This is a genomic window from Allobaculum sp. Allo2, assembly GCF_022701175.1.
In the GTDB taxonomy this organism is placed as follows: Bacteria; Bacillota_I; Bacilli_A; order Erysipelotrichales; family Erysipelotrichaceae; genus Allobaculum; species Allobaculum fili.
Genome location: NZ_CP078088.1, coordinates 2,426,248 through 2,540,561, shown reverse-complemented (window position 1 = coordinate 2,540,561; position 114,314 = coordinate 2,426,248). Strand labels below are relative to the sequence as shown.

114 protein-coding genes, 2 tRNA genes, 9 rRNA genes, 8 pseudogenes and 1 riboswitch (2 of these 134 only partly in view) are annotated in these 114,314 nt (G+C 49.1%); of the genes and pseudogenes, 90 read left to right on the top strand and 43 right to left on the bottom strand.

Going from position 1 to position 114,314, the window contains the following annotated elements; translation table 11 throughout:
- The 35 genes and pseudogenes from dnaB to KWG61_RS14440 form a co-directional block, all read left to right on the top strand.
- On the top strand, window positions 1-405 hold the final stretch of the coding sequence (gene dnaB / locus KWG61_RS17850) for a replicative DNA helicase (RefSeq protein ID WP_367614222.1). The gene continues 432 nt to the left of window position 1, outside the view; 405 of the gene's 837 nt are visible here — the last part of the coding sequence; its start codon lies off the left edge, out of view; its stop codon occupies window positions 403-405.
- On the top strand, window positions 395-1,474 hold the full coding sequence (locus KWG61_RS14585) for an MBL fold metallo-hydrolase (RefSeq protein WP_242744439.1): 1,080 nt from the start codon (window positions 395-397) through the stop codon (window positions 1,472-1,474). Before dnaB ends, KWG61_RS14585 begins: the two co-directional genes overlap by 11 nt.
- A 6-nt stretch (window positions 1,475-1,480) precedes the next feature.
- A complete protein-coding gene (locus KWG61_RS14580) occupies window positions 1,481-1,843 on the top strand; it encodes a hypothetical protein (RefSeq protein ID WP_230267215.1) in 363 nt (120 codons plus the stop codon).
- A gap of 109 nt (window positions 1,844-1,952) precedes the next feature.
- Window positions 1,953-2,573, top strand: coding sequence for a uracil phosphoribosyltransferase (gene upp / locus KWG61_RS14575; RefSeq protein ID WP_230267216.1), 621 nt, complete (start codon window positions 1,953-1,955; stop codon window positions 2,571-2,573).
- Between the two features lie 3 nt (window positions 2,574-2,576).
- Window positions 2,577-2,714, top strand: a pseudogene (locus tag KWG61_RS17845) (AtpZ/AtpI family protein); the annotation flags it as partial.
- Window positions 2,715-2,930: 216 nt separating this feature from the next.
- The gene (locus KWG61_RS14570; protein ID WP_242744437.1) at window positions 2,931-3,161 is read left to right on the top strand and encodes a hypothetical protein; all 231 of its coding nucleotides are present in this window, start codon (window positions 2,931-2,933) and stop codon (window positions 3,159-3,161) included.
- The gene (locus KWG61_RS14565) at window positions 3,158-3,865 is read left to right on the top strand and encodes a FoF1 ATP synthase subunit a (RefSeq protein WP_230267219.1); all 708 of its coding nucleotides are present in this window, start codon (window positions 3,158-3,160) and stop codon (window positions 3,863-3,865) included. Before KWG61_RS14570 ends, KWG61_RS14565 begins: the two co-directional genes overlap by 4 nt.
- 152 nt (window positions 3,866-4,017) lie before the next feature.
- The gene (atpE, locus tag KWG61_RS14560) at window positions 4,018-4,263 is read left to right on the top strand and encodes an ATP synthase F0 subunit C (protein ID WP_230267220.1); all 246 of its coding nucleotides are present in this window, start codon (window positions 4,018-4,020) and stop codon (window positions 4,261-4,263) included.
- 17 nt (window positions 4,264-4,280) lie between these two features.
- Window positions 4,281-4,613 carry an ATP synthase F0 subunit B gene (locus tag KWG61_RS14555; RefSeq protein ID WP_242744436.1) on the top strand — a complete coding sequence of 111 codons (333 nt, stop codon included), beginning with the start codon at window positions 4,281-4,283 and terminating at the stop codon, window positions 4,611-4,613.
- Window positions 4,614-4,665: 52 nt separating this feature from the next.
- Window positions 4,666-4,794, top strand: a complete 129-nt coding sequence (locus tag KWG61_RS16590) for a hypothetical protein (protein ID WP_256460714.1) — start codon at window positions 4,666-4,668, stop codon at window positions 4,792-4,794.
- A pseudogene (locus KWG61_RS14550) lies at window positions 4,788-5,320 on the top strand (F0F1 ATP synthase subunit delta). The gene KWG61_RS16590 and the pseudogene KWG61_RS14550 overlap by 7 nt, the downstream one beginning before the upstream one ends.
- Window positions 5,321-5,334: 14 nt before the next feature.
- Window positions 5,335-6,853, top strand: a pseudogene (gene atpA / locus KWG61_RS14545) (F0F1 ATP synthase subunit alpha).
- Between the two features lies 1 nt (window position 6,854).
- Entirely contained in the window at window positions 6,855-7,496 is a 642-nt protein-coding gene (locus tag KWG61_RS14540) for a F0F1 ATP synthase subunit gamma (protein ID WP_242744434.1), read from the top strand.
- Window positions 7,481-7,705 (top strand): FoF1 ATP synthase subunit gamma, encoded by a 225-nt coding sequence (locus KWG61_RS14535; protein WP_367614221.1) that lies wholly within the window; start codon window positions 7,481-7,483, stop codon window positions 7,703-7,705. Before KWG61_RS14540 ends, KWG61_RS14535 begins: the two co-directional genes overlap by 16 nt.
- Before the next feature lie 11 nt (window positions 7,706-7,716).
- Window positions 7,717-9,147 (top strand): F0F1 ATP synthase subunit beta, encoded by a 1,431-nt coding sequence (gene atpD / locus KWG61_RS14530; RefSeq protein ID WP_242745725.1) that lies wholly within the window; start codon window positions 7,717-7,719, stop codon window positions 9,145-9,147.
- On the top strand, window positions 9,144-9,374 hold the full coding sequence (locus KWG61_RS17840; protein WP_367614220.1) for a hypothetical protein: 231 nt from the start codon (window positions 9,144-9,146) through the stop codon (window positions 9,372-9,374). Before atpD ends, KWG61_RS17840 begins: the two co-directional genes overlap by 4 nt.
- Window positions 9,317-9,541 (top strand): F0F1 ATP synthase subunit epsilon, encoded by a 225-nt coding sequence (locus tag KWG61_RS14525; protein WP_242744433.1) that lies wholly within the window; start codon window positions 9,317-9,319, stop codon window positions 9,539-9,541. The genes KWG61_RS17840 and KWG61_RS14525 overlap by 58 nt, the downstream gene beginning before the upstream one ends.
- A 371-nt stretch (window positions 9,542-9,912) precedes the next feature.
- Window positions 9,913-10,113 (top strand): hypothetical protein, encoded by a 201-nt coding sequence (locus tag KWG61_RS14520; RefSeq protein ID WP_230267227.1) that lies wholly within the window; start codon window positions 9,913-9,915, stop codon window positions 10,111-10,113.
- 98 nt (window positions 10,114-10,211) lie between these two features.
- On the top strand, window positions 10,212-10,493 hold the full coding sequence (locus tag KWG61_RS14515; protein ID WP_230267228.1) for a hypothetical protein: 282 nt from the start codon (window positions 10,212-10,214) through the stop codon (window positions 10,491-10,493).
- A gap of 245 nt (window positions 10,494-10,738) precedes the next feature.
- Entirely contained in the window at window positions 10,739-11,131 is a 393-nt protein-coding gene (locus tag KWG61_RS14510; RefSeq protein ID WP_242744432.1) for a hypothetical protein, read from the top strand.
- 258 nt (window positions 11,132-11,389) lie between these two features.
- Window positions 11,390-11,668 (top strand): hypothetical protein, encoded by a 279-nt coding sequence (locus KWG61_RS14505; protein WP_242744431.1) that lies wholly within the window; start codon window positions 11,390-11,392, stop codon window positions 11,666-11,668.
- Window positions 11,669-11,687: 19 nt separating this feature from the next.
- A complete protein-coding gene (locus KWG61_RS14500) occupies window positions 11,688-12,425 on the top strand; it encodes an SNF2-related protein (RefSeq protein WP_242744429.1) in 738 nt (245 codons plus the stop codon).
- A 174-nt stretch (window positions 12,426-12,599) separates the two neighbouring features.
- Window positions 12,600-13,043, top strand: coding sequence for a hypothetical protein (locus tag KWG61_RS14495; protein WP_242743450.1), 444 nt, complete (start codon window positions 12,600-12,602; stop codon window positions 13,041-13,043).
- Window positions 13,040-13,831, top strand: coding sequence for a transposase (locus KWG61_RS14490; protein ID WP_242743451.1), 792 nt, complete (start codon window positions 13,040-13,042; stop codon window positions 13,829-13,831). Before KWG61_RS14495 ends, KWG61_RS14490 begins: the two co-directional genes overlap by 4 nt.
- Window positions 13,832-14,048: 217 nt before the next feature.
- Window positions 14,049-14,495, top strand: a complete 447-nt coding sequence (locus KWG61_RS14485; RefSeq protein ID WP_242744427.1) for a hypothetical protein — start codon at window positions 14,049-14,051, stop codon at window positions 14,493-14,495.
- Window positions 14,456-15,790, top strand: coding sequence for a C-terminal helicase domain-containing protein (locus KWG61_RS14480; RefSeq protein ID WP_242744425.1), 1,335 nt, complete (start codon window positions 14,456-14,458; stop codon window positions 15,788-15,790). Before KWG61_RS14485 ends, KWG61_RS14480 begins: the two co-directional genes overlap by 40 nt.
- Window positions 15,739-16,305, top strand: a complete 567-nt coding sequence (locus KWG61_RS14475) for a hypothetical protein (RefSeq protein WP_242744423.1) — start codon at window positions 15,739-15,741, stop codon at window positions 16,303-16,305. The genes KWG61_RS14480 and KWG61_RS14475 overlap by 52 nt, the downstream gene beginning before the upstream one ends.
- A pseudogene (locus KWG61_RS14470) lies at window positions 16,305-16,903 on the top strand (DUF4391 domain-containing protein). The gene KWG61_RS14475 and the pseudogene KWG61_RS14470 overlap by 1 nt, the downstream one beginning before the upstream one ends.
- Window positions 16,904-16,969: 66 nt before the next feature.
- A complete protein-coding gene (locus tag KWG61_RS14465) occupies window positions 16,970-17,947 on the top strand; it encodes a site-specific DNA-methyltransferase (protein ID WP_242744421.1) in 978 nt (325 codons plus the stop codon).
- Between the two features lie 40 nt (window positions 17,948-17,987).
- Window positions 17,988-18,764 (top strand): DNA methyltransferase, encoded by a 777-nt coding sequence (locus tag KWG61_RS14460; protein WP_242744419.1) that lies wholly within the window; start codon window positions 17,988-17,990, stop codon window positions 18,762-18,764.
- A gap of 160 nt (window positions 18,765-18,924) precedes the next feature.
- Window positions 18,925-19,572, top strand: coding sequence for a DEAD/DEAH box helicase family protein (locus KWG61_RS14455; RefSeq protein WP_242744417.1), 648 nt, complete (start codon window positions 18,925-18,927; stop codon window positions 19,570-19,572).
- 41 nt (window positions 19,573-19,613) lie between these two features.
- On the top strand, window positions 19,614-19,736 hold the full coding sequence (locus KWG61_RS16585; protein ID WP_256460713.1) for a hypothetical protein: 123 nt from the start codon (window positions 19,614-19,616) through the stop codon (window positions 19,734-19,736).
- On the top strand, window positions 19,733-20,347 hold the full coding sequence (locus tag KWG61_RS14450; RefSeq protein WP_242744415.1) for a hypothetical protein: 615 nt from the start codon (window positions 19,733-19,735) through the stop codon (window positions 20,345-20,347). The genes KWG61_RS16585 and KWG61_RS14450 overlap by 4 nt, the downstream gene beginning before the upstream one ends.
- Window positions 20,348-20,552: 205 nt before the next feature.
- Window positions 20,553-21,521: a hypothetical protein gene (locus KWG61_RS14445; protein ID WP_242744413.1), complete on the top strand. Its 969-nt coding sequence runs from the start codon at window positions 20,553-20,555 to the stop codon at window positions 21,519-21,521.
- The gene (locus KWG61_RS14440; RefSeq protein ID WP_242744411.1) at window positions 21,518-21,883 is read left to right on the top strand and encodes a hypothetical protein; all 366 of its coding nucleotides are present in this window, start codon (window positions 21,518-21,520) and stop codon (window positions 21,881-21,883) included. Before KWG61_RS14445 ends, KWG61_RS14440 begins: the two co-directional genes overlap by 4 nt.
- A 54-nt stretch (window positions 21,884-21,937) precedes the next feature.
- Here the strand turns inward: KWG61_RS14440 and KWG61_RS14435 are convergent, their stop codons facing one another.
- From KWG61_RS14435 to KWG61_RS14390, 10 genes and pseudogenes are all read right to left on the bottom strand, one after another.
- Window positions 21,938-22,618, bottom strand: a complete 681-nt coding sequence (locus KWG61_RS14435; RefSeq protein ID WP_242745724.1) for a zinc ribbon domain-containing protein — start codon at window positions 22,616-22,618, stop codon at window positions 21,938-21,940.
- Window positions 22,616-23,431, bottom strand: a pseudogene (locus KWG61_RS14430) (recombinase family protein); the annotation flags it as partial. The gene KWG61_RS14435 and the pseudogene KWG61_RS14430, both read right to left, overlap by 3 nt.
- Window positions 23,432-23,486: 55 nt before the next feature.
- A complete protein-coding gene (locus KWG61_RS14425; protein WP_230268248.1) occupies window positions 23,487-24,683 on the bottom strand; it encodes a recombinase family protein in 1,197 nt (398 codons plus the stop codon).
- 70 nt (window positions 24,684-24,753) lie between these two features.
- Entirely contained in the window at window positions 24,754-25,161 is a 408-nt protein-coding gene (locus KWG61_RS14420; protein ID WP_230268249.1) for a hypothetical protein, read from the bottom strand.
- A gap of 9 nt (window positions 25,162-25,170) precedes the next feature.
- Window positions 25,171-28,026: a DNA polymerase gene (locus KWG61_RS14415; protein WP_230268250.1), complete on the bottom strand. Its 2,856-nt coding sequence runs from the start codon at window positions 28,024-28,026 to the stop codon at window positions 25,171-25,173.
- Window positions 28,007-28,552, bottom strand: coding sequence for a DUF2815 family protein (locus KWG61_RS14410; protein ID WP_230268251.1), 546 nt, complete (start codon window positions 28,550-28,552; stop codon window positions 28,007-28,009). Before KWG61_RS14410 ends, KWG61_RS14415 begins: the two co-directional genes overlap by 20 nt.
- 1 nt (window position 28,553) lies before the next feature.
- Window positions 28,554-29,645 (bottom strand): DUF2800 domain-containing protein, encoded by a 1,092-nt coding sequence (locus KWG61_RS14405; protein WP_230268252.1) that lies wholly within the window; start codon window positions 29,643-29,645, stop codon window positions 28,554-28,556.
- An 826-nt stretch (window positions 29,646-30,471) separates the two neighbouring features.
- Entirely contained in the window at window positions 30,472-30,621 is a 150-nt protein-coding gene (locus KWG61_RS14400; RefSeq protein WP_268259545.1) for a hypothetical protein, read from the bottom strand.
- 454 nt (window positions 30,622-31,075) lie between these two features.
- Window positions 31,076-31,867 (bottom strand): transposase, encoded by a 792-nt coding sequence (locus KWG61_RS14395; protein WP_242743451.1) that lies wholly within the window; start codon window positions 31,865-31,867, stop codon window positions 31,076-31,078.
- The gene (locus KWG61_RS14390; protein ID WP_242743450.1) at window positions 31,864-32,307 is read right to left on the bottom strand and encodes a hypothetical protein; all 444 of its coding nucleotides are present in this window, start codon (window positions 32,305-32,307) and stop codon (window positions 31,864-31,866) included. The genes KWG61_RS14395 and KWG61_RS14390 overlap by 4 nt, the downstream gene beginning before the upstream one ends.
- 497 nt (window positions 32,308-32,804) lie before the next feature.
- Here KWG61_RS14390 and KWG61_RS14385 point away from each other — a divergent pair, with 497 nt between their 5' ends.
- Window positions 32,805-33,116, top strand: coding sequence for a hypothetical protein (locus KWG61_RS14385; protein WP_242744407.1), 312 nt, complete (start codon window positions 32,805-32,807; stop codon window positions 33,114-33,116).
- A gap of 650 nt (window positions 33,117-33,766) precedes the next feature.
- Here the strand turns inward: KWG61_RS14385 and KWG61_RS14380 are convergent.
- From KWG61_RS14380 to KWG61_RS14360, 5 genes are all read right to left on the bottom strand, one after another.
- Window positions 33,767-34,645, bottom strand: a complete 879-nt coding sequence (locus KWG61_RS14380) for an N-acetylmuramoyl-L-alanine amidase (protein WP_256460895.1) — start codon at window positions 34,643-34,645, stop codon at window positions 33,767-33,769.
- 78 nt (window positions 34,646-34,723) lie between these two features.
- Complete coding sequence (locus tag KWG61_RS14375) at window positions 34,724-35,083, bottom strand: hypothetical protein (protein WP_230268513.1); 360 nt, start codon at window positions 35,081-35,083, stop codon at window positions 34,724-34,726.
- The gene (locus KWG61_RS14370; protein ID WP_230268514.1) at window positions 35,076-35,279 is read right to left on the bottom strand and encodes a holin; all 204 of its coding nucleotides are present in this window, start codon (window positions 35,277-35,279) and stop codon (window positions 35,076-35,078) included. The genes KWG61_RS14375 and KWG61_RS14370 overlap by 8 nt, the downstream gene beginning before the upstream one ends.
- A 14-nt stretch (window positions 35,280-35,293) precedes the next feature.
- Window positions 35,294-35,689 (bottom strand): hypothetical protein, encoded by a 396-nt coding sequence (locus KWG61_RS14365; protein ID WP_242744403.1) that lies wholly within the window; start codon window positions 35,687-35,689, stop codon window positions 35,294-35,296.
- A gap of 21 nt (window positions 35,690-35,710) precedes the next feature.
- Complete coding sequence (locus tag KWG61_RS14360; protein ID WP_230268516.1) at window positions 35,711-36,433, bottom strand: hypothetical protein; 723 nt, start codon at window positions 36,431-36,433, stop codon at window positions 35,711-35,713.
- 711 nt (window positions 36,434-37,144) lie between these two features.
- On the opposite strand from KWG61_RS14360, the gene KWG61_RS14355 reads away from it, so the two are divergent.
- Window positions 37,145-37,717, top strand: a complete 573-nt coding sequence (locus tag KWG61_RS14355) for a hypothetical protein (protein WP_242744401.1) — start codon at window positions 37,145-37,147, stop codon at window positions 37,715-37,717.
- Between the two features lie 387 nt (window positions 37,718-38,104).
- Entirely contained in the window at window positions 38,105-38,878 is a 774-nt protein-coding gene (istB, locus tag KWG61_RS14350) for an IS21-like element helper ATPase IstB (RefSeq protein ID WP_242744400.1), read from the top strand.
- Window positions 38,879-38,947: 69 nt separating this feature from the next.
- Here the strand turns inward: istB and KWG61_RS14345 are convergent, their stop codons facing one another.
- The gene (locus KWG61_RS14345; protein ID WP_242744398.1) at window positions 38,948-40,492 is read right to left on the bottom strand and encodes a recombinase family protein; all 1,545 of its coding nucleotides are present in this window, start codon (window positions 40,490-40,492) and stop codon (window positions 38,948-38,950) included.
- Window positions 40,493-40,674: 182 nt separating this feature from the next.
- Window positions 40,675-41,178 (bottom strand): hypothetical protein, encoded by a 504-nt coding sequence (locus KWG61_RS14340; protein ID WP_230268192.1) that lies wholly within the window; start codon window positions 41,176-41,178, stop codon window positions 40,675-40,677.
- A 303-nt stretch (window positions 41,179-41,481) separates the two neighbouring features.
- On the opposite strand from KWG61_RS14340, the gene murB reads away from it, so the two are divergent.
- The 7 genes from murB (at window position 41,482) to KWG61_RS14310 (ending at window position 46,757) form a co-directional block, all read left to right on the top strand.
- On the top strand, window positions 41,482-42,228 hold the full coding sequence (gene murB / locus KWG61_RS14335; RefSeq protein WP_367614219.1) for a UDP-N-acetylmuramate dehydrogenase: 747 nt from the start codon (window positions 41,482-41,484) through the stop codon (window positions 42,226-42,228).
- Window positions 42,198-42,353 (top strand): hypothetical protein, encoded by a 156-nt coding sequence (locus KWG61_RS17835; RefSeq protein WP_367614218.1) that lies wholly within the window; start codon window positions 42,198-42,200, stop codon window positions 42,351-42,353. Before murB ends, KWG61_RS17835 begins: the two co-directional genes overlap by 31 nt.
- A gap of 267 nt (window positions 42,354-42,620) precedes the next feature.
- On the top strand, window positions 42,621-43,001 hold the full coding sequence (locus KWG61_RS14330) for a hypothetical protein (protein ID WP_242744396.1): 381 nt from the start codon (window positions 42,621-42,623) through the stop codon (window positions 42,999-43,001).
- Between the two features lie 39 nt (window positions 43,002-43,040).
- A riboswitch (FMN riboswitch) is annotated at window positions 43,041-43,156 on the top strand.
- 66 nt (window positions 43,157-43,222) lie between these two features.
- Window positions 43,223-43,879, top strand: coding sequence for an ECF transporter S component (locus tag KWG61_RS14325; protein ID WP_256460712.1), 657 nt, complete (start codon window positions 43,223-43,225; stop codon window positions 43,877-43,879).
- 85 nt (window positions 43,880-43,964) lie between these two features.
- A complete protein-coding gene (locus KWG61_RS14320) occupies window positions 43,965-44,618 on the top strand; it encodes a pyridoxamine 5'-phosphate oxidase family protein (RefSeq protein ID WP_242744392.1) in 654 nt (217 codons plus the stop codon).
- Between the two features lie 120 nt (window positions 44,619-44,738).
- Window positions 44,739-44,814: transfer RNA gene (locus tag KWG61_RS14315), tRNA-His, on the top strand.
- A 1,139-nt stretch (window positions 44,815-45,953) separates the two neighbouring features.
- Window positions 45,954-46,757: a tyrosine-protein phosphatase gene (locus tag KWG61_RS14310; RefSeq protein WP_230268187.1), complete on the top strand. Its 804-nt coding sequence runs from the start codon at window positions 45,954-45,956 to the stop codon at window positions 46,755-46,757.
- Between the two features lie 719 nt (window positions 46,758-47,476).
- Here KWG61_RS14310 and KWG61_RS14305 read toward each other — a convergent pair.
- A tRNA-Glu gene (locus KWG61_RS14305) sits at window positions 47,477-47,553 on the bottom strand.
- 215 nt (window positions 47,554-47,768) lie between these two features.
- Here KWG61_RS14305 and KWG61_RS14300 point away from each other — a divergent pair.
- The 8 genes and pseudogenes from KWG61_RS14300 (at window position 47,769) to KWG61_RS14270 (ending at window position 55,664) form a co-directional block, all read left to right on the top strand.
- Complete coding sequence (locus KWG61_RS14300; RefSeq protein WP_242744391.1) at window positions 47,769-49,961, top strand: sodium-translocating pyrophosphatase; 2,193 nt, start codon at window positions 47,769-47,771, stop codon at window positions 49,959-49,961.
- Window positions 49,962-50,428: 467 nt separating this feature from the next.
- Entirely contained in the window at window positions 50,429-50,602 is a 174-nt protein-coding gene (locus tag KWG61_RS14295) for a hypothetical protein (RefSeq protein WP_242744390.1), read from the top strand.
- Between the two features lie 132 nt (window positions 50,603-50,734).
- Window positions 50,735-51,490 (top strand): S8 family serine peptidase, encoded by a 756-nt coding sequence (locus KWG61_RS16580; RefSeq protein WP_256460711.1) that lies wholly within the window; start codon window positions 50,735-50,737, stop codon window positions 51,488-51,490.
- The gene (locus tag KWG61_RS14290) at window positions 51,487-52,257 is read left to right on the top strand and encodes a S8 family serine peptidase (protein WP_256460710.1); all 771 of its coding nucleotides are present in this window, start codon (window positions 51,487-51,489) and stop codon (window positions 52,255-52,257) included. Before KWG61_RS16580 ends, KWG61_RS14290 begins: the two co-directional genes overlap by 4 nt.
- Before the next feature lie 5 nt (window positions 52,258-52,262).
- Window positions 52,263-52,403 (top strand): hypothetical protein, encoded by a 141-nt coding sequence (locus KWG61_RS14285; RefSeq protein ID WP_242744389.1) that lies wholly within the window; start codon window positions 52,263-52,265, stop codon window positions 52,401-52,403.
- A 62-nt stretch (window positions 52,404-52,465) separates the two neighbouring features.
- A complete protein-coding gene (locus tag KWG61_RS14280) occupies window positions 52,466-53,338 on the top strand; it encodes a hypothetical protein (protein WP_242744388.1) in 873 nt (290 codons plus the stop codon).
- A gap of 436 nt (window positions 53,339-53,774) precedes the next feature.
- Window positions 53,775-54,560: a hypothetical protein gene (locus tag KWG61_RS14275; protein ID WP_242744387.1), complete on the top strand. Its 786-nt coding sequence runs from the start codon at window positions 53,775-53,777 to the stop codon at window positions 54,558-54,560.
- A gap of 319 nt (window positions 54,561-54,879) precedes the next feature.
- Window positions 54,880-55,664, top strand: a pseudogene (locus tag KWG61_RS14270) (DUF3737 family protein).
- A 255-nt stretch (window positions 55,665-55,919) separates the two neighbouring features.
- Here the strand turns inward: KWG61_RS14270 and KWG61_RS14265 are convergent.
- On the bottom strand, window positions 55,920-56,249 hold the full coding sequence (locus tag KWG61_RS14265; RefSeq protein WP_242744386.1) for a hypothetical protein: 330 nt from the start codon (window positions 56,247-56,249) through the stop codon (window positions 55,920-55,922).
- Entirely contained in the window at window positions 56,246-56,449 is a 204-nt protein-coding gene (locus tag KWG61_RS14260; protein WP_242744384.1) for a hypothetical protein, read from the bottom strand. Before KWG61_RS14260 ends, KWG61_RS14265 begins: the two co-directional genes overlap by 4 nt.
- A 773-nt stretch (window positions 56,450-57,222) precedes the next feature.
- Between KWG61_RS14260 and KWG61_RS14255 the strand changes: the two genes are divergently transcribed.
- The 3 genes from KWG61_RS14255 to rrf (KWG61_RS14245) all read left to right on the top strand — a co-directional run bounded on the left by KWG61_RS14255 (window position 57,223) and on the right by rrf (KWG61_RS14245) (window position 62,111).
- Window positions 57,223-58,747 (top strand): 16S ribosomal RNA (locus tag KWG61_RS14255).
- Window positions 58,748-59,016: 269 nt separating this feature from the next.
- Window positions 59,017-61,889 (top strand): 23S ribosomal RNA (locus KWG61_RS14250).
- A gap of 115 nt (window positions 61,890-62,004) precedes the next feature.
- A 5S ribosomal RNA gene (gene rrf / locus KWG61_RS14245) occupies window positions 62,005-62,111 on the top strand.
- The 16S, 23S and 5S rRNA genes sit together here, the layout of an rRNA operon.
- Window positions 62,112-62,245: 134 nt before the next feature.
- Here the strand turns inward: rrf (KWG61_RS14245) and KWG61_RS14240 are convergent.
- The 13 genes from KWG61_RS14240 to KWG61_RS14195 all read right to left on the bottom strand — a co-directional run bounded on the left by KWG61_RS14240 (window position 62,246) and on the right by KWG61_RS14195 (window position 70,428).
- A complete protein-coding gene (locus KWG61_RS14240; protein WP_242744382.1) occupies window positions 62,246-62,992 on the bottom strand; it encodes a MurR/RpiR family transcriptional regulator in 747 nt (248 codons plus the stop codon).
- A gap of 113 nt (window positions 62,993-63,105) precedes the next feature.
- Window positions 63,106-63,693: a hypothetical protein gene (locus KWG61_RS14235; RefSeq protein ID WP_242744380.1), complete on the bottom strand. Its 588-nt coding sequence runs from the start codon at window positions 63,691-63,693 to the stop codon at window positions 63,106-63,108.
- A complete protein-coding gene (locus KWG61_RS16575; protein WP_256460709.1) occupies window positions 63,597-64,283 on the bottom strand; it encodes an alpha-amylase family glycosyl hydrolase in 687 nt (228 codons plus the stop codon). The genes KWG61_RS14235 and KWG61_RS16575 overlap by 97 nt, the downstream gene beginning before the upstream one ends.
- Window positions 64,235-64,966 carry an alpha-amylase family glycosyl hydrolase gene (locus tag KWG61_RS16570; RefSeq protein WP_256460708.1) on the bottom strand — a complete coding sequence of 244 codons (732 nt, stop codon included), beginning with the start codon at window positions 64,964-64,966 and terminating at the stop codon, window positions 64,235-64,237. The genes KWG61_RS16575 and KWG61_RS16570 overlap by 49 nt, the downstream gene beginning before the upstream one ends.
- Complete coding sequence (locus tag KWG61_RS14225; RefSeq protein ID WP_230268214.1) at window positions 64,966-65,388, bottom strand: PTS sugar transporter subunit IIA; 423 nt, start codon at window positions 65,386-65,388, stop codon at window positions 64,966-64,968. Before KWG61_RS14225 ends, KWG61_RS16570 begins: the two co-directional genes overlap by 1 nt.
- A 151-nt stretch (window positions 65,389-65,539) precedes the next feature.
- The gene (locus KWG61_RS14220) at window positions 65,540-66,283 is read right to left on the bottom strand and encodes a PTS system mannose/fructose/sorbose family transporter subunit IID (RefSeq protein WP_242744378.1); all 744 of its coding nucleotides are present in this window, start codon (window positions 66,281-66,283) and stop codon (window positions 65,540-65,542) included.
- Between the two features lie 110 nt (window positions 66,284-66,393).
- Complete coding sequence (locus tag KWG61_RS16565; protein WP_256460707.1) at window positions 66,394-66,795, bottom strand: PTS sugar transporter subunit IIC; 402 nt, start codon at window positions 66,793-66,795, stop codon at window positions 66,394-66,396.
- Window positions 66,796-66,805: 10 nt separating this feature from the next.
- The gene (locus KWG61_RS16560) at window positions 66,806-67,204 is read right to left on the bottom strand and encodes a PTS sugar transporter subunit IIC (protein ID WP_256460706.1); all 399 of its coding nucleotides are present in this window, start codon (window positions 67,202-67,204) and stop codon (window positions 66,806-66,808) included.
- 15 nt (window positions 67,205-67,219) lie between these two features.
- Window positions 67,220-67,465: a hypothetical protein gene (locus tag KWG61_RS17830; RefSeq protein ID WP_367614217.1), complete on the bottom strand. Its 246-nt coding sequence runs from the start codon at window positions 67,463-67,465 to the stop codon at window positions 67,220-67,222.
- Window positions 67,462-67,809 carry a PTS system mannose/fructose/N-acetylgalactosamine-transporter subunit IIB gene (locus KWG61_RS17825; RefSeq protein WP_367614216.1) on the bottom strand — a complete coding sequence of 116 codons (348 nt, stop codon included), beginning with the start codon at window positions 67,807-67,809 and terminating at the stop codon, window positions 67,462-67,464. Before KWG61_RS17825 ends, KWG61_RS17830 begins: the two co-directional genes overlap by 4 nt.
- A 508-nt stretch (window positions 67,810-68,317) precedes the next feature.
- Entirely contained in the window at window positions 68,318-69,385 is a 1,068-nt protein-coding gene (locus KWG61_RS14205) for an aromatic acid exporter family protein (protein WP_230268219.1), read from the bottom strand.
- A gap of 192 nt (window positions 69,386-69,577) precedes the next feature.
- Window positions 69,578-69,787 carry a hypothetical protein gene (locus tag KWG61_RS14200; protein WP_242744376.1) on the bottom strand — a complete coding sequence of 70 codons (210 nt, stop codon included), beginning with the start codon at window positions 69,785-69,787 and terminating at the stop codon, window positions 69,578-69,580.
- Window positions 69,784-70,428: a hypothetical protein gene (locus tag KWG61_RS14195; RefSeq protein ID WP_242744374.1), complete on the bottom strand. Its 645-nt coding sequence runs from the start codon at window positions 70,426-70,428 to the stop codon at window positions 69,784-69,786. Before KWG61_RS14195 ends, KWG61_RS14200 begins: the two co-directional genes overlap by 4 nt.
- Window positions 70,429-71,037: 609 nt before the next feature.
- Here KWG61_RS14195 and KWG61_RS14190 point away from each other — a divergent pair.
- From KWG61_RS14190 to KWG61_RS14145, 11 genes are all read left to right on the top strand, one after another.
- Window positions 71,038-71,226, top strand: coding sequence for a hypothetical protein (locus tag KWG61_RS14190; RefSeq protein ID WP_242744373.1), 189 nt, complete (start codon window positions 71,038-71,040; stop codon window positions 71,224-71,226).
- A gap of 32 nt (window positions 71,227-71,258) precedes the next feature.
- Window positions 71,259-71,441: a hypothetical protein gene (locus tag KWG61_RS14185; RefSeq protein WP_242744372.1), complete on the top strand. Its 183-nt coding sequence runs from the start codon at window positions 71,259-71,261 to the stop codon at window positions 71,439-71,441.
- Window positions 71,442-71,895: 454 nt separating this feature from the next.
- Window positions 71,896-72,906 (top strand): hypothetical protein, encoded by a 1,011-nt coding sequence (locus KWG61_RS14180; RefSeq protein ID WP_242744371.1) that lies wholly within the window; start codon window positions 71,896-71,898, stop codon window positions 72,904-72,906.
- A 5-nt stretch (window positions 72,907-72,911) separates the two neighbouring features.
- Window positions 72,912-73,841 (top strand): hypothetical protein, encoded by a 930-nt coding sequence (locus KWG61_RS14175; protein WP_242744370.1) that lies wholly within the window; start codon window positions 72,912-72,914, stop codon window positions 73,839-73,841.
- Window positions 73,842-74,303: 462 nt separating this feature from the next.
- Window positions 74,304-74,432, top strand: a complete 129-nt coding sequence (locus KWG61_RS16555) for a hypothetical protein (protein ID WP_256460705.1) — start codon at window positions 74,304-74,306, stop codon at window positions 74,430-74,432.
- A complete protein-coding gene (locus KWG61_RS14170) occupies window positions 74,387-74,881 on the top strand; it encodes a protein phosphatase 2C domain-containing protein (RefSeq protein WP_242744369.1) in 495 nt (164 codons plus the stop codon). Before KWG61_RS16555 ends, KWG61_RS14170 begins: the two co-directional genes overlap by 46 nt.
- A 387-nt stretch (window positions 74,882-75,268) precedes the next feature.
- Entirely contained in the window at window positions 75,269-76,342 is a 1,074-nt protein-coding gene (locus KWG61_RS14165) for a hypothetical protein (protein ID WP_242744368.1), read from the top strand.
- A 71-nt stretch (window positions 76,343-76,413) separates the two neighbouring features.
- Window positions 76,414-76,881, top strand: a complete 468-nt coding sequence (locus tag KWG61_RS14160; RefSeq protein ID WP_242744367.1) for a hypothetical protein — start codon at window positions 76,414-76,416, stop codon at window positions 76,879-76,881.
- A 19-nt stretch (window positions 76,882-76,900) separates the two neighbouring features.
- On the top strand, window positions 76,901-77,704 hold the full coding sequence (locus KWG61_RS14155; protein WP_242744366.1) for a hypothetical protein: 804 nt from the start codon (window positions 76,901-76,903) through the stop codon (window positions 77,702-77,704).
- A 34-nt stretch (window positions 77,705-77,738) separates the two neighbouring features.
- The gene (locus tag KWG61_RS14150) at window positions 77,739-78,032 is read left to right on the top strand and encodes a hypothetical protein (RefSeq protein ID WP_242744364.1); all 294 of its coding nucleotides are present in this window, start codon (window positions 77,739-77,741) and stop codon (window positions 78,030-78,032) included.
- Between the two features lie 116 nt (window positions 78,033-78,148).
- The gene (locus KWG61_RS14145; RefSeq protein ID WP_242744362.1) at window positions 78,149-79,588 is read left to right on the top strand and encodes a hypothetical protein; all 1,440 of its coding nucleotides are present in this window, start codon (window positions 78,149-78,151) and stop codon (window positions 79,586-79,588) included.
- Window positions 79,589-79,836: 248 nt separating this feature from the next.
- Here KWG61_RS14145 and KWG61_RS14140 read toward each other — a convergent pair whose 3' ends face one another.
- The 3 genes from KWG61_RS14140 to tnpB form a co-directional block, all read right to left on the bottom strand.
- Complete coding sequence (locus KWG61_RS14140; protein ID WP_242744360.1) at window positions 79,837-81,195, bottom strand: transposase; 1,359 nt, start codon at window positions 81,193-81,195, stop codon at window positions 79,837-79,839.
- A gap of 37 nt (window positions 81,196-81,232) precedes the next feature.
- The gene (locus KWG61_RS14135; protein ID WP_242744358.1) at window positions 81,233-81,676 is read right to left on the bottom strand and encodes a hypothetical protein; all 444 of its coding nucleotides are present in this window, start codon (window positions 81,674-81,676) and stop codon (window positions 81,233-81,235) included.
- Window positions 81,677-81,768: 92 nt separating this feature from the next.
- Entirely contained in the window at window positions 81,769-82,155 is a 387-nt protein-coding gene (gene tnpB / locus KWG61_RS14130; RefSeq protein WP_230268547.1) for an IS66 family insertion sequence element accessory protein TnpB, read from the bottom strand.
- Between the two features lie 177 nt (window positions 82,156-82,332).
- Between tnpB and KWG61_RS14125 the strand changes: the two genes are divergently transcribed.
- Window positions 82,333-82,920: an ATP-dependent Clp protease proteolytic subunit gene (locus KWG61_RS14125; RefSeq protein ID WP_230268509.1), complete on the top strand. Its 588-nt coding sequence runs from the start codon at window positions 82,333-82,335 to the stop codon at window positions 82,918-82,920.
- A gap of 4 nt (window positions 82,921-82,924) precedes the next feature.
- Window positions 82,925-84,199 (top strand): type IV secretory system conjugative DNA transfer family protein, encoded by a 1,275-nt coding sequence (locus KWG61_RS14120; protein ID WP_242744357.1) that lies wholly within the window; start codon window positions 82,925-82,927, stop codon window positions 84,197-84,199.
- A 355-nt stretch (window positions 84,200-84,554) separates the two neighbouring features.
- Here the strand turns inward: KWG61_RS14120 and KWG61_RS14115 are convergent, their stop codons facing one another.
- Window positions 84,555-84,884: a hypothetical protein gene (locus KWG61_RS14115; protein WP_242744355.1), complete on the bottom strand. Its 330-nt coding sequence runs from the start codon at window positions 84,882-84,884 to the stop codon at window positions 84,555-84,557.
- 240 nt (window positions 84,885-85,124) lie between these two features.
- Here KWG61_RS14115 and KWG61_RS14110 point away from each other — a divergent pair, with 240 nt between their 5' ends.
- The 10 genes from KWG61_RS14110 (at window position 85,125) to rrf (KWG61_RS14065) (ending at window position 102,021) form a co-directional block, all read left to right on the top strand.
- Window positions 85,125-85,511: a GntR family transcriptional regulator gene (locus tag KWG61_RS14110; protein WP_230268506.1), complete on the top strand. Its 387-nt coding sequence runs from the start codon at window positions 85,125-85,127 to the stop codon at window positions 85,509-85,511.
- Entirely contained in the window at window positions 85,508-86,374 is an 867-nt protein-coding gene (locus tag KWG61_RS14105) for an ABC transporter ATP-binding protein (RefSeq protein ID WP_230268505.1), read from the top strand. The genes KWG61_RS14110 and KWG61_RS14105 overlap by 4 nt, the downstream gene beginning before the upstream one ends.
- Window positions 86,371-87,018, top strand: coding sequence for an ABC-2 transporter permease (locus KWG61_RS14100; RefSeq protein ID WP_230268504.1), 648 nt, complete (start codon window positions 86,371-86,373; stop codon window positions 87,016-87,018). The genes KWG61_RS14105 and KWG61_RS14100 overlap by 4 nt, the downstream gene beginning before the upstream one ends.
- 764 nt (window positions 87,019-87,782) lie before the next feature.
- Window positions 87,783-89,308: ribosomal RNA gene (locus tag KWG61_RS14095) — 16S ribosomal RNA — on the top strand.
- Window positions 89,309-89,618: 310 nt separating this feature from the next.
- A 23S ribosomal RNA gene (locus KWG61_RS14090) occupies window positions 89,619-92,490 on the top strand.
- Between the two features lie 111 nt (window positions 92,491-92,601).
- Window positions 92,602-92,708: ribosomal RNA gene (rrf, locus tag KWG61_RS14085) — 5S ribosomal RNA — on the top strand.
- A gap of 515 nt (window positions 92,709-93,223) precedes the next feature.
- Entirely contained in the window at window positions 93,224-96,472 is a 3,249-nt protein-coding gene (locus KWG61_RS14080; protein ID WP_242744353.1) for a glycoside hydrolase domain-containing protein, read from the top strand.
- Between the two features lie 625 nt (window positions 96,473-97,097).
- Window positions 97,098-98,621, top strand: a 16S ribosomal RNA gene (locus KWG61_RS14075).
- A 309-nt stretch (window positions 98,622-98,930) separates the two neighbouring features.
- Window positions 98,931-101,802: ribosomal RNA gene (locus KWG61_RS14070) — 23S ribosomal RNA — on the top strand.
- Between the two features lie 112 nt (window positions 101,803-101,914).
- Window positions 101,915-102,021 (top strand): 5S ribosomal RNA (gene rrf / locus KWG61_RS14065).
- Window positions 102,022-102,193: 172 nt separating this feature from the next.
- On the opposite strand, the gene KWG61_RS14060 is transcribed toward rrf (KWG61_RS14065), so the two are convergent.
- The 4 genes and pseudogenes from KWG61_RS14060 to mnmE all read right to left on the bottom strand — a co-directional run bounded on the left by KWG61_RS14060 (window position 102,194) and on the right by mnmE (window position 105,261).
- Window positions 102,194-103,009, bottom strand: a complete 816-nt coding sequence (locus tag KWG61_RS14060; protein WP_242744351.1) for a hypothetical protein — start codon at window positions 103,007-103,009, stop codon at window positions 102,194-102,196.
- Between the two features lie 288 nt (window positions 103,010-103,297).
- Entirely contained in the window at window positions 103,298-103,903 is a 606-nt protein-coding gene (locus KWG61_RS14055) for a DUF1622 domain-containing protein (protein ID WP_230268397.1), read from the bottom strand.
- Between the two features lie 28 nt (window positions 103,904-103,931).
- On the bottom strand, window positions 103,932-104,243 hold the full coding sequence (locus KWG61_RS17820) for a hypothetical protein (protein WP_367614215.1): 312 nt from the start codon (window positions 104,241-104,243) through the stop codon (window positions 103,932-103,934).
- Window positions 104,213-105,261, bottom strand: a pseudogene (gene mnmE / locus KWG61_RS14050) (tRNA uridine-5-carboxymethylaminomethyl(34) synthesis GTPase MnmE). Before mnmE ends, KWG61_RS17820 begins: the two are co-directional and overlap by 31 nt.
- Before the next feature lie 288 nt (window positions 105,262-105,549).
- On the opposite strand from mnmE, the pseudogene KWG61_RS14045 reads away from it, so the two are divergent.
- The 11 genes and pseudogenes from KWG61_RS14045 (at window position 105,550) to KWG61_RS13995 (ending at window position 113,185) form a co-directional block, all read left to right on the top strand.
- Window positions 105,550-106,271: pseudogene (locus tag KWG61_RS14045) on the top strand (L-threonylcarbamoyladenylate synthase).
- Between the two features lie 168 nt (window positions 106,272-106,439).
- The gene (lysS, locus tag KWG61_RS14040; protein WP_230268394.1) at window positions 106,440-107,951 is read left to right on the top strand and encodes a lysine--tRNA ligase; all 1,512 of its coding nucleotides are present in this window, start codon (window positions 106,440-106,442) and stop codon (window positions 107,949-107,951) included.
- A gap of 367 nt (window positions 107,952-108,318) precedes the next feature.
- A complete protein-coding gene (locus KWG61_RS14035) occupies window positions 108,319-108,951 on the top strand; it encodes a histidine kinase N-terminal 7TM domain-containing protein (RefSeq protein WP_242744350.1) in 633 nt (210 codons plus the stop codon).
- A 45-nt stretch (window positions 108,952-108,996) separates the two neighbouring features.
- A complete protein-coding gene (locus tag KWG61_RS14030) occupies window positions 108,997-109,758 on the top strand; it encodes a hypothetical protein (RefSeq protein WP_242744349.1) in 762 nt (253 codons plus the stop codon).
- Window positions 109,755-109,910, top strand: coding sequence for a hypothetical protein (locus KWG61_RS14025; RefSeq protein ID WP_242744348.1), 156 nt, complete (start codon window positions 109,755-109,757; stop codon window positions 109,908-109,910). Before KWG61_RS14030 ends, KWG61_RS14025 begins: the two co-directional genes overlap by 4 nt.
- A 38-nt stretch (window positions 109,911-109,948) precedes the next feature.
- Complete coding sequence (locus KWG61_RS14020) at window positions 109,949-110,755, top strand: hypothetical protein (RefSeq protein WP_242744347.1); 807 nt, start codon at window positions 109,949-109,951, stop codon at window positions 110,753-110,755.
- A 209-nt stretch (window positions 110,756-110,964) separates the two neighbouring features.
- The gene (locus KWG61_RS14015) at window positions 110,965-111,237 is read left to right on the top strand and encodes a hypothetical protein (RefSeq protein WP_242744346.1); all 273 of its coding nucleotides are present in this window, start codon (window positions 110,965-110,967) and stop codon (window positions 111,235-111,237) included.
- A 107-nt stretch (window positions 111,238-111,344) separates the two neighbouring features.
- Window positions 111,345-111,698 carry a response regulator gene (locus KWG61_RS14010; RefSeq protein WP_242744345.1) on the top strand — a complete coding sequence of 118 codons (354 nt, stop codon included), beginning with the start codon at window positions 111,345-111,347 and terminating at the stop codon, window positions 111,696-111,698.
- Window positions 111,634-111,885 (top strand): response regulator transcription factor, encoded by a 252-nt coding sequence (locus KWG61_RS14005; protein ID WP_367614214.1) that lies wholly within the window; start codon window positions 111,634-111,636, stop codon window positions 111,883-111,885. Before KWG61_RS14010 ends, KWG61_RS14005 begins: the two co-directional genes overlap by 65 nt.
- Window positions 111,886-112,164: 279 nt before the next feature.
- Entirely contained in the window at window positions 112,165-112,491 is a 327-nt protein-coding gene (locus tag KWG61_RS14000) for a hypothetical protein (RefSeq protein WP_230268388.1), read from the top strand.
- 280 nt (window positions 112,492-112,771) lie between these two features.
- Window positions 112,772-113,185, top strand: a complete 414-nt coding sequence (locus KWG61_RS13995; protein WP_230268387.1) for a hypothetical protein — start codon at window positions 112,772-112,774, stop codon at window positions 113,183-113,185.
- Between the two features lie 261 nt (window positions 113,186-113,446).
- On the opposite strand, the gene KWG61_RS13990 is transcribed toward KWG61_RS13995, so the two are convergent.
- Together KWG61_RS13990 and KWG61_RS13985 are read right to left on the bottom strand one after the other, a co-directional pair.
- Window positions 113,447-114,238, bottom strand: a complete 792-nt coding sequence (locus tag KWG61_RS13990; RefSeq protein WP_242743451.1) for a transposase — start codon at window positions 114,236-114,238, stop codon at window positions 113,447-113,449.
- On the bottom strand, window positions 114,235-114,314 hold the final stretch of the coding sequence (locus tag KWG61_RS13985) for a hypothetical protein (protein WP_242743450.1). Its footprint extends 364 nt past the window's final position; the window shows 80 of its 444 coding nt (coding positions 365-444); the start codon falls outside the window, past its right edge; the stop codon is at window positions 114,235-114,237. Before KWG61_RS13985 ends, KWG61_RS13990 begins: the two co-directional genes overlap by 4 nt.

The following is a 114,314-nucleotide window of genomic DNA, read 5'->3' as shown; positions in this document are numbered from 1 at the left end:
GACTACCTGCAGCTGATCAGCGGAAGCGGCCGTACCGACTCGCGTCAGCAGGAAGTTTCGGACATTTCGCGAAACCTTAAAATTCTCGCCAAGGAAATGGACTGCCCGGTTATCGCGCTTTCCCAGCTGTCCCGAAAAGTCGAAGAGCGTACCAACCATGAACCGCAGCTTTCCGACTTGCGTGAATCTGGATCGATCGAGCAGGACGCGGACATCGTCATGTTCATTTACCGTGAGCAGTACTACAATTCGGATCCAGATCAGCAGACGGAAACCGAAGTTGTCGATCTTTCCCTGAAAAAGCATCGAAACGGTGAAACCGGTAAAGTTCAGCTCGTGTTCGAAAAGTCGTATTCGCTGTTTTCTTCTCTGGCGCATGACGGAGTGCCTGGCTATGCGGGTTGATCTGCTCTGCTCGGGATCGAAAGGCAACGCCTGTCTGGTCCGGCATAACAATACGAAGATTCTGATCGACTGCGGACCTCCGTCCTGGCGCTATCTCAAAAACGCCATGGATGATGCAGGGGTAAGTCCGGACGATCTGGATGCCCTGCTCATTACCCACAGCCACAGCGACCATATCCGGCAGCTTTCGCATTTTACCGGCCTGCCGGTATACGCCTGCTGCGCCCTTCATCCCAAAAACTATAAAAAGCAGCCGGTGACTCTCGATCTGCGTCAGGTTCTGCCGCCTGTCCGCTTTCAGGTAGGGGACCTGAAAATTCTCGCCTTGCCAACCTCGCACGATTCGGGTCCGTCGATGGGGTTTGTCATTAAGTCCGAACACGAAAAGCTCGTATACATGACCGATACCGGCTACGTGCCTGAAGCGCTGTTTGGCGATCTTTCGGATGCGGACTACTACATTTTTGAAAGCAATCACGATCTGGAAAAGCTCAACCAGACCGACCGGCCGTTCGCTCTGAAAATGCGCATCGCCTCCGATACCGGTCATCTGTGCAATCAGGACAGCGCCCGCATTCTCTGCAGCTGCATGACCCGGCGCACCCGCCATATCGTTCTGGCTCATCTTTCCGAAGAAGCCAATACGCCCGAACTGGCGCTAGGCGCTCTGTTTGAACGGCTCGAGTATGCGCACGTTCATCACGATCAGCTTGTGATTGAAGCTGCAAAGCAGTTTGAACCGCTCCATTTTGGCGAGATCCGGGAAGATGATGAGGCGGCTGACGAAACGGCGGCTGCGTATTCGGCGGATTTGTCGGATTTGTCGGATTTGTCGGATTTGTCGGATTTGACAGACCCGGCAGACAAAGCGAAAAACACGGACAGTACGTCTTTTCCGGATCGAAAGAGGATGCTTCGCCTGCGGCTTTGCCTGCGCCTCAAAAAGCTGCTTCCAAACGCTCACGTTCCAAAGCCGCTTTGGCGGGTCATGGCGAATCGTCACATGCTGCCTGAAACGAAATCGCATGCTTTCTTTTCCAACAGGAAATCGTCTCATTTTCGTTCATAAAGCTGCTTGTCTAAAGCGGCTTGCCGTTTTGCGGCAGTCTCTGGTTTTCCAGAAGGCTGCCGCTTTTCTTATAGCCGGACTTTGTTCGCCAATGCCCGTATCTTTGTCCGCCCCGGCTTTTCCGGCCTGTTCTTTCCTGCTTTGTCTTTTCCCGTTTTGTCTTTTTCCGATTTGTCTGGACGGAAGGAAGCCGGGCGGATTTTGTCGGGCTTTCGCCTGGAAACCGGAGATGGCGAGCGCTTTTGCCCCGCGCTGGTCTGCCTCTGGGCAAAAATCGGAAACTGGCCAGTGCGCCGCAATCGCTCCAGAAAAGTTCAAAACGATTTAAGTACAGGCAAACTGGCAATAATCATAATGGATTCGTATTAAAAATATCCGTATCGGAGATGGAAGAATTTCACTCTGCTTACCCTGAGCTATCTCCGGGGAATTGAGCGGGTTTTGGTATAATGTCTTCGATAAAGGAAGGTGATTCACTTTGCTTACTGTTTTTGATCATCCGCTGATCAAGCACAAGCTTTCGATCATGCGTGATAAAAACACAAGTACAAAAGACTTCAGAGATAACCTTGATGAAATCGGATCGCTGATGGTCTATGAAATGACCCGCGATCTTCCTCTTCACGACGCAGAAATCGAAACGCCGATTACGACCATGACCGGTCACAAGCTGGCCAAGGATGTCGTTGTCGTGCCGATTCTGCGTGCGGGACTTGGAATGACTCAGGGCATTCTCGATCTGATTCCAACGGCCAAAGTGGCCCACATCGGTCTGTTCCGTGACGAAAAGACGCTGGAACCGCATGTTTACTTTGAAAAGTACCCCAAGAACATGCCGGAGGCTGTGACGATCGTTGTTGACCCGATGCTCGCAACCGGCGGAAGCAGCTGTGCCGCGATTGACATGGTCAAGCGGCAGGGCGCGACCAACATCAAGCTGGTGTGCCTGGTCGGTGCGCCGGAAGGTGTAGCCGAGGTGGAAAAGCATCATCCGGATGTGGACATTTATCTGGCCGCTCTCGATGACCATCTCAATGAGAACGGCTATATCGTTCCAGGACTCGGAGATGCGGGAGACCGTATTTTCGGCACGAAGTAGCCTATGAATCCGATGAAATTCGGCGGGTTTCTCCTGGTCAATCTGCTCGTGTGCATCTGGCTCGGGTATCTGATTGATTCCTGGACGAACATGTCCCCTGTCTGGATTATTGTCTTTACGCTGTATGCGATTATCGGCAGCTTCTTAGTTCTGCTGTATCGCAACAAGAAAAAGACAAGAAGAAATCTTCCGGAAAGGAATAGACGCCATGTCCCCGGATCTTCGGCAGCTTTTCCGCTACAGCGGGAAGGCCACCCTGATTCTTTGTGCCGTCGCGTGCGCAGTCAGTCTTTTCATTGTCCAGGGAAGACAATGGATTTTTGCGCGTTCGCGATTTTTTATGGAGCATTGTGCGCCATGCTTTCCCTTTACATGATTGCCCTCTCGACCCGGAACCTTTCCGGTGCGGACGCGGGCAAGAAGAGCAAAGGCTATGGCTCGTACATGCTTCGGTATCTGATGTATGCCGTCCTGCTTTTTGCGGGGGCTTTTGCAGGTCTTCCCGTACTCGGGCTGATGGCAGGCATCGCAATCCAGAAAGCCACCCTGGTGCTTTACGCCAGGCGCGGCGGAAAGGAGACTGAATGAGCGAAGTCAGTCAGATTGTTTTTCACTTCGGTTCGTTCAACTTCTCCCTGCACCAGTCCATTCTCGTATGGCTTGTGATCTGCCTGATCGTAGGCATTGTCGCCTGGATCGCAGGAAAGAAAATTGAAAAAGCGGACCCGTCCAAAGCTCCAAAAGGCATCGTTTACTGGTCTGAAGAGCTTTACAACCTGTGTCTGTATGTCATTCAGGGCAACCTGAAAGAAACGACCATCCACTATTTGCCGATGTTCGGCACCCTGATGGTCTGCATGCTGCTGTCCAACCTCACCGGTCTGATCGGATTTCAGAACCCGACCTCCAATGTTTCCTTCAACGCAACGCTCGCGCTGATGTTCTTTCTGATGATTCAGTTTCACGGAATCACCAAGGCTGGCCTCAAGGCCCGCTTAAAAGAACTGACCGAGCCGATGTGGCTGCTTACGCCGCTGAATATCATCGGTGAACTGGCCCTGCCGGTTTCGCTGACGATGCGTCTTTTCGGCAACATTCTGGCCGGAACGATTATTTCGCTTCTGATTTACACGCTGATCAAATCGATCGCCCCATGGGGATATCTTGGCCTGACCATTACGCCGTTCCTTCACATGTACTTTGATGTGTTCTCCGGCGTAATTCAGACGTATATCTTCTTTACGCTGGGCACGTACTTCCTCGGTCAGCAGACCGCTGAACAGGAAGACTGATCCTTTGAGGGCTGTCAGGACTGCACAAACACGGGCAGACATACGACAGTACACATACAGAAAAAGCGCACAGCTTTATGGCTGTGCATGAACCGCCCGGGATCGCGCTTTCGATCCCCATCCATTTAATTTGAAAAGGAGAATACAGTTTTATGGAATTCAATGCAGATTTCGTAAGAGGAATGGCCTGCCTGGGTGCCGGCATCGCCATGATCGCTGGTCTTGGCCCTGGTATCGGTCAGGGTATTGCCGCTTCCAAAGGTGCGGAAGCCGTAGGCCGCAACCCGGATGCTTCCGGTAAAATCCAGTCCATCATGGTACTGGGTATCGCGCTGGCTGAAACCACAGGTATTTACTCGCTGATCATCGCCATTCTGCTCATCTTCGTGAAGGGCTAGGCCGCTGGTGAGATCCGATGATTGATTTCAATATTGATAACTACCTGCGGATTTCCTGGCAGGATGTTCTGCTGGTATGCATTTCATCACTCATCATCGTTCTCTTCTGCAAACATTTTTTCTGGGATAAGATTCTGGCCTTTATCAACAAGCGTCAGAAACTGATTCAGGACAACATCGACAGTTCCGAGACGCTGAAAAAGAAGCGCTTCAGGAAAAGGAAGAATACGACCGTCAGCTCGCTGCTGCGGGCAGCCGTGCCAATGAAATCATTGACCAGGCAAGACGCGAAGCGCTGGTGGAAAAGGATTCGATTCTGGATCAGGCACAGAAACAGGCTTCCAACATAGAACGGGCGGCCAAGGAAGACATCGAAAGGAACGCCTGCGTGCGCAGGGCGAAATGAAAGCCGCTATTACCGATGTCGCCATTGCCGCTGCCGGACAGATCCTGGATTCGGAAATTGATGCCGATAAACAGAAGAAGATTCTGGACGATCTGATTGATGAAGCAGGTGAAGGCAAATGGTAGATACCGCCCTTCCTTATGCTCAGGCTCTGATTTCTCTTGCCCAGGAAAATCATGAGGAAGATGCCGTTTTCCATGACCTTGAGCAGATGGAAACGGTGATGGATGAAAACCCGGAGCTCGAGCCCTGGCTTTCTCATCCTGCAGTCCCCTCTGCCCAGAAAGAAGCTCTGCTTCTGGAGCTCTTTCAGGATGGTACCCATCCCGTATTTGGGGACTTCCTTAAAATTGTCAGCCGTCATTCGATGAGCGGACACTTAAGAAAAATCGCAGAAGATTACCGGGCTTTGCTCGACGAACTGCACAACATTCAGAACGTGTACGTGACGTCGGCCGCAAAGCTGGATGAAAACCAGAAAGAACGGCTGAAAGCCGCTCTCAAAAGAAGCTTGGCGCGGAAATCCGCCTGAAGTGTTCAGAAGATCCGTCTCTGATCGCGGGCATGATTATCCGTACCCCTGATGCCGTGCTCGATGCGAGCTATCAGGGCAAGCTGGAAAGAATGAAAGAACAGCTTTTGAAAAGCTGAAGCAGGTGATGTGTATGAGTTTAAATCCCTCCGAGATTTCAAAACTGATCAAAGCACAGATCCGGAACGTTGATAAAGAAGTCGAGATGAACGAAAGCGGAACGGTACTGAGTGTCGGCGACGGAATCGCCAATGTCTATGGACTGAAAAACGCGATGATGTCGGAGCTGCTCCTCTTCCCGCATGATGTCTACGGCATGGTCCTCAACCTCGAAGAAGATCAGGTCGGCGTTGTACTGATGAGCGACAACCCGGACATCAAGGAAGGCGATACCGTAAAACGCACCGGTCATATTGTCGAAGTGCCGGTCGGCGACGGCATGCTTGGCCGCGTAGTCAACGCGCTGGGCGAACCGATCGACGGCAAGGGCCCGATCGAAGGCACACGTCTTCGCCCGGTTGAGCGCGTAGCGCCCGGCGTAATGACCCGTAAGAGCGTATCCGTTCCTCTGCAGACCGGTCTGAAAATCATCGACTCGATGATTCCAATCGGCCGCGGTCAGCGTGAGCTGATCATCGGCGACCGTCAGACCGGTAAAACCGCGATCGCGGTCGACACGATCATCAACCAGAAAGATCAGAATGTGCTTTGCATTTATGTCGCAATCGGTCAGAAAGCCAGTACGGTAGCCCAGATTGTCGAAAAGCTGAAACAGCACGGCGCCATGGACTACACGACCGTTGTCGTATCCACGGCTTCCGAAGCGGCGCCTCTGCAGTACATTGCGCCGTATTCCGGCTGCGCCATCGGCGAAGAGTGGATGGAGCAGGGCAAGGACGTACTGATCGTCTACGATGATCTGTCCAAGCACGCGGTAGCGTACCGCGCCATGGCGCTTCTGCTGCGCAGACCGCCAGGACGTGAAGCGTACCCCGGCGACGTCTTCTATCTCCATTCCAGACTGCTCGAACGGGCAGCCCGTCTGAATGAAAAGCACGGCGGCGGATCTCTGACCGCGCTGCCGATCATTGAAACGCAGGCCGGCGATATTGCCGCCTACATTCCGACCAATGTAATTTCCATTACCGACGGTCAGATCTTCTTAAAGACCGACATGTTCAACGCCGGTCTTCGTCCAGCCGTTGACTCGGGTCTTTCCGTATCCCGTGTCGGATCCGCTGCGCAGGTTAAGGCCATGAAGCAGGTATCCGGCTCGCTGAAACTGGAACTGGCTCAGTTTGCGGAAATGGAAGCCTTCTCCAAATTCGGTTCCGACCTCGATGCCGCTACGGCCGAAGTTCTGAACCACGGCAACCGTCTGACGCGTCTGCTCGTTCAGAAGCAGTACTCGCCAATGCCAATGCCGGAAGAAGTCCTTTCTCTGTTCTCGGGCAAATATAAATTCCTTAAGGATATCCCGGTGGATTCCGTTGAAGACTTCGAAGAAAAATGCTTCTGTTCTTCAAGTCCGAACATCCGGAAATCCTCGAAGAAATCGCCGAGAAAAAGCTCTGGATGATGATCTGACCAGCCGCATCAAAGCGCTGATGAACGACTTTCTTGCGGACTATAAAGTAAAGGCAGGCCTCTAGTATGGCAGCCAGCAAGCAGGCGATTAAAAGCCGGATTGCTTCGGTTCGCTCAACTAAGAAAATCACCAACGCCATGCAGATGGTCGCCAGTGCCAAGCTCAACAAAACCCGTTCCGCCATGGAGCGCAACCGTGAATACGCCAACGCCCTGCAGGAAATGCTGGCGGTGGTACTCGCCCACGCTGATTCCGGAGCGCCGTATCTGAAGGAAGATAAAAACAAGCCGTCGTTTCTGTTTGTGATCACTTCGGATATGGGCCTCTGCGGCGGCTACAACGCCAACGTACAGCGCCTGTTGACCGAGTGCGTAAAAAACGGCGATCAGATCGTCATGATCGGATCGCACGGCGTCTCGTATGCAAACAGCCGCAATATGGAACTGTTCGGCCGTCTGGTTGACATGAGCGAGGAAGATGCGTATGCAGAACTTGCCCGCTATGCCGATCTGGCGCTGAAAGAATACGACGAGGGAAAAGTCGGTGCCATTCGGGTTCTCTATACCCGCTATGTCAATACGCTGACGTTCGAGCCGGAAGTACTCACCCTGCTTCCCCGCAGAAACCGGAAAAGTCCGAAGAGGAGTCGAAGGTGCATGCGGAAATGCTCTTTGAGCCTGGCAAGGAAGAAATGCTTGCGCAGCTGATTCCGATGATCGCAAAATCGGTTCTGTATTCCAAATACATGGAAAGCAAGACCAGCGAGCAGGCCAGCCGGCGCATGGCCATGGAAAGCGCGACCGACAACGCGGAAGAACTCGAAGAGAAACTCAACCTCGAGTACAACCGTGTCCGCCAGAGCGCCATCACCCAGGAAATTACAGAAATCGTTGGCGGTGCCAACGCCCTGAAGTAGAAAGGACGCAAATCGCTTATGGATGCGAAAGACGAAACAAAAATACCGGGGTCGTAACCCAGATTGTCGGCCCTGTAGTCGACATTCGGTTTCCCGACAGCAAGCTTCCGGATCTGCTTACCGCAATCAAGATTCCCAAATCCGACGGGACTTCGCTGACCGTTGAGGTTTCCCAGGGAATTGGCAACGACCTCGTTCGATGCATTGCGATGGGCAGCACCGACGGACTCGTCCGCGGCATGGACGCCATCGATACCGGCAAGCCGATTCAGGCACCGGTCGGTGAGGAAGTGCTTGGACGCATGTTCAACGTGCTCGGAGAACCGATTGATGAACTCGGACCGGTCAATGCCAGACAGACCATGCCGATTCATCGTCCGGCTCCAAAATTTGACGAGCAGTCGACGACATCGGCTGTTCTTGAAACCGGAATTAAGGTTATTGACCTGCTGACTCCGTACGCCCGAGGCGGTAAAATCGGCCTCTTCGGCGGTGCCGGTGTCGGCAAAACCGTACTGATTCAGGAGCTGATTCACAATATCGCTTCGGAACACGGCGGCAAATCCGTCGTTGTCGGCGTAGGGGAGAGAACCCGTGAAGGCAACGACATGTACTACGAAATGAAAGACTCCGGCGTTCTCGATAAAACCGTACTCGTTTACGGTCAGATGAACGAATCCCCAGGCGCCCGTATGCGCGTAGGCCTGACGGGTCTGACCATGGCGGAATACTTCCGTGATGTGGAACATCAGGATGTTCTTCTGTTTATCGATAACATTTTCCGTTTTACCCAGGCGGGATCCGAAGTATCCGCTCTGCTTGGCCGTGTTCCTTCGGCCGTAGGCTATCAGCCGACGCTGGCGACCGAAATGGGTCAGCTGCAGGAGCGTATCACTTCGACGAAGGAAGGATCCATCACTTCGATTCAGGCGGTCTATGTACCGGCCGATGACCTGACGGACCCGGCTCCGGCGACAACCTTCTCCCATCTGGATGCCAAGACGGTACTTGACCGTTCCATCGCGGCGCTGGGTATCTTCCCGGCGGTGGATCCGCTGGAATCGAGTTCGCGTATGCTGGATCCGATCGTAATCGGCGAACGTCACTATAAAGTGGCGCGAGGCGTACAGGAAATTCTGCAGAAATACAATGAACTGCAGGATATCATCGCGATTCTTGGTATGGACGAACTTTCCGAGGAAGACAAGAAGATCGTTAACCGCGCACGCCGCGTTCGTAACTTCCTTTCTCAGCCCTTCCACGTAGCGGAAGTCTTCTCCGGTATCAAGGGAGTCTATGTACCGCTTGAAACCACGATCGACTCCTTTGAAAAACTGCTTTCCGGCAAGTACGATGACCTTCCTGAACAGGCCTTCATGTTTGTCGGCTCCATTGAGGAAGCGGTTGAAAAAGCCAGAAAGATTGAGGAAGAATCCAAGTGATCAAACTGCGTGTAGTCACGCCGAACGGCCGCTATCTGGAAGAAACGGTTTCAAGCATTCACGCCAAAAGCGTGCTGGGCGAATTTACGATTCTGCCCAACCATGTTCCCGTCGTTTTTCTCTCGTTCCCTGCAAGCTGGTCATTCATGTCGCCTCCGGACAGGAGCAGGTGTACGCCATTTCCGGCGGCATTCTCCAGTTCTACGGCGATGAAGCCAGACTGCTGACGGATGCTATTGAAGGCAAGGCGGAAATCGATATTCCGCGTGCCAAAGCGGCTTTGGAAAGAGCCAGAAAACGCATGGAGAAACAGGGAGATCTCGATCAGATGCGCCGGGCCGAACTGGCCATGCGGCGTGCGATCAACCGTCTGTCGGTTACCGATTCTCTCTAAATCAGAATTCTTTATAGATCAGGAGCTTTTTCTGTTCGCATGCCGGGAAGAAAAAGCTCTTTTTCCGTTTGTCTGCCTGATTCATGGATCCGTTAATCCTCTTCGCCGGACTGGCCGCAGGTCGGCATGGCGAGCCGGATCCGCTGCGCAGCGAAGAAAGAAGCGAAGAAAGAAACGAAGGGGGAAATGAAGGCACAATACATTAGGTGGTGAGGCTCGTAATTAAAAATTCAGGGTACAGCTTAAAGCTAGCTGTACCCTGAATTTTTGGACTACGAAAAATGGGAGCGGCTTGAAAGCTACGGTCCCAAGTTTGTGGAGAATATTGTTCAGGCGGCGCCAGAGATCTTCTGATGGAGAGCATGCGGAGAATGAGCGAGATGAGAATCGTCGCTCACGTCCATGACGAGGTGATCATTGAAGCTGATGAAAGAAATTCGGTTGAAGAAGTCTGCAAGCTGATGAGCGGAGTGCCTGACTGGGCTGAAGGGCTGGTGCTGAATGCGGATGGTATGAGTGCTCGTTCTATAGGAAGGACTAAAACAAGCTCAGGTATGGTTACATGTACCTGAGCTTGTTCATAGGGAGCGAAAAATAAAGAATGAAACAATGTTACACTATTCTTAACAGTTCAAATCAAAAACAAGTGGATGAAGGGAGAGGATACGCTTTGGAAAAACTGATTGAATTCAGACGTTATCCTCTCGATATGATCCTGGATAAGCTGTTGATTGATAAGACGACAGGCAAGCGAATCATCTGGCAACGGATGGCTACAGTGAATATGGAAAGAATTACTGCGATCGTTTTGAAATTACTCCTGGTGCACTGGCCGGAATTAATCCGGTCCTCATTCAGCCAAGAGCATTTAAAGCACTTGAAACGCAGCAGCAACGGACCAAATCGAAGGCAGAAGTGTTCACTCCATCCTGGATCGTCAACAAAATGGTGAATCACCTCGATGAAGAATGGTTCGGAAGTCCTGACGTATTCAATGTTGAAAAAGATCAAACCTGAGAGACAAAAACCGAAAAGATCGATTTCAAAGGTAAGAAGTGGAAAGACTACGTTGACCGATCCGTTCTTGAAATCACCTGTGGCGAAGCACCATTCATCGTTTCCCGATACAACGCCTCAACCGGAGAGATCATTCCTGTTGAAGCGCGAATTGGGATTCTTGATCGAAAGCTGCGGGTTGTGACCGAGAACACAGACAATGAAGAAGACTGGATTAAGTGGGCGACGCGCGCCTATGAAAGTGTGTACGGCTATGAGTACCAGGGCGACAATTTACTCATTGGCCGTATCAACCTGCTCATGACCTTTGTTGACTACTGCCAGAGCATTTGGGACAAAGAAGTCGATAAGGATCTTCTTACTGTAATCACAAACATCATCACTTGGAATTTCTGGCAGATGGACGGCTTGAATGGAACTGTCCCATTGGGTGTTCCGCAGCCGGTCTTTGAGCAGATGACCCTTTTCGATATTGAAGACAAACCAGAAGAAAAAGCTCCACTTTGTAAAGTACGAAAGTGGAGAGCGAAAAAACGATTCGATACAAAGAGATTGAAAGGAAAGAAGGAATAGATATGAGCCAGAAAAAGTTTGATGTAGTGATCGGCAAAAAGCTATATCAAGATGGTATCGCTAAACAGATTAGGACACCTTTTATATCAAAGGGACGAATAAACCAATCTTTATATTGTTGTTAACAGGGGCCGGTTCTGCAGAAACCTTCTGCGGAATCGGCCAATTTCGTCTTGTGGGCTTTTGTCATACCGGTCAAAATACAAGTGTTGAATTGAATTTAAAAATCAGGACGTGAACGATGAGGAGGCTTGAATTATGACTATGCAGATGAAACAGATCGATAACAAAAATGAACTCCTCAGAGATGACCTGAAAACCACGATCAAAAAAGGCAGCAAAGTTTCAATTGCTGCAGCTTATTTTTCGATTTATGCCTTCAGAGAACTGAAGAAGGAATTAGGCCAGATCGATGAGCTTCGTTTTATTTTCACCTCCCCACCTTCCTTCCAGATGAAAAAGGAGAGAAAAAGCCCAAAGAGAATTTTATATTCCCAAATTGAACCGAGAACGAAATCTATATGGAACAGAATATGAGATCAAGCTGCGCAACGAAATGAATCAAAAGGCTATTGCTAAAGAATGCGCCGACTGGATTCAGAAGAAATGCAAGTTCAAATCGATGACCGGAAACGAAACAATGTCCGGAAATATCATTGTTTCTGCTCCCGGAGAAGAAGATCAGGTCTATTTTCCAGTCAATGCATTCTCGACTGCTGACCTGGGCTGTGAACGGGGTAACTATGCGTTCAATATAACCACAAAAGCAGATACTCCATTTTCGACATCTTACCTGCAAAACTTCAATTCAGTCTGGAGCGACGATTCCAGAGTCCAGGATGTAACAGATGAAATCGTCCAGAGCATATCCTCCGCTTATGTCGAGAATTCACCGGAGTTCATCTATTACGTCATCCTGTATAACATCTTTAACGAATTTCTGTCGGACATCTCTGAAGACGTTCTCCCCAATGAAGCCACTGGATTCAAGCAGAGCAAAGTCTGGAATATGCTTTATGACTTTCAGAAGGATGCGGCTCTGGCAATCATCAACAAGCTGGAGAAATATAACGGCTGCATCCTGGCAGACAGTGTCGGTCTGGGAAAAACCTTCACAGCCCTGTCTGTCATCAAGTACTACGAGAATCGCAATAAGAGCGTTCTTGTCCTTTGTCCGAAGAAATTGTCCGCCAACTGGAATACCTATAAAGATAATTACGTAAACAACCCGATTGCGGCTGACCGATTAAACTATGACGTTCTCTATCATACGGATTTAAGCCAATGTCATTAAGTTAAGATTTCTCAGACCACATCAGCGTTAAGCAGTGATGTGGTCTTTTTCTACTCTTCAAGTCAAATCTCGAATGATTCGAGTTTTTCACTTTTTCTAAAAATCTATTGACAAATTTCTGCCGCCGCGCGTCTGCTTCGCAGCCGATGGGGAGAACTTAAAGGAGTTTTCCCTATGACTGCTATCGCCAAAGAATGTTCTTTCTTCAGAAACACCTTCCTCAATATCATCAGCTCAGAAACGGCGAACCCTGCCAATTTTACTTCTCAGTCCGCCTTCACCCGTAAGCGGCAGATTGACCTGCATGAGCTTGTCCTTCTTCCGTTTCAGCTGACAGAGGAATCCCTCGCTGCTTCCTTTCCCTGGATCCTGTTTAAGGGCGGATCATCTGTTTCAGCCTCTGCTGTGTCTCAGGCCCGTTCCAAAATCAACTCTTCACTTTATAAAAACGTCTTCAATCGGTTTAACAAGGCAACTTCCAGCTCTGATGTTAAAACCTTCAAGGGTTATCGCCTCCTCGCTGTAGATGGAAGCGAGATTCAAGTTCTTCCTGAACAGGACAATGACATCACCTATGGCGCTTCTAAAAAGGCAAGAAGAGGCACTTTGTTCATTTGAATGCCGAATTCGACGCCCTCAACTCCGTCTTTACTGACGCGCTGCTTCAACCCGGCTCTGAGAAGAATGAAGATTCAGCTCTTCTTGAACTCGCTCAGCGTTCTTCATTTCAGAAAGCCATCTTCATCGCTGATCGGGGATACGAAGCTCTTATGTCTTTCTATCGCCTGCAGAAGGAACATGTCCCTTTTGTCATACGTATCAAAGACGAGACATCATCTACAAGCATTCTCAAGTACTATAAGACTCCCGAGTCAGAAGAGTATGACATTCCTTTCAATGTGATTCTGACCAGTAAAAACAACAGGCATGTCAAAGACCATTGGGATGTCTATAAGTACATCTCTTCGTACAGGAAGCAGCCTGAATTTGACGGTCAAACGACTGAACTCCCTTTAAATATCAGGGTTGTGAGGTTCAAAGCTGCCTGCGAAGGGAATGAATCATTCATTACCGTCTGCACCAATCTGTCGGAAGCTGAGTTTGGGACCGAGGACATCAAGCAGATCTACCGTCTGCGCTGGCAGGTTGAAGTCGGCTTCAGGGGACTGAAACGAAACACCGATCTTGAATGGACTCATTCAAGGAAGCTTGATCTGGTCCAGGCAGAGATCTATGCCAAAATGACTCTCTACAATCTTTGTTCCCGTTTGCGCAACAAGGTAGAAAGATCTCGTCAGCACCAGAAGCGCATCGCTCAGGCCAAAAAGCACAAGCAGAAGGCAGATTTCGGATTCATCATCAAAACGATTCAACAGTGGCTGTTCAAAAAGCCAGAATCAGCTTGAGTACACTGGAAGATCTTCTTCTGGCCAGGATATCTCCGATCAGAGAAGGAAGAGCTGATACCAGAAAGAAGAAGTGACAGATTTGAAAACCGAAAGTCATCAGGATGATTTTTTCAACAGGTAGAAAATCATCCTTTTCGTCATGCCTGAGACGCAAAATATAAGAAATAACAACGCTCATGAACAGGGTATACGATTTTTATCCCTCCTTAACTTAATGACATTGGGATTTAAGCAGAAAAAAGGCCTGTCCAACGGTCTGGATCTTGGCCGGCTCAACTGGGGCAACTACGATCTGGTCGTGATTGATGAATCACACAATTTCAGAAACGGCATTGGAACTCATGCCAATACCCATGAGAATCGCTATCAGATGTTGATGGACAAAGTGATCAAAGCCGGTGTCAGAACCAAAGTGCTGATGCTGAGCGCGACTCCTGTCAATAACAGATTTACCGATCTGAAGAACCAGCTTGCCATTGCTTATGAAGGCGAATCGGAACAGCTGGATGAAAAGTTGAATACAATCAAGACAATCGACGAGATTTTTCACAGGCACAAAAAGCGTTCAAAACCTGGAGCGAACTTTCACCTCAGTCCCGAACAACCGACACGCTGCTGGGAATGCTTGATTTTGATTTCTTTGAGCTTCTGGACAGCGTGACCATTGCAAGATCCAGAAAGCATATTGAAAAGTATTACAACACAGAAGCGATTGGCAAATTCCCAACACGGTTGAAGCCAGTTTCCCTGCGGCCCAGTCTGACGAAAAAGAAGAACGCCATCAACTATTCGGAAATTTATGAAACTCTGAACCAGCTGCTTTTGACGGTCTATACTCCATCAAACTTCATTTTCCCCAGCAAGCTCCATAAGTACGCAGAGCTCTCAGGCGGCGGTGGCAATAACCTGACCCAGATTGGTCGGGAGCGCGGAGTTCAGAGACTGATGAGCATTAACCTTCTGAAGCGGCTGGAAAGCTCTGTTCACTCTTTTTATCTGACTGTGAACAAGATTCTCCAAACGATCAATACCAGCATCGAGAAAGTCAACCGATTTGAGGCAGCAGGTATTGGCAGCGTAAAAGAAGCTGAAACAGGCGACACTTATGACTTTGATATCGACGATACCAATGAGGACATATTTACCATAGGCGGAAAAGTCGATATTGATCTGCGGGATATGGATTACAAATCCTGGCGCGAAGAACTGCAGCAGGATCGGGATACCCTGGAACTGCTCATTTCCATGGTTCAGGATATTACCCCTGAATATGATCTCAAGCTGCAGACACTCGAGCATCTAGTGGAAGAAAAAATCAGCCATCCAATCAATCCGGGAAACAAGAAGCTGCTCATCTTCTCGGCATTTGCAGATACTGCAGAATACCTTTACGAACAGCTCGCCCCTGTATTGAAGAGAAAATACGGTCTGAATACAGCAATGGTCACTGGCTCTGTTGAAGGAAAGTCAACCATCAAAGGACTGAAGCCAGAACTGAATAATATTCTGACTTGCTTCTCACCAATTTCAAAAGACAGAGATGTACTGATGCCAGGATCAACGGATGAGATTGACGTTCTGATCGCCACCGACTGTATCTCTGAAGGTCAGAATCTTCAGGACTGTGACTATCTGGTGAACTATGACATTCACTGGAATCCGGTGCGCATCGTTCAGAGATTTGGCCGTGTTGACCGCATTGGAAGCAGGAATGAGTTTATCCAGCTTGTAAACTTCTGGCCAGATATGGAATTGGATGACTATATCAACCTGAAATCCAGAGTTGAAACGCGGATGAAGATCTCCATCATGACATCCACAGGGGATGATGATCTGATCAACGAAGAAGAAAAAGGTGACCTGGAGTATCGGAAACAGCAGCTTAAAAACTCCAGGAAGAAGTTGTGGACATTGAAGACATGTCCAGCGGCGTTTCGATTATGGACCTTGGGTTAAATGAGTTTCGAATGGATCTTCTCGAATATGTTAAGACTCATCCGAGTCTGGAAAACAAGCCTTACGGACTTCGCGCCGTTGTCGCAGCCAGTAAAGACAATCCAGAGGGCGTGATCTTCATCCTTCGAAACGTCAACAACAATGTGAATATCGACAACCGCAACCGAATCCATCCCTACTACATGGTCTATATGGGTGAAGATGGAGAAGTGGTCTGTGATTATCTGAATCCTAAAAGCCTGCTGGATCGCGTGAGACTTCTTTGCAGAAACAAAAGTGAACCAATTGTATCGCTCTGTCAGAAAGTCAATAAAGAAACAGACGATGGAAAAGACATGTCGGATATCTCGATGATGCTGAATGAATCAATCTCATCCATAATTGACCTGAAAGAAGAAAGCGACCTGGACAGCCTTTTCTCTGCAGGAGGCACTTCCGCCCTTCTTTCAGATGTAAGCGGTCTCGATGATTTTGAACTGGTCTGCTTTCTGGTTGTGAAAAAGGAGGATGACTAATGCTCGGCCTGCCAAAAACAACAGAATTCAATAAACGAATTCCAAAGAAGAAATTCTACGAGCAGCTTGAGGTTACTCCTGAGACTAAGCGGGTCTTTGTCGACCAGATCAAAAACATTATCTGGAGAAATAAGATCGCTCCATCCACTGCCAATATTGCTGCTGGCGAGAAAGTGAATGAAATCGAAGTTTTTGAGGTTCAGTTAGCCTCTAAGGATCTCGATGAAAAAGTCCTGAAACTGATCGACCAGGGAATTCCCTATCACATTGTTTTTGTTCTCCATCATGAAAAGCAGATCCAAATCTGGACAGCATTCAAGGAAGCAAAAACAAAGAAGAGACGGCCTACAAGGTAGCTGCCTACTACCATACGGATTGGATGCCTGAAGACTCTTTCAGCGTTGAACTCAAAGGCATAAATATGAACCAGATTTATGAAAGTCTGGTAAGGGAGATTGCTGGCGATTCACTGTTAGGCAATGAAGAAGAAAGCCTAGAAGAATCTGTCGATCGGACAAATGAAATAAAATACCTGGAGAAAAAGATCGAGAAACTGCAGGCAAAGATGAGAAAGGAAAAGCAGTTCAATAAAAGGTGAAACTCAATGATGAGTTGAAGCATCTGAAATCAGAATTGCGTAAATTTGAATATGGAAAAGATGAAAATGGAGACTGCCGATTTATTTGAATCAAATGTTAAAAAGATTGGCGATCTTTTTCCAGAAGCCATAACTGAATCCTTTGATAACGAAGGAAAAACCCGAAAATCTATAGATTTTGAAATACTGAAAGAATTGCTCTCAGGAAGTATTGCTGAAGGAAACGAGACATATACTTTTACCTGGCCAGGAAAGAAGAAAGCATTAGCGCAGGCTCATTCCCCGATTCGAAAAACGTTGCGACCTCTACCTGAAGAAGGAGTGGATTGGGAACATGCTAAAAACCTATACATTGAAGGGGACAATCTGGATGTTCTCAAACTTCTCCAGGAAAGTTACTTAAATCGAATCAAGATGATCTATATTGATCCTCCCTATAATACGGGACACGATTTTCTCTACAGAGATACATTTGAATCTTCAAAAATACAGTTTGAGGAAAAGATAGAAGCTGTCTCAGAGGATAGAGACCGACTGATCCGAAATTTGGAGACCAACGGTCGGTTTCATTCAGACTGGTGTTCAATGATATACCCGAGACTGATCTTGTCTAGAAATCTTCTGACTGAAGATGGTGTGATTTTTATCAGCATTGACGATAATGAGCAGGAAAATTTAAGGAAGATTTGTGATGAAGTTTTCGGTGAACAGAATTTTGTCGCTCAGCTTATCTGGGAAAGAGCTTATGCTCCGAAAAATGATGCAAAGTACATTTCGAATAGTCATGACTACATTCTTATGTACTCAAAAAATCTGGATAATTTTAAAATAGGACGTCTTCCGCGAACGGAAGAAGCCAATGCACGTTATGCGAATCCAGATAACGACCCTAGAGGACCGTGGAAACCAAGTGATCTGTCGGTAAAAACCTATAATGCTGAATCTGACTATCCAATCACCCTGCCTTCCGGCAGGGTGGTAGAGCCTCCAGCAGGACGCTGCTGGAGTCTCTCCAAAATAAATTTTGGAGAGACTCCAGGATAACCGCATCTGGTTTGGAGCCAAAGGAGATTCCGTTCCCAGTATGAAACGATTTCTTTCTGAGTTGAAATTTGATGGAATGGCTCCCACTTCAATTATGTTTTACAAAGATGTCGGTCACAGTCAGGAAGGTGCGAAAGAAACATCTGCATTATTGGGTGGTGGATACTTCGATGGCCCAAAACCAGTCAGACTCTTGAAACGGTTGATGACGCTTGCAAACCTGAAAGAAGATTCGATTGTATTAGATTTCTTTTCTGGTTCAGCCTCTCTTGCTCAGGCAGTGATGGAAATAAATCGTGAAAGTGGCAAGACAATCCAGTATATCTTGGTTCAGATACCAGAAACAGTAGATTCCAAAAGCAAAGCCTATGAGGCGGGTTATCGAACGATTTGCGATATAGGAATCGATCGAATCAAGAAGGCCACAGGTAAGATTTATAAAGATAATACTCTACTTGGCGAAATTGTTCCTGGTTTTCGTGTCTTTGAGCTGGCTAGTTCGAACATGAAAGATATTTACTACTCTCCAAACGACTACCAGCAATACTTTCTCTCAATGACTGAATCCAATATAAAGGAGGATCGTACGGACCTGGATCTTCTTTTGGTTGTCTTCTTGATTGGGGTCTGGAGTTATCAAAGCCCTACAAATCAGAAGAGATCACTGGTGTCTCTGTTCACACCTATGATGAAAATGCTTTGGTGGCCTGCTTTGCAGAAAACGTTCCTGAAGAAGTGGTTCGAGAGATCGCTAAACGTCAGCCGCTTCGCGCTGTTTTCCGGGACAGCAGCTTTGGAGACGATGCCGCTAGAGTAAATGTTGGAGAAATCTTCAAACTTCTCTCACCGGATACAGAAGTCAAAGTGCTGTAGGTGACTTTTATGAAGATCAAATATAAGCACCAAAAATTTCAGGCAGATGCTGCTAAGGCAGTCGTTGATGTTTTCAAAGATCAGCCATATTCAACCCCTCCTATATGATCGACCAGGGTAAAAGAGACCTTACTCTGTTCGAGAATTTAGAGGGGTACGATGATTCGATGGGATGGAATAACGCTAAAATCATCCCAGCTCTTTCCGATAAGATCATCCTGGATAGAATCAACAAAATCCAGAGAAATGGGCAGATAAAGCCTTCAGATAAACTAGTCGATCGCTCTAACGGCTATAACCTGTCAATCGAAATGGAAACAGGTGTCGGTAAAACATACACCTACATTAAAACAATGTATGAACTAAACAAGGCCTATGGCTGGAGCAAGTTCATTGTTGTGGTTCCAAGCATCGCAATTCGTGAAGGTGTCTACAAAAGCTTCCAGACAACTCAGGACCATTTCGCTGAAGAATATGGCAAGAAGATCCGCTTCTTCGTCTATAACTCTTCACAGCTTTCTGAGATTGATCATTTTGCTTCTGACAGCTCGATCAACGTCATGATCATCAATGCCCAAGCATTCAACGCTACAGGCAAAGATGCCAGACGCATTTATATGGAATTGGATGAATTTCGTTCACGCCGCCCCATTGATGTGATCGCAAAGACGAATCCAATTCTGATTATTGATGAGCCGCAGTCGGTTGAGGGAAGAAAACGAAAGAGAAGCTTAAAGAATTCAATCCTTTGATGACTCTTCGTTATTCTGCTACTCACAAGGATCCTTACAACATGATTTATCGGCTGGATGCGATTGAAGCTTATAATCAGCGTCTGGTAAAGAAAATTGCTGTAAAGGAATCTCTGAAACAGGAACAACAGCAACAAACAGTTTTGTTTACCTGGAAGGCGTGAATGTCTCCAAGAAAAACCCAACCGCGACCATTCAATTCGATGTAAAGATGAAGAATGGAACAAAACCCAAAAGCCGAATCGTTAATGAAGGAGATAATCTCTTTGAATATTCTGGCGGGCTGGAAGAATACCGGGATGGTTTTGTCGTAAAGAGAATTGATGGCCGGGATAACCACATTGAGTTTCTCAATGGCCTGACCCTATATGCGGGAGATGTTGTTGGGAAGATTGATGAAGATCAGCTGCGCAGGATCCAGATTCGCGAAACCATTCTGACTCATCTCGAAAGAGAGCAAGAACTTTTCTACAAAGGAATCAAGGTTCTGAGTCTTTTCTTCATCGATGAGGTGGACCATTACCGAATCTACAACAAAGTTGGTGAAGCGGAGAATGGCAAGTTTGCCGATATGTTTGAAGAGGAATATGACATTGCTGTCAGTGCTCTTCGGGAGCAGCTTGATGATCAGGATGAATATGCCAAATATCTTGATGCCATTACCGCTTCCCAGACTCACTCCGGTTACTTTTCCATCGATAAAAAGGTCACCTCTCAAATGGAAAGATCAACAAACGTGAAGGGGTGTCAGAAGATACATCAGCCTATGATCTGATCATGAAGAATAAAGAGCTTCTGCTGGATCGTGATCCAAAGAAATCACCTGTTCGTTTTATTTTTCCCATTCCGCGCTGCGTGAAGGATGGGACAACCCGAATGTTTTTCAGATCTGTACGTTGAAACAAAGCAGCAGCGAGATCCGAAAGCGTCAGGAAGTCGGACGTGGTCTTCGTCTTTGCGTTAATGATAATGGAGAACGAATGGACGCGAACGTTCTGGGAGATGATGTTCAGAATGTGAATCTGCTGACTGTAATTGCTTCTGAAAGTTATGACTCTTTTGCCAAAGGACTTCAGTCAGAAATGGCAGAAGATGTTTCCGACCGTCCACGCAAAGTTACCACAGATCTCTTTGCCAATAAAATCATTCGCGATGTGAATGGCGATGAACAGGTTGTTACGCCCGACCTGGCGCGAATCATTTACAACAACATGATTCGCAATGATTACATCGATGATGAAGGTGTTCTTACAGACAAATACTATTCAGACAAGAAAAATGGAACAGTCCAGGTTCCGGAGAAGCTGAAGGACAGTCAGGACTCTATCGTTAAGATTCTCGATTCCATTTATGATCCGCGTGTAACGACTCCAGAAAATGGACGATCGAATAATGTGACTTTGAAGGTTGATAAGAGAAAACTGGCGTCTACAGAGTTTAAGAATCTGTGGAAACAGATTAATCAGAAAACGATTTATACAGTGAACTTTGACTCGGATGAACTTGTCGAAAAATCAATCGCTTCCCTGGATGAACACCTGCAGGTAGCAAAGGTATTCTTTCGAATTGAAACAGGAAGGATGGACCACATTGAGGATCGTGAACAGCTTGCAACGGGTCAAGCATTTGCTAAGGATCAAACCAGAAATATCAAAATTTCAGCTTCATCTTCCCAGAACGTGAAATATGATCTGGTTGGTAAAATCGTAGAAGACACCGGATTGACTCGAAAAACGATTATTCGAATCCTTCAGGGAATTAAGCCTGAAACGTTCAATCAGTTCAAAGAGAATCCGGAAGATTTCGTCATTAAGGCATCGTCTTTGATCAATGATCAAAAGCCACAGCAATCATCCAGCACATTACCTACGATCTGCTCGATGAAGCTTACGATACAGATATCTTCACGGATGCGACAATCAAGGGTCAGCTTGGCAAGAATGCCATGAAAACTCAGAAACATCTTTTTGATCATCTGGTTTTCGATTCGGATAATGAGAAGAAGTTTGCGTCTGACCTGGACACCAGTGATGAAGTGGCTGTTTATGTTAAACTGCCGAATTCATTCTTTATCTCCACACCAGTTGGAAAATACAATCCAGACTGGGCGATTGCTTTCTATGAAGGAAACGTCAAACACATTTATTTCGTCGCGGAAACAAAGGGGTCCATGAATTCTTTGCAGCTGCGAGAAGTTGAGAAATCAAAAATTGAATGTGCCAGAGAGCATTTCAAAGCAATTTCTGGAAAGAATGTCGTTTACGATGTAGTTGACAGCTACCAGTCACTGATGGATAAAGTGATGAAATAACAACCAAAGGACTGGCTCCTCACTCTTCAGGAGTCAGCCCTTTTCTTCGTTCTCTCACTTCTGCTCCGGTTTTCGGTTGATCCGTCGCTTGCCGACAAAGTAGAACTCAAGGCTTCGGTTCTTGTAGACCATCACCTTGTCGACCATGGCTCTGACCAGATCGCCATCAAAGTCATCCACGTGTTCGAGCTTCTGTAGGAGATCCAGATAGTTCCTCATCCGGTCACCTTCGTATTCCATATCTCGGATCTTTGCTGCCAGTTTTGCGTGGTCTTTTTCCAGCTTCTCATATTCTTCCAGAAGCTCTGTATAGGCTTCATTGAAGTTGCTCGGGTTCGCTTCAATCAGCTTCTCAGCTTTCTCTGCGATTTTCTCCATCCGCTCCTGAATGCGGTCGGCTTTGGCTTGAAGCTTTTCAGTGTTGTACGTCTCGTGGAACTTATCAGTCCATTCATCAAGAATGCTCTGTTTGTCTTCAAGCAGTTCATTGAGCGCGTTCACAAATTCCTGTTCCAGTACAGCTTCTGGAACTCGGTGGGAAGGACAGCGTTGATCGCTGTCGTATTTGTTCTTCCAGCAGATCCATCCAGGCACCTTCTTCTTCGTGTATCGGGTCGCGACGCTTCGGGTGTACCAGGACTTACAAGTCGCGCACTGAACTCGGTGGCTGAAGGGAAATGGAGTGTGGCAGCCTAACCGTTCTTTGCCATATCTGTATTTGCGGTCGGCGATCATTTTCTGAACCCTGTCGAAGTCTTCCGCGCTGATGATTCCCTGATGGGAGTTGGTTACGTAGTAGGAAGGGATGGCGCCCTTATTTTTGACCTGTTTCTTGGTGATGAAGTCTGGTGTGTAGACTTTCTGGAGAACCAGATCGCCTTTGTATTTTTCGTTCATCAGCATCTGTTTAATGACGTTGCGGTCCCATTTATCCCTGCCAAACTTGGTCTTGATCCCGTGGCTTTCCAGATGGTTCTTGATGTCTGTGTAGGTACTTCCGTTCAGAAACATTCGGAAGATCAGCCGGACAATCTCCGCTTCTTCTTCAACGATCTTAACGCCACCATCCTCGGCTCGGGTATAACCCATCAGATTGCCGTAAGGGATCTTGTAGGTCCCTTCTTCATATTTCTTCCGGACACCCCATTTCACGTTTTCAGAAATGCTGCGGCTTTCTTCTTGAGCAAGGGAGGACATGATGGTCAGAAGTAGCTCGCCTTTTCCATCAAAGGTCCAGATGTTCTCTTTTTCGAAATAGACCTCCACGTTATGCTCTTTGAGTTCACGAATGGTCGTCAAGGAGTCAACCGTGTTTCTGGCAAACCGACTGACTGACTTGGTGATAATCAAGTCAATCTTGTGGTCGAGCGCATCCTGGATCATTTGCTTGAATCCTTCACGGTGGGCGGTACTGGTTCCGCTGATGCCTTCATCGGTATAGACGTTTACAAAGTTCCAATCCGCTCGTTCACGGATCATGTTCTCGTAATAGGAAACCTGGGTTTCGTAGCTGCTCTGCTGTTCATCACGATCGGTTGATACCCTGGCATAGGCAGCAACGTTTTTCTGGCGATGATTGGCTGAACTCTAGCCATTGTTCTGGTTACTGGGATTTTTCGTACTTGCATGTCTTTCTCCTTCCATCTATAAAGTGGAACTCCATGGTTCCGTCTGGTTCGACTTCGATCACTTCGACCTGCTCTCGGAAGAAGTCTGTATCGAATTTCTTGATTCCAAGTGTTCTTGCAGCGATTTTTTCGAGGATAAATTCATCGAGATTGATTGAATGGCACTCTACCAGGTGGTTTCTTCTGGAGTAGCATTGCCAATAAATGGTGATCTGATCTTTATATCTTTGAGTGATGCGCTGGAAATTTCGTCCACAGTCTTTGCATTTGAGCTTGCCTGTAAAGGCATTGACTTTCTTACGATTTCTTCCTGGCTGTCGGTTTTGTTCTGTTCGCTGCTGGGCTTTCTGCCAGGTTTCTTCGTCCACCAGCGGTTCGTGATGGTCTTCGACCAGGTACTGCGGCAGCTCTCCCTGGTTCTTATGCCGATCATGAAGAATCGGGTCACCTACGTATTCTTTGCAAAGCAGCAGTACTCCAATATAGGTTGGGTTAGCAAGCATGGCTTTGATCATTGCAGCCTGGAATTTATTGCCTTTCCGAGTCTTCACTCCGGTCCGATTCATCCATTCAAGAATGTCTCGAACTCGCATGCCGTTGGCATAGTCCTGAAACATCTTTGTGACGATCCAGCCTTCGGTCTCATTCACGATCAGATCATCACCTTTCCAGTCGTAACCAAAGACTGGATTTCGTCCGTTTGGAATGCCTTGTTCAAAGCGCTTCTTGATTGCCCAGCGGATGTTATCGGAGATGTTGCGGCTTTCCTCCTGGGCAAAAGAAGCCATGATGGATAGCATGAGTTCTCCATCATGGCTGAATGTGGAGAGATTCTCTTTCTCAAAGAACACCTCCACGTTATGTTCTTTAAGCTGACGGACAGTTGCTAGAAGGTCGACGGTATTTCTGGCGAATCGCTGGATGGATTTGGCCAGAATCAGGTCAATCTTTCCCTGCAGAGCCAAAGCAATCATCCGGTTAAACTGAGGTCGCTTCTTGGTGGTGGTACCGCTGATGCCGTAATCGGCAAACACACCTGCGTTCTGCCAGAGCGGATTGTTATTAATTTTGTTGGTGAAGTGGACGATCTGGTTTGTGATGGAGGACTCCATCAACTCGGACTCTACAGAAACTCGGCAATAGGCTGCGACCCGTTTCAGTTTTTTGATCATGTGGATCTCCTTTCGTCGGACTATATATCACTCTGAAAGGGGCGATTATCCAGTAAATTCGACGTAGGGATTACTTCAAATTTACGGCTTTGTCGCGACCGAATTTGCCCATATGGAAGCAATGAGAATTGCAATACTGCTTCTGATAGCTCTTGTAATTCTCGATCGGGCTGCCGCAGGTCTTGCAATAAGTGATAACCGGGTTTCGTTTATGGACGAGATGCTGGTGCTTGTTCCACCAGTCTTCCCGACATTTCTGGCAACAGAAGATCTTTCTTTTCGGAGCTTCCTCGGGAAGAAGGGCTCCACAGTGTTTGCAGCGTTTCCGCTGCTTGGCTTTCTTTCCGGCAAGACCTGCCTGTCTGCACACGTTTTGAACGGCAGATTTTGTCAGACCAAGCTGGCTGGCGATGAAGTCGTAGCTCTTGTTTGCTTTGCGCATTTCGATGATGGTTTTCTTGTTTTCCTTGCTGACCATGTTGTTCTCCTAATCTTTGCAATAGAAGGGAGTTCTGTACCCTTCGGCATTGAGTACCAGACCGTTATCCCATGGCGGAAGCTCACACATCTTCTGGCAGATCGTTTCAACCGATATGCTGGGATCAGCTTCTACGATGATTTCATCGTGGACATGGGCGACGATTTTGTATTTCTGGCAATTGCTCATGGCGTTCATGAGAAGATCTCGTGAGATCGCCTGCGTGATGTTTTCGACAAATTTCGGACCGTAGCTTTCCAGCCGTTCCCATTTCTTGTTCAAACCCAAGCCCATGTAGGTCACCGATTCAGTTCCATATTTATTGGTCTCGATTCTTGGCTTGGGGTAAGCCAAAGATCTTCCTGACGGAAGCTGGATGAAGAGAATGCCTGATGTGTATGAGAAAACCAGGTTCTTGAGAAAGACCGGCTGCTTCGTTCTGAGTGCTTTCTTGATGGCTGCATCAACTGCCCACCAGTACTTGACGATTTTCGGATTAGCTTGACGCCAGGAATCAACCAGTGGCTTAAGTTCTTCTTCCTTCATTCCAAAGTCCAAAGCGCCCATGGCTTTCATCGCTCCTACTGAGCCACCGTATCCACAGTTGTGAACGAGTTTGTTCGATACGGTAAAACGGTGATGTGGTCCGGCATTTCGTATGTCATAAAGTCGAGTCTTGCTGAGATCAGTTTCCATCCCTTGCATTTTCGTTTTACAGAGTCCTCGGCTTGTTTGATGATTTGTTCTCGGGTATATCCTTGGCCGAGTCTTCTGACTACCACATTTCGGGAATAAGGCCAGTACTCTTGCTTGAACTCGCTTAAGACGGTGTTGCGCTTGTTTGCTTGATTTTGCTCGTGAGAAGCAAATCGAATGTTTCCCGGCTCGTAATTTCCATTTGTATCGATTCGATCTATTTCCAGATGTCGTGAAAGCTGCGGATATAAAGACATGAGATACTGTCCGGCTTCGATCACAGATGCAAAACGAAATTTGATCCCTCGAGCACCATAATTTCTGTATTCTGGGTCTCTTTCGTTCTCGCATCGGCTTTTGGCTGCGGTTAATCGCTTTTCTAGCCAAATTGGGATCTTCCGTTTTTGCGAACAAGCCTGGCATCCTTTTGACTTTCCTCTTTGTAATTGATTGAGATCTTGCCATTGGATACTTTCGCATCCGTTGCACTTTGTTAGGACATAACAGTGATTCCACTTCTGGCTCCAGCGCTTTTGTGGAGAGATGATTGTCACCCAACCTAATCGGGTGCCTACCATTTCCGGTTTGTATGAGATGTGTGCCGCTGGAGGCAGCTTTTCCAAATTGTATTGGCTTCTGCGACCCCTTGATCCAGACGACATGATCTTTTGTTGCTCGTAGTCCTTCATATTTGATCACCTCACCGATACCTTTCTCAATCACGCCTTCATGCGTGACCCAGTTTTCTCCGTCCCACAGACGATGGTCTAAACGGACGTCTTCAATCGGGACCAGTCCTTTATCTGTCAAGACAAGCTCACCTTTGGCAATACACGCCAATTCCGCTTGCTTGCCCTTCTGTCTCAAGTCTCCGTTCACACCGTGTTTGACCACGGGAACCTTGAACATTCGGCTAGCCGTTTCGCAATAGATATCGCCGTTTTCTTTGAAGACCGTCTGTCGCCATTCTTCTTCCGCCAACCATGAGAGAACTCGTGCTTCGATCGCAGAGAAGTCTGCGACGATGAAGTCTTTTCCATCCGGAGCGATGAGTGCGGTTCTGATGAGCTGAGAAAGCGTGTCGGGAATATCGTCATAAAGCATTTCCAAGGCTTGTATATTCATATTGGCAACAAGACTTCTTGCTTCTTTCAGATCTGGCATTTTGTTCCTGGGGAGATTCTGGAGCTGAACGATACGGCCAGAATAGCGGCCAGTGCGAATCGCTCCATAGAATTGGAACATTCCGCGAATTCTTCCGTCAGAACAGGCAGAATTGAGCATGGCTTCATACTTCTTGACCGAGGCCATGGCCAGCTGGTTTCGCAGTTCGAGAACGGTTCGTACTTTATCCGAGGCTTTCTCCATCAAAGCCTTCATGCCTTTCTGGTTGAGGGTATCTGTTGGCAGATTCTGCTGCAAAAGCCACTCCTTCATCTGCGATGGTGAGTTTGGGTTTTCCAATCCGGTCATCTTTTGAAGACGTTTGAGCAGCGATTCTTTGGCAGATTCGCTGATTTCCAGAGCATGGGTAGCCAGGTTGATGTCGACCAGAACACCACAATCGTTAATCCGCTGGTCTAACTGGTACTCCGTCCATATAGACGCTCTGACCGGAAACTTTATCAACCGCTGTTCGATCTCGATTTCCGCTTCTACATCCCGCTTGTTGTACTCCTTGAAAAGCTGCCATTTCTCTGGATCTTCCTGCTCGATGGGACCGCTGCAGAACATCTTGATGAGCGCTCTGCCTTCCTTGAGCTTTGGCCGTTCAAGGTTCAGCACCTGTGAAAGCTGGTCCAACGATAGCGGAAGCCCAAGCGTGGCTGCATGGACCATGGAGCATTGCCAGTCTTCCGGATCAAGAAACTCGTAATCATCGAGCATTCCAAGATTTCGGAAATACCTGGACAGACAGATTCTTTCGAAGGCAGCGTTATGTGCCACTTTGATCACGTCCGGATCGAGAATGGCTTCGATTAGAAAATCAGGCAGTGCTTCAAAGTGCTTCATGTCGATCACATCCACAGGATCGCCATCAAAGGAAAAGGCAAAGAGGAGGATTTGGAAATCCTCGCTCTCTGCATAGCGGTAAACACCAGCTTTAGAAAGATCAGTAGATGAAGACGTCTCAAGATCGATGAAAAGCCTACGAGAGGAAGTCATCATCAGTATCCTCACTGACAAAGTCATCGTTTGCGGTTGTTCTACCTCCCAGACGCGGACCGTCCTTGATCTTCTGAATGTTGCCAAGACCACAGGCAACACCTTTATTGCCATTGGAGCTGAACGCGTAGAAGTTCAGAGAAACACGGGCATAGCATCCGGAGTAGACTTCGCTCTGGTCGAGGATTGGCTGTACGCGACGATCTACGATCTGCGGTGCTTCCTTACTGGACGCGTTCAGGAAGTAGTGGCCTTTATAGACCTCGTCATCTCGTTCGATATCACCATCACGCAGCGGGAGTTTGATGGCCTGCTTGTTGGGTTTCTTACCGCCGAATTTGGCCAGACCGTTATCGATAGCGGCATCGACTGCTTTCTCGATGGCGGACAGGGTTTCCAGATCATTTTTAGGAATCAGAATCTGAGTGGAGTACTTTTCTTCTCCACCATTGATAGACACAGGCTTCCATCCGTTGAAGTAGGACAGGCGGGTTTCTTTTCCCGTTACGACTTTGGTATTTGCTTTCATGCTATTTCTCCTTTGTAAATTCGATTTCTTTTCGTTTGTCTGAGACAGGAACCAGAGTTGGCTTTCCGACTGGTTTTGTGACCAGGTTTCCAAGAATCTCCTGGAAGACAGGTTTGGTCATGACTTTCTCCATATCTGTGATGGTTCTCAGGCTTTTCTTGTAGATGTCAGTGAATCCGGCTGCCTGACAAGCAGCGATGACTTTGGCTTCACTCACGTACTTGCGATTGGAGCGGCCAGCGACAAGCTTGAATCCGCTCCACTTCTTGCCCTTCAGAGCTTTCTGTTGAGCGTAGTCTTTGATCTCTTCTGCCCATTTGATCAGGTCGTCCAGTTTGGGAAGAACCTGCTCGATTTCTTCATCAGAAAGGCTTGTTGGATCTTTGAATTCATCCTTGGCCAATTCCAGCGCTGCCTCTGCGCGTTTTCTGCATTTGGCTGCAGCTTTGCAAAACTGACACCAGGAACCATTGCAAAGTTCGCCTTTGCCGTTAAAGGCAAGTTCTGCTTTAGGCTTGAGAACCTCATGAGCCCAGATTTTCAGCTCATCCGGTGTGATGGTCCAGGAGCTGATGTTTTCTTTGCGCGGCTGGAAAATTGTCATTTCGATGGTATCGATATCGAAGATGCCATCGAACAGTTCCAGAGCACCAAGTGCATACAGCATCATCTGGGTGTTGTTTTCTGCATTGACCAACACACCCAATCCGTACTTGAAGTCGATCACATGCAGTTTGTTATCACTGGCAATAATGCAGTCAGCCGTTCCAAAGCCTTCTGGGACGTAAGCGGACAGGTCGAGTTTCTGTTCGATCATGATGACCGGTTTGATCTCATCCTTGATGGTTTCCAGAATCCAGGAAACGTACTCGTCGGAATGGCGCTCCATCGCTTCATCCTGGAAGTCGGATTCTGGTCGATCAGACTTCATACCAAGAGCAGCCTTCAGCTCGTGCTCACACAGAGCATGAGCTGCGGTTCCTTCTTTGGCTGCAAGACCTGAAGTATCCGGATAGGTTTCTTCGAGCCTTGCCGATGGCGTACAATGAAGCCATCGATGAGATGAGGATGGAGAAAGAATGCAATGACTCATTTCAGCTCCTCCACATCTTTGACAAGAGCCCGGTAGTGAACAGGATCGATCTTCGACAGCCTGTTTGCGCCGTACTTTTCTAGCAGTTGCTGGATCTGTGCAGTAAAACCGGCTCTGGATTTTTCAGCGAGAATTGCGCGGACTTCTTCGAGTGAGAGTTTTGGCTGCTCGGGTGGAGTAGAAGATACTGGAGCAGGTTCCGATGCTTGAAGAGAATTGGCAATTCGGTTTAGAACGTTGAGAAGTTCTTTTGGAATTCATCCATGGTGATTACCTCCTTCACTGGGTAGCCGTGAGGAAGGTAGGTTTGTGACATGAAAAATAAAAAAACCCTCTATTCCTATAGAGGAGATAGAAGCCTTGGTAGTTTATTGATAATTTGGAGAAAACAAATATGTATATGATTCAATATACGCATCAGTCTCTTCCAGATGAAGAGTATTGTTTGCTTTTAGGCATCTCGATTAGCGTGTTTAATTCGAATAATGGATTTATGATAGAAAACATCCTCCGACTTGACCCAACAAAAGACTGGCATTCTTTGATAGATAAGGAATCAGGAAAAATTAAACAAGAGATGAGTTGCTTTTTAAATTCAGAAGTCGAAGAGGAAATTACCAATCTTTTTAGTGATATCGTAGAAAAACGAAATAGGATAATTCATTCTTTTCGCATCACTAACCAATATGGAGAGCAGTCCCTAGCCACAAAAGCAAGAATAGAGATGGTGGAGTGCAATTCGAAATCACAAAGAAGTATTTACAAGATTTTATTAAGGAGAATGATGTTCTTTCCTCTAAACTTCATGAACTACGAGGATTTTAATTTAGTTCAGGATTTCATTCACTTTGTTCTGAACCGCTACTGCATCATAACCTGCATTTTTGAGTCGATTTGCTTTGTCGTGGCCATTGCCCCATTTACCGGCAATGACCTCTCGGGCAACCGCATCCACGCTCTTCTTTACGGCTCCCAGCTTCTGGTTAACCAGTGCCTGGATAGTGTTGGGATCATACCCGGCTGCTCTTAGGCGGTTGACCCGATCCTGTCCGTTCCCCTACTTGCCATTAATGACTTCTTGGGCGATTACGGCGTTGGACTTCTTCGGGGGTGAACAATAGTTATTTTCTATTTCAACTGAGATTATTATTTTAAATATAGAAACTATATTTTAAAAGATACAATTAAAGGTGATATCCGCCCCAATGTCATTAAGTTAAGGAGGGATAAAAATCGTATACCCTGTTCATGAGCGTTGTCATTTCTTATATTTTGCGTCTCAGGCATGACGAAAAGGATGATTTTCTACCTGTTGAAAAAATCATCCTGATGACTTTTCGGTTTTCAAATCTGTCACTTCTTCTTTCTGGTATCAGCTCTTCCTTCTCTGATCGGAGATATCCTGGCCAGAAGAAGATCTTCCAGTGTACTCAAGCTGATTCTGGCTTTTTGAACAGCCACTGTTGAATCGTTTTGATGATGAATCCGAAATCTGCCTTCTGCTTGTGCTTTTTGGCCTGAGCGATGCGCTTCTGGTGCTGACGAGATCTTTCTACCTTGTTGCGCAAACGGGAACAAAGATTGTAGAGAGTCATTTTGGCATAGATCTCTGCCTGGACCAGATCAAGCTTCCTTGAATGAGTCCATTCAAGATCGGTGTTTCGTTTCAGTCCCCTGAAGCCGACTTCAACCTGCCAGCGCAGACGGTAGATCTGCTTGATGTCCTCGGTCCCAAACTCAGCTTCCGACAGATTGGTGCAGACGGTAATGAATGATTCATTCCCTTCGCAGGCAGCTTTGAACCTCACAACCCTGATATTTAAAGGGAGTTCAGTCGTTTGACCGTCAAATTCAGGCTGCTTCCTGTACGAAGAGATGTACTTATAGACATCCCAATGGTCTTTGACATGCCTGTTGTTTTTACTGGTCAGAATCACATTGAAAGGAATGTCATACTCTTCTGACTCGGGAGTCTTATAGTACTTGAGAATGCTTGTAGATGATGTCTCGTCTTTGATACGTATGACAAAAGGGACATGTTCCTTCTGCAGGCGATAGAAAGACATAAGAGCTTCGTATCCCCGATCAGCGATGAAGATGGCTTTCTGAAATGAAGAACGCTGAGCGAGTTCAAGAAGAGCTGAATCTTCATTCTTCTCAGAGCCGGGTTGAAGCAGCGCGTCAGTAAAGACGGAGTTGAGGGCGTCGAATTCGGCATTCAAATGAACAAAGTGCCTCTTCTTGCCTTTTTAGAAGCGCCATAGGTGATGTCATTGTCCTGTTCAGGAAGAACTTGAATCTCGCTTCCATCTACAGCGAGGAGGCGATAACCCTTGAAGGTTTTAACATCAGAGCTGGAAGTTGCCTTGTTAAACCGATTGAAGACGTTTTTATAAAGTGAAGAGTTGATTTTGGAACGGGCCTGAGACACAGCAGAGGCTGAAACAGATGATCCGCCCTTAAACAGGATCCAGGGAAAGGAAGCAGCGAGGGATTCCTCTGTCAGCTGAAACGGAAGAAGGACAAGCTCATGCAGGTCAATCTGCCGCTTACGGGTGAAGGCGGACTGAGAAGTAAAATTGGCAGGGTTCGCCGTTTCTGAGCTGATGATATTGAGGAAGGTGTTTCTGAAGAAAGAACATTCTTTGGCGATAGCAGTCATAGGGAAAACTCCTTTAAGTTCTCCCCATCGGCTGCGAAGCAGCTGCGCGGCGGCAGAAATTTGTCAATAGATTTTTAGAAAAAGTGAAAAACTCGAATCATTCGAGATTTGACTTGAAGAGTAGAAAAAGACCACATCACTGCTTAACGCTGATGTGGTCTGAGAAATCTTAACTTAATGACATTGATATCCGCCCAAAAAAATCAAAAATTGTATTCCGTAATTTAGATAAAATTGATACAATTCAGATAAGAAATCCTACACGGAGGATAATCACTATGAGGTATAGGAAGTATCTGAGGTCAGCCCTCTAGCCATAACAAAGCATAATAGACAGTCGTTGGCTATGAGGGAATCAGCTTTTCTGACTGTTCATTTTTCAGATGTAGTAGCCCTAATTAGAGGCGATTATAAGATAGCTTAGCGTTCGGTATTCAAACAGTTTTTCTGTGCCTAGGCTATCACCATCTGAATCAATCAAAATAAAGGAGAATAATATGCAGAAATGGCTAAAGGCGTTAATAGCGATGATCTGCGCTATTTGTGTAGGTTTTAATTTTATGTCTATAAGCGCGAACGAGATCGACACAAATAAGACAAGCGGAACAGATACGCCTCAAGTTGAAGTATATGACGGATTTGGGAATCTCGTTTACGAATGCGATACACTCGACGAAGCCGAAGCTTTTATAAACGGCGAAACTGCACACTCGATCGACAACAATGGTATTCAAGGAGCAAGATCAGTTGGTGAATTTTTGAAGTTATGTAAATTTGGGGGTAAAAACTCTCAGCAGCTGGCGCTATAATAACAACGATAGCCGTTATTTATAAAACAGTACAATACGCCCAAGGCGAGGCAGATTTTATTGATATCATTGATCAAATTGTTCCTGCTTCAACCATTATTGAATTATTTAACTCTGGAAGATCAGGATACCTATACGGAACAAGTGCTCCTAACCCATATCCACCTCATTCATACCAAGGCGCAACATGGATTAGAAGCAACACATATTACGTCATTGAATAGTAACAAGATTGGTAAAAAGATGGAATTTTTAACTCAGACGGCTTTTATGTTTGCTATTCTTGGCTATATATACAGTATTAAAGATCGGAAGAATAAGATGATCAGGGTGTCATTTGTACTTTCTCTGATTTGTCTTTCTACTTACATAGTGGCTTATCTTTATCTGTTTTTATAGGAAAGTTGAATTGGATCAAAGCAATCGCTCTATTATCTGTGATATGTTGCTCTTTGATATCGATTAGACACTACATTTGTCTAGGTTAGTTTGAAAGATCCTACCTGATTATTTATACGAATCTAAACGTTTCTTTAGGAAAAGATTGTCTATATATCTAAACATGAGCATAGTATATCAAATCCACTCTACAAAAATAGCCCAGCAGGCAGTTGGTTCATCCTAAACCACCAGCCTGCTGGCTTTTCTGTTTATCCGAGTTTTCGATTCACAATAGCCTGAATAGCATTGTAGTCATATCCGGCTTTGGTCAGTCGGTTTTTCCGATCAGCTCCATTACCCCACTTACCCTGGGTGACCTCATTGGCAATCGTCTCATTCGACTTTTTGCTGCCTCCCAGCTCCTGGTTGACCAGAGTCTGGATAGCATTGGGATCATACCCAGCCGTCTTAAGGCGGTTGATCCGATCCTGTCCGTTACCCCACTTGCCATTAATAACTTCCTGGGCGATCACGTTGTTAGACTTCTTCGCAGGAGCGACAGATGTGGCTTTCTGGCCAAGAAGAGAATTCACCTTCGCCTGAACGGCATTGTAATCATATCCGGCTGCGGTCAGTCTGTTCTTTCGATCATCCCCATTGCCCCATTTTCCGTTGATGACTTCTTTGGCAATTTCATCAACGGATTTTTTGCCGGTGGGCTTGGCAGTTGTTGTACCATTGACCTGCTTAACCAGCTCCGGAAATTTGCTCTTGAGATATGGTCCTGGACAATTGGTCGCCGCAAACATGTCATGGCAGGTCAGAGTTCCACTAGCATTCCCTGTCCAGGTAAGGCTGATGCCATACCTCTGGCAGATATCCCTGCAGAGATTGACGAGAGAATTGAAGGCAGCAGCGGAAACTGGCCAGTTTCCACCTGCGGAAGAATTGGCTACCTCGATTGTGATGGCCTGATTATCATTTTCCCAGGAACTGGACGTCCAGGCTCTGAACTCTTCCGGAACGCCGCCCCAGATGGTACCGTCGGTGCCAATGTAGTAGTTGGCAGAAGCCTGTCTATCTCCAGAGAAATGATAGTAGGCACAGTCTTTGGCCGACATATTACCAGCCATATGGTGTGGCGTGATCTTTTGATTTTCGAGGTACGGGCATTGGCTTTAGCGTAGATCGGTGTCGATCCACTAATCAGTTTTGAATAGGTCATATTATTTCTCCTCCTTGATGGCACTTCCTCTAGCAAAGACCAGATCGTCAATTCGTCTTGCGCAGTCCAGCATCTGCTTGGAATGGTTACCTTCTACGTTGTGTTTGAGAAGGTTGCTGGTGGATTCAAGCAGCAGGTGATTCACGTCCTGCTGCAACAGAAAACTGTGATGGTCTCTGTCCAGTTTTTCCTGGTGCTCGGCCAGCTCATCTTTGAGAGTTCGAATCTCATCTTCCAGGACTCTCACTCGTTCTTTGAGCTTCGAGAATGGCTTAAAAGCCAAAGACAAAAGCGCTGCCAGCGATGACAGCGCTCCTGCTAAAGCTCCAAGCCAGACAATGCTTGTTTCCAGTTCAGGCATTCTCCACCTCCGGAAGACCGGCTACAGAGGTCAGAAGGCTGACCAGACCAGCCAGTGCGGAGGCAGAAAGGACGACAAGAAAGTCGACCTCGGTAATCAGAGCGGAAGCTCCAATAACGCCAACAGCCGTCTGCGATACAGTTTTAATGGCGCGGACGGCTGCTGCTTTGATCCAGATTTTCGTTTTGTTACTCATTGAAACATCTCCTTTCATGCTTGCTTCTCCCAAGCGGTTGGAAGATCCGTTGGACTGAACGCTGTATCTTCAAGTGCCTTATAGATAGATCCATCCGTGAAAGTCATGAACTCTCCAGATTTGTACAGATCATGAGCTCCGCTAGGCGTAGACCAGGGATAGGCATGATCCTTGTCTTTGCCATGGTACGGTTTCCAGATGGTTGCGACAGACTGATCCCAGTCGGGATGAATGCTTCCGTCATAGTCGACAAGACATTCAAAAGGCTGGTCAGATTCCCGATCCCGGAAGATCTCACCAGCCTTATAGGAAGCATTCTGCCGATATACCGGAAAGCCAAGATCAAATTCTGCAGGATCACCACCATCGTTTACGACCTCTTTCGTCAGAAAGAGAACCAATTTTCGCAAAAGAGAATCAGCTTGTCGTCTTCATTCATCTACGTTCACTCCTTTCAAGATGTTGAGAATCCGGTCGGTTCGATCTTCCGCTTTGACGATTTGTCTGGGCTTGAACCATTCCAACACTGGTGGGTTCTCAATTTTGGCTGACCTCCAATCTGCTGTTGGGTTTTCTTCAAAGCGAGTTGTCCGACGCACTGGAATATTCGGATCAAATAGTGATTCATCTCCGATATGCTGAATAGTTACCGGAATCGTGGATAATACTGGAATCTGTTTGTGTCTGAGAAAGCTGAGAATCCCAAAGCTTTCCAGAGCATCGTTTCCAAACACGGTATCGATATAGTTGCAGCATTCTTCGACGATACCGATTGGCAGCAGAATGGCACATCCCCACATCGACCAGTCATGGTAAATATAGGGACTTTCCAGTCCGCTGATGAAGTCGTTGTAAGACTCACCATCAAAGGCCATGGTGAAAAGCGAAAAGGCGCAATCCGGATGCGACTGCGCCATTTGCTCAATGATTTGTTTGAATCCACTACAAACCTGGACATTGTCATTCAATACGACTCTGTGGGTCACTCCTTCCTCGTGATGAAGCAGCCAGGTTTGTTTGACCGCAAGATAGGGATTTCCGGTTTCGGTGCTTTTATCATAGAAAATATCCTGATCGGTAAGTTCTAGAGTATCTCGTAAGTTTTCCGCCATTTCCTGACGCTGGCGTGAAGCAACAATTTTGATGTCGACCATTCTCATCACCTCCTAGGCCGATGTTCTCCACTCAATACAGTTGAGAATGCAGGTGGACGAACACGATGTGGATGGATAGTACAATTTCAAGCATTTTTGGCCACAGACCTCATACGGCTGTTTTTTGTAGTTTAAAACTGGTCCAAAAAGCGAAGATCGGATTTGAAAACTGGGCCACCTGACTTGTACCGTACTCCGTAATGGAGGACTAGAAAGTGCATACTCAGATGACAGTTTTCAAATACATCGATTTACGAACACCAGGAGTCTCATCCAGAAAAGCCGCTGCGCTGTGCTCGATCTCGAGAACCACTGGTGAGAAGTATTACAGGAAGTACAAGGAAAGAGAGAGTCTCTGGAAGCTGATCCAACCCACGAAAACAGCCGAACGTTTATTGAGGAGTGTATCGATCCGCCTTCATACGACAGTTCATCCAGACAACCTCGGAAATACAGTCCAGAGGTCGACGCGCTTCTGGATCAAATTCTTGAAGACGAAGAAGAAAAGACACGCCTGCTCGGGTCTGGACATAAGCAGCAGCTGACCTGCTTACAGATCTGGGATCTGATCAGGGCTGCTGGATTCGACATTGGATTGTCGACCATCACAAAAGGGTCAAAGAGAAAAGGAACAGGCACAGAGAATGCTTCATCAGTCAGGACTACGAACCAGGTGACCGGTTTGAATACGATTTTGGCGAAGTGAAGCTGATGATTAATGGTCAGAGAAAGACGTTCTATCTGGCCGTTATGACTTCGCCATGGTCAGGCTATCGAGCTGCCTGCCTGTACCAAAACCAGAAAAGTCAGGTCTTCTTTGAATCGATGATCCGCTTCTTCAATGAAGTCGGCGGAATCTTCAGAGAGGGCGTTTACGACAATATGAGAAACGTCGTCTCGAAATTCATAGGAAGAAACGAGAAAGAAATTAATCCGGAACTTATCCGCTTCGCCCATTACTACGGGTTCAGGGTAAACGTTACGAACGCATTTTCTGGAAATGAGAAAGGATCCGTCGAACGTTCCGTTGAAGTAGTTCGAAATAAGAGCTTCGCCTTGAAATACAAATTCGACAGTCTCGAAGAAGCTAGAATGTGGCTCAAGGATCGTCTGGATGAACTGAATAAAGATACGAAGCGGAAAGAAGAACAGCCGTTTCTGAAGCTGCTCCTTCCTGACTATGAAGCGGCTCAGATCGCTGAGCGGATAGTAAATAAATACTCTTTAATCAGCGTTGACAATAATCAGTATTCCGTTCCCGATAATCTGATTGGTAAAAAGTAAGAGTTAAAACCTACACAGAAACAATCAAAGTTTATTACGAACATGAACAGGTAGCTGAACATCAGAGAATCAATGATGGAAAACAAAAACGTGCTTCGATATTCGGCACTATCTAAGCACGCTGCGTAAAAAGCCTGGAGCTTTAAGAAACAGTACAGCCCTCAAAGCGGATCCAGAACTCAAATCAATTTACGACAACTATTTTAGCGAAAAGCCGAAAGAATTCATAGAAATACTCACCAGACACAAAGACCGGCCTATGGAAGAAATCAAAGATCTGCTCAGGATAGAAGCCTGTCAGGCACCTCAGCGCCAATCTGTCTATGAGCCTCTGGCCGCACAGGCAGAGGAATACCAGGCACTCTTTGCCTAGAAAGCGAGTATGAAATGAACATTGAAGCTTACGCCAAAAGGCTGCGCCTGCCTTTTATCCGCCAGAACTATAAGGAACTGGCTGCCCAAGCGAGAGAAGATCACCTTGATTACGAAGAATTTCTGGAAAAGGTCCTCAAAGGCGAAACGATCAGCCGCAATGAAAACTGTATTCAGAAGCGGATCCAGCTGGCGCATTTCCCAAATCGGATGTCTCTGGAAGACTTTCAAACGGAACATTTGAGAATCGAAATCCAGCAGAAAGTAAAAGAGCTCTCAACTCTGGACTTTATAAAAAATGGAGAAAACGTAATCCTGATTGGAAATCCAGGAACGGGAAAAAGTGCCTTGTCTATCTGTCTGGGCATGGAAGCCTGTCTGAACAATATGAGCGTTCTGTTTATCGGGGTGTCCGATCTGTTGATCGAGATCCGTGAAGCCATGAGCCAGAACCAGCTGCTTCGATATAAGAAGCGTTTTGAAAGTTTTGACCTCGTGATATTGGACGAACTTGGATACTGCTCATTCGATCAGAAATCTGGTGAGATTCTGTTTAACTTGATTTCGAGTCGCAATGGCAAGAAGTCCTTGATCGTCGCAAGCAATCTGGAGCTCAACCGCTGGAGCGAGATTTTCAAAGATGAAGTACTGACGTTAGCGATGATTGATCGACTGGCTTATAAGGCCTACATGATCAATATGACCGGCCAGAGTTACAGGCTTCGTGAAACCAAGAAATGGGTTGAAGAAAAATCAGGCGGAAAAATCAGAAAAGCGCGTCACCCCTAGGGGGTGAAGGGAGAAGGAACTGCTCTGGAAAGAGCAGTCTTCTATAACCCAAAGTGGACCAGTTTTCAATTACGCAACTGGACCAGTTTTCAATTGACAAAAACAGACCAGATCTCCGTCGAAAACGTCCACATGCTCCAGCTTCTGGAGAAGTTCCAGGTAATGCTTCGTGCGTTCTCCTTCGTATTGCATGTCCCTGGTCTTGGCAGCCAGCTTCGCATGATCTTTCTCAAGTTGCTCATACTCGATGAGCAGCTGATTGTAGGTTTCGTTGAAGTTGGCAGGTGTTTCTTCGATAAGCTTCTCGGCCTTCTCAGCGATCTTCTCCATCCTCGCCTGGATGCGGTCGGCTCTAATCTGGAGCTTTTCAGTGTTATAGGTGGCATCGAACTTTGCACTCCATTCGTCGAGGAGGCTCTGCTTGTCTCCAAGCAATTCGTTGAGCGCCTTTACGAATTCCCGCTCCAACACACTCTCTTGCACCTGATGTGATGGACAACGCTGGTCACTCTCGTATTTGTTTTTCCAGCATAACCACACCGGCACTTTCTTTCCGTTTGACCGAGTAGTAACGCTTCTGGTGTACCAGGATTTGCAGACTGCACACTGAACTCGGTGGCTGAATGGGTAAGGCGTATGGCAGCCCAACCGTTCTTTACCATATCTGTACTTGCGGTCTTTGATGATCTTTTGCACCTTGTCGAAATCCTCTGCGCTGATGATTCCTTGATGAGAGTTGGTGATGTAGTAGGAAGGGATGGCTCCTTTGTTCTTGACCTGCTTTTTCGTAATGAAGTCAGGCGTGTAGACCTTCTGGAGATGAAGGTCGCCTTTGTATTTCTCGTTCATCAACATTTGCTTGATAACATTCCGATCCCATTTATCTCGACCAAACTTGGTCTTGATGTGATGGCTTTCCAGGTAGTTCTTGATGTCGGTGTAGGTACTGCCTTCCAGAAACATCCGGAAGATCAATCGAACAATCTCGGCTTCTTCCTCGACGATCTTGACTCCACCGTCTTCTGCTCTGGTATAGCCCATCAGATTGCCGTAAGGGATCTTGTAGGGCCCTTCTTCATATTTCTTCCGGACGCCCCATTTCACGTTTTCAGAAATGCTGCGGCTTTCTTCCTGCGCCAGGGAGGACATGATAGTCAGCAGCAGCTCACCTTTGCCATCGAATGTCCAGATGTTTTCTTTTTCGAAGTAGACCTCCACGCCATGTTCTTTGAGTTCCCGAATGGTGGTCAGGGAGTCGACTGTGTTTCTGGCAAATCGGCTAACAGACTTGGTGATGATCAGGTCAATCTTGTGGTCCAACGCGTCCTGGATCATTTGCTTGAAACCTTCACGGTGGGCTGTACTGGTTCCAGAAATACCCTCATCCGTATAAACGTTGACGTAATTCCAATCTGCCCGCTCACGGATCATGTTCTCGTAGTAGGAAACCTGCGTTTCATAGCTGCTTTGCTGTTCGTCCCGATCGGTGGAAACTCTGGCGTATGCAGCTACATTTTTCTGGCGACGATGGGCTGAACTCTGGCCATCGTTCTGGTTACAGGGATTTTTCGTACTTGCATGTTTTTCTCCTTCCGTCTGTGAAGTGGAACTCAAGGGTTCCGTCGAGATCGATGTCGATGTGGTCGATCTGTTCTCGAAAAATGACTGGACCAAATTTTTGCATTTCCAGCATGCTGGCCGGATCTTTCCAGGTCTTCTTCGTAAAGGTTCATGGAGTCACACTCGTCAAGGCGCGCTCGTCTCGAGTAACATTGCCAATAGATGTTTTTTGGCCTTTATAGCTCTGGACAATACGTTGATAATTCCGATGGCATTTCTTGCATTTGAGCTTGCCTGTAAAAGTGTTGTATTTCTTTCTGTTGTGATCGGGATGCCGGTTTTTCTGTGATGGTCGACAATCCAATGTCGAATCCAGCAGCCCTGATCAGATCCCAGATCTGTAAGCAGGTCAGCTGCTGCTTATGGCCAGACCCGAGCAGGCGTGTCTTTTCTTCTTCGTCTTCAAGAATTTGATCCAGAAGCGCGTCGACCTCTGGACTGTATTTCCGAGGTTGTCTGGATGAACTGTCGTATGAAGGCGGATCGATACACTCCTCAATAAACGTTCGGCTGTTTTCGTGGGTTGGATCAGCTTCCAGAGCCTCTCTCTTTTCCTTGTACTTCCTGTAATACTTCTCGCCAGTGGTTCTCGAGATCGAGCACAGCGCAGCGGCTTTTCTGGATGAGATTCCTTGTGTTCGTAAATCGATGTATTTGAAAACTGTCATCTGAGTATGCACTTTCTAGTCCTCCATTACGGAGTACGATACAAGTCAGGTGGCCCAGTTTTCAAATCCGATTTTCGCTTTTGGACCAGTTTTAAACTACAAAAAATAAAAAGGACAAGAAAACGGCGGAAAGGCTCAAGCGGTTCATATTTTTGATTGCGATTGTGAATCTGTTAGAGTGAATGCGAGCGGAGCAGAAGCCAGACCATGCACGGCTGGACGGTTCTGACCGATAATACAAATAAGCGAAAACAGGATCCGAATGTGGAGGTATGCTCCGCACGGAAGGATCTTTGAAACACAGGGAGAAAACAGATGGAATACAAAACCGATGAAATGCTTCGAAACTGGACAACGCTGCGGATCGGCGGCCCGGCTGCACGTTTTTATGAACCGGAAACCATTGCGCAGATTCAGGAGATTCTCGAAGAAAATAAGAAAGCCCAGGCGCCGCTTCTCGTTCTGGGAAACGGATCCAATGTTCTTTTTGAAGACGAAGGCTATGACGGCTGGATTATTCATCTAGGCGAAGCCTTCTCTGGTATTGAGGAAGAAGAAAACGGCGTCGTCCGGACGCTGGCCGGCACCACCAATGAAGAGCTGGCGGATTATCTCGCCAGGCACGGACTGACCGGTTTTGAATTTGCGAGCGGGATTCCGGGTACAGTCGGCGGAGCAGTCATCATGAATGCCGGTGCCTATAACGGGGAATACAAGGATATCCTCGTCCGCGTTGGCTATCTGGATGAAAACGGCGTCCTGCACGAAAAGAGTGCCCAGGAACTGGATCTTGGCTATCGACATTCCTGGTTTACCGACCATTTTGGCATTGTGGTTTACGCGGATCTGCAGTTTGAAGAAGACCGTCCGGAAAACGTGAAAGCCCGTATGGATGATCTGCACGATCGCCGCCACTCCAAACAGCCGATGGACAAAGCGTCCGCCGGATCCACGTTTAAGCGTCCGGCAAAGGCTACGCTTCCGCGCTCATTCAGGAATGCGGTCTGCAGGGAAAATGCGTCGGCGATGCGATGGTATCCACGAAGCATGCCGGTTTTCTGATCAACGAAGATCAGGCGACATGCAAGGAATTCCTGGAACTGGTTGCGCTCGTTCAGGACGAAGTGCGCAGACAGAAAGGCATCGATCTCGAACTCGAAGTCCACTACATTTGCAAAAACGGATAGATATCGGAGCAAAATCCTGTATCCCGATTCGTTGTACGACAGGACTTAAAAAGCAGAGCCGCCCTCTGAAGCAGGAAGAAGCGGGCGGCAAACAGAAAGAAAACACGTCTGCACTGTCAATCGGAGAAAAGATCCGAAAGGTTCAGACGTGTTTTTGTTTTCGTATCATTTTGCGGCCGTTTCGCTGTGACGACGGTTTGCGTCAGAAGGCGCTTTACGTCGGAGCGGCGTTTTTATCGGCTATTTGGCAGCAGGCTTTGAGGATTTATGATCCGGCTTGTTGATCGACAAAAAGTGTTCCACGAGCTTGTTTTGCATTTCGGGATCTTCAACGCGCTGACCGTCGATTTCAAAGGCGGCTTCACCGGTCTTGGCCGAGATCAGAACGGTGATAATCTGATCGTCGTATGTGAAGGTACCGCTGGGGATGAAGACGCTTTTGCGCCTTTGACGGGATTCTGGATTTTCTTTCTGGCAGCAGGCATGGAATTCTCCTTTTCTTTCGCATTGCTTTGGACTTTCCCTCCAGAAATGGACAGTAGACAACCGCAATCGGTTTGCGACGGTCTTGTGAAGATCGCAAATCTGGCTGTGAAAGCCTTTCTTTTCCAGTCATTTTGCCTTATGTCAAAGGAAAGGGACGACTAGATTGACTGACTCTTCTGTTTTTTATAATTGTATATGCAAACCATTCTTCAGGGCAGGGTGAAATTCCCTACTGGCGGTATACTCCGCGAACCTTCGGGCCGAGCCGTGTGAAACTCCGGCAGCAACAGTTATAGTCTGGATGAAAGAAGAACTTTTTTGTGCGCTTTTCTGTGTGCATAAGACCTGGAAGATGGCGAAAGCAGGTTTCTTTGTAACAGGAGGTGCAATATGAAAAAATAAGTACAAAGAAAATGACCGTACTGGCTCTGTTCTGCGCATTGGCTGTCGTTCTGACGCTGCTGTTTCGCGTTCCGCTGGTACCGTCCGTCTCGTTTCTGACCTATGATGCCAAGGATGTCGTCATCGGCATGGCGGGATTTTTATTTGGTCCGATCAGTGCGATGATCGTTTCCGCAATTTCTTCGGCAATTGAACTGCTTTTTCGCGGCGGCAATATAATCGACTGGCTTATGAACGTCCTCTCAAGCTGTGCCTTTGCATGCACGGCCGCTGTCGTCTACAAGCGGATGCATTCCAAAAACGGAGCGTTTGTCGGCCTTTGCGCCGGTATTGCGGTACAGATCGTGGTCATGCTTCTCTGGAACTACATCATGGATCCGATCTATTTTGGAATGCCAAGAGAGGCAGTGGTGACACTTCTGCCCGCTATCGCGCTGTTCAACTTCCTCAAGGGGCTGATCAATGCGGGCATTCTGCTTCTGGTCTATAAGCCAGTCTCCAACGCTCTTCACAAATCGGGGGCGCTGGGCAAGCGGGAAGAAGAAGAGATCACCGGTCACAAGATGGCTGGCGCAGTCGGCACCTTTGCGATTCTTACTCTGGCCATCATTATCCTGGCTGTGATCAACGTGATCTAAAGAAGGTTCCGCCAAGGAATCGAATTCCTTTCATCACCCACAAACAAAAAGAAAATCCAGCCGCAAGGCAGGAAGGAGAAAATCAATGGAAAAAGAAATGGGCTTTGAAACCGCCGTAGAGAAATACAGCGCCAAACTGGGCGACTGGAAAATCATGGCTCTGGCAAGCTGCGTGGATAACTATCCAATGGTGCGCAATGTATCTTGCCTGTTTTACAACGACAAAATCTACTTCAAGACCGACAAGAATTTCCGCAAGACTCAGCAGCTGTATGCCAACCCGCGCGTAGCTATGTGCTTCAACGGTACGCAGGTAGAAGGCACCGCCAAAATCACGGGTCTGGTCGTGGAAGAAGAAGGCCGTGTATTCGAGAAGAAATATAAAGAATTTCTCTGGCAGTCCTACAATGCCTACTCGCATGAAGACACCGAGATTCTCGTGGAAGTAACACCCCATTTCGTGGAAATCTGGGATGAAGACGAAAACCGCAACGCGTACCAGATCTTCATCAACTTCGATGAGAAAAAGCGGTCTACAAACCTTACGACTAATTCGTTCATTCCAGACAGCCGCTTTTCACAAAGCCGCTCTATTCGATTTACCGGCAGATCCAGTCAAAGGGTCTGCCTTTTTCATGCAGAAAAGGCGGATCTCTCCGGCAGCCTGTTTCCTACGGGTCGCCGGCGCCCTCTGAAAAATAGCCGGGAACGCTTCGGAAACGTAAAAAGCCAAGTATAGAAGGGCGCTTAAGCCTCACGAAACAGCTGTTCATTTAACGAATTGCTTAAATGAACAAATTGAAGTTAAAAAGTTGACATTGTTCTTTGCCACAGGTATTATAACCAAGCATTCCAAATGGCGGTTGTGGTGAAGCGGTTAACACAGCGGATTGTGGCTCCGTCATGCGCGCGTTCGAATCGCGTCAGCCGCCCCATATGCAAACATAAAGGTTTAACCTTTCAAATATCCCTGCTCAAAAGCGGATTCGCTCCAGAGCAGGGGATTTTTTATCCACTCCTCTTTTTCCAGAGCGCATCCTGGAAGACACAAGCGATTCGGTGCGGGTCGGATTGCCGGAAAGTGTAAGGAAAAAGAAATAATCAATAATAGCGAATATGCATGCTGAATTTCTTGCATAATCGGTATAGATATATAGGTGTAAGTTAAATAACTGTTTCAGATCCGTGCAAACGAACTAACCCGGTGCAGAGGGGTGTCATGCTGCCGGGAGTTCAGGTGAATGCTCGTAAAATCCAATACGGATACGTTTTGGAGGATGCGATCGGACGGCAGCAATGTCATCTGTGAAGAAGAGAAACTCTTCAAGCGCACTGAACATGCTGGATCCAGCCTGAAACAAAGGTACCGATCATCACCGGCTCGCAATAGACGCTCTGTGAAAAGAATCCTGCCTCTGTCTGAACTGGTCTTCAGTTCATGCAGGAAATACCAGTCAAGAGCCGGGGCAGCTCATCCGGGAAACCGGAGATCTGATATGTCGGATTCGGGCAGCAGAATCTGCCGCCCGCTAAGAGTTGGATTTTCTGGTGCCAGGGGCACAGCGAAAAATAGATACTCTGGATGACATGTGAAAGATGAGGGTGTCATTCCCTTGCTGGCATTGGTCCATTGGACAGGGCGATACGTCGAGAGGTCGCTGCTTTCGGCTCAGAATCGTTTTCCGGGTGACTGAATAGGTTTCAGCTGTATTTGCAGCAGCGTCAAGAAAAGCGCAGTTCGTTTGTCTGGACGTGAAATGGGAATCATAAATTCGGGATTGGAATCGAGGAACAGGATCGATTAAAAGTTCAGTCCTGTTCCCCTTCATTTTGAATTGCATAAGAGTGCAAAATCCGCTTGTCGAACCGGCAGGCTTTTTCATTGGGACTGCTCTCGATTCAGCGTTCTTCTGTGAATTTCAAAATCCTTTCTTTGATGACATTTGTCTTACGCTCTGGACAAATGAGGCGTCTGTTTCTGGAAAAGGAATAGTATGAAGTCATTCAGTCTGATGCCTTCATTGTATTTTTGAATCCGTCAGAACTTGAATTCGATCAGTAAAGGGGACTGACAATGCAAGAAGAACTGTTAACGGAAGTATCCGTACATCTTCCGTTCGAAAAAATTCAGAACTGCCGCGATCTTGGCGGAATGATTGGAAAGGATGGTCGAGTGATTCGGCCTGGAAAGCTTTTTCGATCCGCTAAGCTTTCTCACGCTTCCAAACTCGATCGCATAACCTTCGAAGAACTGGGACTTGGCTGCATCGTGGATCTGCGATCCAGAGCAGAGCGCAATACGGAACCAGATAAACCGGTTGAAGGCGCACAGCTGGTGGAAGATCCCGTATTTCTCGAAATGGATCTTCGAAAACTCGCTGGCGGCAATGAACATCTGTTAAAGATGGCGCTCTCCAATTCCAGAAATATGATGGAACAGCTTTACGCGTCTTTCGTATGGTCGGAAGATGCGCGAAAAGCATGGAAACTTCTCTTTAAGGTGTTTCTGGAAACGGATGGCGGTGTGGTCTGGCACTGTACGCAGGGCAAGGATCGGACCGGTATTGGCGCGGCGCTGATTGAATATGCGCTGGGCGTAGATATGGATACGATTCTGACTGACTATTTGCAGACCAATCTGTACATGAGCAAAAACGCGGCAAGAGACCGCATGTTAGCGTCGGCGGTCTTTAAGAAAGGCAAGGCTCTCGCTGACGATGAAATCGCCGGCTATCTCTTTGCGCACCGTTCCTACTTTGAAGCTTTTGACCGCTCGATTCAGGAACATTACAGTTCTTGGGACGCGTTCCTGAAAGAGGGGCTTGACCTTACTGAAGAAGACCTGCATAACCTGCAAAAGAAGTATCTGATGGATTAGCGGGTAGACAGCAAATAAACTCTGTGCTTCGAATTCCCGCTGAGGTGAAAGAAGAATACAGCGATCAGTTATCTGAAGCCTGTGAAGGACGAGCAGTGGGTGACTTCTCTGTTTTGTACCGTTAAAACAATAATAGAAAAGGATCAGTTAAAAGAGTATTCGAGGAGGTCCTTTATGCGCGCTTATGATCCTGAATTAGCAAAATTGGAAAAAGAAGTAATGCCGTGGGTATGTGTGGATCCCGAAACTGGATTTTTAAACTGAGAGACGATGCGCGTACTGACATTGAAGAAAAAGACAAGCTGTACGATAAACTGTTTCAGACATTAGTAGACGGGTCCCTGAAGGTTGCCGTTAAGAAATAGATTGCAAGAGCCGCTTGAGCGGCTCTTTTCTTTTGGAGCACGATATCGAGGATGTTCTGCTTTAAATCCGCCACACACTCAAGCCATTGATCGTGTGAAAAGACGTAACGGAAGGCTCCCCATTTGTTTGAGCGGATAACTTGTTTGATTCGATCACTGGATAAATCAATACGTGGCTGTTTTCAGAATCGCCTTATGAACAAAAGAAGCCAGGCGTTTGTCGACTCGAGATCGGTCCAATCCGTCACGGTTATTCAATGGAAGCAAAATCATGAATGGGAACTGCAGTACCAGCAGCCGCCTGCACCAAAACAAAACCCCTTTGTCCATTCTGGATAAAGGGTAAGTATTCGATGGCAGCGCGTACGGGATTTGAACCCGTGAATGCAGCCTTGAGAGGGCTGTGGCTTCAACCGCTTGCCGAACGCGCCATTTGCTTAATTAATCTATCACAGACAGTCGAAAATAGCTAGAAAAAAGAACAGGGGCTGTGTGCAGGAAGATGTACGGCCCTTTAAAAATGTAAGCGTTATGGGGATATGCCATATTCATTTTTGCCATTTTCCGGGTCAGGTTTGCTGGAAATTTTTGCAAACTTGAAAGAGGAATTCACGAAAAAACAGGGAAGGAAAAATACGGTGAAAATGTGGGAAAAAACGAAGAAAAATGGATAAACATCGACATTCATCTTTTGAACAACCCCAATTCTGCTATCATTGAAAGCGGTTACGTTCATAAGAAAGGAAATTTGACGTATGCAAAACACAAGTATGGAAATGATCCTGGTCATTGTCATGATCATTTCTGCATTTGCGCTTCTGTACGCTGCCACACTCTATGGTTCCGTGAAAAAGAAAGCTCCGGCAACCAGAGAATGCAGGATCTGTCTTCCTATATTCAGGAAGGCGCGATGGCGTTTCTGAAACGCGAATACAAAATCATCATTATTTTCGTAGTCGTTGTGGCTATTGTACTGACAGCCCTGGGCTTCATCCCCTCGCTGCAGGGTGTTGACGGTGTTGGCTGGAGCGGTGCGATCTGCTTCGTGATCGGCGCACTGTTCTCTGGTCTGGCTGGTTTCATCGGTATGAAAGCCGCAACCAAAGCCAATGCGAAAACCGCAGAAGCGGCTCGTTCCGGCGGAATGCCAAAGGCTCTGCATGTTGCCTTCAACGGCGGTTCCGTTCTGGGTATCTGTGTAGTCGGCTTCGGTCTGCTTGGCCTTACGGCTCTCTTCCTTCTGTTCACGTTCGTATTTGGCGAACCGGAACAGGCAGTTCCTGTAGTATCTGGCTATTCTCTTGGCTGCTCCATGATCGCGCTGTTCGCTCGTGTGGGCGGCGGTATCTATACAAAAGCGGCGGACGTTGGTGCTGACCTGGTTGGTAAAGTCGAAGCCGGTATTCCGGAAGATGACCCGCGCAACCCGGCGGTTATCGCGGACAACGTAGGCGATAACGTAGGCGACATTGCTGGTATGGGTTCTGACCTGAACGAATCCTATGTAGGTTCTCTGATCTCCTGTATCGCTCTGGGTCTTACCGTAACAATCGGCGGCGTTTCCTATGCTGCACAGGCTACGATCTTCCCGTTCGTTATTGCGGCTGCCGGTATTGTCGCAGCCATCCTTGCTCAGGCATTCGTTCGTATGAAAACCTGGGAAAATCCTCAGAAAGCTCTGAACATCGCAACATACGTTGCAACTATTATTGAAATCATCACGTCTCTTATTGCTTCTCTCTGGCTGTTCGGATCTGTATCGCAGTTCTTCTCGGTTTCCGTTGGTCTTGTTGTCGGCATGCTGCTGGGAAAAATCGCGGAATACTACACTTCGGATGAATACCCGAAAGTTAAGGAAATCGCTTCGGAATCCGAAACTGGACATGCGACAAACATTATTTCCGGTTTCTCCGTTGGTATGGAATCCACCATGCTGACTGTCGTAGTTCTGGTTCTGGGTATTGTTGTGGCGTATCTGTTTTCCGGAATGTATGGAATCGGTCTTGGCGCTGTCGGCATGCTCTCTACCTGCGGTATTACCGTTTCCGTTGATGCATATGGCCCAATTTCCGATAACGCCGGCGGTATTGCCGAAATGGCTGAACTCGATCCGAAAGTCCGCAAGATTACGGACCGTCTCGACTCTGTTGGAAACACTACTGCTGCAATCGGTAAAGGTTTCTGCATCGGTTCTGCTGCATTCACCGCGCTGGCTATGATCGTTGCCTTTGCACAGGCTGCTGGCCTTCAGTCAATTTCTCTGCTCCAGCCTGGTGTTCTTGTTGCTCTTCTGTTTGGTGCGATGCTGCCGTTCTACTTCACCGCGCTGACCATTCGTTCCGTTGGACGCGCTGCCAACAAGATGATCGAAAACGTACGTGCTCAGTTCAAAAATGATCCAGGCATTCTGGCTGGAACAAGCAAGCCAAACTACACTGAGTGCGTAGATATCTCTACCAAAGCTGCGCTGCATGAAATGGTTCTGCCTGGTCTGATCGCTCTGGTCAGCCCGGTGGTAATCGGTCTTCTTCTCGGATGCGAAGGTCTTGGCGGCATGCTGCTGGGCGCTCTGGTTTCTGCGATTATGCTGGCTGTCTTCATGGCAAACGCAGGCGGTGCCTGGGATAACGCCAAGAAGTTCATTGAATCCGGCGAACACGGCGGCAAAGGTTCCGAGGCGCATAAAGCTGCGGTTACCGGCGATACCGTCGGCGACCCGTTCAAGGATACGGCTGGTCCTGCCATGGATATCCTGATTAAGCTGATGTCCGTTATTTCTCTGATTCTGGCTCCTGTACTGGTACAGATACAGCCATGGCTCAGCTTCCTGTTCAACTAATCTTTTCTCTAAAACGCAAAAGCCGTCTTCCAAGCGAGGGCGGCTTTTTGCATGTACCCATTTTCGTAAAGCCGGGCACTTTGAGCAAAGGTGTCTGCAGAAAAAGGAAGCGACCGAGAACCCGGGCGCCAAAGCGGCTGAGAGTGCAACGTTATTCGGATTAGATTTGATCAAAAACGCGGAAAAGAAAAATCAAACAAGTAAATTTCATTTTCAACAGTCCGCTTTATGGAAACGTGCTTCTTGCTAAGATGAGATTCAGAAGACGCAAGACTGTACGGTCTGGCGGATTCGGGTAACCATACAGGTCATTTTGCCGAAAGGAAAATCTTGCAGCGTACAAGCTGAACGGCTTTGTCCGCTCAGAGTAAAGGAAATCCAGTCGGCAAAACCTCTTTTCTGTTTCCAGATGATTTCTTCAGGGCGAATAGAATCGATCGAAAAGGGAGCTTGAAATGGGAAATGACTTGTTCGAAGCGGAACAAAACGTGTTTTGCCTGAATAAGAAAAGAAAGGGGAAAGAAGGAATGAAATTGCATAAACCAGCCGACTTGACCGGCCGGATGCTCTCCGTGCTTCTGGCCGGTGCCGTGAGCTTTGCGGACTGGCTGTTCCGCAGCGGCGGCAGATTCGGAAAATGACCGTTCATATATCGTCAGCGCGCAGCCGATCGAAGACGTTTACGATCTTCCAGAACAGTATCCGGCAGATTCCGGGACAGTCCGCGTTCAGAATATGAAAACCGCACGCGTTCTGATTGAATTCACGGATCCGTGCGTAATGGAAATCATGGAGGGAAAGACTGGGATCCGGCGGATCCCGATATTATCGCGCTTCGTGAAGACATCCGCAGACGTCAGGATGAGCATGTTCGTCAGATTGAACGTCAGATCCAGAACGACAAGCCGCTCGACATTCTCACCCGTCTGGATCTGAGCGCAAGTGCCGTCAGCGTCGAAGTTCAGACCAGTCAGATTGAGAACATTCAGTCTCTGGACTTTGTCCGGCAGGTGACGGTTGAGCAGAAAATTTATCCAGCGGAAGATACCCAGCCGGCCGATCTTGGATCGGCTCAGACTGGCGGAACGAACGGTGAAGTAACGGGAATCAACGACGAGGCTCTGAACGAGGAAAGCGGTCAGGGTACGCGTATCGCGGTGCTGGACACCGGTCTGAACGCCAGTCATGAAGTGTTCAATAACGACTGCTTCAATGAATCGCTCTCCCGTAAAGCGCAGCAAAACCATATGAACGCGGCAGACTATAAGGCAAGTCTGGATCTTATGGAGTCCAGCGACATTGAAGCGGTAATGAGTTCGCTTCATCTGCAGGACGGCGACAAAAGCAGTGCAAATCTGAACCGCCTGTATATTTCGGACAAGATTCCGTTCCAGTACAACTATGCGGACGGAACGATCGACGCCAGCCACGCTCTTGGCAATATCGATCATGGCTCGCATGTCACGGGAATCATTGCCGCCAATTCCCTGATCAAAAAGGGAACAGTTTTATCGAATCTCAGTATATGAAGGGATATGCGAGCGATGCACAGATTCTCGTGATGAAAGTGTTCGGTCAAAATGCCAACGGCAGTGAATCCACACTGTTTGCGGCAATCGAAGATGCGATCACGCTGGACTGTGACGTGATCAATATGTCCCTTTCCAGCAATTCCGCCGGATTTGGCACCAGCAGCGATCCGCGCTACCAGAATATTCTCGATCATCTGAAGGAGAAAGATGTCGTCATCTGTGCCGCGTCCAGCAACAGCGGCAACTGGGCCGACAGCACGAACCTGAACGGAAAGCTTAAACCCGGTGATATTTCCTTTTCGACCGACGGTTCGCCTGGAACGTATACAAATACTCTTGCTGTGGCGGCTTCTGACCCGGATTCCTTCCAGACAGACCAGTCCGGTAAGACGTCCTTGCGCATGAACGCAGCCTCGTTCAGTTCCTGGGGCATTCCGGAAACGCTGGAACTCAAGCCAGAAGTCAGTGCTCCGGGTGTCATGATTCTTTCCAGCAACGGTGAATCTTCGAATGCCGGATACGATTACCGGGCCGGTACTTCGATGGCGACGCCTGCTGTAGCGGGCATGGCTGGAATTCTGTCGCACTGGATTAACGAGCAGGATCTCACCACAAAACTTGGCCGAAGCAAACGTTTTCTTCAAAATTCGCTTCTGATGTCGACCGCGATTCCAATGAAGGATGAGGACGGCAATTATCTGCCGGTTCTGCAGCAGGGGCTGGAGAAGTCCGCATTGATCAGGCGGTTCATGGAAAGCTTCTGATTTCCATGGATCCGTCGGCAACCGATTCTGCAGAAGACGGCAAAGTCAAAATTGAACTCAAGGACGATAAGGATCGTACCGGCAGCTATCTGTCCCGTATTTATCTGGAAGGAATCGAAAAACAAGCGACATTCACTTCAAGGTAGAAAAGCATCTCTTTACCCAGAAGGTCGACGAGCACGGAAACCTGCTCAAGACCACCCGCCCGATGGATCTGGAAGCGGACACCCAGGCCAATCAGGTTTACACACTCAAAAACGGCGCGAAGAGCGGCTTCAATCTGACGTATGCGCTCTCTGCTGCAGAAAAGGAAAGACTGAATCGCGAAACGCCCAAAGGTGCCTACATCGAAGGCTATGTGACGATTCGCCCCTGCAGCAGTGCCGGCACGTATCTCGAAAACGAGACCGTTTATTCCATTCCGATCCTGGGCTTTTTCGGCGACTGGGAAGAACCGGGTATTTTCGAAAATGTTTCCCTGTATTCTTCAGCCAAAGATCCAGATGAAACTGCCTATGTGGTGAAACGGGATCCGGATGGCCGCATCCATACGAACATGCTGAAAATTTCCTCCACCAGCACGAAGAAATCCCGCTATCTCGCGGGCAATCCGTATGTAGTGGAAGAAGGCACGGAAGATAAATCCCGCTCGGCGATGAACTCGGATCAGACTTTTGTGGACGTAACGTTCTCCTCCGTTCGAAACGTCAGCGGTCTGCGCCATATGATCTTTACTGCAGACGGCCAGCTGATGCTGAACAATCAGGATGGAACGTATTCGGTTAATCTTTCCAAACCCTATACCACACTGAACGGCACCCAGACGAACTGGAACGATCAGACCCATACGCAGCGGCTCGTCAATACGACGATGACAAACGGTCTGGCCGAAAACACGCCTTACGTATTTACCACCGCGGCCATTACGGAATATACCGAAGGCGGCAACGTGCTGAAACTTCAGGAAAAAGCGCTGAATGGCACATTAAAGCCTGGCATGAAGCTTGAATTCCCATTCACGCTCGATAACGAAGCCCCCAGCTGCAGAGCGCACAGGCTTCGTCTGATGAAATCCAACTGAGGGTTCGCGACAACCGCTATGCAGCAGCGGGCGCGCTCGTCGATCAAAATGGAAAAACGACCGCCATTGCCGCGCCGGATACGGCGGCAGAGCCTGGCCAGACACAGACCATTACGCTTCCGGCAGACCATCTTTCAGAAGGTTCGTATACCGTCGTAATTGGCGACTATGCCCGAAACGAAACGGCTTATCGTCTGACGGTATCCAGAGCGGCAAATATTTCCTATAATCTGATACACGTGCATATTGCCTCGAAAAATCAGCAGGAAGACGGTTCCTGTCGCATCGTACTGGAAGCCGATACTTCGTATACGCTGCCGACAGGCGTGAGACTAAAAAGAACAATGTTTCGGTTCCTTCCGATCAATATGCGTATGATCCTTCGACCGGTGAAATTGTGCTCCTTCCGTCTTTGCTTACCGAGGGCGAACTGACTTTGGAAGCCGAGGGTGTTCTGGATGTAATGGATCTGCAGCTGGAAGGCGATGCCGTCAGCTGGCCGCAGGAACAAACGGCGATACGAAATGCGGACTTTGCGATGCAGGTGCAGGCAAAGAACGGCTATAAACTGCCCAGCCAGATTTCCGTCTATATGGACAGCCGGCTTCTGGATTCGACAGCCTATGCCTATGCGAGCCAGACGGGTAAACTGACCATCCCGGCAGACCAGATGAGCGGTCACGCTTTGCGAATTGTGATCCATGCTGTAAAAGACGGGGTTGGCGAAATTTCTCTGAGCCCGGATAGCCTGAAGCACTGCAGTCTGCGTATTCACGGAGAACATGAGACGGGGCGCGACTGTGTAATGAATCTGGAGGCAGAAGATGGCTGGGCGCTGCCCAAAACCATAACGGTCACAATCGAAGGCGCCTTGGCTCCTCTGAATGCAGGCGTAGATTACGTCTATGCACGGGAAGGAAAAACGATCATACTGCTCGGCCGGTATGTCAGCGAACGGAATGTACAGATTGAAGTTCAGCCGATCTATGTCGAACTGCTGAAAGAAGCTGTAAACAAAACGGAACAGCTGAATCCGGCAGACTTTTCTTCTTCTCTCGATTCGCTTCAGAAACTGGCTGAGCAGGCCAGATCCCTGGTTTTAAAACCCGAAAGCCAGACGGATACGAATGAAAAAGCCCGTCAGCTTCATCAGCGTCTTCTGAACCTGAGAAAAACGCCAGACGCATCCCAGCTTGATGCGTTAAAACGGCAGGCAGCCTGAATAATGGCGGATTGAAAAAGGCAATAAAACCAAAGGACAGACAAAGCGCCCCGGCAACGCTGAATCTGTCCTTTTCTGCGCTCTTCTGGAGAAACGACAGTACATCTCGGTTTCCAACAGAAAACCTTCAAATTCTGGATGGCCCAGGCTGGATCAGGAGCTTGAACTGCAGGAAAACTATGGAGAGGCGTATAATGGCTGCGAATCAGGATAATGAATAAAAACAATTATTTATTCATCATATGTATAAGACGCAAAGCGAAAACATAACAGAAAAAACATATACAGAAAAAACATATATGGAAAGGATCGAAACCCGATGATTTGTGAAAATGAAACGTTTGATCAGGAGAGAGCCTTTTACGGTGCTCATGATCTGACTCTGAAAAACTGCCGCTTTGATGGACCGGCCGACGGAGAAAGCGCACTGAAAGAATGCCAGCGCATTCAGGTGGAAGACTGCTACTGCAATCTTCGCTATCCGTTCTGGCACGACACAGATCTGTCCATCCGAAATGCAGAACTGACGGAAAACTGCCGGGCTGCCCTCTGGTATGCGGATCATGTGCAGATTGACCACAGCAAGCTCAACGGAATTAAAGCCGTACGTGAATGTGCGGATGTCCGCATTTCCGACTGCACGGTGAACTCGCCGGAATTTGGCTGGTCGGTTCGCTCGATGATCATGTTCGATACGGAAGTCACAGCGGAATACTTCATGATGCGTTCAAGCCATCTTCTTTTGATCACGTAACGCTTCATGGAAAGTATTCGTTCCAGTATGTGGAAAACGCGACCCTCGACGACTGCAATCTCGATACGAAAGACGCGTTCTGGCATTCGAAAAATGTCACGGTTCGCAACAGCGTGATCAAAGGCGAATATCTGGCCTGGTACAGTGAAAACCTGACGCTGATCAACTGCACAATCATCGGTACCCAGCCGCTCTGCTACTGCAAGAACCTTCAGCTGATCAACTGCCGCATGGTGGATACCGATCTCGCCTTTGAGCGTTCGGACGTTCGGGCGACGCTGACCGAACCGATTGACAGTATCAAAACCCGCTTTCCGGAACGATCGAAGTTCCGGCTGCCGGCGAACTGATCTACGATATCGATGAAGCTAAGGGAAGAGTCGTTTTCACCGAATCACAGGAATAATTCACAGACGACCTTCACCGAATACATACGGGGAAACCAAAATTTCATCCCTATCCCGCTGTCAGAATTCATAAAACCGCGCTCTGTCGATGGACAGCATGTCATCGAACAGAGCGCGGTTTGTATTCTGCGGTGAATTCATAAAACGGTTTTTCACATCGGCTTTCCGCAGGGCGGATAAACGAAGAACGAAACCGGCTTAGCACGTTTCGTGATCCAGATTCCAGGTGATTCCTTCTTCTGGAGACATGGAAGCAATGGAAGCCAGCGTACATAACGGAATACTGGCTTCTTCCACGATGCGGCGGCCAGGCTGCCAGGATTTTTCAATGCAGATGCCAGCACCGGCTAAAACAGCCTGCTGCTGTTCGAGCAGCGTGCGGATGCCTTCAAAGGCCTGTCCATTGGCCAGAAAATCATCAATGAAAAGTACACGATCTCCTGGCGCAATGAGGGAACGTTCCATGCAGAGGGTATAATCCACGTTTTTCGTAAAGGAGTGGACGGTCACAAAGACGGGATCTGTCATGGTGGAGGGGACAGCTTTTTGGCGAAGATCAGCGGAACACCCATATGAACCGCGGTCATCAGCGCAGGCGCAATTCCGCCGCTTTCGATCGTAATGACTTTTGTAATGCCATGACCGGCAAAACAGTCTGCAAAACGTTTTCCAATCGCATCCATCAGTTCGGTGTCGATGCAGTGATTCAGAAACTGATCGACTTTCAAAATCGAGGGGAAAGAATTTTTCCTTTTTCGAGAATTGTCTCTTTGAGCTGATCCATATAACGTTTCCTTACTGAGCAGAGTCAACTGCTTCTGTCTGGATGAACGGATCCAGCTGCGAATACAGGCTCGCATGAGCGAAGAAAAGCAGATCTTCGCAGCAGCCGTCTGCAATCCTGGATTCAATCCGTCATATTCTGTCTTTTGTCTTTTGGTTATATGGTATAGCGTTTTGGCTTCAAAACATGTTTTGACCGCTTAAAAGCCAGAAGCAAAAAAATCAGCAGACTGGAATTTACTATTTCAATTTTCTTTTCTGACGCCTTCAGAACTTTTTGGTTGACGGACTGCGCTCTAAAGAGGTATAAAGTACAAGCTGTTTGCAAGCGGGATTCCCGTTAAAAAACGGCAATGTGAAATTCTTAGAAAAATCACAAATAAAGCTTGCGTGAAAATGCAGGACGTGATATTCTAAGTGAGCGTTAAGGAAATGACTTCCAAAACGCATCAAATCACCTTTAGATATCGAAGAAAATGGTTTAAGTGAAATTCTTAAAGAAATTCACAAATAGCTGTTGACAGAGATTTCTGATGATGATATGATAAACAAGCCTTGTGAGAGACGTTGATCTTCTCACAAACAGATGGCTCTTTGAAAACTTTACAGACAGATCAAGAAATTCGAAATACACAACGTCGATTCTTAAAATCACAAAAAGTACTCGAACAATCATTTATTCACGAAACATTAAACGCATAAGCGTTTGAGTCAATATCAAATGGAGAGTTTGATCCTGGCTCAGGATGAACGCTGGCGGCATGCCTAATACATGCAAGTCGAACGGATATCTTCGGATATCAGTGGCGAACGGGTGAGTAACACGTAGATAACCTGCCCATACCCGGGGATACGCTTTGGAAACGAAGTCTAAAACCCCATAGGAAAGAAGAAGGCATCTTCTTCTTTTGAAACAGGCGTTTGCCTGGGGGACGGATGGATCTGCGGTGCATTAGTTAGTTGGCGAGGTAACAGCTCACCAAGACGATGATGCATAGCCGGCCTGAGAGGGCGATCGGCCACACTGGGACTGAGACACGGCCCAGACTCCTGCGGGAGGCAGCAGTAGGGAATTTTCGTCAATGGGCGCAAGCCTGAACGAGCAATGCCGCGTGAGCGAAGAAGGTCTTCGGATCGTAAAACTCTGTTGCGGGGGAAAAGGAAGGGAAGAGGAAATGCTTTTCTTTTGATGGTACCCCGCCAGAAAGTCACGGCTAACTACGTGCCAGCAGCCGCGGTAATACGTAGGTGGCAAGCGTTATCCGGAATGATTGGGCGTAAAGGGTGCGCAGGCTGCGCGTCAAGTCTGAAGTGAAAGGTACGGGCTTAACCGGTACAGGCTTTGGAAACTGGCACGCTAGAGGACAGGAGAGGGCGGTGGAACTCCATGTGTAGCGGTAAAATGCGTAGATATATGGAAGAACACCAGTTGCGAAGGCGACCGCCTGGACTGTTGCTGACGCTCAGGCACGAAAGCGTGGGGAGCAAATAGGATTAGATACCCTAGTAGTCCACGCCCTAAACGATGAGGAGCAGGTGTCGGAGGGAGGACCCCGGTGCCGAAGCTAACGCAGTGACTCCTCCGCCTGGGGAGTATGCACGCAAGTGTGAAACTCAAAGGAATTGACGGGGCCCGCACAAGCGGTGGAGTATGTGGTTTAATTCGAAGCAACGCGAAGAACCTTACCAGGCCTTGACATAGGACGCGAAGACTTAGAGATAAGTTGGAGGTTACCGTCCATACAGGTGGTGCATGGTTGTCGTCAGCTCGTGTCGTGAGATGTTCAGTTAAGTCTGGCAACGAGCGCAACCCTCGTGATATGTTGCTACCATTGAGTTGAGAACTCATATCAGACTGCCGGTGACAAACCGGAGGAAGGCGGGGATGACGTCAAATCATCATGCCCCTTATGGCCTGGGCTACACACGTACTACAATGGCGTCTACAAAGGGAAGCGAACCTGTGAAGGGAAGCGAACCCCATAAAAGACGTCCCAGTTCGGATTGAAGTCTGCAACCCGACTTCATGAAGTTGGAATCGCTAGTAATCGCGGATCAGCATGCCGCGGTGAATACGTTCCCGGGCCTTGTACACACCGCCCGTCAAACCATGGAAGCCGGCAACGCCCGAAGCCGACGGCATAACCCTTAAAGGGAGTGAGTCGTCTAAGGCGGGGCCGACGACTGGGGTTAAGTCGTAACAAGGTATCCCTACGGGAACGTGGGGATGGATCACCTCCTTTCTAAGGAGAAAGTACAAGGAAGTCCATTGGTGAAAGCCGATGGCAAAGAGTAATGAGTGAGGATTTGTCTGTGAGGTTTTGGAGGAGCGATCTTCCAGAGAATGGATCTTTGAAAAACGAGCATCAGTAAGAAGACATAACAGAAGGTCTAACGAAAAGTTGAAGAGTAATAAAGATTTAACCGAAAGTTGGAAACAGTTAGTGGAACAGTTCTTACGAAATAGAAAAATCTCGAAACAAGCATAACTAGAACCAAAGTTAGAGAACTAGATCAAGCAAGGAAGGGCGTACGGAGGATGCCTTGCCACTCTTGAATGATGAAGGACGCGTCAGGCTGCGAAAAGCCGTGCCGAGCTGTCAGGAAAGTGACGACACACGGATATCCGAATGGGGGAACCCGGCTGGTTTTATAGCCAGTCATCCATGCAAATGGAGAGAAACCCGGTGAACTGAAACATCTAAGTAGCCGGAGGAAAAGAAAACAAAAGTGATTTTCCGAGTAGCGGCGAGCGAAAGGGAAAGAGCCCAAACCATAGCGATATGGGGTTGTAGGACCGCTGGAAATGAAAGACGAGCGAACGGGAACGCGATGGAAAGCGCGGACAGAGAAGGTGAAATCCCTGTACCGGCAAGCGAGTCGAGTAAGGAGCGGAATCCTGAGTACAACGGGACACGTGAAATCCTGTTGGAAGCAGGCGGGACCATCCGCCAAGGCTAAATAAGTAAGAGTGAGCGATAGAGAAGAGTACCGTGAGGGAAAGGTGAAAAGAACCGCGCAAGCGGAGTGAAAGAGAACCTGAAACCGTATGCCTGCAAGAAGTCAGAGCCCGACCAAGGGTGATGGCGTGCCTTTGTAGAATGAACCGGCGAGTTGCTTTTGAATGCAAGGTTAAGCGGGAAAACGCGAAGCCGAAGCGAAAGCGAGTCTTAAGAGGGCGGCAAGTAGTCAGGAGCAGACCCGAAACCGGGTGATCTAGCCATGGGCAGGTTGAAGCAGAGGTGAAACTTTGTGGAGGACCGAACCGACCATCGTTGAAAAGCTGGCGGATGACCTGTGGCTGGCGGAGAAATTCCAATCGAACCCGGAGATAGCTGGTTCTCCCCGAAATAGCTTTAGGGCTAGCGTCAATGTTATGGCTGCGGAGGTAGAGCGCTGAATTCATGATGGCCCCATCCCGGGGTACTGAATGGAATCAAACTTACGAATGCCGCAGCGGGAAGTCGTTGGCAGTCAGAGTGCGGGTGATAAGGTCCGTGCTCAAGAGGGAAACAGCCCAGACCGCCGTTTAAGGCCCCAAAATGACAGCTCAGTGGAAAAGGATGTGGGGACGCACGGACAACTAGGAGGTTGGCTCAGAAGCAGCCATCCTTGAAAGAGTGCGTAACAGCTCACTAGTCGAGTGGCCCTGCGCCGAAAATGTACCGGGGCTAAGCTGTCTGCCGAAAGCGCGGATTAAGTACTGAAGTATTTAGTGGTAGGGGAGCGTTGCATGTTCATTGAAGCGTTACCGTAAGGGGATGTGGAGGACATGGAAGTGAGAATGCCGGTGTGAGTAGCGAGATGCAGGTGAGAATCCTGCACACCGAAAGCCCAAGGATTCCGGGGAAGGTTCGTCCGCCCCGGGTCAGTCGGGACCTAATGCGCAGCCGACAGGCGAAGCAGATGGAAAGCAGGCGAAGATTCCTGCACCTGAGATAAAGGCGATGGAGTGACAAAGACGGGAAGTGTGACCCTCTTAATGGATTGAGGGCGAAGCGCGGCAGTACCGGTCCAGGCAAATCCGGACCGAGAGGTACAGAGCGTTAGAGGTAAGCGAAATCCTTGGAAAGTAGCGAAGCACATGGAGCGGCTTTCAAGAAAAGCTTCTAGCGATACTTTATCTTGGCCCGTACCAAAACCGACACAGGTGGGCGGCAAGAGAATTGTAAGGTGAGCGAGAGAACTGTTGCCAAGGAACTCGGCAAAATGGCCCCGTACGTTCGCAAGAAGGGGCGCTCGAGAGAGCCGCAGTGAAAAGGTCCAAGCGACTGTTTAACTAAAACACAGCTCTATGCAAAGCCGTAAGGCGAAGTATATGGGGTGACACCTGCCCGGTGCTGGAAGGTTAAGGGGATCTGTGAGTCCGCAAGGAGGAAGCAGTGGTCCGAAGCCCCAGTGAACGGCGGCCGTAACTATAACGGTCCTAAGGTAGCGAAATTCCTTGTCAGGTAAGTTCTGACCCGCACGAAAGGTGAAACGATTTGGGCGCTGTCTCGGCAGCAGACTCGGTGAAATCTTAGTACCTGTGAAAATGCAGGTTACCCGCAACTAGACGGAAAGACCCCATGGAGCTTTACTGCAGCCTGGTATTGGGTTTTGGATGATCATGTACAGGATAGGCGGGAGGCGAAGAAAAGAGTACGCCAGTATTCTTGGAGCCGACGTTGGGATACCGCCCCTGATGATTTGAAGCCCTAACATAGAGAGAAACTCATAGACAGTGCCAGGCGGGCAGTTTGACTGGGGCGGTCGCCTCCCAAAGAGTAACGGAGGCGCCCAAAGGTGCGTTCAGTCTGGATGGAAACCAGATTTAGAGTGTAAATGCATAAGCGCGCCTGACTGCGAGGCCAACAAGCCGAGCAGGGACGAAAGTCGGGATTAGTGATCCGGCGGTGCCGAATGGAAGGGCCGTCGCTCAACGGATAAAAGCTACCCTGGGGATAACAGGCTGATCCCGCCCAAGAGTTCACATCGACGGCGGGGTTTGGCACCTCGATGTCGGCTCATCGCATCCTGGAGCTGGATTCGGTTCCAAGGGTTGGGCTGTCCGCCCATTAAAGCGGTACGCGAGCTGGGTTCAGAACGTCGTGAGACAGTTCGGTCCCTATCTGTTGTGGGCGCAGGAGATCTGAGGGAAGCTGTCCTTAGTACGAGAGGACCGGGATGGACCTGCCAATGGTGCACCGGTTGTTACGCCAGTAGCATAGCCGGGCAGCCAAGCAGGGATCGGATAAGCGCTGAAAGCATCTAAGCGCGAAGCCGAGCCCAAGATAAGATCTGCGGTATATAAGACCCCTTGAAGACGACAAGGCGATAGGCTGGAGATGGAAGCGAAGCGATTCGCGGAGTTGGCCAGTACTAATCGGTCGAAAGCTTAATCTAAGATTCGAGAAAGCTATACGCAAGAAGCCACTATGGAAACCAACGATCGCGTTAGATCGTTATGCTGGAAGACTGATGTTTGTTTTTGGAAGATCCATTTGATAAACTTTAAAAGTACGGTGACGATAGCGGATGGGATACGCCCATTTACATCCCGAACATGGAAGCTAAGCCATCTTGCGCTGACAATAGCCACAAGGCAAAGATAAGTAGTTGCCGAACAAAATGAAATCCCCGAAAGATAAAGGAGAAATCCGATATTCTTCGGGGATTTTTCTTTGTCTGCGTTTTATGAACAGAGAATTCTTCGCTTTCAGCGGCTCGCGGATCGGACGCCTGGATTTGCAGTTTACATTTCATCGAAGTGCGCGTATTCCAGATACTTTCTTGCCAGAACTGTTAATGCGATGGAAAGGGCGTTCATGGATTTGGAGTCTTCGGCCTGCAGTGGAAGCGGGAGATTTCATAGTGCAGCGAGAACTGGCTGTGATCGCTGAGAGAGTTTTTGAAAGCATCGTCACCGAACAGATCGGGACTTTTCGAATGTTGAGCAGATTGACGATGTTTTTGAGATGCGGGGTTTCTCCGCTGAGACTGGTGATAATGACCAGATCGTCCGGCGTCAGTGTACGGGCGATAATTTCAAAGTTCGTTTCTCCAGAAATCAGATGATTCGGCTTGCCGTAGAGAAAAAGCTCCGAAGAAAACTGCTGGGAATAGTTGTTCTGTACAAATCCGGTCGCGTAAATGATCAGGCGATTTGCCGAATCGATGGCTTTCAGCAGCGGCGTGTAATTGAACTGCGCGCACATATCGAACGTTCGCATCACATCGTGACGGTACTGATCGACCAGATCCTGCGGAATGACTTCCCGCGCATTCAACGCTTCCTGCATTTCAAATTTCATCTGGGAATAGCCGCGATAGCCGAGTTTCTGCGCCAGGCGCAGTACGGATGACCGGCTCGACTGCAGCATTTTCGCCATATCGTTAATGGACAGGCCGCAAAGATCTTCTGTATGGGAAACGAGAAAACTGGCCATTTCCTTTTCTGTATCGTTTAAGCCGTCATAGCTCACTTTTACCTGCTGGAAAAAATTCATGATCCTTCTCCTTTCTCCTTAGTGCGGGGATAGTCCATCCAGAATGGATGGAAAAGAAAAACAGGTTTTGTACAGCCATACTCTTTCGGTCCGTTTTTAAGGTACAGGAATTTTCAGAAATCGATAAGACCGTTTTTACATCCATCCCTTTTTCGTGCACATTCCGTGATCAGGCGAAGTGTGAGGGGCACTCCGCTTACTGAAAAGATCAAAGCGCAGAAACAGAAAAGACTCCAGATTCTGGAGTCTTCAAAATCAGTCGATCGTCTTGTCAAAAGAATCATGAGCGCTTCATAAGGACGAAGCGTCTGGATCTTCGAGAGCGTTTCTGGGGTGTCGCAGTAATTGGAAAGGAGAAGCTTTGCGCATGAAAGACATTTTTCTTCTTCTTTGGAAAGGCCAAGATCGGATAGGGAGAACGGAATATCCTGATCGGCGAAGCTGCAGATGATATACAGGCTGCTGTTTTCGTTGGCTCGTTTATAAGCGAAGATCTCTGGATGATCTTTCATTTTGAGCGAGTACGTTCCGTTGCGCAAAACCGGGAGTTCTTTTCGCAGAGCGATGAGCTTCTGGTAATGGTAGAAGACGGAATTGGGATCGTTCAGCGCGTCTTCGACGGTAAAAACGTCTCTGGCTTTGGTAAAGGGCAGCCAGGGCTCGCTTTTGAGAAGCCGTAATTGGACTTGTTTGAATCCCATTGCATCGGCGTACGGGCATTGTCCCGGCTGCCGTTATGGCAGACGGTACGAATGAACTCTTCGGATTCTCCGTTTTCGCGAAGCAGATCGATAAAGGCGCGGGTCTCGATATCCTGATAGTCTTCCAGACGTTCAAATTCCGGGTTTACCTGACCAATTTCTTCACCCATGTAAACGAAGGGCGTTCCCTTCATGCCATGAAGCAGGGTGCCAAGCATTTTTGCGGATTCGATGCGGAAGCGCTGATCGTCGCCATAGCGGGATACGGCACGCGGCTGATCGTGGTTGTTCCAGTACAGGGAATTCCATCCCTGTTCCAGATCGTTCTGCCATTTGGACAGGTTTTCCTTCAGATCGGCAAGCGGAGCGCGTTCGACGGAAAACTTGCCGTATTTTCCATAATCGAGATGCATGTGTTCAAACTGGAAAACCATGTTGAGTTCTTTTCGCGCCGGATCGGTAAAAAGCAGAGCCTGCTTTGTTGTGGTGTTTGGCGTTTCGCCGACGGTCATCACATCGTAGCGGCTGAGCACCTGCTCATTCATTTCCTGCAGGAATTCATGAACGCGCGGTCCGTTGGAACTGCCCATGTAATAGGACTTTGTATAGGGAAGCGGCCGTCATTGTCCGGGAAGGCGGGATCTTTGGAGATGACCGAAATGACATCCATGCGAAATCCGTCGACACCTTTATCCAGCCAGAAGCGCATGTCTTCATAAACCGCTTCGCGAACCGCCGGATTTTCCCAGTTCAGATCGGGCTGCTCTTTGGCAAAGCAGTGCAAATAGTACTGATCGCGTTCGGGAACGTACGTCCAGGCCGGTCCGCCAAACGTCGAGCCCCAGTTGTTGGGAAGCGAGCCGTCTTCTTTCGCGTCTTTCCAGATGTAGAAATCGGAATAAGGATTGTTTCGGGAAGAGCGGGACTGCTTAAACCATTCGTGCTGATCGGATGTGTGATTAACGACTAGATCCATAATGATGCGAATCCCTTTTTCATGGGCTTCTCTGAGCAGCTGCTCAAAGTCTTCCATCGTTCCGTACTGCGGATGAATGGCCCGGTAGTCGGCAATATCGTATCCGTTATCGATAAGCGGAGATACATAGATTGGGTTCAGCCAGATCGTGTCTGCGCCAAGCTTCTGAATGTAGTCCAGACGGGAGCGGATCCCGTTGAGATCGCCGATGCCGTCGTTGTTGCTGTCCTGAAAAGACTGGGGGTAAATCTGATAAATGACGCTGCTTTTCCACCAGTCGGTCGACTTGCCGCGCATTATTCATCCTCCTCGTCATCGTCGGATGCGCCAAAGGACGCGTTGACGTAAACAATTTGCGAGCGGGCTTCCGCAATGGCGGTTTCAATGGCTGCTTCATCCAGAGCACCGCTCTGCGCCTGCAGCGCCAGAGTAAGCACCAGCGGCAAATTCATTCCCGCAAACAGATGCGTATTGGGCCGTTTGAGAATGTAGGGCGCGCATGCCTGGCAGACCGAACCGCCAGGCATGTCGGTAAAGATCAGAATTTCATCGGCCGGATCGACAGGATCGATGACAGCGGCGAGTTCTTCTTCGATGGGGGTGTTGTTCAGGTAGGCGGAAATGTCCGCAATTTCAAGATCGGAAGGGAAGATGTAGTTGAGAGTATCTTTTAAGCCGGAAGCCATAGTGTGATGGCTGGCGAGAATGATTTTGGTCATGATCAGCAGGTATCCTTTCGTAAATGGGGTAAAGAATGAGAATGCAGAACGATCAGAACGAGAGCAGCTGCCGGAAATTTTATTGAAAGAAAAGCCGGCAGCTGTTTTATTCCGGTGCGCCTTTCCAGAAGGGAAAGACAAAGTAAGGAAATTAAACGGTCAGAATACCGAAGAAGGAGCAGACCAGCGCCAGCGCAATGATGGCGAAGATGATTTGAATGACGCTCATTTTTCGCGAAGAGAGCAGCTTGTACACCGTAAAGGTAAGCAGTGCGGGGAGCAGAGCTGGCATGATCGAATCGAGTACGCCCGTCTGAATGTTCAGAGCCACTTCGCCAAACGCAAATTCCAGACCGACCGTCATATGGATTACGGAAGGAATGAGGGCGCCTACGACGGTCAGCCCCATGATGGAAGCGGCCTGGGTAAACGTCTGCAGTTTGTCGCCTAAAGCAGTAATCAGCTTCAGACCGGATTCATAGCCGAGGTCGAACAGCTTGAAGCGAAGGAACAGGAAGCAGACATTCAGGACCATCCAGATGACGGCGCCGATCGGATTGCCTTCCAGACCCATGTAGGCTGCGATGGATCCCATGATGGTCGGATACAGAACCCAGATCAGGGTGTCGCCGATTCCGGCTAAAGGCCCCATCATGCCGGTCTTGAAGTTCTGTACGGTGTCGAGCGCCTCCAGACCGTCTTTTTCCTCCATGGCCAGCGAGGCGCCAAGAAGAATGTTGGCCATCCAGGTTGTAGTGTTGAAGTACTTGAACTGGTTGTCGAGCGAAGCCCGGTAATCTTCATCGTTCGGATAGAGCTTGCGCAGTGCTTTCTTCAGACCGAAAACGACGCCAGGTCCCTGCTGGCTTTCGTAGTTGAAAACGTTGCAGGCCATGAACATGTAGCGAAATGCAGCAGTACGAATATCTTTTGGTCAGCACCCGATGGCTTTCGGCTGCGGGTGCCGGGCTGTTTTCCTGAATAACGGATGGAGTTTCCATGTTTTTACTCATCCCAGTCATCTCCTTCCTCTTCGATGATTGCAGTATCGCCGGCACTCTTTGCGACGGCAGCGGCCGGCTTAGACGATGCGGTGGTGAAGTAATAGTAGGCAAGAGCCAGACCGATGATCGAAACGCCGAGCATCGGCACGTTCAGATAGGCCGATAGTACGAATCCGGCCAGAAGCATGGACAGGTATTTCTTAGCCGGCATAACCTGAAGCAGAAGCGCGATACCGACAACCGGAAGCATGTTGCCCGCGATGGACAGTCCATTGGTAAACCATTCGGGAACAACGGAAAGAATGAAGCTGACGATCTGTTCGCCGAAGATGACGCAAAGTGCAGTTGGCAGAGCGGTGGAAAGCATGAAGATGACGGGTCCAAGCCAGAGAATGCGTTCCATTTTTTGAAGTTCAGCGCATCGCAGGCTTTTTGGCTGCGTTGGCTACGTAGGTGTTGAGCAGTTTGGCAAGAACGTCGAGCTGAATGCCGAGCATGCCGACAGGAACGCCGACCGCCAGCGCAACGGCTTTGGCGGAATCGAGATCGCCCGTGGTACGGCAGGCAACGAAGATGCCGACCAGTGCGGCTAGTCCCCAGTTGGGGACGGAACTGCCTCCAATGTTGGCGACGCCAAGGTTCATCAGCTGAAATGTTCCGCCGATCATAAGTGCGGTAGTGAGATCGCCCATGATGATGCCGGCAGGAACCGAGATCATGATGGGAAACCAGGTCATGAGGACGAGCCCCTGCTGGTCAATGACCATCCAGCAAGCGAGCAGGATGATCAGGATAGCCTGTAAAATTTCCATATTCAGTTTCCTTTCTCAGAATGATTGATCTGCGTGTTCAGATTTCCTGGTTTGAATCGACTGCGAGCGCCTCTTTGGCAAAAGGGTGAAGTTGCTTAGAGAGATCCGTCTGGATCGGGACGGTTTTTCGTCCTTGATGTACGTTTCAAAGGCTTCTTCGCTCTCGCCCGGTACATAGTGGAACGTTACCGGTACGCCGAGCTGCTGCAGACGGCGGAAGTCCTGGACTTCCTTTTCACTGACGGAAACCATCTTTTTCACCGTCTTTTGCCTTCGCCGTCGAAGAGAATGCCGATGTTGACTTTCGGAATCTCAATACCGTTTTCCTTGAGGGTGACGAGCGTTTCCGGCTCGCGCACAATGACGAAGACGTTGTGGTTGTTGTACTTGCCCGCTTTGAAGTTACGGATGGCGGTTTCGGTGTCGATGATGGACATGCCTGTTCCGGCCGGCTTGCTCATGCGCATCGCCTGTTTCTGGATTTCATCGCCGGATACGATGTCGTCGATGACCATCAGGCGTTTGGCTTTCGTCACTCCTGCCCACTGGGTCACGACGATTCCGTGGATGAGCCGCTGGTCGACTCTGGCTAATACAATGCTCATAATTTTTCCTCCCTGGCTGTTCGCCCTGTTGACGAGGACAGAATAGAAAACTTCCAGAAACAGGTAAATGGTTTGCAAGGACGTTGGGAAAGCGCTTCAAACTCTGGGTATTTCCCAGGACGGCGGGAAATTTCCCGTTGAAAAACAGCTTTATATAAAGTGAATAATACGATAAAACGCAAAAACGAAAACGGGGAAAGCCTTTTCTTCCCATGGGCCGAAAACACTGAATCGTCCCGATTCAGGCATAAAACGCCTGCCGCCAATCGTGCAGGCAAAAGCGGAAAAGAAAAGAGATGCCAGTCTCGGCATCTCTCAAAGGAACAGATTCTGTTTTATTTTATGGGGGCGGCTTTTCAGGTTTTTCCAGCGGACCAAGGGGTCCGTCTTGATTTTCAAGACGGATGTGCCTCCTTTTTGACGAATATATGCATGCGGGAAGGGGCGCAAGCAGATCAGCGCGAAAGAGAGCAGGCTCGAAACTGTCGATAACCCGGACTTGGATGGATTACGAAACAGCTTCTTTTGGGAGGTAATTTACCTTTTCTTCGTACTGGCGAAGCTGTCTTGGACTTAAGGAAGAAAGAAATTCGCTCTCGAGCTGCAGGTATTCCTTCAAGTCGAGCAGCACGTGATAAAACATCGCCTGACTTTCAAAATCGCTCTGCTCATCCGGACACAAGGCGCCCTGCCGAATGAGGCGGTCGACGTCTTCAAGCTGCGTTTTTGGCCGGGAAGATTCCGTTACGTGAAAGGAGAGCGTGTCGATAAAATTTGCGGCCAGTTTGCCATGTCCGGGTATGGACTGAATGGCTTTGACATGAGCATGCAGCTGCTTGAGAATCATGCACTGCAAAAGCCGCACTTCAAAATACTGCAGAAACCATTTGTCCCGTTCGTGAAAGGAGTTTTGCGTAAACTGGGTGGCCTGGGCGATGCATTCGTTCAGTTCCTCCTGCAGGAGATTGAGATCGCTGCGCGAAACGTCGGCTTTCTGTTCCTTGCGCAAATACGCCGACACGTCGCACAGGCACGTTTTCAGTTCGGCTTCGACGGCGCCGATTTTTCGATACAGGCGTTCGCGTTCACTCAGCGTCGGCTGCAGAAGATTCAGTCCGAAGGCGATGAGCGTACCGATCATGAGCAGAATCAGCTCATCGATCACAAATTCCGCAGAAAAGTCCCGGTTGATCAGGAAGTGCGCGCCGATGACCGCGTTGACGGAAAGCGTACTTTGCCAGTTGAGCAGATCAAGAATCAGCACGTCGGCGAAAAGAAACAGAGCGTAAGCCAGATACGACTTTTCCACCAGAGGGAAAATGACGGCACAGATCACGACGGTAATCACAAAGGAAACCAGACGCCAGCCGATCAGCTGAATCGTATCCTTACGGGTACGGGCAATCAGAGTCAGCAGGGTAATGGTTCCCGCGGATGCCGCATTGGGAAGCTTCAGAAGCTGACAGACCAGAATGGCGGCGGCAGAACCGATCCCGATTTTGACGGCGGCCGAAAGCGCCTGGCGCCCACGGCGGCCATACTTCCAGAGCTGCGGGCGAATTTTTTCAAAGTTCATAAAAAATCTAGCATTCCGTCCCTCTTTTCATAGCGAAAAATAAGAAAAGCTCCGAAAGCCCATGCAGAACAACGGGTTTCGAAGCTTTGATGTTTTCTCAGTCGATTTTCAGGACTTCGACTTCATCGTAGTCAGGAATCGGAAGGGAAGGGGTGTAGACGTACTGAAAGCTGGACGATCCGGCGGAAGGTTTCATTTCGTAGACATCCGCAAATACGGTCTGCCCTTCTTTTTGTAAAGAATGTTGACGTGTCCAAAATACGAATTCGGTCTATCGTCGGGCCAGCTTAACGAAAAGGCGATCGTCGAATAGCTGGAATCCCTGCCGTCATCTGTCAGCTGAACGGTGTAGTTCTGATCTCCAAGCTCGCGATATGCTTTCAGCAGGTCTTCGTCGCTCATCGTTCCTTTCTCATCGAGAAAGTCGTAATCGGAGCGCAGGTCGCTTTCCCAAAATCCGTCAACGGAAAAGGACAGATCGTTCGCGTCCAGATCCGTTTTTCGCTTCCGGACAGGGCCAGCGTCTGATACATCGTATCGACGCCAAAGGGCATATCGATCCAGGTGCAGGCGTCTGCGGAATACGAATTCGGGTCATCTTCTTCTGTTCGGGTGTCGTAGACGTTGATACTCATGCTCTTCGATTTCAGCGTATCCTGTCTGGAAATCTGCAGGGTGGCGAAGCTGACGCCATTGATCTTCTCAAGGTGAGCGACCTGAACGCTTACGCCGGCTTTTTCCAGTGTAAGCACGCCGTCTGCATCGTCCGTATAGGGAAAATCGGAGATGGAAGAGGAACGCATCACATAAACCGGAAGCAGGACAAAGCACAGACCGGCGATAAGAAGCGCAACGGGTGCTGGCTTCAGCGCATGAAGCAGTCTGGAGATCTGATGAAAAGCCGGTCGATTGTGAGCGTTCTGGGAAGCCGTATTTTTGAGGCGCGATTTGAGGCATGAAAAGAACGGGAGTCCTTTTGCGGCGGCAAAGGCGGCTTCTTTTCGTTTGCCAAAATCGTCTGGCGGCATGGCGGCCTGCTGCATAGGCATTCTCCTCTCTCTCCATCCCTTTAAGCACAGGATTCTTCCTTTTCAAACCTGCAGGCAATAAAGACAGGCCGTCTGGACGATTTGGCGTCCGGCGCAGTTCTTTTCGTCTAAGGGACTGCTAAAATGATAGCAGTCCGATCTTTTGAATCGAACGCTTCATCCGAAAGGGGAAGAAAAAGACCAAAGCTCTGGAAAAAGGACAAAGGGCTGGTGAAAAGGACAAGGATCTGGAAAGAAAAAGAGGAATTGTCATGGCACAAAGAAAAACAGTCTGAACAGGAAAAAGGCATTTCACACGTTTGATGAACTTTCTGCGTATGCTGCAGCCGGATATGCGATTGTATTTGGCATCTGCTTTACGTTTTTACTCGGTGTTTTTGACCGGTCGAAAAATTTCTTTGCTTTTCTGTTCTGCATGCTTTCGCTTTTTACGGCCTGCTTGCCGTAACGCGCTTTTTCAAAGCCATCCAGTCCCATTCGGCCCGCCCTTCGACAAAGCGGTCCGCGCCAGATGCGGAACAAAAGCCTCCGCTTCCTGTCCAGGCGAAAGCGCCGGAATATGAGCGAGAGGTTCCCGAACCGTATCGAAAGCGTCTGGCCATTTTGAAAAAGCAGATTGAACAGGCGGAGGAGAGCGAAAATGCGATCGACCGTCTGATTCAGGATTCCTTTGGCAGCTCCTGGATGTCTGCTTCCCGCTACAAGAGCGTACTGGACGGAGCCAGAGACGTTCTCGAAAAAACTATGAAAACGCCAGTCAGGCTGTTGAAGTATTCGGCAGTGCCGACGTAACGGAAAAGCGGATCCGCTTTCTGGACAATTACGTGGCGGATTCGACGGATCTTCTCAACCGTATCAACGGCGTGATCGACAAGCTGCTCGAACTGCGCCAGAGCCAGACTTTAAAGGACGGCGACGATCTGGATGAACGGCTCGATGAGCTGTCCAGAACGACGATGCTGTATTCAAATCAGCCAGCGCGCATGCCCTCTGGCCAGAACAAGTAAAACTTACAGGAACAAGAAAATAACAGACACGACCCAGACAGTTTCATTCCGTCCTTCTCGCAGGCAGAGAAGGGACTGGATGGAGCTGTTTGTTTCTGCCTTTCTCTGTGTTTGTCTGCTTATCTGCAATTTTTTCATCGCTCAGTGCGCATTTTTCACCGCTTTTGCTCGTTCTGGACCATCCAGAACCTGCAGGAAATCTCAGAGATCGTACACAATTCCTGCCCCGTTCCAAAAAGAATGACCATTTAAATCCCGATTGGATATCCTAGAAACAGAACGATCATCCAAAATGATCACGAATATGTTTATGAAAACCGATGATCGATTCCCGCTATGCCCGCTATGCTGAGGCTGTTTTTGGAAAGGCAGTAAAAATTACCCCCTTCGCGAGGGCAGTTTGGCGAGGATCTTATCATTTTTGTGAAATCAGGAAACAGGAGGAGTTTCTACGATGGAAAGCCAGAGAACGATTACCCGACGCTTGGCTTCGGCGCTGGATTCGCTCGAAGACGAATTCAGCGGCCTGTATACAAAACGGGCTGTCACGCTGCGGCAGAAAGCTTTGGAAAAAGCCACCGAATCCATGCGGCCGTCCGCTTTAAAAAAGCTGCTGGATCTTTACGATCGCCTGGGCATTTCGTATTTGCCCGATCAGTCCAATGACTACTATCTTCACCTTACCGACACGTATGCATTCGAGCTGGAAACGTTTGAAGATGTCGAAGCCAGCATGCTGAACAGTCTCTATCGTCGCTTTCAGACGTATGCCACACCCAGTGAATATCTCAAACGCGATGTGGACCGTCTGAGTTTTCCCGAAGATGCAGCCTGGAAGGACGATTCGCTTCGGGTACGCATTCTCCGGCAGTTTGTGAAATACGGCGGATTTCCAAAATCCGCAGGGTTTGGAGGCAAAAACTACCTGCAGAGCTGCGTCCGCGAAAAATCCGGCAATCCGAGAATGACGCTCGAAAACGGTGCGGATTTTCTCGATGACGATGTCTTTGAACCGCTGGCCACTGCAGACAGGCCGGATCTGAAGCCGAAAGGCAAATACGGACTGCTTCGAAAAATCGATGATCTGGCCCGAGGCCGTTTTCGCGTACAGGGCGTTACAGTGCAGATGCTGTACTATTTCGCCATTGTCTATAACATGAGCTACTTTACGAACAATCAGGCGGACTTTGAAATTCTGGATCACGATTCCGATATCGAAATCAATCTGTTCCGGGACTACTACGACAATAACCTCACCCGCTTTTTATCGGAATCCATGACAAACCGGGCAGGCGGACTGGAGTATGTGCCGACCGGCCGCGGCATCAATTACAAGAACTTCGCGGAAATGGTCTATCTCTACTACCTTCGCCAGAACGATCTGAGTCCGGCGCAGAAAATTGAGCGCGCGGAACAGATGATTGACTCGATCCGCAGTGAAAAAGTAAGAGCGGAAAGTCCGTAAAAGCTATGGAGACGCCGACACAGCAGTATCGAAATTACGTCCGGCAGAGCCCTCTCGCCTCGAATCTGGAAGGACAGGACGCGCTTTCGTGGTCGGAGGAGGATTTTAAAGCGTTTCTTCTCGAAAACTACGACTGCGATATCTACGCGCTGACGGATACTAGGAGAACGCCGACCGTCATGGAACTGGCACAGGAACAGCGCAGTGCCAGAGCGCAGTATCAGGCGATTCTCGATCAGCTCAATGCGCGCGGCGTGGATGCCCAGACGTGCAAAGGCGGTCTGTGGTTTACCGACGTACGCTCCATGCAAAAAGAGGGGATCGGGCTGCTCGAAGAAAAACTGGGCGTTGCGGGCGAAGACGTCAAACAGTTTGCGCGTCTTCTGATCAATGCCAACAATCTGGTCTCTTCTATAGGAAAAGACGGAAAACAGTTCAGAAAGCAGGAAGAAAACCTTTTGCCGGAAGTGCTTCTGGAAGCGCTGAATCCGTCCGATACCGAAGAAGAACCGGATGCGGAAGATCCCATGCAAATCTGGACGGATTTTGTGGCCAGGGTTCGCAATCAGTGTGCAGACCAGAATCTGGATGACAAAGAAATCCTGAACCTGGCCAGAGTTCTGGCCAGGGACAATGGGATAACGGTACCAGAAACTTTGCCGAAGGCAGCCGTACAAAACGGGAAAGCAAACAGACTGGCCAGTTTGAAAAAGCAAGCCGATTCCCAGAAACAGGCCGAAGCTTCAAACACGCAAGAAGCTGAGCCGAAACCAGAGCCCAGAAGCGTGCCGCAGCTTATGGCGATGAGCCGGACGGTTTTGCTGAGTGCCTTCTACTATTTGTTCAACGATCTGCACGCCGTCGATTCCCCGATATGTGGGCGTGCTACGAAGATCTGTTCAAAGCCTTTAAGCAGCAGGCGGATCCGTATCTGATCGCCGCCGGCTACCAGCCCGTCAGCGGCAAAAATCTGTTCGATGTCCTGCTGACCTTCTCCTCCTACGCCTCCCTGATTCTTTAGCGGCTCCTGGCCGCCCGACAGCACCTTCTGCGTGAGGGAATTTTCCGTTATGTATACGAGAGGAAATTCTCTGTTATGTATATCGGTTATTTAGATCGGTTGCTTATATCGGTGGCCTTGCGGACGGTTCTGTCTTTCGCCTTTCTTTTTCGAAACAACCGGCTCTGCCGCCGCGGCAGTTCCTGGCGAAGAAGGGAGATGTCTGTGGAGGAAGAAAAATGCTGTTTTGGATGTCGGATCGCGGTACGCGTCATATCCAGGAAAAGAAAGACTGCGAAGACTGCCTCGGCGCGGCAGTGGAAGAAAATCGTGTCGTTTTGGCACTGGCGGACGGAGTCAGTACGTGTAAAAAGCGGCGAAAGGCGCAAAAATCGCGGTGCACACGCTGCTCGATCTGCTGATGGATCTGGATCTGACCCGGCCGGCCGGTCTTCAGCGCCAGAAAATCTTTGAGAAAGTGTGGAATGCCCAGCGACTGGAAGCCGAAAAACCGGATGCAGCGTAGAGGACTATTCGTGTATATACGCCGCGCTTCGATACGACCGGGATACGGATCGTCTGTTTTATCTCTCGCTTGGCGATGCGATGATCCTGGCGATGGGAGAAGAAACCGATCGGGGGCTGCTGGTCATGCCGGCTTCGAAGCAAAACGGAACACCCGCATCGACCACAGTGCATGGCGAGCGTCTCCTTCAGATCGGACACGTCTGCGGCAAGCCGTATACGTCAATTCTGCTTTGTTCGGATGGAGCCTGGTCTTTACTGTACGATCGCAACCGCATGAAAACCGAGGCTCGAAAGCTCATAGAATCCGAAAACTTCGAGGGAATTACGGGCTATCTGAAAAAGGAAACGGTGTGGACGACTGTTCCTTTTAGCGCTCCAGCTCGAAAACTGGATAAGGGCATCGAACATACGACCGGCACGACGGCACGCCGGTTTGTGTCGATATAAAAACGCCGGCCCAAATGCGGCTGCCTATCCGGGGCCGGGAAATCGAATAGAACGTATTCTGGTTCGTCGAAGCCCAGAGTCACCGGTTTTTGCTGATTTTTCGGGGACACGATCGCAAAAGCCGGCACCTGGAGGCTTCAGGCCGACGGCGCGGTTTCTTATTCGCCTTTTGAAAGAAAGCAGAAGCCGGAGAGCCGCCGAATACGCAGAACCATTTTGCTGCAGGGCGAGGGAAGCATGCCCCTGTAGAAGCATGTCGCTGTAAAGGAAAACCGCCAGCAGCTGAAAAAACGGTCGTCCGGGGACGGACAAAACGCACCGGTGCGAGAAGACTTGAAAAGAAACTTGAAAAGAAAAGGAAAAAAGCTGACTGAGAAGAAGGCCGATATGAAGGCCCAAAAGAATACCAAAAAGAATGCGGGAATGGGTATGGAAATTCGAAATCCAAATGAAATCCGGCTGGTGCTGTATTCCAGACAGAGCGAGGAGCGGCTGTGCCGGGTTTTTCATATTTGTTCAAAACTTGGCGAAGGAGCTTTTTCTACGGTGTACGAAGCTTATCACGAGGAAAGTTTTCGCGGGGTACTGAAACAGTACGGACAAAAGGGCGAGAGTGCAGATTTTGTCGATCCGCTGCTTGCCCCGTACTTCCTGCTTCGGGAGACGCTTCAGAAAGGAAAGTCGCAGGATCTGGCGAACTTTCTGCCCTTGTACGAAATTTATGAAGAAGAAGGACAGAAAGGCAGCTTCTGGATCTGGATGCCGGCTGCCCGCGTCGTTTCGTTCGCGGATCTTTGCCGCTCCATTCGTCAGTCGTCGAAAACGGCGAGTGAAGTTCTGGAACTGCTGCTGACCGCGATCGGTTCGCTTTTGCGCGGCGTGCAGTCGCTTCACGAAAGCGGAATGGTTCACCGGGATCTCAAACCGGCCAACTTCGGCATCCGCAAGCACAACGATACGTATCTCTCGCAGGGCGTCTGCCTGTACGATGTGGAATCGATCTGTTCGGTTTACAAACCAGGCCTCATTGTCACGGGAACGCCAGGCTATATGGAACCCGAAGCGCTTTGGGAAGATCCAAGCAATCAGACCGATCTCTATTCGATTGGCGCCATTTTGTATAACGCGCTGATTTTTACCGAAGAAGACAGCGAACACGGAAGAACCCCGGATGGAAATCCGGCAGGCTGTACGTTTGGTGCGGTGTATGCCGAACTGAAAAATTCCCGGCTCTTCGCGGATCCGGCTCTGAAAAATGCATCGCGCCTTTTACGACAGCTTGCGCAGATGATCAGCCGGGCTCTGGCGCCTCGCGCGCGCCGCTATCCTTGCGCGGAACTGATGCTCGAAGATCTGAACGCCATCTTATCCCGCGTGCGGCAGATGACGCGGCGCAAAAGCAGCAGAGCGCGCTCATTTCGCTCGAACAGTTTTTTCAGGCGTCTTCGAGTTCCCGCTTAAGAGGACTGGAACCGCTGCGCCATCTTCATGCGCATCTGTTTGAGCTGCCCGTCGGCCGGCAAAATCCCCGATTGAACGGGAAAACGCGCCGGGAAAACCGGGTCATGCTGATCGGGTTTGGCATTTTCAGCGAGCTGGTTATCGATCTGCTTTTGCAGATGATTCAGTTTGAGGAAAACCCAGTAGAAATTCTGATTGTCAGCGAAGATCCGGAAGAATTTGAACGGTACGTAAAAGGGCGGCCGGGTCTTCGGGATTTCTTCGGTCTCATTTACGAAACGCCTTTTGGAACCGTGAAAAATCCGTTCCCGCAAATGCTTCGTATGGAACCATTCGTTTTTATCCTCTGCACCTCGATTTCATCGGGGATACGCTGTTCGATCTGCCGGGAAGACTGCAAAAGACGTTCTGCATTCGGATTCCGTTTTCATTGCGCTCGCACGGGATACCAGAAACCGCAATCTGGCTGCTTCGCTGAGCGATCTGTGTGCACAAGAGAACGTCCTTTGCGATATTCGCTTTCATCAGCAGTTTCCTGAGGGCCCCTACGAGCTGGCTGTGTGGCAGGAAAACGAAAAAGAACCGGATTTTACATGTTCGAGTATGGAAGCCTTGCCAATCCGAACGGATGCAGAGTTTTCCAAAGACGAAGAAAAACTATGCCGGCTGCTCGATGAGCTGGCGTTTAATGCCCATCTGTTATGGCAGCGCCAGAGCATGCCGGATCTGGAAGCTGCCAGACGCGAATTTGAAGATCCTTACGCGTACTATTCGTCTTTATGTACCGCTATGACTATTCCCGCAAAGCTGGCGGGATTCGATCTGACGCTCGATCTACAAAATCCGAAGGACGTACTTTCCGAATTTCGAAAACGCCTGTCGGATCCGGTGTATGCCCAGGCCAGACAAAATCTGGTGTGCGCGGAACATCGCCGCTGGATTGTCGAAAAGCTCTGCCGCGGCTGGAGCCGGCTGGATGATCTGGACGCCTGCATTCCGGGCAGAACGTACGACCATCACGAGCACCATCTGCTGCTGGTGGATTCCACGCCCAGTCTGACGCTTCAGAACGGAATCTGGAAAGAGCGGTCCATGTGGGATCAGGCCGATGAAGCACATCTGGCTTTACTGGATGATCTGGATCGACGCTCGGTGGAAGTGCACCAGCACCATTTGCGAAAAGCCAGAGACGTGCGCGCCTCGGCTACGCCGTTTCTCTGGGACTGGAGGAACTGGAATCGATTGCCCGCGCAAACGAAACCGTCTGGTCGGCGTTTTTCGCCTGGAAAAGCTGCGTTCTGGAAATCTGGAATGGGGAGCAGAAAGCCAGCGGGCCGTATAAAAAGCACACGGGCATCCTGAAAAAGCGCTCGCTAAGCTGGATCCGGCGCAAGCCGTGCGTGCAGCCGATATCCTGAACCGTTTTGAACAAAGCTTCTGGCCGCTTGCCGCCTGTCACGATTACAAGGACTGGAAGATCAACGATTTAGTTCTGATTGATGAAATTCCGTTTCTGCTCGATTTCAGCAGCGAACATCAGATCTGGATGGAACTTCGTTTGGAGTACGTGGAAGATATTCTCCATACGCTTTTTGCGTTTGAACCCCGTCAGCTCCGGATGGTCTGCGCTCCAAAAATCAGGAAGAGGCGAAACGGGACTATGCGCTGGCTGTGCAGATTGCCCGCCTGATGCGCACCCGTCATCAAAGTCTTCAAATCGATCTTGTACTTCTGAATGAGGGAGATTCAACAGCGTTTTTGCCCATTTCATCTTCGAGGTGCGGTCCGGTATACACCGAAACCGAAATGGATGGAGAAGTTCCCGTCTATATCCTGAATCCAGACTGCTCGGATGAAGCTCTCGATCGGGCATCGGACAGGAACAAAACGGAGGAAAGCGGAAGCATCGAAAACGATGCAGAAGCCTTCGTTTCAAAGCCTTCGGTTTTAGCCCGGATGTTTGTGCAGAGATTTGAGAAAACCGGACCGGCAGGAAGCCTGCTGGAAGGTCTCGTTCAAAGCGGCAAAGCGTATCGTTTAAATACTGTAAAGTCCCTCCAAGAAGACAATCTGGATCCGGATCTTTCAGACTGTCCGGAACGCGATTCTCTCCAGCCGGAATGTCTCAATGAAAGACCCTGCATGCAGGATGAGGAAGTCATGAACTGGCTGGGTCTGAAAACCGGTCAGCCGGCGTTTGCGCACTATGAAGGCGACGAAGAGCTGTGGGCGATTTATTCCGAAAATCCAGCGGCGTGGACATCGCTCTGTGAACTGCTTTCCGCACTTTCCGTACACATTTCGCCAATCGTCTTTGATGATCACGCTCTGGCCCCAGCCCATGAGCGAATGCAGGTTTACGCCCTGCCGGAAGCCTGCCGCCCCGCCCTAAAGCGCATTATGGATGCGCTGAAACAGGCGCATCTCATTGAAGAAGAGAGCGGTCTGTATTCCCGCTACGTAGAATCGCTCGAATTTCGCGCAGTATCGCCTTTTGATCTGAAGGAAAGCTTTGCGCGTCTGTTCTGGAATTTCCGTCTGGTCATGGACGAACATACGGTTCAGATCGAAAAAGCTGCAAATAGGGAAGTGAAGGTTGCGCTGGATCCGCTGGATCTGGAAACCAGCCACCTGGAAGAAGAGCTTTCGCGTCTGGAAAGTCAGTATTCGCCTGAGATTGTTTCGTCCTGCCGGGCGTGTCTGGAACGGCTGATTCAGAAACGGCTTCTGATTTCGAGCGGATGGACAAAACCGCTCGAAGCGGGTGCGCCTTTGCGCTTTGTCTCGCACCGTCTGAAGCAGCTGCTGAGCAATCCGGTTGCGATCCTTCGTGCCCGTCTCGTCTCGCATCTGCACATGACTTCAAAGTACGACGATTTTATGGGCGGCATGTCCTTTGAATCGCGGGAAGGCAACCTTTCTTTGGACAGACCGGCCGAATTTGACTGCCTGCTGATCAAAGGTCTTCGTTCGGTTTTTGTACGCGTGATCGATACGGCAAACCAGCCATCGTCTGCCGATCTGAAAACGATCGATCAGCTGATGGCGCGCGGACATGGCCTTTGCCGGATGGTGTATGTACTTTGCTCGCCATATGCCTGCACCAGAAGGGAAGAACCGGTTCAGAGGGATGCTCTGGAGCGTGCCGGCGATCTCGATTATGTGTATTTTCTTTCGGCCGGCGCGATGGACGAGCCCGATACGCTGGAGAACCTTCCGGAAAAAATTGTCGAAGCGTTCAAGTAAAAAACGGATGTATACCCTTATGATTTATCTGCTTTTCTAACAAACCCCGAAATCGGTGTGAAACGGATTTCGGGGTTCCGTTTCTCTGGCTATGTCTTTTCACTAGGGAGCACTGCATGCTTTTACCCCGTAAAATGCAAAGGTCCGCCATTTCGTATAGTAAGTGTCAAACAATCGACGGGTATACGCGAGACTGAATATTAGATACGCTAAACGGGATCCCTTTCGAGATCCCGCTTGGCGTATTTTTATTCTTCATCGTTTTCTTCATACTTCGGATCCGGTCCACGGTATCCAATTCGAAGATATTCAGGTAAATCCTTTGAATACGGCAGAAGTGACTTCAATACATCTACCGCGATTTCATCGTCTTTGAACCATTTGAGTTCATCCAGAACGTACTCCATGTAGCGCTCTGGATTTAAGTCGTTCATTTCAGCCGATCGAAACAAAGTCATAAACGCTGCGACGACTTCCGCACCTTTGATACTCTTCGTAGTCTGGAAGTTTTTGCGATTGATCACGAATGGCTTTACGGCTCTTTCTGCCACATTATTGTCGATCGGATAATCACCGTCTTCCAGGTACCTTCCCAACGAGTTCGCTCGATCCATGAAGTACTTGGCTGCTCTGTAGGCGGTGCTTCTTTCCTCGAATCCACTCTGAATCTCCATCATGACTCTTGTGAGTCTTTCAAAGCAGGGCTTTGAAAGTTCCTGCCGAACTTCGGTTCTCGCCTCGTGCGAGTAAGAAGCAACGTGGGATTCGATGTGGTAGAGCTTCCCGAACAGAGACAGGGCTGTGAGCAGAATCTGGAGACCCGGACTTGGTTCGGGTCTCTCTGTTTCGTCCAGCTGGGCTGCCGCTTCTGCGGCCTCTTCGTCGTTCTCCAGTGTGGTCTTTTCCCACTTCAGGACGTCTGCCTGATACTGCGCGAAGTCTGACCGGACTTTGATGGCTTCGAAGATCTTTCTTCTCGCATGGGCCATACAGTTGAGCTTTCTGCAGGGGACATAGTAGCTGGCATATGCATAAAGCCCGTCTGTCATAAGGGCATGACGAAAAGAACCGCCAAGGAGGGCGATTACGAACTCCTGTTTCTTGTAAGGGAAAAACTTATAGACAGCCATCTGGTTCTCTTCATAGATTCCGCTGACGGCGACAACCATAGAAGACTGTTTTCGATCTTTAACCTCCGTGCACTTTAAAACCGTCTCATCCATATGGACGACGTTACAGTTTGGGAGATCCTCAATCATTTGTTTTACGAGGGGCTTCAGATAAAGATCGTAAGTTTTTTCCAGGATGTTGCCCATGGTCTGACGGCTGATCGGCAGTCCCGTGAGACTCAGGTGCTTTTCCTGACGATAGGCCGGGGTTCCCATTACGAACTTATCGTAGGCAATTCCCGCGACCATAGAGGAAGTTGCGACACTCTTGTCGATCAGTGCAGGCTCGTCAGGTTCGGCGGTGCGGATGATGGCTTTCCCGTTTTCATCCGTACACTTGTTTGGGCACGCGACTGTCTCACGCAGCACTTCTTCCAGCCTATAGCGAGCGGGAATCCGATGAATCCTATAGTGACGTTTCATTCCAACAGTTTTCATCTCACAGCCGCAAACTGGGCAAATGCGCTTTTCCCTTCTACACTGAAGGTAGTGGTTTCTTTGACCGCTTCCTGCTTTCTGCACTTGGTGGAAGGTTTTTCTTGCTTCCTTCAACAGAACTGAGCTTTAAATCTTCAGCTTCTTTACGATAGCGGTCTCCCTCTTCCTGATATTTCGTAGCCCGGTTAAAACAAACATCGGCTTTCAGATCAAGCTGAGCCAGCTGTTTATTCAGAATATTGATATCTGGGCCGCCGTCCTCGTTTTCAGAGTAATCCAGTTTCAAGGGAACCATCTTTTCCGTAGAAGGACCAAAGCGGCCGCTTTTCACGGCTTTATTGATTTCTTTAGCGAAATAGAGATCCAGGTACATATCCTCAATAAATTTGTCTTTCTCTTCTTCCGTCATGGTGCTGATCTGATGATGAAGATCTTCGAGGAGCTCGTTGCGGATTGTCTGGTAAGGGTTCGGCACATCCATGTATTAATTTTAACATATTTAGAGCGATAGATAAAGTAAATTAGATGATTTATCTTGATATTCCTTCAAGAAAATCATCCTTTTAAATTGGTTTAAACATACTTATAAGTTCGTGGCAGAAATGCCGGCTGGGGAACAATCGACAGACCGGAAAGCAGAGAAGCCAGCTGCGAACAGTCAATTCGCATGAAGTCGGACTGGTCAGTGCTGACAGGCCACTGAAGGGAAGATCTGGAGAGTCGCTTATAAACAAGCCAGAATCCATTTCCGTCACGAAGGATACCTTTGATCTTGTTCTTCTGTCGATTAACGAAGAGAAAGAGGGATCCATCCAGCGGATCCAGAGCGAGAGGTCCTTGAACCAGGGAGACGTAACCGTCAATTCCTTTGCGAAGGTCAGCAGGCATCTGAGCCAGATAGATGTTTTTAACTTTGGAGAAATCGATACCGAGATCGATTGCAGGGATGATTGATTCCATGAAAAAGCCTCCTTGAATAAAGGAATTATCCCAAGGAGGCGGTCGAGAAAATACCCGTCTTTTATTTGACGCTTACTTCGTATAACTGAATCAGGACAGGAAAGAAGAAAAGGAAAGCCTGCAGACCCGGACGAGGTGCAGGTCGAACTTCTTCTTTCCTGGTAAAGGAGGCCAGTTATGTATCTGAGTGAAAAGACCTGTCAGGGAACCACCCTGATTCCTATGGAAACCCGGCATCTGTCCAGACGGCGCATCCTGGTGTTTGGAGAAGTGGATGAAGAAAAAGCCAACAGCATCGTCTTGCAGCTGCTGACACTCAATGAGGAAGATCCCAGTCAGCCCATTGATCTGTATATCAATTCACCCGGCGGGGAAGTTGGGGCCGGCCTGCTGATTTATGACGCCATGCAGTCGAGTCCGGCACCCATCCATACCGTCTGCATGCAGAAAGGCTATTCGATGGCTGCCGTTCTGTTTGCGGCAGGCGCGAAGCGTCTGATGTTTGAAGACAGCCAGCTCATGATTCATGAGCCTCTGCTGAATTCTTCGTTTGCGGGAAACCATGAATCGCTGAAGGAAGTCATGAAAAGACTCGCCGACTATTCCGGACGCATTCATGAAATTCTGGCTGCACATACGAAAAAGAGCGTGCAGGAAATTGAGGAAGCGTCCGCCAAAGACCGGTATTTCACCTTGCAGGAAGCCATCGATTTTGGGCTGTGCGATGGAAAGGCACAGCTGGGAGAACTGATTCAGGAGGGATAAGCGTATGAGTGAAAAAATCATTCTCGGCGATCGCGCGATTTATTCGAGCGACTGCGCTCTGACTGGCATCAACAACAACGTGATGGTCTGCGGCTTTTCCGGGAGCGGAAAAACGATGTCCATCTGCGAACCGCGCCTGCTGGAAACGACCGAATCGTCTCTGGTCGTTACCGTCACCAAGCGCCGTCTGGTCAATACGTACCGCCGTCTGTTTGAAGAGCGCGGCTACAAAGTGATTGATCTGAATTTCATCGATCCGGAACGATCGGATGTCCGCTTTGATCCGCTCGATTACATGATGTCCGATGAAGACATCGAGTATTTTGCCACCTCGCTCATCGTGGGCGACGGGCAGAAAAATCCGTATTCGCAAGCCGATCCATACTGGGCACAGGCCGCTGCTTCGCTGTTCAGCGCCGAAATTGCGCATGTGTGCCGCCTTCATCCGGGAGCCGGTCTGGACGAGGTGCTGCAGTTTCACAGCCGCATTCACCTGGACTATTCGCGCGATCTGGTGCAGACGAGCGTGGATAAGGAATTCCGGGAAATTCTGGAAATTGCGCCGGACAGCTTTGAGGCCCGCTGCTGGTCAACGTTTGTCAGTACGCCGATCCGGACAGCCGGATGTATTTTCAGCGATCTGAACTCCAAAATCGACCGCCTGTTTCCTTCATCCATGCGGGAACTGCTTCGCAAGAAGGAGAGGCTGGATATTGCGGAGATGGGCTGGAAGAAAACCGTTCTGTTTGTTTCCACTTCGAGCACAAACAATGGTCTTCAGAATTATTTGAATATCTTTTACGGCCAGGTGTTCCGTACGCTGTTTCACTTCGCGGATACGTGCGGTTCCGGCCGTCTGCCGATTGGCGTACACATGATCTGCGACGACTTTGCGAGCGGCGGCTGCATCGAAAACTTTCCGGAAATGATTTCGGTTTTCCGCGAAAAGAACATTTCCGTTACCCTTCTTCTGCAGTCCGAATCTCAGCTGAACAAAATGTATGGACGGGAGGATGCGACGACGATTATCAACAACTGCAACACATACGTCTATCTTGGCGGCATGGACTTGCAGACGGCAAAAACGTCAGCATTCGCGCAAATCTGCCGCTGGAAGACGTGCTCTCTATGCCGGTCGGAAAAGAAATCATCTTCCGTGTCGGAAGCCGCCCGCTTCGCACGCAGCGCTATCCGGTCCTCGACCACCCGGTTTACCAGAAGGTCCAGAAGGCGTTTGAAGAGGAAGCCCGCCAGCAGAAAAGCTTCTACGAGCGTCTGATCCATTAAACAGACGATTTCTACTGCAGGTGCCTACCCTGTACAAAGAAGTTCAGAACAGAAATACAAATTGAAAAACAGGCTGCTCAAACGGAAAAAATACCGGATGGGCAGCCTGTCTTTGTCTTTTTCAGTGCGCTCGAAGACGGAGTACAGAAAATCGATACAGAGTATCGGTACAGAGAACCAGTGGAAAGCCAGTATAGAGCCAGCAGAGAATTCGAACCAGGATCTCAGAAACATTGCTCGCCGGACCGCTGTCCCTGACTGCGTGTTTCTCAGAGATCTTCAGAGCGATCGAATGAAACGGACCATTTCCTGATTCTGGCGAAGACAGACGAGCCAGTACTGAATGGTCATGTCTTCGACGGGACGGACGACGACGCCTTCATTCGCATGCGGAAGCCAGTTGGAAACAAAGTAGGGAAGGCGCCAATCCCGGCTGCGCTGGTAAAGGTGGCGTTGTTATCGATGGTCAGAAAATGAGTTCTGGGAAGATTCCGTTTGACTACTTCGTTCCAGTAGCCGATTTGCGTATAGATTTGTGGAAATGCTGCACAGCCTGACTGTTCACGACTAAGCCGCCCGAATACCAGCTCGTATTCAAAGCGCGAAACGAATTGCCATACAACACCCAATAGACAACGCAATACAAAATCAGGAAGAGAAATGCACGCCTTGCTCATAAGCGGACCGTTTATATCCGCAATGAGCGATGGCTTCCATCCAAGCGATGGATTCCATCCAGAAGAAGAGAAGACAGGCGAAGCGTTTCTCTTCCTTTTGTCTGGCTTTTAACAGGGAGCGGGAAATGCATCGCGTAAAAGGTCTCATTCGAATATTTTTGCGGAGCTCTTGCCAAACGTTTGAAATGTGTTTAATGTACTGATTGTATATATACAATATCTAAAAGGAGATCACCCATTATGGAACTGGAAATCGTTCTTAGCTTTCGGGGAGACGTCCCTATTTATGAGCAGATCGAAACACAGATGCGAAGCCAGATCCTTTCCGGCAAGCTGAACCCGGGTCAGTCGGTTCCCAGCATGCGGGCTCTGGCAAAAATGTTGAAAGTCAGCGTCATTACCGTTCAGAAAGCCTACGAAGATCTGAAACAGGAAGGCCTGATTGAGTCGGCTGTCGGGCGGGGAACCGTTGTTGCCCAGATCGACAGCCAGGCAGCGCAGGAAGCCAGACAGAAAGAAGTGGAAGCCTGTGCGGAAGCGCTGATTAAAAAAGCGAAAGAAACGCAGATGACTCTGGAAGAGCTGCTGAATCTGGTTTCTTTGCTGTATGAGGAAGACGAAGTATGAAAGACGCACTTAAAGTAACCCGTCTCAATAAAGCCTTTAAGGATTTTTCTTTGAAGGACGTTTCCTTTACCGTCCCGGCCGGCCGGGTTGTCGGCATGGTCGGTGAAAACGGCTCGGGAAAGAGTACAACGATTCGATGCATTCTTGGACAGGACATTCCCCAGTCCGGCGAAATTCTGATGTACGGCGAAAATGCCCTGGACAATGCGCGCCTGCACAACCAAATCGGCTATTCCGGCGACTCCAAAGGTCTGCCGGGCGCATTCACGCCAAAAGAAATCTCGTCCATCATGAAGACGATTTATGAAAACTGGCAGGAAGACTACTTCTTCCGTTTTCTGGATCGTTTTCAGGTACCGCTGGATCGGAAAATTGCCCATCTCTCCCGCGGCATGTACATGAAACTCTCGATTGCGACGGCACTGGCGCATCAGCCGGACCTGCTTCTGCTTGATGAGGCGACCGCCGGACTGGATCCGGTCGTACGCGAAGAAATTCTGGATCTGCTGCAGGAATTCATGGAAGACGAAAACCATGCCATTTTGATGACGAGTCATATTACTTCGGATCTGGAACGGATTGCAGATTCGATTCTCTACATTCAGGACGGAAAAATCCTGTTCGAGCTCGACCGTGAGGAAATCGATCGGTTTGGCATTGCCCAGCTGACCGCGGATCAGGTTCAGTTCGTCGATGAGCAGCTGATCCTGGCTGCAAGAGCGCAAAGTCTGCATACCGAAATGCTGGTCAAAGACCGTACCGAGTTCAGCCGGCGGTATCCGGATTATGCAATTCATCCGGCGACGCTCGATGAAATGATCGTCATGCTGTCCAAAGGGCAGCGGAAAGGAGAAAGCCGATGAAAGGACTTATGAAAAAGGACTTCATGATGCTGAAAACCCAGTGGATTGTAATGCTGGGAATCTTCGCCCTGATCAGTATTTTCATGATCTGGATGGACGCCAGTGAAGGCTTGATTTCCTATATTACAATTTATTTTCTGATGCAGGGCGTAGCGTCGATCATTACCGATCGAATGAGCGGATGGAATCTGTATCAGACCGCACTGCCCATTTCCAGACCGACCGCCATCCGCGAAAAATATATCCTCAGTCTGCTTTGCGGACTGTTTGGGTTCGGACTCAGTCTGGCAATCGTCTATGGTCTTGGCTTTGGAAAAGATCAGGAAGTTGTACTGATCAATATTCTGCTCGGCTGGATTCTGTCGTTTTCCGCCCTCGGCTTTGGCATTCCGCTGATCACCATGCTGCCAAAGAGCGCCTTCATCCTGGGTATTTTTGGATCTCTCCTGCCCGGCGGTGCCTGCGTTGCTCTGTGGAGCATCAAACTGAATGAGGCTTCGGCGAAAGCGATGGCCACAGCCGATGCAGCCCCTTTCAGCATGCAGACCGATTTTCTGTGGACATGCTTTGCCATTATGGTGCTTTGCGTCGTGCTTTCTTACCTGATCGTTCCCAGACTGCTCGCGAAAATGGATCAGAAATAAAAACAGAAAAATCTCAAACAGTGCGCGGATCCCGTGGAAACGGATAGTCCTTTTCCCATCGTGCTCGACTTGAGAATCCAGGCTGCTCGAAGACAGACGGTTCTGTCCTGCATTTGAGCAGCCTTTTTGTCTGCCAGGTTCTGCAGGCAGAAGATCCAGCAGACGCGCGGTTCGCAGGAAAGAAAACTGGAATTTAAGTTCGAAATGGAAGTTAGAATTTCCAGAAAGACGAAACGAAAAAATCGCCCAGGACTGGAATTTACTATTTCAATTTTCTGGAAAATGCGGCGAGAGTATTTTAATTTGACAGATTCCGTAAAGAAGGAGTATCTTAACAAAGCTGTTTGAAAGCAGACAGCCGCTTGAAGAACACAGCTGAATCTCTAGCAATTCCTAGATGTGAAAATGTTTTAAAAATTCACAAATAAGGCTTGCATAGGAGAAAATGCTGTGATATTCTAAGTGAGCGTTAAGGAAATGACTTCCAAAACGCATCAAATCACCTTTAGATATCGAAGAAAACAGCTTAAGTGAAAATCATAAAGAAATTCACAAACAGTTGTTGACAGAGATTTCTGCAGATGATATGATAAACAAGCCTTGTGAGAGGCATCGAGTTTCTCACAAGCAGATGGCTCTTTGAAAACTTTACAGACAGATCAAGAAATTCTGAAATACACAACGTCGATTCTTAAAATCACAAAAAGTACTCGAGCAATCATTTATTCACGAAACATTAAACGCATAAGCGTTTGAGTCAATATCAAATGGAGAGTTTGATCCTGGCTCAGGATGAACGCTGGCGGCATGCCTAATACATGCAAGTCGAACGGATATCTTCGGATATCAGTGGCGAACGGGTGAGTAACACGTAGATAACCTGCCCATACCCGGGGATACGCTTTGGAAACGAAGTCTAAAACCCCATAGGAAAGAAGAAGGCATCTTCTTCTTTTGAAACAGGCGTTTGCCTGGGGACGGATGGATCTGCGGTGCATTAGTTAGTTGGCGAGGTAACAGCTCACCAAGACGATGATGCATAGCCGGCCTGAGAGGGCGATCGGCCACACTGGGACTGAGACACGGCCCAGACTCCTGCGGGAGGCAGCAGTAGGGAATTTTCGTCAATGGGCGCAAGCCTGAACGAGCAATGCCGCGTGAGCGAAGAAGGTCTTCGGATCGTAAAACTCTGTTGCGGGGGAAAAAGGAAGGGAAGAGGAAATGCTTTTCTTTTGATGGTACCCCGCCAGAAAGTCACGGCTAACTACGTGCCAGCAGCCGCGGTAATACGTAGGTGGCAAGCGTTATCCGGAATGATTGGGCGTAAAGGGTGCGCAGGCTGCGCGTCAAGTCTGAAGTGAAAGGTACGGGCTTAACCGGTACAGGCTTTGGAAACTGGCACGCTAGAGGACAGGAGAGGGCGGTGGAACTCCATGTGTAGCGGTAAAATGCGTAGATATATGGAAGAACACCAGTTGCGAAGGCGACCGCCTGGACTGTTGCTGACGCTCAGGCACGAAAGCGTGGGGAGCAAATAGGATTAGATACCCTAGTAGTCCACGCCCTAAACGATGAGGAGCAGGTGTCGGAGGGAGGACCCCGGTGCCGAAGCTAACGCAGTGACTCCTCCGCCTGGGGAGTATGCACGCAAGTGTGAAACTCAAAGGAATTGACGGGGGCCCGCACAAGCGGTGGAGTATGTGGTTTAATTCGAAGCAACGCGAAGAACCTTACCAGGCCTTGACATAGGACGCAAAGACTTAGAGATAAGTTGGAGGTTACCGTCCATACAGGTGGTGCATGGTTGTCGTCAGCTCGTGTCGTGAGATGTTCAGTTAAGTCTGGCAACGAGCGCAACCCTCGTGATATGTTGCTACCATTGAGTTGAGAACTCATATCAGACTGCCGGTGACAAACCGGAGGAAGGCGGGGATGACGTCAAATCATCATGCCCCTTATGGCCTGGGCTACACACGTACTACAATGGCGTCTACAAAGGGAAGCGAACCTGTGAAGGGAAGCGAACCCCATAAAAGACGTCCCAGTTCGGATTGAAGTCTGCAACCCGACTTCATGAAGTTGGAATCGCTAGTAATCGCGGATCAGCATGCCGCGGTGAATACGTTCCCGGGCCTTGTACACACCGCCCGTCAAACCATGGAAGCCGGCAACGCCCGAAGCCGACGGCATAACCCTTAAAGGGAGTGAGTCGTCTAAGGCGGGGCCGACGACTGGGGTTAAGTCGTAACAAGGTATCCCTACGGGAACGTGGGGATGGATCACCTCCTTTCTAAGGAGAAAGTACAAGGAAGTCCATTGGTGAAAGCCGATGGCAAAGAGTAATGAGTGAGGATTTGTCTGTGAGGTTTTGGAAGAGCGATCTTCCAGGACAGAAAGAAGGATAAATAGTTATCTTTCCTTTTGTTCAAAGAATGGATCTTTGAAAAACGAGCATCAGTAAGAAGACATAACAGAAGGTCTAACGAAAAGTTGAAGAGTAATAAAGATTTAACCGAAAGTTGGAAACAGTTAGTGGAACAGTTCTTACGAAATAGAAAAATCTCGAAACAAGCATAACTAGAACCAAAGTTAGAGAACTAGATCAAGCAAGGAAGGGCGTACGGAGGATGCCTTGCCACTCTTGAATGATGAAGGACGCGCCAGGCTGCGAAAAGCCGTGCCGAGCTGTCAGGGAAGCGACGACACACGGATATCCGAATGGGGGAACCCGGCTGGTTTTATAGCCAGTCATCCATGCAAATGGAGAGAAACCCGGTGAACTGAAACATCTAAGTAGCCGGAGGAAAAGAAAACAAAAGTGATTTTCCGAGTAGCGGCGAGCGAAAGGGAAAGAGCCCAAACCATAGCGATATGGGGTTGTAGGACCGCTGGAAATGAAAGACGAGCGAACGGGAACGCGATGGAAAGCGCGGACAGAGAAGGTGAAATCCCTGTACCGGCAAGCGAGTCAAGTAAGGAGCGGAATCCTGAGTACAACGGGACACGTGAAATCCTGTTGGAAGCAGGCGGGACCATCCGCCAAGGCTAAATAAGTAAGAGTGAGCGATAGAGAAGAGTACCGTGAGGGAAAGGTGAAAAGAACCGCGCAAGCGGAGTGAAAGAGAACCTGAAACCGTATGCCTGCAAGAAGTCAGAGCCCGACCAAGGGTGATGGCGTGCCTTTGTAGAATGAACCGGCGAGTTGCTTTTGAATGCAAGGTTAAGCGGGAAAACGCGAAGCCGAAGCGAAAGCGAGTCTTAAGAGGGCGGCAAGTAGTCAGGAGCAGACCCGAAACCGGGTGATCTAGCCATGGGCAGGTTGAAGCAGAGGTGAAACTTTGTGGAGGACCGAACCGACCATCGTTGAAAAGCTGGCGGATGACCTGTGGCTGGCGGAGAAATTCCAATCGAACCCGGAGATAGCTGGTTCTCCCCGAAATAGCTTTAGGGCTAGCGTCAATGTTATGGCTGCGGAGGTAGAGCGCTGAATTCATGATGGCCCCATCCCGGGGTACTGAATGGAATCAAACTTACGAATGCCGCAGCGGGAAGTCGTTGGCAGTCAGAGTGCGGGTGATAAGGTCCGTGCTCAAGAGGGAAACAGCCCAGACCGCCGTTTAAGGCCCCAAAATGACAGCTCAGTGGAAAAGGATGTGGGGACGCACGGACAACTAGGAGGTTGGCTCAGAAGCAGCCATCCTTGAAAGAGTGCGTAACAGCTCACTAGTCGAGTGGCCCTGCGCCGAAAATGTACCGGGGCTAAGCTGTCTGCCGAAAGCGCGGATTAAGTACTAGAGTATTTAGTGGTAGGGGAGCGTTGCATGTTCATTGAAGCATTACCGTAAGGGGATGTGGAGGACATGGAAGTGAGAATGCCGGTGTGAGTAGCGAGATGCAGGTGAGAATCCTGCACACCGAAAGCCCAAGGATTCCGGGGAAGGTTCGTCCGCCCCGGGTCAGTCGGGACCTAATGCGCAGCCGACAGGCGAAGCAGATGGAAAGCAGGCGAAGATTCCTGCACCTGAGATAAAGGCGATGGAGTGACAAAGACGGGAAGTGTGACCCTCTTAATGGATTGAGGGCGAAGCGCGGCAGTACCGGTCCAGGCAAATCCGGACCGAGAGGTACAGAGCGTTAGAGGTAAGCGAAATCCTTGGAAAGTAGCGAAGCACATGGAGCGGCTTTCAAGAAAAGCTTCTAGCGATACTTTATCTTGGCCCGTACCAAAACCGACACAGGTGGGCGGCAAGAGAATTGTAAGGTGAGCGAGAGAACTGTTGCCAAGGAACTCGGCAAAATGGCCCCGTACGTTCGCAAGAAGGGGCGCTCGAGAGAGCCGCAGTGAAAAGGCCCAAGCGACTGTTTAACTAAAACACAGCTCTATGCAAAGCCGTAAGGCGAAGTATATGGGGTGACACCTGCCCGGTGCTGGAAGGTTAAGGGGATCTGTGAGTCCGCAAGGAGGAAGCAGTGGTCCGAAGCCCCAGTGAACGGCGGCCGTAACTATAACGGTCCTAAGGTAGCGAAATTCCTTGTCAGGTAAGTTCTGACCCGCACGAAAGGTGAAACGATTTGGGCGCTGTCTCGGCAGCAGACTCGGTGAAATCTTAGTACCTGTGAAAATGCAGGTTACCCGCAACTAGACGGAAAGACCCCATGGAGCTTTACTGCAGCCTGGTATTGGGTTTTGGATGATCATGTACAGGATAGGCGGGAGGCGAAGAAAAGAGTACGCCAGTATTCTTGGAGCCGACGTTGGGATACCGCCCTGATGATTTGAAGCCCTAACATAGAGAGAAACTCATAGACAGTGCCAGGCGGGCAGTTTGACTGGGGCGGTCGCCTCCCAAAGAGTAACGGAGGCGCCCAAAGGTGCGTTCAGTCTGGATGGAAACCAGATATAGAGTGTAAATGCATAAGCGCGCCTGACTGCGAGGCCAACAAGCCGAGCAGGGACGAAAGTCGGGATTAGTGATCCGGCGGTGCCGAATGGAAGGGCCGTCGCTCAACGGATAAAAGCTACCCTGGGGATAACAGGCTGATCCCGCCCAAGAGTTCACATCGACGGCGGGGTTTGGCACCTCGATGTCGGCTCATCGCATCCTGGAGCTGGATTCGGTTCCAAGGGTTGGGCTGTCCGCCCATTAAAGCGGTACGCGAGCTGGGTTCAGAACGTCGTGAGACAGTTCGGTCCCTATCTGTTGTGGGCGCAGGAGATCTGAGGGAAGCTGTCCTTAGTACGAGAGGACCGGGATGGACCTGCCAATGGTGCACCGGTTGTTACGCCAGTAGCATAGCCGGGCAGCCAAGCAGGGATCGGATAAGCGCTGAAAGCATCTAAGCGCGAAGCCGAGCCCAAGATAAGATCTGCGGTATATAAGACCCCTTGAAGACGACAAGGCGATAGGCTGGAGATGGAAGCGAAGTGATTCGCGGAGTTGGCCAGTACTAATCGGTCGAAAGCTTAATCTAAGATTCGAGAAAGCTATACGCAAGAAGCCACTATGGAAACCAACGATCGCGTTAGATCGTTATGTTAGAAGACTGATGTTTGTTTTTGGAAGATCCATTCAAAAATCTAAGTATGGTGGCGATAGCCTGCAGGATACACCTGTTCCCATCTCGCACACAGCCGTTAAGCTGCAGAACGCCGACAATAGCCGCAAGGCAAAGATAGGAAGCTGCCAGACAAATGAAATCCCCGAAGGATAAAGGAGAAATCCTATATCTTTCGGGGATTTTTTCATAGTCTGCGTTCTGGAAGTGAGAAATCCGGGATCTGATCCGGTCGCTGCCGTCCGCCCGGACAGCAGGTAGAACTGGTCCAGAAGCGGTGTAAAGATTCAGTTCTGAGCGGAACGCTGTTCAAAATTTTTTCAAACAAACTGAAATTGGATTGCGGATTTCACAAAAATTGAAATCTTTGGGATTTCGTAAATACGTTAAGATGATGGATGAAAGCGGAAAAGAATAGACGTTTCGTCTTTTAATCGGGCAAATTCAAAAGACAGGCTGCAGCGGGCAGTGCAGCTGGAAAACAACCGTTCTTGACCGCTGATTTTACTGGGAGCATGGATTCCCAATCGGGTTCTGTGCTTTCGGTCGAGAAAGAAAGTGAGGATTTATGAAGAATCACAGCAGAACATCTGCCAGAGCGAAAACGTTTGGCAGAATGGGAAGCCTGTTTTGCGCAGGCAGCATGGCAATGAGTCTGATTGTTCCTGTTCCGGTTCTGGCGAAATCCTGGACACCGGCTCAAACGATCATGAAAAATGCAGCGCTGATGCCGCAGGCAGAAACTCTTACCGAAAAAACAGTGGATGACACGGACGCCTCCATTGCCTATTCCGAAGGCAACGCGAATAACGGCGGATGGACAGCAGGCGGAAGCGGCGATCCGGCTGCAACCGAGCATTATGCCAATCAGGCTGGCGCCAGTCTGACTTTTACGTTTACAGGCCAGAAAGTGGAAATCTACGGTGTAAAAGCCCCCAATCATCGGAAGTTTTCCGTTTCCATTGATGACGGAGAAGCCGTTACCTGCGATGCGTGGGCCGAAAGCCGAACCGGAGCGGATACGCTCCTGTTCAGTTCCGAAGATTCGAATCTTAACCTGGATGAAAAAGAGCATACGCTGAAGCTGACCATTCTGGATGAAGCCAATGCGGCGGCTTCCGGAACGCTTTATGGAATGAGCGTTACTTACTTTAAAGTCTGGTCGAGTGGTGAACCAGAACCGTTCAAGGGCTATACGATCGTCGAAGATATGGACATCACGGAAGATGATGAGCTCTTTAAAGTGAAATACAACGGAAACTGGAAAGGCGGCGGTACAGCTTATCCAGACGCATTTCACGACGGATATGAGCACTATGCCTATGACGGAGACTCCTTTGAAATGAAGTTCATCGGCAATAAAGTCGAAATGTGGGCAACCAAAGCCCCTGGTCATGGCGTTTATACGTTCTCTATTGACGGCGTAGAAGTGGGAACCGCCAGCGCTACGAGCGATACGCGTGTGAATCAGCAGCTGATCTGGGCTTCAGATACGCTTGAAGAAGGCGAACATACGCTGAAAGTGGAACTGAAGGATCAGCCCGATATGGCCATTCAGCTCGATTATCTGAAAGTCTATCATGAGGAACTGACACCGATTTCTGTTTCTCTTCACAGTACAGCGACGACAGCAATTCCAGGAACAGAACTGACACTCGAAAAAGAGTTCCAGCCATGGAATTCGACGGGTACTCTCGTCTGGACGAGCAGCGACCCGACAATTGCCGCAGTGGATGAAAACGGAAAAGTCACCATCGCTGGCAAGGATGTCGTTACAGAAAAGAAAAAGGTAACCATTATGGCAGCACTGAAAGATCATCCGGAAATCAGCGCTTCAATTGTTCTCAATGTCGATCCCGATCTGTCGACGATGAATGCCTATGTCGGCAACGAAAAGCTTCTGGATCTTCCGGAAAACTATTCGAGCCTCTATGCGGGTGAGGGCGATTCATTTAAGGGAACGCTCTGGAAAAATGACACGATCAACTCGAAAGTCAACGTAGCGTCCATGGGCGAAGACCTTCATAACGTAGAACTGAGTTTTTCCGATTTCGTGAATGAAGACGGAGATAAACTGCCGGCATCAGCCATGCATTATGGCTGGCTCGAAACGACTACGGCCAATATTGGACGCGGCAATTCGGGTGCGCCGGTTAAGGAGTTCCCGGATCTGATCGGCAATCCCGGCAAGATTACCATTCCTGCACAGTCGATTCGCTTTGCCTGGATCCAGTTTGGCACGACCGCTTCGACGAAACCGGGTACGTACAAAGGCAAGGTTCGTATCTCCTGCGATGAAGCGTCTTCGCTGAAGGAACTCGACTATACGCTGGAAGTCATTAATGTACAGCAGCCGGATCCGGAACTGACTGGAATTCAGCTCTGGCAGCATCCGTTCTCGGTAGCGGACAACTATCTTGGCTTAGGTGCCAATAACAAGGGATCGATTTGCACAGACAGTCAGAAAGATTTCTATTTCACCCAAGAACATCTGGATCTCATGCGTGATTCCTACGAAGACTATGCGGCCATCGGCGGTCACGATGCGGTAGCCAATATTGTGGATCAGGCCTGGGGCCATCAGTCGTTCTATAACGACCTGTCCATGGTGCAGTGGACGAAGAAGTCTGACGGTACCTGGGATTTCGACTATTCCTGGTACGATACCTGGATCAATTTCATGATTGAATGCGGCGTTCTGGATCCAGCCAACGGCATTGGTCAGATCAAGGCCTATTCCATCGTTCCATGGAACAACCAGATTTCGTGGTTTGATGAAGCAACGAGCTCGACCAAATCCCAGACCTTTACGCCGGGAAGCGACGAATGGAAAGAAATCTGGACCGACTTTCTGCAGGACTATCTGCAGCATTCCGAGGAAAAAGGATGGACCGACATCACCTATATTTCCATGGATGAAAGAAGTCTGGATATGCTGGAACCGGCTGTTGAGCTGATCGATTCGATTAAGACCGAAGACGGCAAACAGTTCAAGATTTCTTCCGCACTGAACTACAGTGCTCCGTCCTATTACGATTTCACAGATAAGATTGACGATATTTCCGTCAACCTGGGCAATACATCCAAGGAACAAACGGCTGCGCTGTCCGAGCATCGACGCGAAAAAGGTCTGAACACCACGTTCTATACGTGCACGGGCGACTATCCGTCGAACTTCATGATTTCCGATCCAGGCGACAACTACTGGGATATGTTCTATACCGTTACCCTCAAAACCGACGGTTACATGCGCTGGGCATTCGATAACTACGTCTATGACATGCACGGCGACGCTACTTACCGCTATTGGGAACCGGGAGACGGCTGGTTTATCTATCCGCTTGAGAGAGGTAATACCGATCTGATTCAGGGCAAGAACTATTACAGTACCCCGCGTTATGAAATGCTCAGGCAGGGTATTCGCGACAGTGCGAAAGTTCGCTGGCTGCTCGCAAATGAAGATCTCGACGAGAGTGCAAAAGCCAGCCTGCAGAGCGCCGTTGACAGCATGAGCAAGCCGTCGCAGACGAGCAGCTATGGCTCGGCCGTTGCCTCTTCTCAGGAGGTGAGAATGAGCGTTCATGCACAGACCAAAGCGGTTGCGGATGCAATGCAGGCAGCTGCGCACACGATTGCCCCGGAAGAAATGGAAACGATCCATACGGAACTGCTCGCTCAGCTCACAGATAAAGTCGATCACCTCAAATTTGAGGAAACCGACTACGAAAGCACAGGCTGGACGCAGCTGGCAGAAGAAACAGAAACGGCCAAAGCAATCCTGAATCATCCGGAAAGTCAGGATCAGGTCGACCAGGAAGTCGAAACGCTCCATGCGCTTCTTCTGGCCCTGCGTCTTCTCCCCAATGCGAATCACCTTCCTACAGTACAGAATGACTAAGCTCAGTCTGTTCGAAAAAGGAACGTTCGAAACGGCATCTGAATCTGGATGCCGTACGCTTTAAACCGATTGTGAGGACTCTGGAAAGTAAAACCAGAGTCCTCCTTTTATGGAAACCCGATGAGCTGTACAGAAAGCAGACGGAAAATCAATTTTCTGGGGGCGATCCCAGGAGCATAAGATTTGCGTTCTTTCTTTTGAGGTGTATAAATGAAAAGCTGTTTGTACGCAAAAGCGAAATAACAGCCCAATCAGCTAGTCGTGAAATTGTTTTAAAATTCACAAATAATGCTTGCGTCACTTCGATGCCCGTGTTATTATAGTTGAGCGCTGAGGGAAATCGCTTCTCTCAGTCGTCAAATCACCTTTAGATATCTAAGAAAACAGCTTAAGTGAAAATCTTGAAGAATTTCACGAATAACTGTTGACAGAAATTTCTGACGATGATAGGATAAACAAGCCTTGTGAGAGACATTGATCTTCTCGCAAACAGATGGCTCTTTGAAAACTTTACAGACAGATCAAGAAATTCGAAATACACAACGTCGATTCTTAAAATCACAAAAAGTACTCGAACAATCATTTATTCACGAAACATTAAACGCATAAGCGTTTGAGTCAATATCAAATGGAGAGTTTGATCCTGGCTCAGGATGAACGCTGGCGGCATGCCTAATACATGCAAGTCGAACGGATATCTTCGGATATCAGTGGCGAACGGGTGAGTAACACGTAGATAACCTGCCCATACCCGGGGATACGCTTTGGAAACGAAGTCTAAAACCCCATAGGAAAGAAGAAGGCATCTTCTTCTTTTGAAACAGGCGTTTGCCTGGGGACGGATGGATCTGCGGTGCATTAGTTAGTTGGCGAGGTAACAGCTCACCAAGACGATGATGCATAGCCGGCCTGAGAGGGCGATCGGCCACACTGGGACTGAGACACGGCCCAGACTCCTGCGGGAGGCAGCAGTAGGGAATTTTCGTCAATGGGCGCAAGCCTGAACGAGCAATGCCGCGTGAGCGAAGAAGGTCTTCGGATCGTAAAACTCTGTTGCGGGGAAAAAGGAAGGAAAGAGGAAATGCTTTTCTTTTGATGGTACCCCGCCAGAAAGTCACGGCTAACTACGTGCCAGCAGCCGCGGTAATACGTAGGTGGCAAGCGTTATCCGGAATGATTGGGCGTAAAGGGTGCGCAGGCTGCGCGTCAAGTCTGAAGTGAAAGGTACGGGCTTAACCGGTACAGGCTTTGGAAACTGGCACGCTAGAGGACAGGAGAGGGCGGTGGAACTCCATGTGTAGCGGTAAAATGCGTAGATATATGGAAGAACACCAGTTGCGAAGGCGACCGCCTGGACTGTTGCTGACGCTCAGGCACGAAAGCGTGGGGAGCAAATAGGATTAGATACCCTAGTAGTCCACGCCCTAAACGATGAGGAGCAGGTGTCGGAGGGAGGACCCCGGTGCCGAAGCTAACGCAGTGACTCCTCCGCCTGGGGAGTATGCACGCAAGTGTGAAACTCAAAGGAATTGACGGGGCCCGCACAAGCGGTGGAGTATGTGGTTTAATTCGAAGCAACGCGAAGAACCTTACCAGGCCTTGACATAGGACGCAAAGACTTAGAGATAAGTTGGAGGTTACCGTCCATACAGGTGGTGCATGGTTGTCGTCAGCTCGTGTCGTGAGATGTTCAGTTAAGTCTGGCAACGAGCGCAACCCTCGTGATATGTTGCTACCATTGAGTTGAGAACTCATATCAGACTGCCGGTGACAAACCGGAGGAAGGCGGGGATGACGTCAAATCATCATGCCCCTTATGGCCTGGGCTACACACGTACTACAATGGCGTCTACAAAGGGAAGCGAACCTGTGAAGGGAAGCGAACCCCATAAAAGACGTCCCAGTTCGGATTGAAGTCTGCAACCCGACTTCATGAAGTTGGAATCGCTAGTAATCGCGGATCAGCATGCCGCGGTGAATACGTTCCCGGGCCTTGTACACACCGCCCGTCAAACCATGGAAGCCGGCAACGCCCGAAGCCGACGGCATAACCCTTAAAGGGAGTGAGTCGTCTAAGGCGGGGCCGACGACTGGGGTTAAGTCGTAACAAGGTATCCCTACGGGAACGTGGGGATGGATCACCTCCTTTCTAAGGAGAAAGTACAAGGAAGTCCATAGGCGAAAGCCGATGGCAAAGAGTAATGAGTGAGGATTTGTCTGTGAGGTTTTGGAAGAGCGATCTTCCAGGACAGAAAGAAGGATAAATAGTTATCTTTTCTTTTGTTCCAAGAATGGATCTTTGAAAAACGAGCATCAGTAAGAAGACATAACAGAAGGTCTAACGAAAAGTTGAAGAGTAAAAAGATTTAACCGAAAGTTGGAAACAGTTAGTGGAACAGTTCTTACGAAATAGAAAAATCTCGAAACAAGCATAACTAGAACCAAAGTTAGAGAACTAGATCAAGCAAGGAAGGGCGTACGGAGGATGCCTTGCCACTCTTGAATGATGAAGGACGCGTCAGGCTGCGAAAAGCCGTGCCGAGCTGTCAGGAAAGCGACGACACACGGATATCCGAATGGGGGAACCCGACTGGTTTTATAGCCAGTCATCCATGCAAATGGAGAGAAACCCGGTGAACTGAAACATCTAAGTAGCCGGAGGAAAAGAAAACAAAAGTGATTTTCCGAGTAGCGGCGAGCGAAAGGGAAAGAGCCCAAACCATAGCGATATGGGGTTGTAGGACCGCTGGAAATGAAAGACGAGCGAACGGGAACGCGATGGAAAGCGCGGACAGAGAAGGTGAAATCCCTGTACCGGCAAGCGAGTCGAGTAAGGAGCGGAATCCTGAGTACAACGGGACACGTGAAATCCTGTTGGAAGCAGGCGGGACCATCCGCCAAGGCTAAATAAGTAAGAGTGAGCGATAGAGAAGAGTACCGTGAGGGAAAGGTGAAAAGAACCGCGCAAGCGGAGTGAAAGAGAACCTGAAACCGTATGCCTGCAAGAAGTCAGAGCCCGACCAAGGGTGATGGCGTGCCTTTGTAGAATGAACCGGCGAGTTGCTTTTGAATGCAAGGTTAAGCGGGAAAACGCGAAGCCGAAGCGAAAGCGAGTCTTAAGAGGGCGACAAGTAGTCAGGAGCAGACCCGAAACCGGGTGATCTAGCCATGGGCAGGTTGAAGCAGAGGTGAAACTTTGTGGAGGACCGAACCGACCATCGTTGAAAAGCTGGCGGATGACCTGTGGCTGGCGGAGAAATTCCAATCGAACCCGGAGATAGCTGGTTCTCCCCGAAATAGCTTTAGGGCTAGCGTCAATGTTATGGCTGCGGAGGTAGAGCGCTGAATTCATGATGGCCCCATCCCGGGGTACTGAATGGAATCAAACTTACGAATGCCGCAGCGGGAAGTCGTTGGCAGTCAGAGTGCGGGTGATAAGGTCCGTGCTCAAGAGGGAAACAGCCCAGACCGCCGTTTAAGGCCCCAAAATGACAGCTCAGTGGAAAAGGATGTGGGGACGCACGGACAACTAGGAGGTTGGCTCAGAAGCAGCCATCCTTGAAAGAGTGCGTAACAGCTCACTAGTCGAGTGGCCCTGCGCCGAAAATGTACCGGGGCTAAGCTGTCTGCCGAAAGCGCGGATTAAGTACTGAAGTATTTAGTGGTAGGGGAGCGTTGCATGTTCGTGGAAGCATTACCGTAAGGGGATGTGGAGGACATGGAAGTGAGAATGCCGGTGTGAGTAGCGAGATGCAGGTGAGAATCCTGCACACCGAAAGCCCAAGGATTCCGGGGAAGGTTCGTCCGCCCCGGGTCAGTCGGGACCTAATGCGCAGCCGACAGGCGAAGCAGATGGAAAGCAGGCGAAGATTCCTGCACCTGAGATAAAGGCGATGGAGTGACAAAGACGGGAAGTGTGACCCTCTTAATGGATTGAGGGCGAAGCGCGGCAGTACCGGTCCAGGCAAATCCGGACCAGGAGGTACAGAGCGTTACAGGTAAGCGAAATCCTTGGAAAGTAGCGAAGCACATGGAGCGGCTTTCAAGAAAAGCTTCTAGCAGTACTTTATCTTGGCCCGTACCAAAACCGACACAGGTGGGCGGCAAGAGAATTGTAAGGTGAGCGAGAGAACTGTTGCCAAGGAACTCGGCAAAATGGCCCCGTACGTTCGCAAGAAGGGGCGCTCGAGAGAGCCGCAGTGAAAAGGCCCAAGCGACTGTTTAACTAAAACACAGCTCTATGCAAAGCCGTAAGGCGAAGTATATGGGGTGACACCTGCCCGGTGCTGGAAGGTTAAGGGGATCTGTGAGTCCGCAAGGAGGAAGCAGTGGTCCGAAGCCCCAGTGAACGGCGGCCGTAACTATAACGGTCCTAAGGTAGCGAAATTCCTTGTCAGGTAAGTTCTGACCCGCACGAAAGGTGAAACGATTTGGGCGCTGTCTCGGCAGCAGACTCGGTGAAATCTTAGTACCTGTGAAAATGCAGGTTACCCGCAACTAGACGGAAAGACCCCATGGAGCTTTACTGCAGCCTGGTATTGGGTTTTGGATGATCATGTACAGGATAGGCGGGAGGCGAAGAAAAGAGTACGCCAGTATTCTTGGAGCCGACGTTGGGATACCGCCCTGATGATTTGAAGCCCTAACATAGAGAGAAACTCATAGACAGTGCCAGGCGGGCAGTTTGACTGGGGCGGTCGCCTCCCAAAGAGTAACGGAGGCGCCCAAAGGTGCGTTCAGTCTGGATGGAAACCAGATATAGAGTGTAAATGCATAAGCGCGCCTGACTGCGAGGCCGACAAGCCGAGCAGGGACGAAAGTCGGGATTAGTGATCCGGCGGTGCCGAATGGAAGGGCCGTCGCTCAACGGATAAAAGCTACCCTGGGGATAACAGGCTGATCCCGCCCAAGAGTTCACATCGACGGCGGGGTTTGGCACCTCGATGTCGGCTCATCGCATCCTGGAGCTGGATTCGGTTCCAAGGGTTGGGCTGTCCGCCCATTAAAGCGGTACGCGAGCTGGGTTCAGAACGTCGTGAGACAGTTCGGTCCCTATCTGTTGTGGGCGCAGGAGATCTGAGGGAAGCTGTCCTTAGTACGAGAGGACCGGGATGGACCTGCCAATGGTGCACCGGTTGTTACGCCAGTAGCATAGCCGGGCAGCCAAGCAGGGATCGGATAAGCGCTGAAAGCATCTAAGCGCGAAGCCGAGCCCAAGATAAGATCTGCGGTATATAAGACCCCTTGAAGACGACAAGGCGATAGGCTGGAGATGGAAGCGAAGCGATTCGTGGAGTTGGCCAGTACTAATCGGTCGAAAGCTTAATCTAAGATTCGAGAAAGCTATACGCAAGAAGCCACTATGGAAACCAACGATCGCGTTAGATCGTTATGCTGGAAGACTGATGTTTGTTTTTGGAAGATCCATTCAAAAAATCTACGTATGGTGGCGATAGCCTGCAGGATACACCTGTTCCCATCTCGCACACAGCCGTTAAGCTGCAGAACGCCGACAATAGCCGCAAGGCAAAGATAGGAAGCTGCCAGACAAAATGAAATCCCCGAAAGATAAAGGAGAAATCCGATATTCTTCGGGGATTTTTTCATATTCAGCGTTTATGAACTGCAGCTGCCTGCAGATCGTTTTGGATTAGTAATTCAGAGTGACAGGACCGACGTCAAAGGAATCCATCAAGTCATCTGAGTTAAAAATATGGAATGTCAGTTCAACTTCTGAGATTTTATCGATGTCGTTGTCTTCAAGGTCGGAAGACATGATGGTAATGCCCTCTCGTACCTTTTACCAGGTATAACATCCGACGAGAAGATTGGATCTACCATATAGCCGTTGATGGAACAGTCTCTGGCCTGAACAGTCCTAGGGATTTCTGAATTATTCTCGATATAGACCATAAGATCAGCTCCGAAAAATTCATCGTATTCCACTTCATCCAGAGAAATGATCTTGATTCCATTCTGGTCTACAAGAACGGTACCTTCCGGTGCATCGGTTTCGGATTCTTCTTCTCCGGTTTTCAGAGTGATCAGATCGGAATCTACGCTGTCCATGAAGTCATCGCTGTTGAAGAAGTGCAGGTTGAATTCAATGGTGTGGATTTTATCGATGCCCTGATCTTCCAGCATGCTTGAAAGGAAAGTCATTTCGCCTTTGCCAGTCTTGCCGGGAGCCACTTCGATGGACATGGATGGATCGATCATAGCGCCGTTAACCGAAGTGTTTCTGGCCTGAACGGTCCAGTTCTTATCCGAATTGTTTTCAAAGACCATCTTTACTTCTTCGCCCAGAAAGCCTTTTTCCATGCCGGTTGCGGTGACCTTGAGACCGTCCTGATCGTAAATAACGGTTTCTTTAAAACCTTCCTCTTCTTTTTCTTTCTTTTCTTCTGTTTGTGCGACGGACGTTGCTTCACTCTGTCCTCCGCTTGTGCTGTCTTTCTCCGGTTTGGAATCGGAAGAAGAACAGCCAGCCAGAAGAAGAGCCGCGCAAAGGAGCGCAGCTGTACGTTTGAATTTCATAATCTTCTCCTTTGTCCTGTTTGCCAAACCGTTCGGCCGCTTTGGATCAGCCAACAGGGATTACAGATTTAAAATACCATTAATAATGAATGAATAATCGGAGTATCGCAAAAAGATAAAAAGATGTCGAAAATGATCAGCGGCTTACCGGGAGCGGCATACTCTGAGGTCTCCATTTCTCAAAAGCAGCATTAGTTCGGGTTCGGCGTCTCTTTTTGTCTTCGAGGAAATATACGTAAAAGGTTCATTTTCCACGAATGGAAAAATGAACCTGAAATGGATCCAGATTTATTCGGTTTGCGGATCGTTTGAGGCGGAATTCGAAGCCGTATTCTGGGCATCCAGCTGACGGCGCAGAGATTCGACTTCATTTCGCAGTTCATCCATTTCTTCGGCTGAACGGGTACGGTTTTCGTTATGGAGCAGGGAGAAATGATAGGTTGCTCCCGAACGCGAAGACTTGGATCCATGGCTTTCTTTTATACGCTGAGCGGGAGGAAGCGAAAGATCGCTTTCATCAGCACTCTTCAGTTCCCGGTCGATCAGAACGACCATGCAGGCCTTGACCACAATGAGAAGAAAGACTTCGAAAATATCCATCAGGGACGCCGCTGTGATCGTTCGCAGAATTTCGGCACCCAGCTTGAAGGTCAGACCAAGAGACTGGCCATGAAGCAGATAGACGCGGGCATAGCGTTCATGACGAAACAGCTTGAAGAACGCCGAAACGGTGGTAAAGACGATCAGGATGATCGACATCAGCTCCAGCAGATACATGGAAAAGGCTGCCAGATCCATGACCACTTCATGAAACAGCCGGGTCGTATCCGACATATAGGCGGCTTCGCGCAAAACGATGGGCGCGCTGGCGGATAAGGTGGAAATAAAATACATGAAAAAGTACTCCTAGCGGGCGTTTTCCTTATTTGCCCAGACAGAAATTGGTAAACAGGGTATCGAGAAGATCTTCCCGGTGAACTTCACCGAGAATCTCCTTGAGATGATCGTGTGCAGACAGAAGATCAATTTCGATCAGATCCGGCTCTATGCCGTTTTCCATAGCTTCTCTGGCGCGATCCATATCCTGTCGGGCCTGACTTAGAAGCCCGAGCTGCCGTTCGTTGGAAAGACGCGGCTGCCATACGATCTGATCGCTCGTGAACAGATGGCCGAGCGCTTCGCTCAAGCCGCCCAGATCTTTGTTCAGAGCGGAAATCGAGACGGCGCCATCCATTTCAAAGGCGGGGGCAAGATCCTTTTGTTCAGGATCAGAATGCGCCGCTTGTTTTCGGTCATCTTCAGAAGCTCCTGATCCTGTTCGTCGAGAGGTCTGGACGCATCCAGAACGAGCAGAACAAGGTCCGCATCTTCAATCGACTGACGGCTTTTTCAATACCGATCTGCTCGATCTTTTCTGCCCCTTCTCGGATGCCGGCGGTATCGACAAGATTGAGAACAAAATCGCCGATCTGAACACGGCCTTCGACTAAGTCGCGCGTCGTTCCGGCAATATCCGTTACAATCGCTTTGTCTTCCCGCAGCAGAGCGTTGAGCAGAGAACTTTTGCCGACATTCGGCTTGCCGGCAATGACCGTCCTGATGCCGTCCTGTACCATCATCCCGGCTTTCGAACGTTCGATAATTTCATCCATTCGTTCAATAATTTCACGCGAATGAGGCAGGAGCGTTTCCGCCGTCATTTCGGCGGCATCTTCGTATTCAGGATAATCGATATTGACTTCGATATTGGCGATCAGATCCATCATGGAATCGATCAGCGGCTGAAGCAGCTTGCGGATTTCTCCGCGAATGGAGTAGATGGCCTGTCGGCTTCCGGCATCGGTGGACGCATCAATCATGTCTTCGACCGCTTCCGCCTGGGACAAATCAATCCGGCCGTTCAGAAAGGCGCGCTCCGTAAATTCGCCGGGTCGGGCCATCCGCGCGCCGTTTTTCAGGAGCAGCGAAAGAATCTTGCGGGTAACGAGCGGTCCGCCGTGTGCATTGATTTCCACAACATCCTCGCACGTATACGATCGAGGGGCACGGAAAACAGAAACGAGAACCTCGTCAACCGGCGTCTGGTTTTCTTCAATATATCCATAATGAATGGTATGGCTTTTCGCGGCGGAAAGATTTCCGGAAAAGAGGGAATCCGCGATCGCAATCGCATCGTCGCCCGAGAGCCGGATAATGGAGATGGCTCCGCGCGCCAGCGGGGTAGCAATCGCCGCAATGGTATCTTCAAACATGTAAAACCTCCTGAAGCTGAAACCGGCCGCGCCGTTCAGCCAAAAGCGTGTAAACAGGCAGATTAAAAAACAGAAGAAAGGCAGACCGTAAAACCCGGCCTGCTTTCTTATCTTCCTCTTAACGAGAATAGCACACCCGGCCAATGTATCCGCATCCCAGGAACGATCGCCAGGACAAGGGCTGCCGGCGATTTGGGATCCGAATCCGAATGCAGACAAGCCGGACACGTACGCTGCAGAACACCGATCTGGCTTTTGGGCAAGCCAGGCCGGCTCTGGTTGTATACAATGCTTAAGGCACTATATAGTAGAAACCCAAATAAATTAAGCGGAAATTCTAAAGCAGGTGAAAAAATGAAACAGTATTCGAGTACACAGACTCGTGAAATGGCTCAGGATCTGAAGGACGGAAAAATCCTCGCGTTTCCGACCGATACCGTATATGGCGTCGGCTGCATTTGCGGTGATCTGGACGCCCTTCAAAGACTGAAACAGATTAAAAGAGACCGGAATCCAAACCGATCCCGATGATGTGCGCATCTCTGGATCAGGTCGAGGATATCGTTGAAATTTCCCCGCTGGCGCAGAAGCTGGCGGACGCATTTTTACCTGGCGCCATGACGCTCATCGTACGTCTTAAAGAAAACGCCAGTCGGGAATACACGAACGGGAAGGATACGATTGCCCTTCGTATTCCGGATGCGCCGGTACTGCTCGATGTCATGCGTCAGACAGCCAGACCGCTGATGGTCAGCTCCGCCAATCTTTCCGGCGAACCGGCTGCCCTTTGCATGAAAGAGGCTGCCGATATGCTTCCGGCACTCGACGGAATTCTCGACGGTCCCTGTCAGGAAGGCATCGCCTCCACCATCGTGGACTGCACCGGGGACGCACCTGTAATCCTTCGTCAGGGACCTATTCATCTCGAAGAGATTAAAAAGTCCTTGGCTAAAGCCATACAGCCTGTCGCAGGCATAGCGGGCGTCTGTACGGGTTTTCGAACAATTTGACAGAGCCCGAAAAATGAATACTCTGAAGAGAAAGCAAAACGAAAAATGGTCAGAACTGTTTTTGATAAAGTGAATTTGAACGCTTTTTCCAAACTGGAAAGCGAACGGTCTGATCTGCAGACTTTTGTTTTGCGCACCGAAAATATGTAAACAGAAAGGAATGTCATCATGAGCCAGAAAGGCAATAAAGATAACGTAAAACTGACTGAACAGGAAAAAGTCCGTCGTCAGAAAATGCAGGATCTGATCGATATGGGCGTTGATCCATTCGGCCAGGCCTATCCAAGAACCCACCGAACCAGCGATATTCTGCCGGTTTATGCGGATAAATCCAAAGAAGAACTCGAAGAACTTCAGGTTCCGGTTAAAGTCGCCGGCCGCATTATGACCAAGCGCCGCATGGGCAAAGCCGGATTCATGCATATCCAGGACCGTGACGGCCAGATCCAGATTTACGTACGTAAAGATACGGTAGGCGATGAGGCTTACGAAGTGTACAAGAAAAACGATATTGGCGATATTGTCGGCATTGAAGGCATTCTGATGAAAACCGATCATGGTGATATTGCCGTACGCGCCAAAGAGTACACGCATCTTTCCAAATCACTCCGTCCGCTTCCGGAAAAATTCCATGGACTGACGGATATGGAAGAGCGTTTCCGTCGTCGCTACGTCGATCTGATCATGAATGACGATGCCCGCCGCATTGCAATTACGCGTCCGAAAATCATTCGTGCCATTCAGCAGTATCTTGACGGCCAGGGCCTGATTGAAGTCGAAACGCCAGTTCTGAATACCATTCTTGGCGGTGCGGCAGCCCGTCCGTTTGTAACGCATCACAATACGCTCGACATCGATATGTATCTGCGTATTGCTACTGAGCTGAACCTGAAGCGTCTGATTGTCGGCGGACTCGAAGGGGTTTATGAAATCGGCCGTCTGTTCCGTAACGAAGGCATGGACCAGACCCACAACCCGGAATTCACAACCGTTGAAGCGTATGTGGCTTACTCCGATCTGCGGGGCATGATGGACCTGATCGAAGGTCTGTTCCGTTATGTAGCACAGAACGTTCTCGGTACGCAGACCGTAACGTATCAGGGTACGGAAATTGATCTTTCTAAGCCGTTCGCTCGTCTGAAAATGTCCGAAGCGGTTTTCGAAAAGACCGGCATCGACTTCGAAAAAATTACCGATTTCGAAGAAGCGAAGAAAATTGCGGAAGAACACGGCATTGAACTCGAGAAGAAGCACAACTCGGTTGGTCACATTCTCGACCTGTTCTTCGAAAAATATGTGGAAGAAACGCTGGAACAGCCGACATTTGTCTACCATTATCCAGTAGAAATTTCCCCGCTGGCCAAAAAGAACGCGGAAGATCCGCGCTTCACCGACCGGTATGAGCTCTTCATCAAAGGCCACGAATACGCCAACGCCTTCTCTGAGCTCAACGATCCGATTGACCAGAAAGAACGCTTCCTCAATCAGCTCGCTCTGCGCGAACTGGGCGATGATGAAGCGAACGACATGGACGTCGACTACGTAGAAGCCCTCGAATACGGCATGCCGCCTACCGGCGGTGTCGGCCTCGGCATTGACCGTTTTGTCATGCTCCTGACCGATCAGAGCTCGATTCGCGAAGTCCTGCTCTTCCCGACGATGAAGCCCCTCTCGGACTAAATAAGCACAAAAATCAGGTTTAAACAGCGTTTGCGCCGTTTTGTTAATCGAAAAATGTCGTAAAACGGGGTTACCGCAAATTTTAAACAAATAACTTTTTGAGCATCGCTCGTGATTTCCGACAGAACCTTGGACTGTATAGTTCGGGGTTCTTTTTTCAGAAAGCAGAAATAACCGTACGGCGTATGACTGTGCAGACTTTTTCATTCATACGAGCGGACAGGCGAGATGGCGATGTTCAGCTGCTCCTGACGGGTCAGTCCCAGTCTGGCTAAATCAAAAATATGGCTGCCTCGGTTCTTCGGGAAAACGTTACCTGTACCTTGCCCGAATAATAAAACAAGATGAATTAGAAAGGAGGTTCCTCATGACGAAACAGAATCACAAAACAGGTCTTCTTGTAGACGCGATGATCTTCTCTGCTGTTTTCTTACGCGTTCTGGGAAATCTTGGCATATTGGGCGTTCCCAGTGGAATTGTCCGCTCGCTTATTTATATCGCTCTTTATATCGGATGGGAAATTTCCGTCAGCAAACGGATCATTCAGGTAGAGGTGCGCCATTATCTGATTGCTGTTTCAGGTTTAATGGTTTTCTGGTTTATTCTCCGTTCAATGAAATACTATTTCATAACCGATATCGGAACAGCACGGCAACTGTGGGACTGGTACTACCTGCCCATGCTGTTTATTCCGCTGTTTTCTTTGCTTGTTGCCCTCCCACTGGGGAAGCCCGCAAATGCAAAGTTATCGAAAACGACGCTCCTGTTATTAGCTGTTCCTACGGTGCTCTGTCTGCTTTTTGAGCTTACAAATGATTTCCATCAGCTTGCCTTTTCCTTCCCGGAAGGAGAGGCATGGACGGGCGAAAACAATGGATATAGATTCGGGTATTATATCGTTCTCGGATGGGAGATATTTTGTGCTTTGGCGGCATTTGTCATCATGCTGATCAAGTGCCGACTCTCCCAAAGGAAAAATATCTTCCGTTCTTGCTGTTAACATGCTCGATCGCATATGCCCTGATATATCAGCGGCGCAAAATGGATGCGGCTGATCGGCGGAGACATCACGGCAGCCCAGTGCCTGATGTTTACCGGAATATTGGAAAGCTGTATTCAGAGCGGGCTGATTCAGACCAATACCGGGTACAAATCGCTGCTTGAAGCCGGCTCCATAGGAGCGCAGATCGTAGACACGGACTTGCATACCCGTTATGCCTCTTCAAACGCACCGATGCTGACGGCGGATGTGATACGCTCGGCACAAAAGGACGCGACCATGCTGGATCGCAACACGCTGCTCAGAAGCTGCAGGATCAATGGCGGTCATGTTTTGTGGCAGGAAGATATCACAGACATTACTGCTCTGCTGGAAAAGCTGGAGGAAAACCGGCAAAGGATTTCGGAAAGCGATGATGTGGAGCAGCAAAACTATAAAACCAAGGTAAAGATCAATGCAGTTCGGGAAAAGAGCCGGCTCTATGACCGGCTGCAGGCACACACAGTGCATCAGATCGAGCTGCTCGATCAGCTGCTGACACAAAATGAAGCGGAAGACAATCCGGAAATTCGCCGCAGTCTGCTGGCAAAAGCGGCGGTGATCGGCGCGTACATAAAACGCCGGGGCAATCTGATGTTTATCGGTGAAAGATCGAGCGTAACGGATACCGCTGAGCTGTCCGCCTGTCTGGAGGAATCCCTTGCCAATCTGGAACTGATGAGTGTGGAATGTGCCATGGATATTCCGGGCAAAAACCGCATTTATACCCAGGATGCAATCCGTGTCTATGACTTTTTGAAGCCGTGACGGAAGCGGCCATGGATGACCTTCGTTTGGTCTGGCTGAAAGCCCGCAGTCTGGAAGATGCGATCGTCTTTTATCTGCATGCGGAAAGCAAAGGCGATTTGTCGGAGCTGTCTGTTCTTGCCGATACGTGCACCTGTGAGGAAGGCGTATAGCGCTTTTCCCTTCGGATCGGAAAGGCGGGTGAACCGGCATGAGGAATTTTTATTTTTCTTCAACTCCGGCACAAACGCCGCTGCTGGTTGCCTTGTTCCTTACCCTGATCCTGTCCCTTTTCGTGATGCTGGCTGCTTACGGTAAACTGCGCGACAAGCGGAATAATATTATGCATCTATCCATATTTGTGCTCGTTCTTATCGTATTGTCCGGGCTGGCGGATGCTTTTTCAAAGATGACCAAAGGACTGGCGTACAGGACATGGCTGCCTCTGCCTATGTGGCTTTTATGGGGCATCACATTAGCGGCAGATCTTCTGCTGATATGGGATATGGCAAAGCTGCACAGACTGGGAAAGCAGACGCTCAGCCGCGATTCCGTCAAGCAGGCTCTGGATATGCTGCCAAGCGGCATCTGCTATTTTACGCCCTCCGGGAGTGTGAAACTGTGCAACCGGCAAATGGATACTCTGTTCCGCACGATCTCACAGAGTGATCTCCAGACGGTTGCGGAACTGCAGGATGCGCTGTCAGACTGCAACGCGTGCAGCGGGGTGATCCAGCTCTCTCCCCAGAGGCAGACTTGTCTTTTTCCCGACGGCAAAGCCTGGCGTTACCGGAAGACTGAAGTGAAAGCGTCGGACGGCACCTTGTATACGGAAGCTATCTTTTCGGATGTCACGGAGCTGTACCATAAAAATCTTGAGCTGAAAGCGCAGATTAAACGGCTGAAAGCCATTTCGCTCGAATTGAAATGGCTTTCTGACAATGCTTTAATCCTGACAAGAGAAAAGGAAGTGCTCGCCGCCAAGACGAAGCTGCATGACGATAGGGAGCGGGACTGATTGCCATACGCCACATTCTTAACCACAACCAGACGGAGGAAGCGGCAAATGCCATTGAGCTGTTCTCCCGTGCGGTCAGCGCTATTAAATACGATAATGACTATTCGCAGGGGCACAGCGAGCTGGACAGATTCCTGCAGGATGCCAGGACCATCGGTATCCAAGTAAACTTATCCGGAGAATTGCCTGAGCAGGAGAAGCTTCGCGGTGTGATGATCCTCGCCATGCGGGAATGTCTGACAAACAGCGTGCGCCATGTCGGATCAACAGCACTGTATATAACGGTGGAGAAAACCGGCGGCAGCATTTCCATGCAGATCACAAACGACGGAAGATCGCCCGAAACGGAGATCGTTCCCAAGGACGGACTTTTCAACCTGTATCGCCATATTCTGGACTGCGGCGGTACGATGGAAATACAGTCGAAACCGGTCTTTGTGCTGACCGTGGTTTTCCCGGGGACAAAGGAGAGTATGAAATGAAACAGGTTCTGATTGTAGAGGATCAGCGGATGCCCCGTGAATACATGGAGCGGGTGCTTTCCGACAGCTGCAGATAGGAGCTGGCCGCCAGTCTCAACGGAGCGGATATGGCTCTTTTGAAATGCGGTCAGCAGCACATTGACCTGATTTTGATGGATGTCTGTACTTCAGGGTGTAAAGACGGCATTGAAGCTGCCGCCGAGACCAAGGCGAAGTTTCCGGACATCCGGATCGTCATCGTCACATCCATGGTTGAGGTGAGCTACCTGAAACGTGCAAAAGCGGCCGGAGTGGACAGCTTCTGGTATAAGGACATCAGTCCGGAAGCACTGATCGACGTGATCGACCGGACCATGGCGGGCGAACATCTTTTCCGGGCGAAACGCCGAAGGAAAATTGGGATTGGTCGAAAGTACGGAGCTGACGTCAAAGGAGATCGAGGTACTGCGGCTGATCTGTGACGGATTGGAAAACTATGAGATCGCCGCCCGGCAGAATGTTTCGGAAAGAACCATCAAATACCATGTTTCCAACATTTTGTCCAAAACCGGATTTACGAATAGAACCCAGCTTGCCATCGCGGTAACAAAGAAGAATTTTATCGTTCCAAACCTCCCCGAGGAACAGACATTTTCCACAACCGAATAACAAGAACCTGTTCTGTCTATCCTGGCTTTCTTTAGAGCCGGGATTTTTTTGAAAATTTTTCTGAAAAAGTGTCCGAACCTGTACTTAAGGACAGGGCGCGATCGAAAATAACTCATTACAATGGCCACAGTATCAATCTGTAAGGAAAATAAATATCCGTATTCTGTCGAAAACGAGAAGGCCCTGAGAGGCAAGCGGAACACGTGCCGGCTTTTTCTTGCCGCAGCTCAGGCCGAACTTGCTCTGCAGCAGGAATCCTCATCAGGAGAAAGGAGGGGGATGAAACAGATTCGAAGCGTATTCTTGATTGCGCTGCCTGCGCTGACAGTTCTGGGAGTGACCGGAGTTCGTCTGTTTCGTTATTTTGCTGCTGAACGGATCATGGAAAATGGCGGCTCGATGAATCCGGACACTGTGGATGGTTCAGAGACTCCTACGATAGATGGTTCAGAGACTCCTACGATACTGGATGGCGATCATACATACGCCGATAATGAGATGCTGCTTCAGGTGATTTCAGGCACTTGGTCAAGTGAGGACGGGCATTATGTCATAGAGCTGGACAGCGGCTGCCGCATCAAGCTTTTACTGGATGGCGAGCAATAGCTGGATGATCCTATTCAATTTGTCTATCTTCAGCCGGGAATCGTCCAGTCTACGGAGTTTTTCCTGGATACCTGCGTATTGCAGAGGAAAGATGGATCCCCTGCGGGGAAATCACTTCCTTTTACCATGAGGCCTCGGATGAAGATACTGACGGCAGACTGATCCTGGAGCTCGACCTTGCGGACAGCAGCAAAACAGTCGAGTTCAAAAAGCAAGAGAAATAACCAAAGATACCGTGAAGAATTTGCATTCTGAATCAACAAAAACGGAGAAAATTACCATGACTAACGGCAGACAGATATTTTTGAAGATCACTTCTATCCTGATGATCGCAGGCGGCATCATCGCAGGGATCGCCGGGGTGATCGCGATTCTTGGTGTCAGTGCACTGGCGGCGCTGGCGGGGAGTGCAGATGGAACGGGTATCCTCTACGCGAGTTCCATCATCGTGACAATCAACTCGGTGATTGAGATCATCGCCGGCGTAAAAGGTCTCAGGGCGTGCAAAGTCCCTGAGAATGCCAGCAAATGCGTGAACTGGGGCATTGGGATCACGGTTCTGAGCATTATTTCTACGGGAATCGGTCTGATCGGCGGCGGAAAGTTCCGTATTACGAATCTGGCGCTCAGCTTGCTGGTACCCGGACTGTACGTCTACGGTGTCTGGAAAACAATGCCCAGTGTAAATGCATAACAGTACACTATAGCCATTTTTGAAAGGAAAATTACAATGTCATTAAGTTAAGGAGGGATAAAAATCGTATACCCTGTTCATGAGCGTTGTTATTTCTTATATTTTGCGTCTCAGGCATGACGAAAAGGATGATTTTCTACCTGTTGAAAAAATCATCCTGATGACTTTTCGGTTTTCAAATCTGTCACTTCTTCTTTCTGGTATCAGCTCTTCCTTCTCTGATCGGAGATATCCTGGCCAGAAGAAGATCTTCCAGTGTACTCAAGCTGATTCTGGCTTTTTGAACAGCCACTGTTGAATCGTTTTGATGATGAATCCGAAATCTGCCTTCTGCTTGTGCTTTTTGGCCTGAGCGATGCGCTTCTGGTGCTGACGAGATCTTTCTACCTTGTTGCGCAAACGGGAACAAAGATTGTAGAGAGTCATTTTGGCATAGATCTCTGCCTGGACCAGATCAAGCTTCCTTGAATGAGTCCATTCAAGATCGGTGTTTCGTTTCAGTCCCCTGAAGCCGACTTCAACCTGCCAGCGCAGACGGTAGATCTGCTTGATGTCCTCGGTCCCAAACTCAGCTTCCGACAGATTGGTGCAGACGGTAATGAATGATTCATTCCCTTCGCAGGCAGCTTTGAACCTCACAACCCTGATATTTAAAGGGAGTTCAGTCGTTTGACCGTCAAATTCAGGCTGCTTCCTGTACGAAGAGATGTACTTATAGACATCCCAATGGTCTTTGACATGCCTGTTGTTTTTACTGGTCAGAATCACATTGAAAGGAATGTCATACTCTTCTGACTCGGGAGTCTTATAGTACTTGAGAATGCTTGTAGATGATGTCTCGTCTTTGATACGTATGACAAAAGGGACATGTTCCTTCTGCAGGCGATAGAAAGACATAAGAGCTTCGTATCCCCGATCAGCGATGAAGATGGCTTTCTGAAATGAAGAACGCTGAGCGAGTTCAAGAAGAGCTGAATCTTCATTCTTCTCAGAGCCGGGTTGAAGCAGCGCGTCAGTAAAGACGGAGTTGAGGGCGTCGAATTCGGCATTCAAATGAACAAAGTGCCTCTTCTTGCCTTTTTAGAAGCGCCATAGGTGATGTCATTGTCCTGTTCAGGAAGAACTTGAA

Bases quoted from the DNA above. Each gene is read 5' to 3' on its own strand.
- KWG61_RS14505 (WP_242744431.1), top strand. From the start codon at position 11,390: ATGACTATGCAGATGAAACAGATCGATAACAAAAATGAACTCCTCAGA.
- murB (WP_367614219.1), top strand. From the start codon at position 41,482: ATGGAATACAAAACCGATGAAATGCTTCGAAACTGGACAACGCTGCGG.
- KWG61_RS14310 (WP_230268187.1), top strand. From the start codon at position 45,954: ATGCAAGAAGAACTGTTAACGGAAGTATCCGTACATCTTCCGTTCGAA.
- KWG61_RS14570 (WP_242744437.1), top strand. From the start codon at position 2,931: ATGCTTTCCCTTTACATGATTGCCCTCTCGACCCGGAACCTTTCCGGT.
- KWG61_RS14435 (WP_242745724.1), bottom strand. From the start codon at position 22,618: ATGATCGCCGACCGCAAATACAGATATGGCAAAGAACGGTTAGGCTGC.
- KWG61_RS14035 (WP_242744350.1), top strand. From the start codon at position 108,319: ATGACGAAACAGAATCACAAAACAGGTCTTCTTGTAGACGCGATGATC.
- KWG61_RS14180 (WP_242744371.1), top strand. From the start codon at position 71,896: ATGGAAAGCCAGAGAACGATTACCCGACGCTTGGCTTCGGCGCTGGAT.
- tnpB (WP_230268547.1), bottom strand. From the start codon at position 82,155: ATGGAATCAATCATCCCTGCAATCGATCTCGGTATCGATTTCTCCAAA.
- KWG61_RS14385 (WP_242744407.1), top strand. From the start codon at position 32,805: ATGCAGAAATGGCTAAAGGCGTTAATAGCGATGATCTGCGCTATTTGT.
- KWG61_RS14320 (WP_242744392.1), top strand. From the start codon at position 43,965: ATGGAAAAAGAAATGGGCTTTGAAACCGCCGTAGAGAAATACAGCGCC.
- KWG61_RS16575 (WP_256460709.1), bottom strand. From the start codon at position 64,283: ATGGGCAGTTCCAACGGACCGCGCGTTCATGAATTCCTGCAGGAAATG.
- KWG61_RS14285 (WP_242744389.1), top strand. From the start codon at position 52,263: ATGGATCCGTCGGCAACCGATTCTGCAGAAGACGGCAAAGTCAAAATT.
- KWG61_RS14480 (WP_242744425.1), top strand. From the start codon at position 14,456: ATGCTTGATTTTGATTTCTTTGAGCTTCTGGACAGCGTGACCATTGCA.
- KWG61_RS14355 (WP_242744401.1), top strand. From the start codon at position 37,145: ATGATTAATGGTCAGAGAAAGACGTTCTATCTGGCCGTTATGACTTCG.
- KWG61_RS14330 (WP_242744396.1), top strand. From the start codon at position 42,621: ATGATCCGGCTTGTTGATCGACAAAAAGTGTTCCACGAGCTTGTTTTG.
- KWG61_RS14100 (WP_230268504.1), top strand. From the start codon at position 86,371: ATGAAAGGACTTATGAAAAAGGACTTCATGATGCTGAAAACCCAGTGG.
- KWG61_RS14290 (WP_256460710.1), top strand. From the start codon at position 51,487: ATGAAGGGATATGCGAGCGATGCACAGATTCTCGTGATGAAAGTGTTC.
- KWG61_RS14445 (WP_242744413.1), top strand. From the start codon at position 20,553: ATGGACGCGAACGTTCTGGGAGATGATGTTCAGAATGTGAATCTGCTG.
- KWG61_RS17825 (WP_367614216.1), bottom strand. From the start codon at position 67,809: ATGAGCATTGTATTAGCCAGAGTCGACCAGCGGCTCATCCACGGAATC.
- KWG61_RS14175 (WP_242744370.1), top strand. From the start codon at position 72,912: ATGGAGACGCCGACACAGCAGTATCGAAATTACGTCCGGCAGAGCCCT.
- KWG61_RS14200 (WP_242744376.1), bottom strand. From the start codon at position 69,787: ATGAGCGACGAAGACCTGCTGAAAGCATATCGCGAGCTTGGAGATCAG.
- KWG61_RS14405 (WP_230268252.1), bottom strand. From the start codon at position 29,645: ATGAGTCATTGCATTCTTTCTCCATCCTCATCTCATCGATGGCTTCAT.
- KWG61_RS14415 (WP_230268250.1), bottom strand. From the start codon at position 28,026: ATGATGACTTCCTCTCGTAGGCTTTTCATCGATCTTGAGACGTCTTCA.
- KWG61_RS17835 (WP_367614218.1), top strand. From the start codon at position 42,198: ATGGTATCCACGAAGCATGCCGGTTTTCTGATCAACGAAGATCAGGCG.
- KWG61_RS14060 (WP_242744351.1), bottom strand. From the start codon at position 103,009: ATGAAATTCAAACGTACAGCTGCGCTCCTTTGCGCGGCTCTTCTTCTG.
- lysS (WP_230268394.1), top strand. From the start codon at position 106,440: ATGAGCCAGAAAGGCAATAAAGATAACGTAAAACTGACTGAACAGGAA.
- KWG61_RS14115 (WP_242744355.1), bottom strand. From the start codon at position 84,884: ATGAGCAAGGCGTGCATTTCTCTTCCTGATTTTGTATTGCGTTGTCTA.
- KWG61_RS14460 (WP_242744419.1), top strand. From the start codon at position 17,988: ATGAAACGATTTCTTTCTGAGTTGAAATTTGATGGAATGGCTCCCACT.
- KWG61_RS14485 (WP_242744427.1), top strand. From the start codon at position 14,049: ATGACATTGGGATTTAAGCAGAAAAAAGGCCTGTCCAACGGTCTGGAT.
- istB (WP_242744400.1), top strand. From the start codon at position 38,105: ATGAACATTGAAGCTTACGCCAAAAGGCTGCGCCTGCCTTTTATCCGC.
- KWG61_RS14370 (WP_230268514.1), bottom strand. From the start codon at position 35,279: ATGAGTAACAAAACGAAAATCTGGATCAAAGCAGCAGCCGTCCGCGCC.
- KWG61_RS14225 (WP_230268214.1), bottom strand. From the start codon at position 65,388: ATGACCAAAATCATTCTCGCCAGCCATCACACTATGGCTTCCGGCTTA.
- KWG61_RS14455 (WP_242744417.1), top strand. From the start codon at position 18,925: ATGATCGACCAGGGTAAAAGAGACCTTACTCTGTTCGAGAATTTAGAG.
- KWG61_RS14465 (WP_242744421.1), top strand. From the start codon at position 16,970: ATGGAGACTGCCGATTTATTTGAATCAAATGTTAAAAAGATTGGCGAT.
- KWG61_RS14220 (WP_242744378.1), bottom strand. From the start codon at position 66,283: ATGGCCTGCAACGTTTTCAACTACGAAAGCCAGCAGGGACCTGGCGTC.
- KWG61_RS14145 (WP_242744362.1), top strand. From the start codon at position 78,149: ATGGATGGAGAAGTTCCCGTCTATATCCTGAATCCAGACTGCTCGGAT.
- KWG61_RS14235 (WP_242744380.1), bottom strand. From the start codon at position 63,693: ATGGGATTCAAACAAGTCCAATTACGGCTTCTCAAAAGCGAGCCCTGG.
- KWG61_RS14125 (WP_230268509.1), top strand. From the start codon at position 82,333: ATGTATCTGAGTGAAAAGACCTGTCAGGGAACCACCCTGATTCCTATG.
- KWG61_RS14265 (WP_242744386.1), bottom strand. From the start codon at position 56,249: ATGACAGATCCCGTCTTTGTGACCGTCCACTCCTTTACGAAAAACGTG.
- KWG61_RS14360 (WP_230268516.1), bottom strand. From the start codon at position 36,433: ATGGTCGACATCAAAATTGTTGCTTCACGCCAGCGTCAGGAAATGGCG.
- KWG61_RS14540 (WP_242744434.1), top strand. From the start codon at position 6,855: ATGGCAGCCAGCAAGCAGGCGATTAAAAGCCGGATTGCTTCGGTTCGC.
- KWG61_RS14240 (WP_242744382.1), bottom strand. From the start codon at position 62,992: ATGAATTTTTTCCAGCAGGTAAAAGTGAGCTATGACGGCTTAAACGAT.
- KWG61_RS16560 (WP_256460706.1), bottom strand. From the start codon at position 67,204: ATGGAAATTTTACAGGCTATCCTGATCATCCTGCTCGCTTGCTGGATG.
- KWG61_RS14280 (WP_242744388.1), top strand. From the start codon at position 52,466: ATGGATCTGGAAGCGGACACCCAGGCCAATCAGGTTTACACACTCAAA.
- KWG61_RS14080 (WP_242744353.1), top strand. From the start codon at position 93,224: ATGAGTCTGATTGTTCCTGTTCCGGTTCTGGCGAAATCCTGGACACCG.
- KWG61_RS14420 (WP_230268249.1), bottom strand. From the start codon at position 25,161: ATGGTCAGCAAGGAAAACAAGAAAACCATCATCGAAATGCGCAAAGCA.
- KWG61_RS16585 (WP_256460713.1), top strand. From the start codon at position 19,614: ATGATTTATCGGCTGGATGCGATTGAAGCTTATAATCAGCGTCTGGTA.
- KWG61_RS14520 (WP_230267227.1), top strand. From the start codon at position 9,913: ATGAGCGAGATGAGAATCGTCGCTCACGTCCATGACGAGGTGATCATT.
- KWG61_RS14055 (WP_230268397.1), bottom strand. From the start codon at position 103,903: ATGTATTTTATTTCCACCTTATCCGCCAGCGCGCCCATCGTTTTGCGC.
- KWG61_RS14010 (WP_242744345.1), top strand. From the start codon at position 111,345: ATGGCTCTTTTGAAATGCGGTCAGCAGCACATTGACCTGATTTTGATG.
- KWG61_RS14585 (WP_242744439.1), top strand. From the start codon at position 395: ATGCGGGTTGATCTGCTCTGCTCGGGATCGAAAGGCAACGCCTGTCTG.
- KWG61_RS14140 (WP_242744360.1), bottom strand. From the start codon at position 81,195: ATGAAAACTGTTGGAATGAAACGTCACTATAGGATTCATCGGATTCCC.
- KWG61_RS14000 (WP_230268388.1), top strand. From the start codon at position 112,165: ATGAAACAGATTCGAAGCGTATTCTTGATTGCGCTGCCTGCGCTGACA.
- KWG61_RS14205 (WP_230268219.1), bottom strand. From the start codon at position 69,385: ATGAACTTTGAAAAAATTCGCCCGCAGCTCTGGAAGTATGGCCGCCGT.
- KWG61_RS14500 (WP_242744429.1), top strand. From the start codon at position 11,688: ATGAATCAAAAGGCTATTGCTAAAGAATGCGCCGACTGGATTCAGAAG.
- KWG61_RS14390 (WP_242743450.1), bottom strand. From the start codon at position 32,307: ATGACTGCTATCGCCAAAGAATGTTCTTTCTTCAGAAACACCTTCCTC.
- KWG61_RS14440 (WP_242744411.1), top strand. From the start codon at position 21,518: ATGAAAACTCAGAAACATCTTTTTGATCATCTGGTTTTCGATTCGGAT.
- KWG61_RS14030 (WP_242744349.1), top strand. From the start codon at position 108,997: ATGCGGCTGATCGGCGGAGACATCACGGCAGCCCAGTGCCTGATGTTT.
- KWG61_RS14020 (WP_242744347.1), top strand. From the start codon at position 109,949: ATGAGGAATTTTTATTTTTCTTCAACTCCGGCACAAACGCCGCTGCTG.
- KWG61_RS16570 (WP_256460708.1), bottom strand. From the start codon at position 64,966: ATGCGCGGCAAGTCGACCGACTGGTGGAAAAGCAGCGTCATTTATCAG.
- KWG61_RS16590 (WP_256460714.1), top strand. From the start codon at position 4,666: ATGAAAGCCGCTATTACCGATGTCGCCATTGCCGCTGCCGGACAGATC.
- KWG61_RS14565 (WP_230267219.1), top strand. From the start codon at position 3,158: ATGAGCGAAGTCAGTCAGATTGTTTTTCACTTCGGTTCGTTCAACTTC.
- KWG61_RS17820 (WP_367614215.1), bottom strand. From the start codon at position 104,243: ATGGATGGCGCCGTCTCGATTTCCGCTCTGAACAAAGATCTGGGCGGC.
- KWG61_RS14120 (WP_242744357.1), top strand. From the start codon at position 82,925: ATGAGTGAAAAAATCATTCTCGGCGATCGCGCGATTTATTCGAGCGAC.
- KWG61_RS14135 (WP_242744358.1), bottom strand. From the start codon at position 81,676: ATGGATGTGCCGAACCCTTACCAGACAATCCGCAACGAGCTCCTCGAA.
- KWG61_RS14165 (WP_242744368.1), top strand. From the start codon at position 75,269: ATGAAGGCCCAAAAGAATACCAAAAAGAATGCGGGAATGGGTATGGAA.
- KWG61_RS14425 (WP_230268248.1), bottom strand. From the start codon at position 24,683: ATGATCAAAAAACTGAAACGGGTCGCAGCCTATTGCCGAGTTTCTGTA.
- KWG61_RS14495 (WP_242743450.1), top strand. From the start codon at position 12,600: ATGACTGCTATCGCCAAAGAATGTTCTTTCTTCAGAAACACCTTCCTC.
- KWG61_RS13995 (WP_230268387.1), top strand. From the start codon at position 112,772: ATGACTAACGGCAGACAGATATTTTTGAAGATCACTTCTATCCTGATG.
- KWG61_RS14535 (WP_367614221.1), top strand. From the start codon at position 7,481: ATGCTTGCGCAGCTGATTCCGATGATCGCAAAATCGGTTCTGTATTCC.
- KWG61_RS14555 (WP_242744436.1), top strand. From the start codon at position 4,281: ATGATTGATTTCAATATTGATAACTACCTGCGGATTTCCTGGCAGGAT.
- atpE (WP_230267220.1), top strand. From the start codon at position 4,018: ATGGAATTCAATGCAGATTTCGTAAGAGGAATGGCCTGCCTGGGTGCC.
- KWG61_RS14375 (WP_230268513.1), bottom strand. From the start codon at position 35,083: ATGCCTGAACTGGAAACAAGCATTGTCTGGCTTGGAGCTTTAGCAGGA.
- KWG61_RS14410 (WP_230268251.1), bottom strand. From the start codon at position 28,552: ATGAAAGCAAATACCAAAGTCGTAACGGGAAAAGAAACCCGCCTGTCC.
- KWG61_RS14195 (WP_242744374.1), bottom strand. From the start codon at position 70,428: ATGCAGCAGGCCGCCATGCCGCCAGACGATTTTGGCAAACGAAAAGAA.
- KWG61_RS14110 (WP_230268506.1), top strand. From the start codon at position 85,125: ATGGAACTGGAAATCGTTCTTAGCTTTCGGGGAGACGTCCCTATTTAT.
- KWG61_RS14105 (WP_230268505.1), top strand. From the start codon at position 85,508: ATGAAAGACGCACTTAAAGTAACCCGTCTCAATAAAGCCTTTAAGGAT.
- KWG61_RS16565 (WP_256460707.1), bottom strand. From the start codon at position 66,795: ATGGAACGCATTCTCTGGCTTGGACCCGTCATCTTCATGCTTTCCACC.